General features: G+C 36.5%; 118 protein-coding genes and 2 other annotated features (2 of these 120 only partly in view). Of the genes, 30 read left to right on the top strand and 88 right to left on the bottom strand.

What is annotated here, in order from left to right; genetic code table 11:
• The 25 genes from rpoB to ACB089_RS25420 all read right to left on the bottom strand — a co-directional run.
• Nucleotides 1-1536 carry the start of a DNA-directed RNA polymerase subunit beta gene (gene rpoB / locus ACB089_RS25540; RefSeq protein ID WP_374964533.1) on the bottom strand. It extends 2040 nt beyond the left edge of the window, so the window shows 1536 of its 3576 coding nt (coding positions 1-1536); its start codon is at nt 1534-1536; its stop codon lies beyond the left edge, outside the window.
• A gap of 241 nt (nt 1537-1777) precedes the next feature.
• Nucleotides 1778-2380, bottom strand: coding sequence for a class I SAM-dependent methyltransferase (locus ACB089_RS25535; protein WP_374964532.1), 603 nt, complete (start codon nt 2378-2380; stop codon nt 1778-1780).
• A 76-nt stretch (nt 2381-2456) separates the two neighbouring features.
• Nucleotides 2457-2816, bottom strand: a complete 360-nt coding sequence (gene rplL / locus ACB089_RS25530; protein WP_132362671.1) for a 50S ribosomal protein L7/L12 — start codon at nt 2814-2816, stop codon at nt 2457-2459.
• A gap of 72 nt (nt 2817-2888) precedes the next feature.
• Nucleotides 2889-3389 (bottom strand): 50S ribosomal protein L10, encoded by a 501-nt coding sequence (rplJ, locus tag ACB089_RS25525; RefSeq protein ID WP_368637304.1) that lies wholly within the window; start codon nt 3387-3389, stop codon nt 2889-2891.
• A gap of 32 nt (nt 3390-3421) precedes the next feature.
• Nucleotides 3422-3568 (bottom strand) — a sequence feature (ribosomal protein L10 leader region).
• A gap of 61 nt (nt 3569-3629) precedes the next feature.
• Nucleotides 3630-4328 (bottom strand): 50S ribosomal protein L1, encoded by a 699-nt coding sequence (rplA, locus tag ACB089_RS25520; protein WP_368637303.1) that lies wholly within the window; start codon nt 4326-4328, stop codon nt 3630-3632.
• A 119-nt stretch (nt 4329-4447) separates the two neighbouring features.
• On the bottom strand, nt 4448-4873 hold the full coding sequence (gene rplK / locus ACB089_RS25515; protein ID WP_004233593.1) for a 50S ribosomal protein L11: 426 nt from the start codon (nt 4871-4873) through the stop codon (nt 4448-4450).
• A gap of 226 nt (nt 4874-5099) precedes the next feature.
• Nucleotides 5100-5633 carry a transcription termination/antitermination protein NusG gene (gene nusG / locus ACB089_RS25510; RefSeq protein ID WP_368637302.1) on the bottom strand — a complete coding sequence of 178 codons (534 nt, stop codon included), beginning with the start codon at nt 5631-5633 and terminating at the stop codon, nt 5100-5102.
• Nucleotides 5634-6196: 563 nt separating this feature from the next.
• Nucleotides 6197-6382 carry a preprotein translocase subunit SecE gene (gene secE, locus ACB089_RS25505; RefSeq protein ID WP_368637301.1) on the bottom strand — a complete coding sequence of 62 codons (186 nt, stop codon included), beginning with the start codon at nt 6380-6382 and terminating at the stop codon, nt 6197-6199.
• A gap of 48 nt (nt 6383-6430) precedes the next feature.
• Nucleotides 6431-6577 (bottom strand): 50S ribosomal protein L33, encoded by a 147-nt coding sequence (rpmG, locus tag ACB089_RS25500; protein ID WP_374964528.1) that lies wholly within the window; start codon nt 6575-6577, stop codon nt 6431-6433.
• A gap of 76 nt (nt 6578-6653) precedes the next feature.
• On the bottom strand, nt 6654-7301 hold the full coding sequence (gene sigH, locus ACB089_RS25495) for an RNA polymerase sporulation sigma factor SigH (RefSeq protein WP_068986558.1): 648 nt from the start codon (nt 7299-7301) through the stop codon (nt 6654-6656).
• Nucleotides 7302-7369: 68 nt separating this feature from the next.
• Entirely contained in the window at nt 7370-7882 is a 513-nt protein-coding gene (locus tag ACB089_RS25490; RefSeq protein ID WP_223553756.1) for an NYN domain-containing protein, read from the bottom strand.
• Nucleotides 7883-7884: 2 nt separating this feature from the next.
• Entirely contained in the window at nt 7885-8637 is a 753-nt protein-coding gene (rlmB, locus tag ACB089_RS25485; protein ID WP_068986559.1) for a 23S rRNA (guanosine(2251)-2'-O)-methyltransferase RlmB, read from the bottom strand.
• Nucleotides 8637-9077 carry a Mini-ribonuclease 3 gene (locus tag ACB089_RS25480; RefSeq protein ID WP_374964526.1) on the bottom strand — a complete coding sequence of 147 codons (441 nt, stop codon included), beginning with the start codon at nt 9075-9077 and terminating at the stop codon, nt 8637-8639. Before ACB089_RS25480 ends, rlmB begins: the two co-directional genes overlap by 1 nt.
• Complete coding sequence (gene cysS / locus ACB089_RS25475) at nt 9062-10462, bottom strand: cysteine--tRNA ligase (RefSeq protein ID WP_374964524.1); 1401 nt, start codon at nt 10460-10462, stop codon at nt 9062-9064. The genes ACB089_RS25480 and cysS overlap by 16 nt, the downstream gene beginning before the upstream one ends.
• The gene (gene cysE, locus ACB089_RS25470) at nt 10459-11109 is read right to left on the bottom strand and encodes a serine O-acetyltransferase (protein ID WP_374964522.1); all 651 of its coding nucleotides are present in this window, start codon (nt 11107-11109) and stop codon (nt 10459-10461) included. The genes cysS and cysE overlap by 4 nt, the downstream gene beginning before the upstream one ends.
• 158 nt (nt 11110-11267) lie before the next feature.
• Nucleotides 11268-11485, bottom strand: a binding site (T-box leader).
• A 219-nt stretch (nt 11486-11704) separates the two neighbouring features.
• Nucleotides 11705-13165 (bottom strand): glutamate--tRNA ligase, encoded by a 1461-nt coding sequence (gene gltX / locus ACB089_RS25465; RefSeq protein ID WP_374964520.1) that lies wholly within the window; start codon nt 13163-13165, stop codon nt 11705-11707.
• 91 nt (nt 13166-13256) lie between these two features.
• Nucleotides 13257-13733, bottom strand: coding sequence for a 2-C-methyl-D-erythritol 2,4-cyclodiphosphate synthase (gene ispF, locus ACB089_RS25460; protein ID WP_368637296.1), 477 nt, complete (start codon nt 13731-13733; stop codon nt 13257-13259).
• A gap of 242 nt (nt 13734-13975) precedes the next feature.
• Nucleotides 13976-14668 (bottom strand): 2-C-methyl-D-erythritol 4-phosphate cytidylyltransferase, encoded by a 693-nt coding sequence (gene ispD / locus ACB089_RS25455; RefSeq protein WP_374967627.1) that lies wholly within the window; start codon nt 14666-14668, stop codon nt 13976-13978.
• Between the two features lie 12 nt (nt 14669-14680).
• Nucleotides 14681-15766 (bottom strand): PIN/TRAM domain-containing protein, encoded by a 1086-nt coding sequence (locus tag ACB089_RS25450; protein WP_068985710.1) that lies wholly within the window; start codon nt 15764-15766, stop codon nt 14681-14683.
• Nucleotides 15767-16118: 352 nt separating this feature from the next.
• Nucleotides 16119-17495: a DNA repair protein RadA gene (gene radA, locus ACB089_RS25445; RefSeq protein WP_374964518.1), complete on the bottom strand. Its 1377-nt coding sequence runs from the start codon at nt 17493-17495 to the stop codon at nt 16119-16121.
• Between the two features lie 276 nt (nt 17496-17771).
• A complete protein-coding gene (locus ACB089_RS25440) occupies nt 17772-20216 on the bottom strand; it encodes an ATP-dependent Clp protease ATP-binding subunit (protein WP_374964516.1) in 2445 nt (814 codons plus the stop codon).
• Complete coding sequence (locus ACB089_RS25435; protein ID WP_374964514.1) at nt 20206-21315, bottom strand: protein arginine kinase; 1110 nt, start codon at nt 21313-21315, stop codon at nt 20206-20208. The genes ACB089_RS25440 and ACB089_RS25435 overlap by 11 nt, the downstream gene beginning before the upstream one ends.
• Nucleotides 21312-21860, bottom strand: a complete 549-nt coding sequence (locus ACB089_RS25430) for a UvrB/UvrC motif-containing protein (RefSeq protein WP_374964512.1) — start codon at nt 21858-21860, stop codon at nt 21312-21314. The genes ACB089_RS25435 and ACB089_RS25430 overlap by 4 nt, the downstream gene beginning before the upstream one ends.
• Nucleotides 21861-21873: 13 nt before the next feature.
• Nucleotides 21874-22344, bottom strand: coding sequence for a CtsR family transcriptional regulator (locus ACB089_RS25425; protein ID WP_374964511.1), 471 nt, complete (start codon nt 22342-22344; stop codon nt 21874-21876).
• Nucleotides 22345-22547: 203 nt separating this feature from the next.
• A complete protein-coding gene (locus tag ACB089_RS25420) occupies nt 22548-22853 on the bottom strand; it encodes a DUF4870 domain-containing protein (RefSeq protein ID WP_368637290.1) in 306 nt (101 codons plus the stop codon).
• Between the two features lie 117 nt (nt 22854-22970).
• On the opposite strand from ACB089_RS25420, the gene ACB089_RS25415 reads away from it, so the two are divergent.
• Both ACB089_RS25415 and corA read left to right on the top strand, forming a co-directional pair.
• A complete protein-coding gene (locus tag ACB089_RS25415) occupies nt 22971-23654 on the top strand; it encodes a class I SAM-dependent methyltransferase (protein ID WP_368637289.1) in 684 nt (227 codons plus the stop codon).
• A 51-nt stretch (nt 23655-23705) separates the two neighbouring features.
• Entirely contained in the window at nt 23706-24665 is a 960-nt protein-coding gene (gene corA / locus ACB089_RS25410; RefSeq protein ID WP_368637288.1) for a magnesium/cobalt transporter CorA, read from the top strand.
• Between the two features lie 85 nt (nt 24666-24750).
• On the opposite strand, the gene ACB089_RS25405 is transcribed toward corA, so the two are convergent.
• Nucleotides 24751-24969 (bottom strand): hypothetical protein, encoded by a 219-nt coding sequence (locus tag ACB089_RS25405; RefSeq protein ID WP_368637287.1) that lies wholly within the window; start codon nt 24967-24969, stop codon nt 24751-24753.
• A 534-nt stretch (nt 24970-25503) separates the two neighbouring features.
• On the opposite strand from ACB089_RS25405, the gene ACB089_RS25400 reads away from it, so the two are divergent.
• From ACB089_RS25400 to ACB089_RS25390, 3 genes are all read left to right on the top strand, one after another.
• Nucleotides 25504-26814 (top strand): protoglobin domain-containing protein, encoded by a 1311-nt coding sequence (locus ACB089_RS25400; RefSeq protein ID WP_374964509.1) that lies wholly within the window; start codon nt 25504-25506, stop codon nt 26812-26814.
• Between the two features lie 386 nt (nt 26815-27200).
• The gene (locus ACB089_RS25395) at nt 27201-27917 is read left to right on the top strand and encodes a response regulator transcription factor (RefSeq protein WP_374964507.1); all 717 of its coding nucleotides are present in this window, start codon (nt 27201-27203) and stop codon (nt 27915-27917) included.
• The gene (locus ACB089_RS25390) at nt 27914-29020 is read left to right on the top strand and encodes a sensor histidine kinase (RefSeq protein ID WP_374964505.1); all 1107 of its coding nucleotides are present in this window, start codon (nt 27914-27916) and stop codon (nt 29018-29020) included. The genes ACB089_RS25395 and ACB089_RS25390 overlap by 4 nt, the downstream gene beginning before the upstream one ends.
• Nucleotides 29021-29125: 105 nt before the next feature.
• Here the strand turns inward: ACB089_RS25390 and ACB089_RS25385 are convergent, their stop codons facing one another.
• From ACB089_RS25385 to adh, 9 genes are all read right to left on the bottom strand, one after another.
• The gene (locus ACB089_RS25385; protein ID WP_374964504.1) at nt 29126-29413 is read right to left on the bottom strand and encodes a hypothetical protein; all 288 of its coding nucleotides are present in this window, start codon (nt 29411-29413) and stop codon (nt 29126-29128) included.
• Between the two features lie 35 nt (nt 29414-29448).
• Nucleotides 29449-30186 (bottom strand): ABC transporter permease, encoded by a 738-nt coding sequence (locus tag ACB089_RS25380; protein ID WP_374964503.1) that lies wholly within the window; start codon nt 30184-30186, stop codon nt 29449-29451.
• 16 nt (nt 30187-30202) lie between these two features.
• Nucleotides 30203-30955: an ABC transporter permease gene (locus ACB089_RS25375; protein ID WP_374964501.1), complete on the bottom strand. Its 753-nt coding sequence runs from the start codon at nt 30953-30955 to the stop codon at nt 30203-30205.
• On the bottom strand, nt 30952-31866 hold the full coding sequence (locus tag ACB089_RS25370; protein WP_374964500.1) for an ABC transporter ATP-binding protein: 915 nt from the start codon (nt 31864-31866) through the stop codon (nt 30952-30954). The genes ACB089_RS25375 and ACB089_RS25370 overlap by 4 nt, the downstream gene beginning before the upstream one ends.
• Nucleotides 31867-32216: 350 nt before the next feature.
• Nucleotides 32217-32696, bottom strand: coding sequence for an acyl-CoA thioesterase (locus ACB089_RS25365; RefSeq protein WP_068985721.1), 480 nt, complete (start codon nt 32694-32696; stop codon nt 32217-32219).
• A gap of 68 nt (nt 32697-32764) precedes the next feature.
• The gene (locus ACB089_RS25360; RefSeq protein ID WP_374964498.1) at nt 32765-34192 is read right to left on the bottom strand and encodes an aldehyde dehydrogenase family protein; all 1428 of its coding nucleotides are present in this window, start codon (nt 34190-34192) and stop codon (nt 32765-32767) included.
• A gap of 41 nt (nt 34193-34233) precedes the next feature.
• On the bottom strand, nt 34234-35202 hold the full coding sequence (locus ACB089_RS25355) for a DUF4003 family protein (protein ID WP_374964496.1): 969 nt from the start codon (nt 35200-35202) through the stop codon (nt 34234-34236).
• 438 nt (nt 35203-35640) lie between these two features.
• Nucleotides 35641-36000 (bottom strand): DUF779 domain-containing protein, encoded by a 360-nt coding sequence (locus ACB089_RS25350; protein WP_068985723.1) that lies wholly within the window; start codon nt 35998-36000, stop codon nt 35641-35643.
• A 21-nt stretch (nt 36001-36021) separates the two neighbouring features.
• Nucleotides 36022-37542: an aldehyde dehydrogenase gene (gene adh, locus ACB089_RS25345; RefSeq protein WP_374964494.1), complete on the bottom strand. Its 1521-nt coding sequence runs from the start codon at nt 37540-37542 to the stop codon at nt 36022-36024.
• Between the two features lie 240 nt (nt 37543-37782).
• Between adh and rluF the strand changes: the two genes are divergently transcribed.
• Complete coding sequence (rluF, locus tag ACB089_RS25340; protein WP_368637282.1) at nt 37783-38484, top strand: 23S rRNA pseudouridine(2604) synthase RluF; 702 nt, start codon at nt 37783-37785, stop codon at nt 38482-38484.
• 22 nt (nt 38485-38506) lie between these two features.
• A complete protein-coding gene (locus ACB089_RS25335; RefSeq protein ID WP_374964492.1) occupies nt 38507-39226 on the top strand; it encodes a hypothetical protein in 720 nt (239 codons plus the stop codon).
• 44 nt (nt 39227-39270) lie between these two features.
• Here ACB089_RS25335 and ACB089_RS25330 read toward each other — a convergent pair whose 3' ends face one another.
• The 7 genes from ACB089_RS25330 to ACB089_RS25300 all read right to left on the bottom strand — a co-directional run bounded on the left by ACB089_RS25330 (nt 39271) and on the right by ACB089_RS25300 (nt 45784).
• On the bottom strand, nt 39271-39768 hold the full coding sequence (locus ACB089_RS25330; protein WP_374964490.1) for a cupin domain-containing protein: 498 nt from the start codon (nt 39766-39768) through the stop codon (nt 39271-39273).
• A 316-nt stretch (nt 39769-40084) separates the two neighbouring features.
• The gene (locus ACB089_RS25325; protein WP_068985728.1) at nt 40085-40792 is read right to left on the bottom strand and encodes an ABC transporter ATP-binding protein; all 708 of its coding nucleotides are present in this window, start codon (nt 40790-40792) and stop codon (nt 40085-40087) included.
• A complete protein-coding gene (locus ACB089_RS25320; protein ID WP_374964488.1) occupies nt 40792-41571 on the bottom strand; it encodes an ABC transporter ATP-binding protein in 780 nt (259 codons plus the stop codon). Before ACB089_RS25320 ends, ACB089_RS25325 begins: the two co-directional genes overlap by 1 nt.
• On the bottom strand, nt 41571-42506 hold the full coding sequence (locus ACB089_RS25315) for a branched-chain amino acid ABC transporter permease (protein WP_374964487.1): 936 nt from the start codon (nt 42504-42506) through the stop codon (nt 41571-41573). The genes ACB089_RS25320 and ACB089_RS25315 overlap by 1 nt, the downstream gene beginning before the upstream one ends.
• Nucleotides 42507-42516: 10 nt before the next feature.
• Nucleotides 42517-43392, bottom strand: a complete 876-nt coding sequence (locus ACB089_RS25310) for a branched-chain amino acid ABC transporter permease (RefSeq protein ID WP_068985731.1) — start codon at nt 43390-43392, stop codon at nt 42517-42519.
• A gap of 156 nt (nt 43393-43548) precedes the next feature.
• Nucleotides 43549-44769, bottom strand: coding sequence for an ABC transporter substrate-binding protein (locus ACB089_RS25305; RefSeq protein WP_374964486.1), 1221 nt, complete (start codon nt 44767-44769; stop codon nt 43549-43551).
• A gap of 412 nt (nt 44770-45181) precedes the next feature.
• Entirely contained in the window at nt 45182-45784 is a 603-nt protein-coding gene (locus tag ACB089_RS25300; protein ID WP_374964485.1) for a class I SAM-dependent methyltransferase, read from the bottom strand.
• A gap of 240 nt (nt 45785-46024) precedes the next feature.
• Between ACB089_RS25300 and ACB089_RS25295 the strand changes: the two genes are divergently transcribed.
• Nucleotides 46025-46360, top strand: coding sequence for a heme oxygenase (locus tag ACB089_RS25295; RefSeq protein WP_068985734.1), 336 nt, complete (start codon nt 46025-46027; stop codon nt 46358-46360).
• Nucleotides 46361-46461: 101 nt separating this feature from the next.
• Here the strand turns inward: ACB089_RS25295 and ACB089_RS25290 are convergent, their stop codons facing one another.
• Nucleotides 46462-47478 carry a YeiH family protein gene (locus tag ACB089_RS25290; protein ID WP_374967626.1) on the bottom strand — a complete coding sequence of 339 codons (1017 nt, stop codon included), beginning with the start codon at nt 47476-47478 and terminating at the stop codon, nt 46462-46464.
• Nucleotides 47479-47591: 113 nt separating this feature from the next.
• Here ACB089_RS25290 and ACB089_RS25285 point away from each other — a divergent pair, with 113 nt between their 5' ends.
• Complete coding sequence (locus ACB089_RS25285; protein WP_374964483.1) at nt 47592-48473, top strand: LysR family transcriptional regulator; 882 nt, start codon at nt 47592-47594, stop codon at nt 48471-48473.
• Nucleotides 48474-49180: 707 nt separating this feature from the next.
• Here the strand turns inward: ACB089_RS25285 and ACB089_RS25280 are convergent.
• Nucleotides 49181-50101, bottom strand: coding sequence for a LysR family transcriptional regulator (locus ACB089_RS25280; protein ID WP_374964481.1), 921 nt, complete (start codon nt 50099-50101; stop codon nt 49181-49183).
• Nucleotides 50102-50232: 131 nt separating this feature from the next.
• Between ACB089_RS25280 and ACB089_RS25275 the strand changes: the two genes are divergently transcribed.
• Complete coding sequence (locus ACB089_RS25275) at nt 50233-51423, top strand: coenzyme F420-0:L-glutamate ligase (protein ID WP_374964479.1); 1191 nt, start codon at nt 50233-50235, stop codon at nt 51421-51423.
• A gap of 317 nt (nt 51424-51740) precedes the next feature.
• Here ACB089_RS25275 and ACB089_RS25270 read toward each other — a convergent pair whose 3' ends face one another.
• From ACB089_RS25270 to ACB089_RS25240, 7 genes are all read right to left on the bottom strand, one after another.
• Nucleotides 51741-52376, bottom strand: coding sequence for an RNA ligase family protein (locus tag ACB089_RS25270; protein WP_374964477.1), 636 nt, complete (start codon nt 52374-52376; stop codon nt 51741-51743).
• Nucleotides 52377-52399: 23 nt separating this feature from the next.
• A complete protein-coding gene (locus ACB089_RS25265) occupies nt 52400-53356 on the bottom strand; it encodes an AAA family ATPase (RefSeq protein ID WP_374964475.1) in 957 nt (318 codons plus the stop codon).
• Between the two features lie 343 nt (nt 53357-53699).
• Nucleotides 53700-54455 (bottom strand): amino acid ABC transporter ATP-binding protein, encoded by a 756-nt coding sequence (locus ACB089_RS25260; protein ID WP_068985742.1) that lies wholly within the window; start codon nt 54453-54455, stop codon nt 53700-53702.
• A gap of 13 nt (nt 54456-54468) precedes the next feature.
• A complete protein-coding gene (locus ACB089_RS25255; protein ID WP_368637269.1) occupies nt 54469-55170 on the bottom strand; it encodes an amino acid ABC transporter permease in 702 nt (233 codons plus the stop codon).
• 12 nt (nt 55171-55182) lie between these two features.
• Complete coding sequence (locus ACB089_RS25250; protein ID WP_374964472.1) at nt 55183-55890, bottom strand: amino acid ABC transporter permease; 708 nt, start codon at nt 55888-55890, stop codon at nt 55183-55185.
• 132 nt (nt 55891-56022) lie between these two features.
• Nucleotides 56023-56892 (bottom strand): transporter substrate-binding domain-containing protein, encoded by an 870-nt coding sequence (locus ACB089_RS25245; RefSeq protein WP_374964470.1) that lies wholly within the window; start codon nt 56890-56892, stop codon nt 56023-56025.
• 3 nt (nt 56893-56895) lie between these two features.
• Nucleotides 56896-58092 carry an acyl-CoA dehydrogenase family protein gene (locus tag ACB089_RS25240; RefSeq protein ID WP_374964469.1) on the bottom strand — a complete coding sequence of 399 codons (1197 nt, stop codon included), beginning with the start codon at nt 58090-58092 and terminating at the stop codon, nt 56896-56898.
• Between the two features lie 277 nt (nt 58093-58369).
• On the opposite strand from ACB089_RS25240, the gene ACB089_RS25235 reads away from it, so the two are divergent.
• Nucleotides 58370-59116: a hypothetical protein gene (locus ACB089_RS25235; RefSeq protein ID WP_374964468.1), complete on the top strand. Its 747-nt coding sequence runs from the start codon at nt 58370-58372 to the stop codon at nt 59114-59116.
• A gap of 138 nt (nt 59117-59254) precedes the next feature.
• On the opposite strand, the gene ACB089_RS25230 is transcribed toward ACB089_RS25235, so the two are convergent.
• On the bottom strand, nt 59255-59629 hold the full coding sequence (locus tag ACB089_RS25230; protein WP_374964466.1) for a VOC family protein: 375 nt from the start codon (nt 59627-59629) through the stop codon (nt 59255-59257).
• A gap of 311 nt (nt 59630-59940) precedes the next feature.
• Complete coding sequence (locus tag ACB089_RS25225; protein ID WP_368637263.1) at nt 59941-60360, bottom strand: VOC family protein; 420 nt, start codon at nt 60358-60360, stop codon at nt 59941-59943.
• A 268-nt stretch (nt 60361-60628) separates the two neighbouring features.
• Between ACB089_RS25225 and guaC the strand changes: the two genes are divergently transcribed.
• Nucleotides 60629-61612, top strand: coding sequence for a GMP reductase (gene guaC, locus ACB089_RS25220; RefSeq protein WP_068985750.1), 984 nt, complete (start codon nt 60629-60631; stop codon nt 61610-61612).
• A gap of 255 nt (nt 61613-61867) precedes the next feature.
• Here the strand turns inward: guaC and ACB089_RS25215 are convergent, their stop codons facing one another.
• Nucleotides 61868-62092 carry a phosphate-starvation-inducible protein PsiE gene (locus tag ACB089_RS25215; protein ID WP_368637261.1) on the bottom strand — a complete coding sequence of 75 codons (225 nt, stop codon included), beginning with the start codon at nt 62090-62092 and terminating at the stop codon, nt 61868-61870.
• A gap of 221 nt (nt 62093-62313) precedes the next feature.
• Here ACB089_RS25215 and psiE point away from each other — a divergent pair, with 221 nt between their 5' ends.
• On the top strand, nt 62314-62766 hold the full coding sequence (gene psiE, locus ACB089_RS25210; protein WP_068985752.1) for a phosphate-starvation-inducible protein PsiE: 453 nt from the start codon (nt 62314-62316) through the stop codon (nt 62764-62766).
• A 16-nt stretch (nt 62767-62782) separates the two neighbouring features.
• Here the strand turns inward: psiE and ACB089_RS25205 are convergent, their stop codons facing one another.
• On the bottom strand, nt 62783-62989 hold the full coding sequence (locus ACB089_RS25205; RefSeq protein WP_374964464.1) for a hypothetical protein: 207 nt from the start codon (nt 62987-62989) through the stop codon (nt 62783-62785).
• Between the two features lie 61 nt (nt 62990-63050).
• The gene (locus ACB089_RS25200; RefSeq protein ID WP_374964463.1) at nt 63051-63188 is read right to left on the bottom strand and encodes a hypothetical protein; all 138 of its coding nucleotides are present in this window, start codon (nt 63186-63188) and stop codon (nt 63051-63053) included.
• Nucleotides 63189-63529: 341 nt separating this feature from the next.
• Here ACB089_RS25200 and ACB089_RS25195 point away from each other — a divergent pair, with 341 nt between their 5' ends.
• Nucleotides 63530-64543, top strand: coding sequence for a hypothetical protein (locus ACB089_RS25195; protein ID WP_374964461.1), 1014 nt, complete (start codon nt 63530-63532; stop codon nt 64541-64543).
• Here the strand turns inward: ACB089_RS25195 and ACB089_RS25190 are convergent, their stop codons facing one another.
• On the bottom strand, nt 64544-64753 hold the full coding sequence (locus ACB089_RS25190; protein ID WP_374964460.1) for a hypothetical protein: 210 nt from the start codon (nt 64751-64753) through the stop codon (nt 64544-64546). It lies immediately after the preceding gene.
• Nucleotides 64754-65066: 313 nt separating this feature from the next.
• Between ACB089_RS25190 and ACB089_RS25185 the strand changes: the two genes are divergently transcribed.
• Nucleotides 65067-66212 (top strand): SpoIIE family protein phosphatase, encoded by a 1146-nt coding sequence (locus ACB089_RS25185; RefSeq protein WP_374964459.1) that lies wholly within the window; start codon nt 65067-65069, stop codon nt 66210-66212.
• Nucleotides 66213-66383: 171 nt separating this feature from the next.
• On the opposite strand, the gene ACB089_RS25180 is transcribed toward ACB089_RS25185, so the two are convergent.
• Nucleotides 66384-69110 (bottom strand): response regulator, encoded by a 2727-nt coding sequence (locus ACB089_RS25180; protein ID WP_374964458.1) that lies wholly within the window; start codon nt 69108-69110, stop codon nt 66384-66386.
• A gap of 243 nt (nt 69111-69353) precedes the next feature.
• Here ACB089_RS25180 and ACB089_RS25175 point away from each other — a divergent pair, with 243 nt between their 5' ends.
• From ACB089_RS25175 to ACB089_RS25140, 8 genes are all read left to right on the top strand, one after another.
• Nucleotides 69354-70544 carry a M14 family metallopeptidase gene (locus tag ACB089_RS25175; RefSeq protein ID WP_374964456.1) on the top strand — a complete coding sequence of 397 codons (1191 nt, stop codon included), beginning with the start codon at nt 69354-69356 and terminating at the stop codon, nt 70542-70544.
• A 163-nt stretch (nt 70545-70707) separates the two neighbouring features.
• Entirely contained in the window at nt 70708-71037 is a 330-nt protein-coding gene (locus ACB089_RS25170; RefSeq protein WP_068985757.1) for a PadR family transcriptional regulator, read from the top strand.
• Nucleotides 71034-71441 carry a permease prefix domain 1-containing protein gene (locus ACB089_RS25165; protein WP_368637254.1) on the top strand — a complete coding sequence of 136 codons (408 nt, stop codon included), beginning with the start codon at nt 71034-71036 and terminating at the stop codon, nt 71439-71441. Before ACB089_RS25170 ends, ACB089_RS25165 begins: the two co-directional genes overlap by 4 nt.
• A 3-nt stretch (nt 71442-71444) precedes the next feature.
• Entirely contained in the window at nt 71445-72104 is a 660-nt protein-coding gene (locus ACB089_RS25160; protein ID WP_375122123.1) for a hypothetical protein, read from the top strand.
• A gap of 38 nt (nt 72105-72142) precedes the next feature.
• Entirely contained in the window at nt 72143-73174 is a 1032-nt protein-coding gene (locus tag ACB089_RS25155; protein ID WP_374964453.1) for an alpha/beta fold hydrolase, read from the top strand.
• A gap of 162 nt (nt 73175-73336) precedes the next feature.
• Nucleotides 73337-73750 carry a MarR family transcriptional regulator gene (locus ACB089_RS25150; protein ID WP_374964452.1) on the top strand — a complete coding sequence of 138 codons (414 nt, stop codon included), beginning with the start codon at nt 73337-73339 and terminating at the stop codon, nt 73748-73750.
• Between the two features lie 179 nt (nt 73751-73929).
• Nucleotides 73930-74589 carry a hypothetical protein gene (locus ACB089_RS25145; protein ID WP_374964450.1) on the top strand — a complete coding sequence of 220 codons (660 nt, stop codon included), beginning with the start codon at nt 73930-73932 and terminating at the stop codon, nt 74587-74589.
• Nucleotides 74586-74867 (top strand): hypothetical protein, encoded by a 282-nt coding sequence (locus tag ACB089_RS25140; protein WP_374964449.1) that lies wholly within the window; start codon nt 74586-74588, stop codon nt 74865-74867. Before ACB089_RS25145 ends, ACB089_RS25140 begins: the two co-directional genes overlap by 4 nt.
• Before the next feature lie 158 nt (nt 74868-75025).
• Here the strand turns inward: ACB089_RS25140 and ACB089_RS25135 are convergent, their stop codons facing one another.
• From ACB089_RS25135 to ACB089_RS25125, 3 genes are all read right to left on the bottom strand, one after another.
• Complete coding sequence (locus ACB089_RS25135; protein ID WP_374964447.1) at nt 75026-76105, bottom strand: ankyrin repeat domain-containing protein; 1080 nt, start codon at nt 76103-76105, stop codon at nt 75026-75028.
• A 297-nt stretch (nt 76106-76402) separates the two neighbouring features.
• The gene (locus tag ACB089_RS25130; RefSeq protein WP_374964446.1) at nt 76403-77884 is read right to left on the bottom strand and encodes a malate:quinone oxidoreductase; all 1482 of its coding nucleotides are present in this window, start codon (nt 77882-77884) and stop codon (nt 76403-76405) included.
• A 469-nt stretch (nt 77885-78353) separates the two neighbouring features.
• Entirely contained in the window at nt 78354-79121 is a 768-nt protein-coding gene (locus ACB089_RS25125) for a nucleotidyltransferase domain-containing protein (protein WP_374964445.1), read from the bottom strand.
• 181 nt (nt 79122-79302) lie between these two features.
• On the opposite strand from ACB089_RS25125, the gene ACB089_RS25120 reads away from it, so the two are divergent.
• Entirely contained in the window at nt 79303-80427 is a 1125-nt protein-coding gene (locus tag ACB089_RS25120) for an IS4 family transposase (RefSeq protein WP_374964443.1), read from the top strand.
• Nucleotides 80428-80750: 323 nt separating this feature from the next.
• Here ACB089_RS25120 and ACB089_RS25115 read toward each other — a convergent pair whose 3' ends face one another.
• Nucleotides 80751-81344, bottom strand: a complete 594-nt coding sequence (locus tag ACB089_RS25115) for a hypothetical protein (RefSeq protein ID WP_374964441.1) — start codon at nt 81342-81344, stop codon at nt 80751-80753.
• A 157-nt stretch (nt 81345-81501) separates the two neighbouring features.
• Nucleotides 81502-81654, bottom strand: coding sequence for a hypothetical protein (locus ACB089_RS25110; RefSeq protein WP_368637244.1), 153 nt, complete (start codon nt 81652-81654; stop codon nt 81502-81504).
• Between the two features lie 230 nt (nt 81655-81884).
• On the opposite strand from ACB089_RS25110, the gene ACB089_RS25105 reads away from it, so the two are divergent.
• Nucleotides 81885-82376, top strand: a complete 492-nt coding sequence (locus ACB089_RS25105) for a hypothetical protein (RefSeq protein ID WP_374964439.1) — start codon at nt 81885-81887, stop codon at nt 82374-82376.
• Between the two features lie 235 nt (nt 82377-82611).
• Here ACB089_RS25105 and ACB089_RS25100 read toward each other — a convergent pair whose 3' ends face one another.
• The 4 genes from ACB089_RS25100 to ACB089_RS25085 all read right to left on the bottom strand — a co-directional run bounded on the left by ACB089_RS25100 (nt 82612) and on the right by ACB089_RS25085 (nt 84816).
• Nucleotides 82612-82881 (bottom strand): hypothetical protein, encoded by a 270-nt coding sequence (locus tag ACB089_RS25100; protein WP_068985770.1) that lies wholly within the window; start codon nt 82879-82881, stop codon nt 82612-82614.
• A gap of 198 nt (nt 82882-83079) precedes the next feature.
• A complete protein-coding gene (locus tag ACB089_RS25095; RefSeq protein WP_374964438.1) occupies nt 83080-83445 on the bottom strand; it encodes a VOC family protein in 366 nt (121 codons plus the stop codon).
• A 39-nt stretch (nt 83446-83484) separates the two neighbouring features.
• Nucleotides 83485-84282, bottom strand: coding sequence for an MBL fold metallo-hydrolase (locus ACB089_RS25090; RefSeq protein WP_374964437.1), 798 nt, complete (start codon nt 84280-84282; stop codon nt 83485-83487).
• 315 nt (nt 84283-84597) lie between these two features.
• A complete protein-coding gene (locus ACB089_RS25085) occupies nt 84598-84816 on the bottom strand; it encodes a hypothetical protein (protein ID WP_374964435.1) in 219 nt (72 codons plus the stop codon).
• Between the two features lie 282 nt (nt 84817-85098).
• On the opposite strand from ACB089_RS25085, the gene ACB089_RS25080 reads away from it, so the two are divergent.
• On the top strand, nt 85099-85416 hold the full coding sequence (locus ACB089_RS25080) for a BRCT domain-containing protein (protein ID WP_374964434.1): 318 nt from the start codon (nt 85099-85101) through the stop codon (nt 85414-85416).
• A gap of 212 nt (nt 85417-85628) precedes the next feature.
• On the opposite strand, the gene ACB089_RS25075 is transcribed toward ACB089_RS25080, so the two are convergent.
• The 6 genes from ACB089_RS25075 to ACB089_RS25050 form a co-directional block, all read right to left on the bottom strand.
• The gene (locus ACB089_RS25075) at nt 85629-86465 is read right to left on the bottom strand and encodes a helix-turn-helix domain-containing protein (RefSeq protein ID WP_374964433.1); all 837 of its coding nucleotides are present in this window, start codon (nt 86463-86465) and stop codon (nt 85629-85631) included.
• 45 nt (nt 86466-86510) lie between these two features.
• Nucleotides 86511-87302: an ABC transporter ATP-binding protein gene (locus ACB089_RS25070; protein ID WP_374964431.1), complete on the bottom strand. Its 792-nt coding sequence runs from the start codon at nt 87300-87302 to the stop codon at nt 86511-86513.
• A 60-nt stretch (nt 87303-87362) separates the two neighbouring features.
• Entirely contained in the window at nt 87363-88403 is a 1041-nt protein-coding gene (locus tag ACB089_RS25065; protein ID WP_368637235.1) for a FecCD family ABC transporter permease, read from the bottom strand.
• Nucleotides 88404-89453 carry a FecCD family ABC transporter permease gene (locus tag ACB089_RS25060; RefSeq protein ID WP_374964429.1) on the bottom strand — a complete coding sequence of 350 codons (1050 nt, stop codon included), beginning with the start codon at nt 89451-89453 and terminating at the stop codon, nt 88404-88406.
• 22 nt (nt 89454-89475) lie between these two features.
• Nucleotides 89476-90519: an NAD(P)/FAD-dependent oxidoreductase gene (locus tag ACB089_RS25055; RefSeq protein WP_374964427.1), complete on the bottom strand. Its 1044-nt coding sequence runs from the start codon at nt 90517-90519 to the stop codon at nt 89476-89478.
• 80 nt (nt 90520-90599) lie between these two features.
• Nucleotides 90600-91616, bottom strand: a complete 1017-nt coding sequence (locus ACB089_RS25050) for an ABC transporter substrate-binding protein (RefSeq protein WP_374964425.1) — start codon at nt 91614-91616, stop codon at nt 90600-90602.
• A 433-nt stretch (nt 91617-92049) separates the two neighbouring features.
• Here ACB089_RS25050 and ACB089_RS25045 point away from each other — a divergent pair, with 433 nt between their 5' ends.
• From ACB089_RS25045 to ACB089_RS25035, 3 genes are read left to right on the top strand one after another with little or no spacing between them, the layout of a single operon-like run.
• A complete protein-coding gene (locus ACB089_RS25045; protein WP_374964423.1) occupies nt 92050-94827 on the top strand; it encodes an EAL domain-containing protein in 2778 nt (925 codons plus the stop codon).
• Nucleotides 94828-94866: 39 nt separating this feature from the next.
• Nucleotides 94867-96510 (top strand): thiamine pyrophosphate-binding protein, encoded by a 1644-nt coding sequence (locus ACB089_RS25040; protein ID WP_374964421.1) that lies wholly within the window; start codon nt 94867-94869, stop codon nt 96508-96510.
• A gap of 46 nt (nt 96511-96556) precedes the next feature.
• The gene (locus tag ACB089_RS25035) at nt 96557-96826 is read left to right on the top strand and encodes a hypothetical protein (RefSeq protein ID WP_374964419.1); all 270 of its coding nucleotides are present in this window, start codon (nt 96557-96559) and stop codon (nt 96824-96826) included.
• A gap of 278 nt (nt 96827-97104) precedes the next feature.
• Here ACB089_RS25035 and ACB089_RS25030 read toward each other — a convergent pair whose 3' ends face one another.
• Nucleotides 97105-97719, bottom strand: coding sequence for a hypothetical protein (locus ACB089_RS25030; RefSeq protein WP_374964417.1), 615 nt, complete (start codon nt 97717-97719; stop codon nt 97105-97107).
• 480 nt (nt 97720-98199) lie between these two features.
• Complete coding sequence (locus ACB089_RS25025; protein WP_374964415.1) at nt 98200-98931, bottom strand: response regulator transcription factor; 732 nt, start codon at nt 98929-98931, stop codon at nt 98200-98202.
• A gap of 132 nt (nt 98932-99063) precedes the next feature.
• Here ACB089_RS25025 and ACB089_RS25020 point away from each other — a divergent pair, with 132 nt between their 5' ends.
• Nucleotides 99064-100530 (top strand): amidase, encoded by a 1467-nt coding sequence (locus ACB089_RS25020; RefSeq protein WP_374964414.1) that lies wholly within the window; start codon nt 99064-99066, stop codon nt 100528-100530.
• A gap of 350 nt (nt 100531-100880) precedes the next feature.
• Here the strand turns inward: ACB089_RS25020 and ACB089_RS25015 are convergent, their stop codons facing one another.
• From ACB089_RS25015 to ltrA, 13 genes are all read right to left on the bottom strand, one after another.
• Entirely contained in the window at nt 100881-101402 is a 522-nt protein-coding gene (locus ACB089_RS25015) for a GGDEF domain-containing protein (RefSeq protein ID WP_374964413.1), read from the bottom strand.
• A gap of 64 nt (nt 101403-101466) precedes the next feature.
• Nucleotides 101467-101850 carry a hypothetical protein gene (locus tag ACB089_RS25010; RefSeq protein ID WP_374964411.1) on the bottom strand — a complete coding sequence of 128 codons (384 nt, stop codon included), beginning with the start codon at nt 101848-101850 and terminating at the stop codon, nt 101467-101469.
• A 334-nt stretch (nt 101851-102184) separates the two neighbouring features.
• Nucleotides 102185-104203 carry an ATP-binding protein gene (locus ACB089_RS25005; RefSeq protein WP_374964410.1) on the bottom strand — a complete coding sequence of 673 codons (2019 nt, stop codon included), beginning with the start codon at nt 104201-104203 and terminating at the stop codon, nt 102185-102187.
• Between the two features lie 129 nt (nt 104204-104332).
• Nucleotides 104333-104812, bottom strand: coding sequence for a 23S rRNA (pseudouridine(1915)-N(3))-methyltransferase RlmH (gene rlmH / locus ACB089_RS25000; protein ID WP_368637225.1), 480 nt, complete (start codon nt 104810-104812; stop codon nt 104333-104335).
• A 90-nt stretch (nt 104813-104902) separates the two neighbouring features.
• Entirely contained in the window at nt 104903-105067 is a 165-nt protein-coding gene (locus tag ACB089_RS24995; RefSeq protein WP_368637224.1) for a CxxH/CxxC protein, read from the bottom strand.
• Between the two features lie 259 nt (nt 105068-105326).
• Entirely contained in the window at nt 105327-106619 is a 1293-nt protein-coding gene (locus ACB089_RS24990; protein WP_374964409.1) for a S1C family serine protease, read from the bottom strand.
• 168 nt (nt 106620-106787) lie between these two features.
• On the bottom strand, nt 106788-107576 hold the full coding sequence (locus ACB089_RS24985; RefSeq protein ID WP_068985790.1) for an MBL fold metallo-hydrolase: 789 nt from the start codon (nt 107574-107576) through the stop codon (nt 106788-106790).
• Complete coding sequence (locus ACB089_RS24980) at nt 107576-108400, bottom strand: two-component system regulatory protein YycI (protein WP_374964408.1); 825 nt, start codon at nt 108398-108400, stop codon at nt 107576-107578. The genes ACB089_RS24985 and ACB089_RS24980 overlap by 1 nt, the downstream gene beginning before the upstream one ends.
• Nucleotides 108387-109709: a YycH family regulatory protein gene (locus ACB089_RS24975; RefSeq protein ID WP_374964406.1), complete on the bottom strand. Its 1323-nt coding sequence runs from the start codon at nt 109707-109709 to the stop codon at nt 108387-108389. Before ACB089_RS24975 ends, ACB089_RS24980 begins: the two co-directional genes overlap by 14 nt.
• Nucleotides 109706-111571, bottom strand: coding sequence for a cell wall metabolism sensor histidine kinase WalK (walK, locus tag ACB089_RS24970; protein ID WP_368637219.1), 1866 nt, complete (start codon nt 111569-111571; stop codon nt 109706-109708). Before walK ends, ACB089_RS24975 begins: the two co-directional genes overlap by 4 nt.
• A 6-nt stretch (nt 111572-111577) precedes the next feature.
• Nucleotides 111578-112291 (bottom strand): response regulator YycF, encoded by a 714-nt coding sequence (yycF, locus tag ACB089_RS24965; protein ID WP_368637217.1) that lies wholly within the window; start codon nt 112289-112291, stop codon nt 111578-111580.
• Between the two features lie 541 nt (nt 112292-112832).
• Nucleotides 112833-114293, bottom strand: a complete 1461-nt coding sequence (locus ACB089_RS24960; RefSeq protein ID WP_374964404.1) for a peptidoglycan DD-metalloendopeptidase family protein — start codon at nt 114291-114293, stop codon at nt 112833-112835.
• Between the two features lie 344 nt (nt 114294-114637).
• On the bottom strand, nt 114638-115343 hold the 3' portion of the coding sequence (ltrA, locus tag ACB089_RS24955) for a group II intron reverse transcriptase/maturase (protein ID WP_374963429.1). It continues 557 nt past the right edge of the window; only the last 706 of its 1263 coding nucleotides appear in the window; the start codon falls outside the window, past its right edge; the stop codon is at nt 114638-114640.

Genomic DNA, 115343 nt, shown 5'->3' with positions numbered 1-115343 from the left:
GTGAACGTCACGTACTTCAAAACCTGCACGCTCACGTGTTAAACCACCAGGCCCTAATGCAGAAAGACGACGTTTATGTGTTAATTCTGCCAATGGGTTTGTTTGGTCCATGAATTGTGATAACTGAGAGCTACCGAAGAACTCTTTAATTGACGCAATTACTGGACGAATATTAATTAATTGTTGTGGTACGATAGCAGCTGTATCATTAATAGACATACGCTCACGTACTACACGTTCCATACGAGATAAACCGATACGGAATTGGTTTTGTAACAGCTCACCAACAGAGCGTAGACGACGGTTACCTAAGTGATCGATATCATCTGTTGCCCCTACTTGGTAAAGTAAGTTGAAGAAATAACTTACTGAAGATAATACGTCAGCAGGTGTAATATTCTTCACTTCTTCATCGATGTACGCATTACCAATAATATTGATTTCTTTTTGTGCTTCATCTTTTGGTGCATAAATTTTAATAGACTGAATTGTTACGTCATCCTCAAGCACTCCACCTACTTGTGATAAAGTGCGGTAACCGATTCCTTTTGATGAATCTTCTAGATACGGTAAGATTTTATCTAAAGTACGACGGTCAAGAACTGTACCTTTCTCTACTAAAATTTCGCCTGTTTCTGGGTCTACAAGCGTTTCAGCAATCGTTTGGTTAAATAAACGATTTTTGATATGAAGCTTTTTATTCATTTTGTAGCGACCCACATTCGCTAAATCATAGCGTTTTGCATCGAAGAAGCGAGAGTATAATAAGCTCTTCGCACTTTCAACTGTTGGTGGCTCACCTGGACGTAAACGCTCATAGATTTCTAAAAGTGCTTTTTCTGTACTTTCAGAGTTATCCTTTTCTAGCGTGTTACGTAAATACTCGTTGTCACCGATAATATCGATAATTTCTTGGTCTGAACCGAAACCTAATGCACGAAGTAACACTGTTGCTGGTAGCTTACGCGTACGGTCAATACGTACATATACTACGTCTTTCGCATCAGTTTCATATTCTAACCATGCACCGCGGTTCGGAATAACTGTAGCTCCAAAACCTTTTTTACCGTTTTTATCAGTTTTATCATGGAAATACACACTCGGTGAACGAACTAATTGTGAAACGATAACACGTTCAGCACCATTGATAATGAACGTACCTGTCTCTGTCATTAATGGGAAGTCACCCATGAAGACATCCTGTTCTTTCACTTCGTCTGTTTCTTTGTTGTAAAGACGTACTTTCACACGTAATGGAGCTGCGTAAGTAACATCTCGCTCTTTACACTCATCGACATCATACTTAGGATCACCTAATGAATAATCGATAAATTCTAATGAAAGATTGCCTGTAAAGTCCTCGATCGGCGAAATGTCACGGAACATTTCACGTAAACCTTCTTCAAGGAACCACTCGTAAGACGCCGTTTGAATCTCAATCAGATTTGGAAGCTCAAGCACCTCTTTAATACGCGCAAAGCTTCTACGCTGGCGGTGTTGTCCATACTGAACTAGTTGACCTGTCAACTCATTCACCCCTCAATAAAGCGATATTAGGTCTTTGCAAATTCATACAAATAGTGTATGATTTCGAAAGACAAAAAGAAAACGAGTCTTCAAAAAGATCTCATTTTCGGTTAACTAAACTTATCTTGGCAAGTATACCCACATTAAAACAATCATATACAAAAGGGCACACGACCTCAAAATAATATTTTTGCATTGTATCATGTTATCATAGCCGATTTGTCAAGTCAATATTTTATACATATTTCACTTATTTTTTTGCACGTACTATCCAGTACCCTTTTTTCTTCTCCACAACATCGACTTCTGAAAATTTTTCTTCTAAGTAACTTACCGTTGATGATGCACCTTGCTTCTTCTGTATAACTACCCACAGCTCACCAGATGTCGCTAACTTGTCGTAAGCACCATCGTAAAAACGGAAAACTGTTTCCTTTCCTGCACGAATTGGAGGATTAGTTAATATAGCTGCAGCTTTTACATTTTCTTCGACCATCGATAGTCCGTCACTCACAAATATTCGTACATTTTGAACACCGTTTACTTGCGCATTTTTTTGCGAAAGCGAGACTGCACGTTCATTAATATCCATCATAAAAACGGTACGGTCTGGGTTTGTTTTGGCGATCGATAATCCTATCGGTCCGTAGCCACAACCCACATCCAAAATTGCACCATCAATATCAGGCATTTGAAAAGCATCTATCAAAACACGGGATCCAAAATCTACTTCGCTTTTACTAAATACACCTGCATCCGTTTCAAAGGAAAACGTATGACCTAATAATTTGAAGGTCCAATGACGAGGTTTACTCTCAGTTTGAGGCTTACTTGTATAATAATGATCTGACATTTTCACGCCTCCTCAGAATGAAGAAAAAAGCTCGCCGCAATGACGAGCTTTCCTCTTGTTTAAAAGTAATGCGAGATTACTTAACTTCTACAGATGCGCCAACTTCTTCAAGTTTAGCTTTGATTTGTTCAGCTTCATCTTTAGAAACGCCTTCTTTAAGAGCTTTAGGAGCGTTATCTACTACTTCTTTAGCTTCTTTAAGACCTAATCCAGTGATTTCACGAACCACTTTGATTACTTTAATTTTTTCTGCACCAGCAGATGCTAATACTACGTCGAACTCAGTTTTTTCTTCAGCAGCGCCAGCAGCAGCACCTACTACTGCTACAGGAGCAGCAGCTGTTACACCGAATTCTTCTTCGATAGCTTTTACTAAATCGTTTAATTCAAGAACTGTCATAGCTTTGATTGCTTCTAAGATTTGCTCTTTATTCATTATAATTTCCTCCTAATTGGATAATGTTTTATTTTTGCGGGTTAGGCCGCAGAAGTTATAGTGCGTACGAAATTACGCGCCTTGTTCTTCTTTTTGTTCTGCAACAGCTTTTGTTGCAAGTGCGAAGTTGCGCACTGGAGCTTGAAGTACAGATAAAAGCATAGAAAGAAGACCTTCGCGTGATGGAAGTTCTGCAAGTGCTTTAACGTCTTCAACAGAAGAGATTGTACCTTCAATAATACCTACTTTAATTTCTAAAGCTTCATTTTTCTTAGCGAACTCGTTGATGATTTTAGCAGGAGCTACAACATCTTCATTTGAGAACGCAATTGCGTTAGGACCAACTAATACGTCATTGATTCCTTCAAGACCAACAGCTTCAGTAGCACGACGTGTTAAAGTGTTTTTGTAAACTTTGAACTCAACGCCAGCTTCACGAAGTTGTTTACGAAGTTCAGTTACTTGCGCAACGTTAAGACCACGGTAATCCACAACTACTACAGAAGCAGCATTTTGGAATTTCTCAGTAATCTCTTGAACTTGTGCTTGTTTGTTTTCGATAACTTTGCTCATGATGACACCTCCTATTAGAATGGGTCATTTATACCGACAAAAGAAAAGCCTCTGGGTCAAATAGACACAGAGGCTGAAAGTCATCATCTTTAAAATAAGAATCCGAATTCCGCTGTCCTCGGTAGGATCATTAAGTGACAAGTCACTCCTACTGTCTACGGTACAAATGGATGATTCACAACAGCAACCATCTTATCATAGATAGACAGCGCCGTCAATAGATTTACATAAAAACTTTAATTATTTTACTACTACGCTTGAAGCATCAACTTTAATAGCTGGACCCATTGTAGTTGTAACATTTACAGATTTCATGTAAGTACCTTTAGCTGCAGCAGGTTTTGCTTTTTGCACTACATCGAATACAGTTAAGAAGTTTTCTACTAATTTTTCTGCAGAGAAAGAAGCTTTACCGATAGGAGCGTGGATGATACCAGCTTTATCAGCACGGTATTCTACTTTACCAGCTTTAATTTCGTTGATAGCTTTTGTTACATCGAAAGTAACTGTACCAGTTTTAGGGTTTGGCATTAAACCTTTAGGTCCTAATACACGACCAAGTTTACCAACTTCACCCATCATGTCAGGAGTTGCAACGATTACATCGAAATCAAACCAACCTTGTTGGATTTTTTGGATGTATTCTGCATCGCCTACATAATCAGCACCAGCAGCTTCAGCTTCTTTAAGTTTTTCACCTTTAGCGAATACTAATACGCGTTGAGTTTTACCAGTACCGTTTGGTAACACTACTGCACCACGGATTTGTTGGTCGTTTTTACGAGTATCGATTCCTAAACGGAAAGCAACTTCTACAGTAGCGTCGAAGTTCACTGTGCTAGTTTTTTGAGCAAGTTCAATTGCTTCTTGAGCGCCGTATAATGCGTTACGGTCGATTAATTTTGCTGCATCTTGCAGTTTTTTACCTTTTTTAGCCATTATATAATTCCTCCTTGATTGTGGTTATAGCGGATTTTACCTCCCACGAATAAAGGTTGCGCGTTCACAAAGAAACTCCGCAACCTTCCAAAAAACAAATACATCATCAAGTAATGGGATTAGTCTTCGATAACAATACCCATGCTTCGTGCAGTACCTTCAACCATTAACATTGCAGCTTCTACTGAAGCAGCGTTAAGGTCTGGCATTTTAGTTTCAGCGATTTCGCGAACTTTATCACGTTTAACCGTTGCCACTTTTTTACGGTTTGGTTCACCTGATCCAGATTGGATACCAGCTGCTACTTTAAGTAGTACTGCTGCAGGTGGAGTTTTTGTAATGAAAGTGAATGAACGATCCTCGAATACTGAAATTTCAACTGGAATGATAAGACCAGCTTGATCTGCAGTACGCGCGTTGAATTCTTTACAGAATCCCATGATGTTCACACCTGCTTGACCTAATGCAGGACCAACCGGTGGAGCTGGGTTTGCTTTACCAGCAGGGATTTGAAGTTTAACAACTTTAATAACTTTTTTAGCCACGAGACACACCTCCTTAAGTCCGTGATGTGGTAATAGGGTTACCCCTCCCACTCAATATCTGTCTGTCAGCTAATTGCCGATAACATTAAAATTATCATTGCAGACGTCAAACCAAAGTATGACAATCTGACCTAGAAATAATACCACTTTTAAATTTTTTAAGCAAGTAGTAATTAACAAAATCTGCGACATACGTCTTGGACATACGTCACTTTAGTTACTAGAACTACATTTTTTGTATTTGCTCAAAATCTAGTTCCATAATTGTTTCGCGACCAAACATATCGACAGAAACTTTCACTTTTCCTTTTTCAGTGTCAATTTCTTCAACACGTCCATGGAAGTGAGCAAAAGGTCCTTCTAATACTTCTACTGCTTCCCCAACAGAAATATCAACTTCGACAATTTTGTCAGTCATTCCCATTTGTTGTAGTAAGCGATCCGCTTCTTCAGGTAACAAAGGTGTAGGCTTTGCACCACCACCAGATGAACCGATAAAACCAGTTACACCTGGCGTATTACGTACAACGTACCACGAATCATCTGTCATAATTAACTCTACTAAAACATAACCAGGGAAAACTTTGCGCATCATTGTACGCTTTTTCCCATCCTTCATTTCTGTTTCTTCGTGTTCAGGCACAATAACACGGAAAATCTTATCCTGCATACCCATTGTTTCTACACGTTTCTCTAGGTTTGCTTTTACTCGGTTTTCATACCCTGAATACGTATGAACAACATACCAATTTTTCTCCATAACTACTAGGACTCCTCGTCCGTCCCTCCCTTACCAAATCAATTACGCCTTGGCGTAATTGTGTCTGGATTTTGTATTGTGCTTGCACAATTGGTTCCTTTCAAAATCCGTGACATCTGCCAGCGGCTTTATCTTCATTCAATCGGTGTTTTAACACTTACTAAAAAGGAACTACATTTGCATTCATCCTACCACTTTTAGAAGCAGGAATCTTCTACTGAATGAAGATAAAAGTGAAAAAATGAATCGCGATATATACTAAGCGTATCCTTTACTCTTTTCACAAACTACCCATTAGAAAAACTTCGCTTCCGCTAATAGTCTAGTGAAAGCCCGATGATCTATACCAAAACTAGCATAGTCATCTATTGCTACCCTCATACTATCCCTAGTAGCATACTTATCATATTGAGAATATTTTACTGCTGTTCACTTCTTCAATTTCGCCTTGGCGTAATTCTTTCGCACAGAAAAGATCTGCTGAATGAAGATAAAACAAACGAAAAAACCCGTTTATTGTAATGACGGGCTATTTCAGAAGTATTAACATGCTATTCACTAAATTATAACTCTAAGTACCAGCGGAGTAATGATGAAACACCCAAATCAACTAACACAAAAAATAAAGCCATAATTACAACAGTTGAAATTACAACGACTGTATATTTCGTCAGTTCTTTACTTTTTGGCCAGCTTGTTTTGCGCATTTCAGACATTACATTGCTGAAAAAGCCTTTAATCTTGCCCATTCTAGCCTGACCTCCGAATCAATCATATCTGTCTATTTACAAATTGTTTTATAGCGTTTGTTTATGCACCGTATGGTCATTGCAATGCGAGCAAAATTTCTTTAATTCGAGGCGTACAGTTGACCCTTCCTTAGCAGGAAACGTGTAATTTCTCGATCCACATTTTTCGCAATTTAAAACGACTTTTTTTGCCATATAATCACCTTTTCGGCACTTTGTCTTTTCAAGACTAACACCTATATTTGTCAATGTCAACAAGGGTATGCAACCGCTAGGACATTTCTTCAAGCACTAAATGTCGCTCTAATTTACGCTTTACTCGTTGTAAAGCATTGTCAATGGATTTCACATGACGATTTAATTTCTCGGAAATTTCATGATAAGACTGGCCATCTAAGTAAAGAGCTAATACTTGTAGCTCTAATTCACTTAAAATCTCACTCATCTTTTCTTCTAAGTAACCAAACTCTTCTCTATGAATCATTAATTCTTCTGGATCATCCATAATAGCACCTGTTAACACGTCCATTAATGTACGATCTGATTCTTCATCAAAAATAGGCTTGTCCAAAGAAACGTAAGAATTTAATGGTATATGCTTTTGCCTTGTAGCTGTTTTAATAGCCGTGATAATCTGTCTTGTAATACATAGCTCAGCAAAAGCTCTAAAAGAAGCCAGCTTATCTCCCTTAAAATCACGAATGGCTTTATATAACCCAATCATGCCCTCTTGCACAATGTCTTCCTTATCCGCACCAATTAAAAAATAAGATCTAGCCTTTGCTCTTACTAACAAACGGTATTTCGTAATTAAATAATCCAACGCATCTGTATTACCTTGATGCACCATTTCAATAAGTTCTTCATCATTGAATCGTTCAAAATCTTGTGTCACTTGTACAATACTATTTTTAAACATGGTATCACCTCAGCCACAACAGATAATTAGGAACAGTATAACGGAATTGGAAAATATGCGTCAATCAATCATTTCAAACCACGCCGCCATTTTTCAAAGGCCAAAGCAACATCAGGCTTTAGCTCTATCCGAGATGGCGGTTTGCTATCCTGTTTTTGTTTCACATCATGAGAAATTTTATGCTGAATAATGCCCATATCAATTTCTAGCTCTCGGGCCGATTTCCGCAAAGCACCATTACCAAAAATCACACTTTGCTCTGCCATATCCGAGGTTGCTACATGAATCTGAACATTTCTAGCTTTTAGTTCTCGTGTCATCTTTTCAATACGTTCATCTGCTGTTTCGTTTTTTCTTGTATAAATGACTTCGATATCATTTTCTATATAAGATTGCTCCACACCTGGTACAAGATGAGCGTCAAAAACGATAACGACGCGCCATCCCATAGCAGCCTTATACTCAGCCATAAGCTCAATTAATCTCTTACGAGCATCTTCAAAATTCGTATCTCGTAATGGCCGTAGCTCTTTCCAAGCTCCAATCATATTATAGCCGTCAACAAGCAAAATGTTGTTCATTGTCAATCATTCGCTTCTTGACGTTTACGATACACTTCATACATTAAGAGTGCAGCAGCTACCGATGCATTTAGTGATGTGACATGCCCGATCATTGGTAAATGATATAAAAAGTCACATTTCTCTTTTAATAAGCGACCCATTCCTTTGCCTTCACTACCAATAATAATCGCAAGTGGCAACGTTGCATCCATTTTACGATAGTCTGCAGAACCTTTTGCATCTGTACCTGCAATCCATACTCCTCGTTCTTTTAGCTCGTCTACTGTCTGCGCTAGATTATTAACACGAACAACAGGTACGTGCTCTATTGCTCCAGTTGAAGCCTTTGCCACTACAGCTGTTAAACTCACAGAACGGCGCTTCGGAATAATTATGCCATGCGCACCTATCGCATCAGCAGTTCGCATTATAGAGCCCAGATTATGCGGGTCCTCTAGCTCATCTAAAATTAAGAAGAATGGATCTTCTTGTTTTTTTGCCGCTGCAGCGAATAAATCCTCTAGCTCTGCATATCTATATGCTGCAACAGAGGCAACTATTCCTTGGTGATTGGTATCTGATAATTGATCCACCTTTTTTTTCGGGACAAATTGAACGATAACTCCACGTTCTCGTGCTAAATCTAGAAGTTCATTAACCCCTGATTTTTTCACACCTTCTGCAATCCATACTTTATTCATATCGCGGCCTGAACGAAGTGCTTCTAACACTGGGTTTTTACCGGCAATAATTTCACCATTTTGCTCTGCCATTATTTCGACACTCCTTTTGATTCCTCGATTATTTGAATAGCGTATGCAATGATTGCATACACGCGTTCTAATTCATTTAATAAATACAAACTACCAAGCACCGCCTCAAAGCCTGAGCTATTACGGTATGTTTGAACATCTGTATTTTTTGGCACAGAGCCGGATTTGGCATTGCGTCCACGACGGAACACAGCCAATTCCTCCTCTGTTAAAAAGCTTTCATCCATCATTTGATGTACAATCATAGATTGCGCTTTCGCTGATACATAACGTGTCGCTTCTCTATGAAGTGTATTAGGTTTAACACGGCCGGCACGTAGCAAATGCTCTCGTACCTTTTGCTCTAAAACTGCGTCTCCCATATAGGCTAACGCTAATGCATTCAATTGCTTAACATCTTCGTTGCGGAGTTTATCCAAGTTACTTACCCTCGTTTCCATCTAGTTCCTTGTCGCGTATCTTCTAACATGATACCTTGCGCTTGCAAATGGTCACGAATTTCATCCGAACGAGCAAAATCACGATTTTTACGTGCATCTACACGTTCCTGTAACAGTGCTTCAATTTCTTCGTCTAATAGCTCTTCTTCTTTTACAAATTCAATACCTAAGACGTCACCTAACACCTCAAAAGTTTCAGTAAAACTTACTAATACTTTTTCATCAGTATTCGTTTCATTTAGATAAATATTTGCGATACGTGCTAATTCAAATAATACAGAAATGGCATTGGCTGTATTAAAGTCATCATTCATCGCTTCTTCAAAATGAGCTTTTTGTTCAGCAATTTTTCCAAGCCATTCTTCTGAGTGATCACCTAAACTCGCAGTTGCTGTTAAACGGTGTTTCACATTGTTGTAGGCAGTACGAATTCGTTCTAACCCATTTGCGGCTGCGTCCACTAAATCCTTCGCAAAGTTAATCGGATGACGATAATGCACAGAAAGCATAAAGAAGCGTAAAACTTGTGGGTCAATTTGTTTACGAATATCATTAACGAGTATAAAATTACCAAGGGATTTGGACATTTTTTCATTATCAATATTAATATACCCGTTGTGCATCCAATAACGTGCAAATGTTTTATCATTATGAGCTTCGGATTGTGCAATTTCATTTTCATGATGCGGGAATGTTAAATCTTGCCCACCTGCATGAATATCAATAGTATCTCCTAAATGCTCACGTGCCATTACAGAGCATTCAATATGCCAACCTGGACGTCCTTTGCCCCAAGGACTTTCCCAGTAAATTTCACCTGGCTTCACAGCTTTCCATAGAGCGAAATCTAACGCATCATCTTTTTTCTCACCTGCTTCTATACGAGCACCAATTTTTAAATCATCCACCGATTGATGAGATAATTTACCGTAGCCATTAAATTTACGAGTTCGGTAATAGACATCACCAGCTGACTCATAAGCATAGCCTTTATCGACTAAAACTTGAATGAATTGAATGATATCGTCCATATGCTCTGTTACACGTGGATGTACATCTGCTTTCTTGCAACCTAGCGCTGTAACATCTTCAAAGTATGCGGCAATAAAGCGCTCCGTTAATTCATGAACTTCTTCTCCAAGTTCATTTGCAGCCTTAATAATTTTGTCGTCCACATCCGTGAAATTTGAAACAAATTTTACATCATATCCCTTGTGTTGGAAATAACGACGCACTGTGTCGTAGACAATTACAGGACGTGAATTCCCAATATGAATGTAGTTATAAACTGTTGGACCGCAAACGTACATTTTTACTTTGCCTTCTTCCAACGGTATGAAAGTTTCCTTTTGTCGTGTTAATGAGTTATAAATTTGAATACTCATTGTGTTTCTCTCTCCTTTTGTAAGCTTTCGATTTCCTGCTGCAATGTTGCAATCTGTTTCTCAAAAGCTTGACAACGTTCTTCTACAGGGTCAGGTATATTTTGGTGGTCTAGTTTTTTCTCTAGACGAACTCCATCCTTAATCACTATTTTACCAGGAATACCGACAACTGTAGCATTTGGTGGCACTTCTTTTAAGACAACTGAACCTGCACCAATTTTACTATTCTCACCAATTGTAATAGAACCTAAAACTTTTGCTCCTGTTGCAACTAGTACATTGTCCTTTAATGTCGGATGGCGTTTCCCCTTTTCTTTTCCTGTACCACCTAAAGTTACCCCTTGATATAAGGTTACATTATCACCAATCTCACATGTTTCGCCAATAACAACACCCATCCCATGGTCAATAAAGAAACGTCGACCAATCTTTGCTCCAGGATGGATTTCAATTCCGGTAAAGAAGCGACTAATTTGTGAAATGGTACGGGCTAAAAAATAAAAGCGCCTTTTAAAGAACCAATGGGCAACTCGATGCGCCCATGTAGCATGTAAACCTGAGTATGTTAGCACAACTTCAAGTACACTACGAGCTGCTGGATCATTCTCAAAAATTGTTTCTACATCTTCCTTCATTCTTTTAAACACAAAAACTCCCCCTTTTCATCCTGATTGGCCTTGACCCTTTGAAATACTGTAGCAGACGTTGATTTCACCATAGAGTTAGCTGAGTTGTGTTCGCGCCCCCCACCATATCAACATGTGGATAAAAAATAAAAAGCGCCCCTATCATCCCTAAAAGGAATGACAGAGACGCTAAATTTGCGCGGTTCCACTCTGATTGAAGGCAAAAGCCCTCCACTCTGGACGTTCTGTAACGGGAACGAATCGATAAAGCCTACTATTGTTCAGCTTTATGCTCAAAGGTGCATTTCAGTTTTGCCTAGGCTCAGACCACTTTCAGCCGGTGATGGTCCTCTCTTTAGAGCATGCGCCACTTACTTCTCCTTATCAACGCTTTTTCAATGTAAGTACATTTTACAACGAACTGACAAATTGTCAAACAATTTCACCTTGGCGTAATTGCGTCTGGAGGCTTTATCTTCATTTAGTAGGCGGTTGGACACCCACTGAAAAAGAACTACATCCTCATTCATCTCACCACCTTCAGAGGTGGGAGTCTTCTGAGCTAGAGCTTTGCTTTTGCTTAAAAAACATTTGCTGAATGAAGATAAAATTCTATTTATTGTGCAAATTTTTCTACACGGTCAATTGATTTCTCTTTACCGATTAAGCAAATTGCGTTAGGAAGCTCCGGACCATGCGTTTCACCCGTTGTTACAACGCGGATTGGCATAAATAGATTTTTACCTTTGTGACCTGTTTCTTTTTGCACAGCTTTAATAGCGGCTTTGACAGCATCAGGTGTAAATTCCGCTAAACCTTCTAGCTGAGCTTTAAATGCAGCCATTACCTCAGGAACTTGCTCTCCCGCTAAAACTGCCTTTGCTTCTTCATCATATTCAATGTGATCGTTAAAGAATAGGCGAGATAGTTCTACAATTTCAGATCCAAAGCTCATTTGCTCATGATAAAGTGCGATTAAATCTGTTGCCCATGCGCGTTCTTCCGCTGTTAGCTCTTCTGGTAATAAACCTGCTTTTTGTAAATGTGGTAAAGATAATGTCACCACTTCTTCTAATGATAGCTTTTTAATGTATTGATTATTCATCCACGTAAGCTTTTGTTTATCGAACATAGATGGTGATTTTGAAAGACGTTTTTCATCAAACATTTTAATAAATTCTTCTTTTGAGAAAATCTCTTCTTCCCCTTCAGGAGACCAGCCAAGTAATGCGAAGAAGTTGAACATCGCTTCAGGTAGGTATCCTAAATCTTTATATTGTGTTACGAATTGAATAATTGATTCATCACGTTTTGATAATTTCTTACGGTTTTCATTAATGATTAATGTCATGTGACCAAAGCATGGATATTCCCAGCCAAATGCGTCAAAAATCATCATTTGTTTTGGTGTATTCGATAAATGCTCTTCACCGCGGAATACATGGGAAATTTCCATAAAGTGATCATCTAACACTACCGCATAGTTATACGTTGGAATACCATTTGCTTTAACAAGTACCCAGTCACCAATATCTTTTGACTCAAATGTTACTTGTCCACGTACTAAATCCTCAAATTCATATGTTACATTTTCAGGTACACGCATACGAATTGTGTATTGTTCACCAGCAGCTTCTTTAGCCGCAACTTCCTCCGCTGATAAATGACGACAAGTACCATCATAAGTTGGAGCTGCAACACCTCGTGCTTTTTGCTCTTCACGAGACGCTTCTAATTTCTCAGAAGAACAGAAGCATTTATAAGCTAAACCTTGCTCTAATAGCTTTTCAGCGTGCTCTTTATAAATATCAAGACGCTCCATTTGACGATAAGGTGCATATGGTCCACCAATATCGATTGACTCATCATATTCGATACCTAACCATTTTAAGTTATCCAGCTGAGATGCTTCCCCGCCCTCTACATTACGTTCAATATCCGTATCTTCAATACGTACGATGAATTTACCGTTATGATGTTTTGCATATAAATAATTGAATAACGCTGTACGCGCTCCACCGATATGTAAGAAACCAGTAGGGGATGGCGCGTAACGAACACGAACTTCTTTCGCCATTATTAAAAGCCTCCTAAATTTTCGTTCAAAAAATTGACTTTGTTCATTTTACCACTCTGTTACAGGAAATAAAAGCGTGGAGAGCCTGCTTTTACTTCTTCATCAATAGGATTGTCGCCATAGATGCAATCCCTTCCTCGCGACCTGTAAAACCTAAACGTTCAGTTGTTGTTGCCTTGACATTCACTTGAGAAGGCTCTGCATGAAGTAACTCAGCAATACGATTTTGCATTTGTTCAATATACGGTGCCATTTTCGGACGTTGTGCCATAATTGTACAATCCACATTGCCTAGAACATAACCCTTGTCCTCAACAATCTTCCAAATATGCTCTAATAATTTCGCTGAATCTGCATCCTTAAACGCAGGATCTGTGTCTGGGAAATGACGACCGATATCTCCTTCGCCAATAGCCCCTAATGCTGCATCTGTGACAGTATGTAATAAAACATCTGCATCAGAATGCCCTACTAGCCCTTTTTCATGAGGAATTGTTATACCCCCAATAATTAATGGGCGTCCTTCTTCAAATGCATGTACGTCAAATCCTTGTCCTACTCGAAACATATGATATTGAGACTGTCTAATAAGTTAAATAAAATAGACCCATTCAGCTTATAAGGTAGCCTCATTCACCTTCCTTTACTTTAATATTTACTCTATATTATACCCTCACATTATACATATTTCCTAGGAAATTGAGTTAGTAGTGAACCGTTCGCTCAATGAATATTCAATTATGGTTACAAATCTAAAAATGTAAAATCTCATCAGCTATTTATCAGGCTGATGAGATTTTTAGTTGGCTATTATAACGTTTCCAAAGCGCGTTTACGCAATATCGCCTCTCCGAAAACTAAATCTTCTTGCGTCGTCATCTTTACATTTTCGTAGCTACTTTCGACAATATGCACCTTATGGCCAAGACGTTCAACTAGCATCGCCTCATCGGTACCCAGAAAGCCCACTTTCTCAGCGACATCCTCCGCCTCCACAATCAAATCAAATTGAAATGCCTGCGGGGTTTGAATCATCCATAAGCTTTCACGATCAATTGTCTCTTCAATCACACCATTACGTACTTTTTTCATCGTATCCTTCGCACGAACACCTGCAATCGCAGCGCCAAAGTTATACGCACTTTGCACAAGATCCGCAATAATGTCATGCGTAATAAATGGACGTGCCGCATCGTGCACAAGTACAATATCGACCTGCTTCATTTCTTTCATACACGAATGAACGGAATGCTGTCGCTCAGCACCACCATCAGGCAAGCCTTTAACTTTAGAAATTCCATACCTCTCGAGCATTTCTCGGATAAATGCACGTTCTTCTGGCTTCACCGCTAGCCAAATGCCTGTACACTGGCTGTCCTGTTCAAATACTTCCAACGTGTGTATGAGAATCGGTTTCTCTAAAAGCTTTAAAAATAACTTATTGTGTCCCGCTCCCATTCGCTTTCCGCTTCCTGCTGCAGGCAACACTACTTCATATTGCACATTTCCCACTTCCTAGTCATCCTTTGGTTTAGCAAAAATCATACGACCTGCCGATGTTTGTAGAACACTTGTTACAGTTACCGTAATCGCCTGTCCTATATAGCTACGTCCACCTTCAACAACGATCATTGTGCCATCATCTAAATAAGCAACCCCTTGATTATGCTCTTTCCCATCTTTAATGACCATCACTTGCATATTCTCACCTGGAATAACAACAGGCTTCACTGCATTTGCTAAATCATTGATGTTTAGCACCTTCACGTGATGTAGCTCACAAACTTTGTTCAGGTTAAAGTCGTTCGTTACAATCTGTGTATCGTTGCCCATTTTCTTAGCAAGACGTACTAACTTTAAGTCTACTTCTTGTACATCCTCAAAATCCTCTTCAGTAATCTCAACCTTCGTCATACGCTCATCCTGTAATTTCTTTAAAATATCTAAACCACGACGACCTCTTGTACGCTTTAACGTATCCGAAGAATCCGCAATATGCTGAAGCTCAGTAAGGACAAATTGAGGTACAACTAGGATACCTTCTATAAAGCCTGTTTCAGAAATATCTGCAATACGACCATCGATAATAACACTTGTATCTAACAGTTTATAGCTTCCTCGTACTTCTTGAGGTTCTACACCTTCAGGTGATTTTTTCTTCGCATTGTTACCGCGTAATGTAAATAGCTGGATTAATTCATCTCGCTTTTTAAAGCCTACACGGAACCCTAAATATCCAAGTACAAATGACAGTATTATTGGTAAAACCTTCGTAAAATTAGGTAAATCAATACTATCAATTGCAAAGCCTAAGAAATACGCAACGATTAGCCCGATAATAAGTCCAAGCGTACCAAATAATAAATCCCCAACAGGTACTTTAAATAGCACCTCTTCCATCCAGCTAATGAGCCTTACAAAATAATCGGAAAAGGCAAACGATAATGTAAACAGTAAAAGTGCTCCTAAAGCTACTGATACATAGGGATTATCTAGCCAAGGATTAGATGATAAATGAAGCAATTCGTATAATGGCGGTAAGAAAACAAGGCCTAATGCTCCTCCAATCAGTAAAAAAGCAATTTGAACAAATTTTTTCATAACCTGTCACCTCCAATTCTTAATATATAATTATACATAGTTTACTGTAGAAAATCCTTTATGAACCCATCAAATTATCATTATTTCATCTTCTTTAGAACGAACATTTCAGGTCTACCGCAAAAGGAAAAAATCAAGCATTCAATTGGTCCTTCACCCATAATAAGACATGCTCTTTTGACGTCCGAAGAGTCATTATAAAAGCCTTATTCTCGGATGTTATCTAGGACGCCAATTCCCCCCTTCGAGTTTCCTACCTTCAATCTATGAATTCAAAGCTTTCTTTAAGTAAATATCTTCCTTTGTAAGGAAAAGTGCATGTCAGAACATTGTCCAACATGCACAAACTTTTTTATAGCTCTCTAAAGCAAGTATTCAATGCATCTTTTATCGTTTCTACACCAACTATCTCAATACCTTGCGGAAAATCCCAGCCGCCGATATTTGAGGCCGGGATGAAGGCTCGTTTAAATCCGAGCTTCGCTGCCTCAATGACACGCTGTTCAATACGAGATACTCGACGCACTTCTCCCGTCAATCCTACTTCCCCAATAAAGCAATCGGTTGCTCCGACAGCTTGATCCTTAAAGCTTGAAACAATGCTTGTCAACACCGCCAAATCAATTGCAGGCTCATCAAGCTTTACACCGCCAGCAACTTTAATATATGCATCCTGCGCCTGTAGCATGAGACCCATTCTCTTTTCAAGGACTGCCATAAGCAGTTGCACACGGTTTTGATCTACACCCGTTGCCATTCGTTTCGGATAATTAAAACTTGTTGGTGTTACAAGCGACTGAATTTCAACTAGAATTGGTCGTGTACCTTCCATAGAGGCAACAATTGTTGAACCTGCCGCCCCTTGTGAACGCTCCTGCAAGAACAACTCAGACGGATTTAAAACTTCCTTTAAGCCCCCTTGAAGCATTTCAAAAATAGCAATTTCATTAGTAGAGCCAAAGCGGTTTTTTTGGCTACGTAAAATACGGTGGTTATGATGTCGTTCTCCTTCAAAATACAATACCGTATCAACCATATGCTCCAAAATACGTGGCCCTGCAATTTGTCCCTCTTTCGTAACATGCCCAACTAAAAAAATAGCGATTCCCTTTGTTTTTGCAATTCGCATTAGCTCCGCTGTACATTCACGCACCTGTGATACACTACCAGGTGCACTCGTTACCTCAGGATGAAAAACTGTTTGAATGGAATCGACAATGACAAACTTAGGCTGCACATCATCGATGGTCTGATTTAAAAACTCTAAATTTGTTTCTGAATATATATAGAGCTCCTGTGATATCACTCCTAAACGCTCTGCCCGTAGCTTTGTTTGACGAATTGATTCTTCACCGGAAATATAGAGCACACGATGTCCTTTATTAGAAAGTAAAGCCGATACTTGTAATAATAACGTCGACTTCCCAATCCCAGGGTCTCCCCCGATTAACACAAGCGAACCAGGTACGATGCCTCCACCTAGCACTCGGTTGAGCTCACTCATTTCTGTTGCAACTCGTGATTCCTCAGCTGCTTCAATCTGCATAATAGGGAGAGCCTTTTGGGTAACTGTAGCGGAGTGTTGAAAAGCCCCTCTAGGCCCTTTAGCTACAACCTCTATCTCTTCAACCATCTTATTCCATTCTCCACACCCTGGACATCTTCCCATCCACTTTGCCGATTCATAACCACAGCCTGAGCATACAAATTTCGTTTTTTTCTTTGCCAAATTACATTCACCTCGAATATTTGTTCTTATGTATTTATTGTACATAAAAAAGGACAGCTTGGCACTATAGCCTTGCTGTCCTTTTCAAATGAAACATTTATCCGCATTAACGGGCAGAAATTTATCTGTACCACCAGCAAGTGACAGGTACAAGATCCTCACCTCAAAATTCAGCAAAAGCAAAGAAGTTAGGCGGGAAATTAACTACCTGTAAAAGCCCTTTTGGTGAAGACTAATACTCAGCGGATGGGATGAAGAAGCCTCCACTGATGGAGATTATTTAGAAGTAGAAACTTCTTCTTTTTTCTTTACAACAAACTCATCATTCACATAATCAATGACCACTTGATTACCCTTCTCTACATTGCCTTTTAGTAGCTCTTCCGATAGACGGTCTTCTACTTGTTTTTGTAATGCTCGGCGTAGTGGACGGGCACCATATTGAGGATCATAGCCTTCCTCAGCAATTTTCTCTAATGCTGCATCCGTTAACTCTAACGAAATATCTTGTTCTTTCAGACGTTTTGTTAAAGCATTCGCCATCATTGATACGATTTCTTTTAAGTGTACTTTTTCTAGTGAGTGGAAGACGATCATTTCATCGATACGGTTTAAGAATTCTGGGCGGAATGCTTTTTTCAATTCCTCCAACATTGTACCCTTCATATCTTTATACTTCGTGTCAGTACCACCTACATTGAAGCCAAGGTTTTTCTGATATTTTAAAGCATCCGCACCAACGTTTGATGTCATAATAACAACTGTGTTGCGGAAATCTACCACACGGCCTTTAGAATCTGTTAAACGGCCATCTTCAAGTACTTGAAGTAAGATATTGAAAACATCTGGATGAGCTTTCTCAATTTCATCTAGTAATACTACAGAATATGGTTTACGACGGACCTTTTCTGTTAGCTGACCACCATCATCAAAGCCTACATAACCCGGAGGTGAACCAACTAAACGCGAAGTCGAATGTTTCTCCATGTACTCAGACATGTCAACACGAATCATTGCGTCCTCATCGCCAAACATCACTTCAGCTAATGCTCTTGCAAGCTCTGTTTTACCAACCCCAGTAGGACCTAAGAAAATGAATGAACCAATTGGTCGTTTCGGATCTTTTAAGCCAGCTCTTGCACGGCGAATAGCACGAGAGATTGCTTCTACCGCTTCTCCTTGACCTACAACGCGTTTGTGTAACTCTTCTTCAAGCTTTAATAACTTAGAAGATTCTTCAGAAGCAATTTTAGATACTGGAATTCCAGTCCACATAGACACAACCTCTGCTACATCATCCACTGTAACTTTGGATTCGGCTTTCCCCTGTTCTTCTTTCCAATTTTTTCTCGTAGTTTCGATTTCATCTTTTAGCTTTTGCTCTGTATCTCTTAATGACGCTGCCTTTTCAAATTCTTGACCTGAGACAGCTGCATTCTTTTCAGAGCGTACATTTTCAAGTTTATCTTCAAGTGCCTTTAAGTTTGGTGGCACTGCGAACGAACGTAAACGTACTTTAGAGCCCGCTTCATCGATTAAGTCAATGGCCTTATCTGGTAAGAAACGATCAGAAATATATCGGTCACTCATTTTTGCTGCCGCTTCAATTGCTTCATCTGTAATTTTCACACGGTGATGTGCTTCATAACGATCACGTAAGCCTTGAATAATTAGAATGGCTTCATCTACAGTTGGCTCATCAACTTGAATCGGTTGGAAACGACGCTCTAATGCCGCATCCTTTTCAATATACTTACGATACTCATCTAGTGTTGTCGCACCGATACATTGGAGCTCACCACGAGCTAAAGATGGTTTTAAAATATTTGAGGCATCAATGGCACCTTCTGCACCACCTGCACCGATTAACGTATGCAATTCATCGATAAATAAAATCACATTGCCTGCTTGGCGAATTTCATCCATTACTTTTTTCAAGCGATCTTCAAATTCACCACGATATTTTGTTCCAGCAACAACTGTCCCCATATCAAGTGTCATAACACGTTTATCACGGAGAATTTCTGGTACTTCATTATTAATAATTTGCTGTGCTAAACCTTCAGCAATAGCCGTTTTACCGACACCAGGCTCACCGATTAATACAGGGTTATTTTTTGTACGGCGAGACAATACCTCGATAACACGAGTAATTTCCTTGCTTCGACCAATGACTGGATCTAAAGTGCCTTCGCGAGCAATTTGTGTTAAATCACGCGCAAGGCTATCTAATGTTGGTGTATTGGCAGCCTGTGCAGCTTGTTGACCAGATTGAGCATTATCGTTATTACCTAATAACAATAGCACTTGTTGACGAGCTTTATTTAATCCGACACCGGCATTGTTTAATACACGGGCCGCTATCCCTTCACCTTCACGAATAAGCGCTAATAGTAAATGCTCTGTTCCGATATAGGAATGACCTAATTTACGTGATTCATCGACTGATAGTTCTATTACTTTTTTAGCTCGAGGTGTGTAGTGGACAATTGGACCAACATCTTCCTTACCTTTCCCTACAAGCTCTTCAATACCTGCTTCAATCATTTGAGGACTAATATCAATGGCTTCTAATGCTTTTGCAGCAATACCACCGCCTTCACGGATAAGCCCTAATAGAATATGCTCTGTTCCAATTGATTCGTGTTTCCAACGAATAGCCTCTTCTTGTGCAAGCTGTAATACTTTTTGTGCGCGTTGTGTAAAACGATTAAACATCAAATGAATCCTCTCCTTTTCCCCCAATAATAGGCTTACTCACATTTTCTCGAAATAATGCCTCACGAAGCATTTCGGCTCGTACGCGATCTCGCTCAGCAGGTGGCAAAACATCCCCTGCATAATTCTGTAAAAACCCAGGTTGCATACTGACAACACATTCGTTTAAAGTCATCGCTTTAATACCTTCAATTAGCTGTAAATCAACCCCTAAACGAACATTTGATAGGCAGGTAGCTGCTTCCTCACTCGTTAAAATTCGAGCGTGTGTTAAGGTACCTAAAGCACGATATACACGGTCTTCCAAAGCAAGCTCTGCTTTTTCCATTAACTTACCTCTTGCATGTCGTTCTTTTTGAATTATTTTTTCAGCGACACTCTGAATGTCCGCTAAAATATCATCCTCTGTTTTTCCTAGTGTAATCTGATTTGATACTTGGTAAACATTACCTAAATTTTCACTACCTTCTCCATATATTCCCCTCACTGTCATGCCTAAACGCGTCATCGCATTAATGATTTGATTCATCTGACCTGTCAGCGTAAGTGCTGGCAGATGCATCATGACAGATGCTCGCAAACCAGTACCAATATTTGTGGGACAACTTGTTAAATAACCAAATGTATCTCGAAATGCAAAAGGTAAAGCTTTCTCTAAGATACGATCAATTTTATTGGCCTGTTCATATGCTTTTTGAAGTTGAAAACTGGCCGTCATACATTGAATGCGTAAATGATCTTCTTCGTTCACCATAATGCTAGTTGATTCATCATCAGATAAAAGTATGGAGCCCACTAGCTCTTTTTTTGCAAGCTGAGGACTAATTAAATGTTTTTCTACAAGTATTTGACGTTGTAAAGGTGTTAAATCCTTAATCGCAAAATAAGAGTAATTTTCTTGAAGTTTCGTACTATCCTTTATTGCATGTGTAACTGCCTGCTCCACCTGTAATGCCTCATTCTCTGTAAAGGCTAATGGAAAGCGATAACCATCTAAATTTCGCGCAAGGCGGATGCGTGTACTAATAACAATATCTGAATAATCGTCTTCAACACCCATCCATGTTGGTGTTGCACGTTCTAAAAACGATTCAATCATCACGACACATCACCACCTTCAAATTGTAGCTGCTTCTCAAGTTCCTTGGCTTCATCACGAAGCTTGGCTGCCTCTTCAAATTGTTCTTCATCTACAGCAACTTTCATACGTTTACGAATATCTTCAATTTGCTTTTTGATAACATAAACATTGCTTCTGGCACCAGGCATTTTCCCTATATGTTGAGGACCTGCCTGTATACGGTTAAAGAGCTTCGGTAAGTGTTCGCTAAAGGTGTCATAGCAACTAGGGCATCCAAATTTACCTTCTTTTAAAAACTGTTTATACGTAAATCCACATTGTGGACAGGTTTGAGGTTGTGGCTGCGCCTGCTGTTTTTCACCTGCTTTTTGTTGCTGCCATGAAGGAGAGCCAAACCAATTGGATAATAGCTGTTGAATAGATACTGGCTCTTGTTTAAATTCAGCATGAAATGGATGGAACTGAGAGGCGCAGACGTCACAATAATGATGCTCCACCTTTTGACCACTTTGAACTTGTGTTACGGTAACTGTTGCATTACGTTGTTTACAATGTTCGCAAATCATTTCCATCACCTCTCTATTTTTGCTGTTCATATTTAATCGTCGTTAGCATCGCCCTTAATATTTTTGCTCGAATATGATCTCGTAAAGGAAGCTGTAAATCTATGGTTGAGCGATCAATCGCCGCTAACATTAATTTCGCTTCTCGCTTTGAAATTACCTGCTCATCAATTAGTCGAAAAACTAAATCTTCTGCCATTGTTTGCGATGCCCCACATTCTATTTGCCTGAGGACATCATCGATTAGATCAATTTGTGAATTCGCGCGGACACGTAAAATTCGAATGTATCCACCACCACCACGTTTGCTTTCAACAAGGTAACCTCGTTCGGCTGTAAATCTTGTATTAATTACATAATTTATTTGTGAGGGTACGCACTGAAATTTATCTGCGATTTCACTACGTTTTATTTCAATATGCCCTTCTCCACCTAATTCAAGTACTTGCTTTAAGTAGCCTTCTATGATGTCTGATATATTACGCATTTTAGGAATACACCTCGCTTACTTCACTGACTTTGACTATCTTTGACTTTCTTTGAGTATATTATACAAAACGCTTAAAAATAATTGCAATTATTTCGCACACTGAAATGTTGAAAGCGCCTGCTCATACCTATACTCTACCCTTATCATCGATGAAAAAAACGCAAGCATATGCCACTAGCATATACTTGCGTCTATAAAAATTATACCCAGCGACCGACAATTGGATAACGCCAAGGCTCATCAGATAAAGCCTTCACAATACCGATAATTGGGACGACGAATAACATAATACCGAAAATAATTAAGAACGGTATACCAATTAATAAAAAACTTAGAATACCTGAAATTGCAATTAAAGCCCACATAATAATTTGGAACAGCAATGCCTGAATGGAAATTGTTTTTATTTCTTCATCAGAACTAATTAAGAAAAATATTATGGGTACTACCCATGGCGCGAAAAACGAACTTGCGTGTATGATTACCTTAGACCATTTTGTTTCCATTTATAACAACCCTTCCTTATTATTTTATTTTTATGTACTATACTTACGGATTTATACCCTAGATAGTTTCAATTTAAATTGAATATATAAAAATTTTTGAAAGGAATGTGATACACGATGGAATTTAATAATACACTTGCAAACGAATATGAAAAAGGCATTCGTCGTACGCTACCTAGCTATGATGCGATGCTACGTTTAACACATACTTTTTATCACTCCACATTACCCGAGCAAGCTGATTTTTTAATAGTTGGCTCAGGAAGCGGCAATGAAATTTTACAGTTCGCTGAGAAAAGACCTCATTGGTCATTTGTTGGCATAGATCCTTCTGAAGCAATGCTACAAATTGCTGAAGAACGTTTAAAGCCTCTACCTAATAATATGTCTTTACATCAAGGCACGATACTTGATTCTTTACTGCCTTCAGTAAAATTTGATGCAGCTAGCTGTATTTTAGTGCTTCATTTTATCGATGATTATCAAGAAAAACTTGCAACATTGAAGGAGATAGCAAATAATTTAAAGCCTGGTGCACCTTTTGTGCTCGTCTCAAAATACGGGCAACTAGGTTCTTTAGAAACGGAGTTACAATTTGATTTGTGGCGTGCTTATTGGCTACAGCATACAAAGCTATCACCATCAGAGGTAGCAGAAATGGAGAAATCCATACGTTCTCTTTCATTTATGCGTGAAGAGGACATTTTATCACTATTACAGCAGGCAGGCTTTACAAAACCATCTAGATTCTTTGCCACTACTTTATTTGGCGGTTGGATATGCTATAAAGAGGGCGAATAAAATTTAGGGCGCGCCTGTTAGGATAGAGTCAACAGAAGTGAGGTGAATGCTGTGATACGTACAATTGGAATTACAAAAAACCAACAGCTTATAAAGGACTTTCCACTTGAGGATATACACAACAACGAATTCGAATGGTACTGGGTGGATTTTAATTGTCCGACTGATGAGGAAGAACTACTGTTAGATACATTCTTCCATTTCCATCCACTTGCTATAGAAGATTGCTTAATGCGTTTACAGCGGCCAAAGCTCGATTTTTATGATGATTTCCATTTCTTTGTTATTCAAAGGGTTAACGAAGAATTAATAGCTGAGGAAGTAAATATTTTTGTTTCTAATAAATTTATTGTTACATTCCATAAAAACGAAGCACCTGAAATAGATCGAGTACAAAAGATGCTAGAAAAACAGCCAAAGTATTGGGAACGAGGCACAGTATATTTAACGTATCAGGTAATCGATAAAATCGTTGATAGCTATTTTCCACTTGTCTATAAAATCGAGGATCATTTAAATGTACTTGAAGACGAGCTTACCTATCAAAGTAACCCCAATGCCATGCAAATTGTGTTCGAATTCCGCAGTGATTTGCTTCATTTGCGTCGCACGATTTTACCGATGCGTGATTTATTATATCGGATACTTAATTCTTATCGCTTTTCACTAAAGAAGTCTGAGCGAGCTTACTTTGGCGATATTTACGATCATCTGCTAAAGCTTACAGAAATGGTAGAATCCAATCGAGAACTTACAGCTGATATGCGTGATAGCTATATGGCGATGAGCTCTAGCCGTATGAATGGCATTATGATGACATTAACTATTGTATCGACAATTTTTATTCCGTTAACATTTATTGCTGGTGTTTACGGGATGAACTTTGATAATATGCCTGAACTTCATGGTAAATATAGCTACTTCATTGTGCTTGCTTTGATGATTTTAGTTGCAATATCTATGCTCGTCGTTTTTAAAATTAAGGGCTGGTTCAACTTATTTAAACCTTAGGCTTTTCACAGGCTACGTAAACGCAAAGAATCTGCTCCTTTTTCAGTTTTCACACTGAAAAAGGAGCAGATTCTTGCTAATAACCTTATTTTTGCTTGGACGGCCTACGATCATCAATTTTATCTTCACCCTGCTGTGGAAATAAAAAGTATGCGAGTACCCCTGAAAATAATGTTGCACAAATTGTAATTAGTAATTGATCTAAATTTGGTACTTCAGCATAGTATTTTCTTAACATATAAACTGAGCCAATTGCCACAATTACCATGACTGGAATAACAAATTTAAAACGTTTTTTCTCCATATAATCCCCCTCCTTAAGTCTTTTTTTCATGCACTATTTTTATAAAGCTAAACAGTTCGTATTTTACAGGTTTCCTATTTAGAATTCAATTTGCTTCTTGATCAATTTCGCCTTGGCGTAATTGCCGCTGTCGCTTCGCTTTCGCGCAGAAAACATTTGCCGCTGTCGCTTCGCTTTCACATAGATAAACAATGCTTCCGAAGGCTTTGGACCAACAGATGTTTTTTGTGCGAAAGCGTAGTGCTAACGTAGCGACAGCAACATGATGTTGGCCCCCTCAGTTATTGCCACCGGACGTGGGGTTCTTCGCTGAATGAAGATAATAAAGTCCATTTCATGACGTTTAATCGACAATCGTCTGTCATTATTATAAAAAAAATTTAGAAATAAACGAAAATTTTAACCAAAAAACCAACAAAAAATAGTAGAATGATTAAATACATTATCTTTGGTACATTACAAACTTTACAATTTACAAAGAGTCTTTATTTGATCTATTTATTTTGCATTTATTAAAGAATGGAGCAAACAACAATGAGTTGGTTTACAAAAAACAGCATTTCTAGCTACTCAATAACGTTAACACCTGAGGCATTTCAGAACAATGTGCATTTAGATGTTTCTAATCACCCTAGATTACAAAAACAATTGCAATTATTAGATTTAACGACTGAGGATTTAGCCATTATTAAACAACTACAACCTTTAGCTAAAGATCTAATCCCTAAAATGGTAGATCAATTTTATGCAGCCATTAGTTTAAGTCCGGATTTAATAAATATTATTAATAGAACTTCACATATTGACCGTTTAAAAGTTACTTTACATAAGCATTTAAGTGATATCTTCGAATGCAATATTAATGACTCTTATATTAACGAACGGAAGGCAATTGCCGAGACCCATGTTCGCATTGGTCTACAGTCAAAGTGGTATATCGCTTCATTCCAGTCATTAACTTCAACTTTTACAAACTTTGTAAATGAGTTAGATATTTCTAAGAATGATGTAATTCGTGCCATTAATGCCTTCTGCAAAATTATTAACTTCGAGCAACAGCTTGTTATAGAGGCATATGAAAAAGAAGAAGACCGTATTCGTACCGAAGCCACTGAAACAAAGATCTCTCTTGTTACTACCATTCAAAAAACTGCTGAGGAGCTAAACTCAATTAGTGAGGAGACAGCAGCTTCGTTACTAGTCATCTCCTCTCAAACAGATGACATTGCAGTAGCTACTAAGCAAGGGTTAAGCTTCGTTGCTGATACGCAGGAAAAATCTAAAAGGGGACAACAACAGCTGCAAGAGCAGAATGACTTAATACAAGTCATTTTACAAAGTGTGAATGGTCTTGAGGTAACAATGAACCAGCTACGTACGTCCTCTCAGAAGATTTCAGAAATTGTTGGACTTGTAACTGGCATTGCAGATCAAACAAATTTATTAGCACTTAATGCTTCTATTGAGGCAGCTCGTGCTGGTGAGCATGGGAAGGGCTTTGCTGTTGTTGCTGAAGAAGTCCGTAAGCTTGCTGAGGAAACAAAAAATGCCGTACAAAACGTTTCCCATCTCATTAAAGAAACAGAAAGTAATATTACAACAATGTCGAATTCAGTTATTAACGTTGACCAAAAAATTCAACATAGTGTAGATACACAAAACAGTTTATCTAAATCATTTAATGATATCGCGGATGCTGTTTCTGGAATTCAACAGCAATATGTAAATACATCCAGAGATATTTCAGCCATCTCCAATTTAATAACTGAGCTGTCACAAGGGGCTACGCTTGTCTCTTCCTCTTCTGACTCGCTTATCAATGTTGTAAATGAGCTAAATTTGTAATAAAAGAAAACAGATGAACATTCGTATTTTGGAAAAACTTTAATAGGATTAGATATTGTTATACATTTTATTCAAATCCAATAACCCTTAAATTGATATACTCATAGAACAATTCCCTTCTTTTAGGGAATTGTTTTATTTTTGTAATAATATGGATTATACTATTGGTTATCGAAAGAATTTCTGAACCTATCGAATTAATGCATGAGAACTAACACTACTTATTTCTTCCGAAAAGTAAATGACAAAAGTAATTTTTGCAGATTGTTATGGGGAAAACAATTGTAAAATAAGATACTTGAAAGTCTTTTAGCATAAAATTTTTTTTACAAATCGAAGTGAACTCAGAAAAATAAATTAAAAAATAAGATTTAGGTGATAAAAAAATGATGCACCCAATATTATTAGTTGATGATGAAGATGGCTTACTAGATATGTTAACTATTATGCTCCAAAAAGAAGGCATTAAGGAAATTGAATTGGCCACAACTGGCAAACAGGCACTCGAAAAAATAAATAGTTTTCGATATTCCTTAATCGTCTTAGATATTATGCTTCCAGATATAGATGGTTTTCAAATTTGCCAAGAAATTAGAAAAATAAGTGATGTTCCAATTTTATTTATAAGTGCACGAACGTCTGATATTGATAAATTAACAGGTTTAAACATAGGTGGAGATGACTATATTACTAAACCATTTAATCCACTGGAAGTAGTAGCCCGTATTAAAATTCACTTACGTCGGCAAAGTCTGCAACTACATTCACAAAATAATATGCTAGATCAATTCGATTATGGCTATCTTAAACTATCAAAAAAAACAGGAGAACTGTATATAAAAGATGAAAAAATAATATGTCCTGCAAAAGAGTTTGAACTTTTATCCTTTTTTTGTGCTAATCCCAATCAAATTTTTTCAGCAGAACAGCTATATGAACAAATATGGAAGCAATCAACAGGCTTAAATGATCGAAATACAGTTATGGTTCATATCTTGCGTCTTAGAAAAAAAATTGAGGAAGATATTAAAAATCCTAAAATAATTGTAAACATAAGAAGTATCGGCTATAAATTTATTCCTCCGAAGATGGGGGACTTATGAAAGTAAAAGTTAAATTATCTCTACATTTTCTCGGAAGCCTGATTACTCTATTCATTTTTGTTTTTAGTATGATAGTTCTTTTTTCAACTTTATCTAATCATTTAATTATTTGGTTTACTTCCGATGAATCTATTGCTACATACTTTGTTAATCAAATATTGTTGCCTATACTACCTTATTTAGCAGTGATTTTATTCTGTTTACTTTATGGCTGGTGGATAGGTTCAGATTTTTTTTACGTATTAGACTGGATTTTATTATTATCAAAAGGGGTCTATCGTGAACCCAATAGAACGAGGAAAAAGACTAAAAATCATAATAAACCAAGATTTAATGCCTATCAAGATATATTTATTCAACTTAGGACCTTAACTGAAACATTACAAAGAAATGAATTAGAAAGAAAAGAACTAGAAAAAATGAGAAAAGAGTGGACAGCCGGTATATCTCATGATTTAAAAACTCCTCTTACTTACATAAAAGGGTACTCGTATATGTTATCTTCTGATAAACATGAATGGAGCGAGAAGGAAAAGCAAAAATTCTCATCACTCATAAGAAAACAGGCCATTCATATGGAGAATATAATTGAAGATCTAAACACAGTTTTTCATTTTGATAATGGTCAATTCCCTTTAAGTCTGCAAAAAAAAGATATTATCCAATTTGTTCATGACATTGTCACGGATATGACAGATAATCCACTGGTTAAACAAAAGAACATCTCAATCAAAATAAATACAAATCAGTCTATCCCCTTTATTTTTGATGAACAGATTCTAAAGCGTGCTATTAATAATCTTATAATGAACGCTGTCATCCACAATCCTGGTGGTACTGAAATTATGTTATCGGTTGAAAAAACAGATCATTTAATGATTAAGGTTTCAGATAATGGTGTAGGAATGAATAACGAAACTCTACGAAATTTATTTAATAGATATTATAGAGGGACATCAACTAAAATACCTTCTGAAGGAACAGGCTTAGGTATGAGTATTGCTAAGCAACTAATCGAAGCCCATCAAGGTACCATTACTGTTGAAAGCATCTTGAATGAAGGTACTGTTATTTATATTAGTTTTAAATTAGAATCTTATTAAGTTTTCTTGGTGTATTTCCGGTATCATTTAAACTCAAATCTAAAAAATTTATGGAAATGCTCTTTGACAAAGCATTTCCATAAATTTTTTTCATTATCAATTTCATTAAATTTCTAGTGGACTTTCTGAAGTTTTGCGCTTGCTTACAATAAAAAAATAAATATTTACTATCATTATTAATCCTAAAATAAATACAGAATAATTATAAATACTCTGTACAGAATCATTTATCCCTATAAACTTTATAGTTATCAAGTTAAAATCAATTTCTTTTAGTCCTACATCATTTGTAAACATTTTATAGACCGCAGAAGCTTGGAAATAATTCCAAAACATAAATAATAAATTAATCATCATTAAAACTAGATTAATTATAAGCACTTTTTTAGTCATCTTTCTCCCCCTCAAAATACAGACAAAATAATTTTTTAATAAATATCCTTTTTCTCAAATGTAACTATCCCTAAGACCGTTGCTACACTAAATGTTACAAAATTTATTGATAAGAAAAACAGTAAAGAGTTAATCCCTACCTCATCTGGAGAAGACATAGCAAGTGTAGGTTGTGCCCACGGATAAAAATTGCCCCATTCGGATCCTGCTGCTACAAACGCTAGCAAAGTAAGTGCAACATTTATAGAAATCGGTGTTACAAAGCTCTTAATTTGTGATGCCATCCAAAGTTGTATAGCTACTAAAGCACATACAGCTAAAAATCCAAGTACAAGCACCTTAAATAAAAAAAACCAAGGGATGGAATCGTGTAGTCCTAGTATTAATCCTGTAATAATAAACTCTGATACTAATACTAGTTGTGTTACAAACACAAGAATTAAAATAATAATCATTTTCGCTATATAAATCATTATCCTTGATGGAGGTAATGCCAACATCTGCTTCCATCCGCCCCCCGAATTCTCATTTCTACAGTTTATAGAACAGTAAAACCCAGATAAAATAGGTAACATGATTATGCCATAAAAAAGCGATGCTTGTGTCCATGCTTCCGTCCATTCGTTATCATCCTTTTGTACTAAAATATCCTGATAAGTAAAGAAATTATTATAACCTAACAAACAACTTACAAGTGGGACTATTATTAATACTGCCCAAAGCCATTGCCTTCTTAATTTTATATATTCATTTAAAACCAATGTTGTTATCATTCCATTCACCCTCTCCCTAGCTCATAACCTTCTTACTAAAATGAACCATACCGCTTATTAGGAAGATTGTTCCTACAATAAAACTCATTATGAAAAAAAACGATAAATCATTGTTAGAAATTACTTCATTAAACTCATCTGATGGTAAGATAGGAGTCCCCCAAATTGGATATACCCAGAATAACCATTTTATATTCTGAAGGAAAAATCCAGAAAGCGTAAATATTACCCCTAACGAAATAGAAATCATTTGATTCTGACAAACCATCGATATCCAAAGCTGAAAAGCCATTAATGGAAAAGATACAATATAGGGGTAAAAGGCTTGCTTTAAAATTAACCCCCATGGTATAGGACCATTAAAGTCCAAAAAAAGACCAACAAAGAGAATAGACCCTACAATACAAGTAGCTGAAAACGCACAAAGTACAAGTAAATAAATAAATTTAGATAAATATATAGAATATCTAGATATAGGTAAGGAAAATAGAATCTTCCAAGCATTCGCTTCATGCTCTATATTGACTATTTTAGAAGCAAATATTGTAATACTTAAAGGAACCATTATGAACATCGCCCAATGGCTACTAATAATAAGAAAAACCCAATCACTAGTATGCAATTCTTGTGCCATTTCTTTATTAAAATCAAATCTAAAATAAAAATCAGTAAAGTTCATAATAAAAACAAATAAAGGAAACAGTATAGTAATCACGATTAACTTAGAACGTTTAAACTTTATGCAATCTCCTATAATAATTTCTTTCATGTATTTTCCCCCTTAATAATGTTAAGGAAGATTTCTTCAAGAGAAGACCTTACTTCTTCAATTCGATAAACCGAAATATTAGAATTGACCAAAATACTATTTACCACTGAAATATGGTCATCATCAGTTTTACTTATAAGTAAATCATTTTTGTCCACTTCAATATGATGATTTGTTTTTTCCTCCAAAATAGATTTTGCTTTATTAGAATTATTGACACGTATTTTAATATGAGGATTATCCATATTACGTAATACTTCAATGGAATCTTGATAGATTAGATTTCCATCAGAAATAATTCCGACTTGAGTTGCCATTTGATCAATTTCACTAAGTAGATGGCTAGAGATTAATATGGTTATCCCCTCAATTACAGGGAGGCTTTTAATTAAATCACGAATTTCATGAATACCTGCTGGATCCAAACCATTTGTAGGCTCATCTAGAATAAGCAACTCGGGCTTTCCTAAGAGCGCTATTGCAATTCCAAGTCGTTGTTTCATACCTAAAGAATATTGTTTTACAAGTTGATTTTTAGCATTTGTTAATCGAACAATATTTAATACCTCTTCGATTCGCCCTTCTGGCACATTAAGCATTCGTTGTATAATTTTAAGATTTTCATAGCCTGTTAGATGACCGTAATATGAGGGAGATTCAACCAATGCACCAACTTTTTTTAATATATTGTTTCTATCACTCTCTAGTTTTTTCCCAAATAAAGTGACTGAACCAGATGTAGCTTTTATTAGCCCTAATAACATTTTTATAGAAGTGGTTTTTCCCGAACCATTAGGACCTAAAAAGCCATAAATTTCTCCTTTCTTAACTTTTAAATTTAAATCTTTTACTGCATAAGTTGTTTTATATTTTTTACATAAATCAACAGTTTCGATTATGTAATCGGACATTTTGAACACCTCCACTGAAAGTATACAAATTGAAATAAAAAACAATCTTAACTTTATATTAATTCGATATTAACTTTAAAATTTGTTTGCAAAAATCTTGATGTTTTTATAAAGGATCCATTCTAAAATTTGTTCTTGTAAAAAATATTGTTTATATGCAAGCATATGGAGCAAAGTATGAGCAAATAAGGAGCTTAGGTCACGCCAGCGGAAAGCGTTCTCCGTAGCGAATGTGCAATCACGTACATATTGGACATAAAAAAGATGACTTCGGTAAACAAACCGAAGTCATCTTTTTTCCACTTAGAAGCGAACTCCTATTTTTTATAGGACAGTCATAATACTTTCATTTAATGCGGTAAAGCACGTTTTTGTTTCCGATGCTCTCGTCGTGCTGGTCCCGTTTCAAACAGACGCTTTTCTGCATCTGTTTCAGGATAAATTGCTGGAACTGGCTTAGGTTTCCCTTCATCATCTATTGCAACCATCGTTACAAAGGATTCCGTTGTTAATTTTTCCTCACCCGTTCCAATGTTTCGTGAAATTACTCGAACATAGACTTCCATTGAAGAACGTCCAGTTGACGAAACAATACTTTCAATTTCTAAAATATCCCCTACATGTGCTGCTGACAAAAAATCAACAGAGTCAATAGAGGCTGTGACTACAAGCCCTTTCGCATGCTTCATTGCTGTGATTGCAGCAATTTCATCAATATAAGCTAACACTCTTCCACCGAAAATGGAATTGTGATTATTTGTATCTGGCGGTAATACGAGACGCGTTTGAACCGTACGTGACATGCTCATGGGTACAGCGTTGTTTGTCATAAATCTTATAACTTCCCTTCATGTATGTTCTTTCGTCATCGTATCGCAGAAAAAGAGTTGATGCAAATTTAGAATGATTTTTTCATCGTAATAAACTTCATATCCGTCATTTCCTCAATAGCCCACTTAATGCCTTCACGACCGTAACCACTCATTTTTACGCCGCCATATGGCATATTATCAACTCTGAATGTCGGAATATCGTTTATAATAACAGCACCTACTTGTAATTCATCCGCTGCACGTAACGCATCTGGCAATACATTCGTATAAATCCCTGCATTTAAGCCAAGTTCCGACTCATTCACTAGTCGAATAGCGTCGTCTAATGTTTCATATGAAACAATTGAGACGATTGGTGCGAATGTTTCTTGACAAACTACTTTCATATTCGCTGTCACATTCGTCATAACAGTTGGTGTTAATGTACGCTCAGTGAACGTTCCTCCTGTTGCAACTATCGCACCTTGCGCCTTTGCTTCCTCAATCCATTGACGAATACGTTCAACTTCACCAGCATTAATCATCGCACTAACATCTGTATTTTTATCGAGCGGGTCACCTACTACAAGCTTTTCAGTTTCTGCCACAAATGCTTTTGTGAACTCATCGATAATCGATGCATGGACGTAAATACGTTGTAATGAAATACAAACCTGGCCTGCAAAATTAAAGGCACCTCCGACACAACGCTGAATAATTTTATCAATTGGTGTCGATGGTTCAACAATTACTGCCGCATTGGAACCAAGCTCTAATGTTATTTTACGTAAACCGATTTTTTCCTTAATGCCCAAACCGACCTTGCCACTGCCCGTGAATGTCACCTTTTTCACGTATGGATGTGTCACGAGTGTATCGCTAAGCTCACCACCGCTACCGGTAACAATCTGTAGCGCACCTTCAGGTAGACCCGCTTGCTGAAAAATTTCCGCCATGACGATAGAACTTAATGGTGTTTGTGTCGCTGGCTTTAACACGACTGTATTACCAACTGCAAAGGCAGGACCTAATTTATGTGCTACTAAATTAAATGGAAAATTGAATGGCGTAATGGCGGAAATCACACCTAAAGGTTCTCGTTTTGTCCAGCCAATACGATCCCCTGCCCCAGGTGCGGCATCCATAGGCACCGTCTCACCCATTGCTTGCTTAGCACCTTCTGCAGCAAATTGATAAGTTGCTATTGTGCGTTCTATTTCGGTTAAGCCTGCAGATATTGGCTTACCTGCCTCTAAGGCCAAAATCTCAGCTAATTCCTCTTTACGTTGTCGCATTATGCCGACCACTTTATATAAAATTTCGGCGCGTTCGTAGGCTGTTGTCTTTTTAAACGTTTGGAATGCCTCCTGTGCACCTTCTATTGCTTGCTCAACATCAGAAATTGACGCCTTAGCTACCTTTGCAATAACCTCACCACTATAGGGTGACTTCAGCTCATATGTTTCCTTTGCGTTCTTCCACTGACCGTTTATCCAAAGCTTCGTTTCTTGCATCCTTCAAATGCACCTCCAAAATCATGTTCATCTTTATTTTATCACGAAGAACTTGAACTAGAAGCTGCAGCTGCTGCAGAAACTGCTGCTAACATTGCTGTTTGTTGTGCTTGGATTATTAATTGAATAGATGACATAATTGTCATTGATAAAGATTGTTGTACCTTAGCCATATCATACATAGCAATTTGTATGGCCATAAATAACACGAATTCACGATGCCATTTCAATAGTTTCATACCTTTCAATTCATGGTATAAATCCACAATCTGTTGAAGGTGTGCACTATTCACTTCAAGAATTGCTAAAAATCCGAGTAATGGATAGTGCATCGTTTTGACCTTTACATCCTGTTTTTTTAATGTGTCACGGATGGTCACCACATTTGGCACTAACTTACTATCATATTGAGGAGATAAGAACGTCAATATTTGTGATAGCCATTGTAGCTCGTTCCCCGCATTAAAATTATATGTACGCAACTCTTTATAATAACGATTCATTGTTTCAGCACGAAGAACAACATCATCAGATGCGTTACTCAACAATACCACGTAGGGTATATCATCGTTAGCCGTTAAAAATCGATGATGCTTACGGATCTCCTCATATAATGCACGTGCTGCCTGTGCATGTGCACGTTTCTCACTTTCCACCTCAGTTAAAAACTGTGCACCAATAAAAATAAAGTTGCCACCTCTAAATTTGGCTTCCTTCAATATGCTTACGTTTGACAGTAGATTTTTTACCGCTTGTTCTGTATCCTCTTGCTCCATCAAATTTGCAGCAATACTATACCTTACTGCTGTTCTTAACGGAGAAGCCCATGAAGATTGCTCTTTCATTTCTTGTAATACTTCTTTATATTTAACGGAATCAAAGGTTTTTCCTGACGCCACATATTTGCTTGCGATTGCTAGTACAATTTTACGATCGACGGTCCATCCGACAGCCTTCGCTACATCCTCCACAGTTTGTGTAAATTGGTTTTCAATTATAGTAAATTCCATTTTTAACACACTCATTTTCCATATTTACGTAATAAAACATTGAAAGGATTCATCACTTTTAGCACATCACTATCCCCAAGAAGTCGCCCAGCCTACACTCCCATTAACTTCTATACATGGCAGGATGATGAGCTTCAGTTTTGTAACAATTAACACAAAAAGTAAGCTTAATTTAATGTATGTGGCTCGACTTTATATGGTTTAATGAACATAATTAAAAATGAGTGGAGGAACTGATGTTGATTGAAATAACCATAACCAGTAGAAAGTCCTTATTCAAGGAAACCTTACAAGATCGATTACGATTATTTTTGATATTACGTAACTCTCCAAATAATATAGCCTTACATAAACTGTTTCAGAAAAAATAACATAGAAAAACAGCGACTAAACGTTGTCGTTTTGCCGCTGTTTTCAATTTTCAATATAAAGACGCTGTTAAATTAACCCCAATTCCCTTAACTCCTCTGTTGAAAAGGCTCTTGATCTTGTTAAAAATCGTTTACCTTCAACGCCTTCAAGCGAGAACATACCGCCCCTGCCATCGACTACGTCCAAGATTATTTGTGTATGCTTCCAATAATCGTATTGATTTTTATGCATATAGAAAGGAGTACCACCCATTTCCCCAAGGCAAACATCTTGGTCGCCTAATAGTAAATCGCCTTCAGGGTAACACATTGGTGAGGAACCGTCACAGCATCCACCAGATTGATGAAACATAACGGGTCCATGCTTTTCTTTCAATAATTCGATTAGTGCTAGCGCTTCTGCTGTTGCTAAAACTCGCTCGACCACGCTCCTGCACCTCCCTATTAATTAGAAGAAACCAAGTTTGTTTTCGCTATAGCTAACTAATAAGTTTTTCGTTTGCTGATAATGCGCTAGCATCATTTTATGGTTTTCACGGCCGACACCCGACATTTTATAGCCACCGAACGCTGCATGTGCAGGATAAGCATGATAGCAGTTTGTCCAAACACGACCTGCTTGAATACCTCGACCGAAGCGGTATGCTGTATTCATATCGCGTGTCCATACACCTGCACCTAAACCATATAATGTGTCATTCGCAATTTCTAATGCTTCCTCTTTTGTTTTAAATGTTGTTACGGCAACAACTGGTCCGAAAATCTCTTCTTGGAAAATACGCATTTTATTATGCCCTTTGAAGACAGTTGGCTTAATGTAGTATCCATTTTCAAAACCAGATCCTACATTATTTTTCTCTCCCCCAATTAGACATTCTGCACCTTCTTGCTTACCAATATCTAAATAAGAAAGGATTTTTTCCATTTGCTCACTTGAAGCCTGTGCTCCCATCATCGTATTCGGATCAAGCGGATTTCCAACTTTAATCGCTTCAACACGTTGTAGGACGCGCTCCATAAATTTATCGTAAATGGATTCTTGAATTAATGCACGAGAAGGACATGTACATACTTCACCTTGGTTTAGAGCGAATAATACAAAGCCCTCAACTGCTTTATCTAAAAAGGCATCATCTTCGTCCATAATATCTTCAAAGAAAATATTTGGTGATTTACCGCCCAATTCTAATGTAACTGGAATAAGGTTTTGCGAAGCATATTGCATAATTAAGCGACCTGTCGTAGTTTCACCAGTAAAGGCAATTTTACCGATGCGTGGATTCGACGCTAGTGGCTTCCCTGCCTCTAAGCCAAAGCCGTTAACAACATTCAATACACCCGCTGGCAATAAATCTTCTATTAATTCAACGAGTAACATTATCGAAATTGGTGTTTGCTCTGCAGGCTTTAACACTACACAGTTTCCAGCTGCAAGTGCAGGTGCTAGCTTCCAAACGGCCATTAATAACGGGAAGTTCCAAGGGATAATTTGACCTACTACCCCAATTGGCTCATGGAAGTGATACGCAACTGTATCATTATCGATTTGGCTTACTGCGCCTTCTTGTGCACGTAAAGCCCCTGCGAAATAACGGAAATGATCAACGGCAAGAGGGATATCTGCATTTAATGTCTCACGTACCGCTTTACCGTTATCCCATGTTTCGGCAACAGCTAGCTTTTCTAAGTTTTGCTCAATGCGGTCCGCGATTTTAAGTAAAATGTTTGCACGCTCTGTTGCGGATGTTGTTCCCCATGCATCTTTTGCGGCATGTGCTGCATCAATTGCAAGTTCAATATCCTCAGCAGTAGAACGAGCTACTTGTGTAAAAACTTGCCCAGTAACAGGAGTAACATTATCAAAGTATTGACCTTTCACTGGGGATGTCCATTCTCCGCCGATAAAATTATCATATTTCTCTTTGAATTGAACTACCGATCCTTCAGTGTTTGGAAATGCATAAACCATTTTACTTCTCCCCTTTACACAAAATAATGAGAATATATCTACAAAAATCGATATTTTTATCGAAATAACAATATTTTCATAGAAGATCTCTTACCTAATATATTGTCAGAAACAAAAAATAATTTCAACTTTTTTAAAAATTCTCTCGACAATTTATTTTTGCTAGAAAAGTCTCTAGGATTCACGGTGTGATCAACGATAATGTATACTTAAAATAATATAAATGTATAGGAGAACAGTATGCGAATTAATAAATATTTGAGTGAAACAGGCATCGTATCTCGTCGCGGCGCAGATAAATGGATAGCAGAAGGTAAAGTAACGATTAATGGTGAACTTGCTACAGTTGGCAGTCAAGTTGAGGCTGGTGATATGGTTTGCGTTGATGGAAAAGAGGTAAAAAAAGAAGAACAGCTCGTATATATTGCCTTGAACAAACCAGTAGGAATTACAAGTACAACTGAACGTCATATAAAAGGAAATGTTGTTGATTTTGTCAATCACCCTCTACGTATTTTTCATATTGGACGACTCGACAAAGAATCAGAGGGGCTATTATTACTGACGAATGACGGTGATATCGTCAATAAAATTTTACGTGCGGAAAACCATCACGAAAAAGAGTATATCGTACAAGTTGATCAACCTATTACGGAGCAATTTATTAGAAAAATGGGGGCTGGTGTAGATATTTTAGATACTACAACTTTACCTTGTTATGTTGAAAAAATATCTGATAAAGTCTTTAAAATTATTTTAGAGCAGGGCTTAAATCGTCAAATACGTCGTATGTGTTCGGCACTTGGCTACTCCGTTAAACGTCTACAACGTATTCGTATTATGAATATTAAGCTTGGAAATTTAAAGGTTGGACAGTGGCGCGATTTAACAGAAAAAGAACGAACAGAACTATTCAGACTACTTAAATACACACCAAAATAAAGCAATTTAAGGGGATGAGACTATGCTGTCAATTCAAAGTACTGAGCAGTTAACCGGGGCACGAGTTAGTGGGGATTTTTGGGATTTAGATGAGCTGATTAATGCCATTTACAAAATAACTGGGGATGGAAATAAGTATTATGATTATCAAGGGGCACGCTTCCGCATCCTTAGTGTCTGCTATAATCTACGCCTAGCTACCAAGGGGGAGCATCAGCTTGAGTTTGTCAGTAATGGACTTAATAAAAGTGTACTGACACAGCATGGACTAATTTTTCCAAACAAAAATGTTTATTTCGCAACAGAGGTTCTATGGCCAGAGCTGATTTTTACTGCTATCGCATTAAATGATTTCATTCGACTACATCAGGAGCTAATTGATTCCTCTGATTGGAATATGGACATTGCTGCAGTTCGAAAATTCCAATCAGCAGTTGCTGAATGTCTAGAGCAGGAGCTTAAGGAGGAAGAATATTTAGTATTTATAAGAATGATGCATACTAAAAGTCCGTTAACATTCCGTTATGCGACACAGTATGTTGATCTATTGAATCTAGAGTATATTCAACTAGATTTGGAGGCACGCAAAGCCCATTTAGCGTCATTTGCTCTCCGATTAATGTTAGAAGATGATGAATATGTAGCGCTAAAATCACAGCTCATGAAAGCTGCGATTACTACTAAAAAAGCGTTGCATGAAATTGAAATTACAGCTAAATATCCTGAAACTATATTGTGGTAAATAGGAAGCGCCGTCTCAACTAATTTTGAGACGGCACTGTTCTTCTATTGAATCTTCTTGTAAGCCATTTTTAGAATAACTTCCTCGTGTTGCGGATAGTCAGCTAAAAGCTCCTCTTGTGTAAACAATTCAAAGTCCTCAAAATCAAAACCTGGTGCAACCATACAGCCTACCAAACTAAAAGTATCTGCATCCTCTACGGACGAGCCAAATATAGTGTTTTTCGGTACTGCTATTTGCGGTACTTCTCCTGCTTCAACATTTAATCCAAGCTTCTTGGCCTCATATGTACCATCCGGGAAAATCATATGGACTGTTAGCGAACTACCAGCATGATAATACCAAAGCTCGTCAGATTTCAAACGATGCAAATGCGATATATCCTGGGAACGTAGTAAGAAATAAATGCTCGTATAAATTGGCCTCTGCACATCCCTTACAGCCATATCCTCAGATGCCCGAAACGAGGATATATAATAACCTCCTTCTGGATGTTTTGCTAAATTTAATTTTTCAATAAAATATTGTGCTGAGTAATTCATAAACTTCACTCCTTTCTTTCACATTACCAAATTATAAAGAACGAATGCTACCATTTGATCATTCTACGTCGTTTTGACTGTTCTATCCATCACTCTGGACTTTCTTTTCGTCGTTTTGATTGCTCTATCCGTCGCTCTAGCCTTTCTTTCCGTCGCTTTGATTGCTTTATCCGTCGCTCTGGCCTTTCTTTCCGTCGCTTTGATCTTTCTACGTCGCCCCGGCCTTTCTTTCCGTCACCTTGACTGCTCTATCCGTCTGCTCACTCTCTTCGCTCATACAAAAAAGACGTCCCAGAAACTGAGACGCCTTCTCCCTCTATAAACCACCTAAATAAGCTGCCTTAACTTGTTCACTCTCTTGAAGCTCTTTTGCTGTACCTGATAATACAATACGTCCTGTTTCAAGTACATACGCACGATTTGCTACTGATAACGCCATATTCGCATTTTGCTCAACCAGCAACACGGTTGTACCCTCTTTATTTACTTGTTCAATAATATTAAAAATATTTTTTACCATAAGTGGTGCAAGCCCCATTGAAGGTTCATCCATCAATAACAATTTCGGTTTTGCCATTAATGCCCGCCCCATCGCCAGCATTTGTTGCTCACCACCAGATAATGTACCTGATTGCTGTTTACGGCGCTCTAAAAGACGTGGAAATAGTTCAAACACATGGTCCATATCTTTTTTAATGCCAGCTTTATCGTTACGCAAATATGCCCCAAGCTCTAAGTTCTCTTCAACTGACATATTGGCAAAAACACGACGCCCTTCTGGAACATGTGAAATACCTGATTTTACAATTGTCTGTGCAGCCTTTCCTGCGATGGAGAAACCCTCATATTCTATGATGCCGCCCTTTGGTTTTAATAAACCTGATAATGTTTTTAATAATGTACTTTTACCAGCACCGTTTGCACCGATTAATGTTACAATTTCACCCTCATTTACTTCTAAAGAGAGGCCCTTTAATGCTTGAATGTTTCCGTAAAATACATCTATATTTTGTACTTTTAGCATTAGCTGATAACCTCCTCGCCAAGGTAAGCTTCAATTACCTTTGGATTGTTGCGTATTTCTTCTGGTGTTCCATCAGCGATTAATTGACCGTGATCGAGCACATAAATGCGTTCACAAATCCCCATAACTAAGCTCATATCATGCTCAATTAGAAGAATGGTTAAGCCAAATTCTTTACGAATAAATGCTATTAATTCCATTAAATCTTGCGTTTCCTGCGGGTTCATCCCTGCTGCTGGCTCATCCAATAAAAGTAGCTTAGGGTTTGCAGCTAAGGCACGAGCAATTTCTAATCGGCGCTGCATCCCATAAGGTAAATTTTTCGCAAGCTCATCCTTATAACCATCTAAGCCAAAGATTTTTAGGAACTCAATAGATTGATTCTCCATTTCTGCCTCACCTTTAAAATGATTCGGCAAACGGAAAATAGAAGACCACATGGAATGCTTGGCAAGCGAATGGTTCGCTACTTTAACATTATCTAGAACAGAGAGCTCTTTAAATAAACGAATATTTTGGAACGTACGGCTAATACCTTTTTGTGTTACTTGATATGGTGCAAGCCCGTTCAACTTTATACTGTCAAATGTAATCGTGCCTTCAGTTGGCTTATACACTCCGGTAAGCATATTAAAGCTCGTTGTTTTACCAGCACCATTTGGCCCTATCAGACCTACTAGTTCTCCTTGGTTTAGGTACATATTAACGCCCTGTACCGCCTTTAAACCACCGAATTGAATGCCCATGTTTTCAACATTGATAAGAAGGTTTCCAGTCATTATTTTGTACCTCCTTTTTTACCAAACTTAAATAAATCCGTCACTTCTTTTGTTCCCATCAAACCTGTTGGACGGTACAGCATTACGACTATTAATACTAAACTGTAAATAATCATACGTGTTTCTGGGAAGTTTGCTAGATATGCCGAGACTACTGTTAAGAAAATCGCAGCGATGACCGATCCTGAAAGACTTCCTAAGCCACCAAGAACGACATAAATTAAAATATCAAATGATTTTAAGAAACCGAAAGTTGTCGGTTGAATAATGTAAAAGTTATGTGCAAAGATGGCCCCTGCAAGACCAGCAAAGAAAGAACCAATCGCGAACGCTATAACTTTATAGTAGGTTGTATTAATACCCATTGCATCAGCCGCAATTTCATCCTCACGAATCGATATGCATGCACGACCGTGGCGAGAATTTGTAAAGTTAGAGATTACTAGAATTGTTAAAACCACACCTACGAATGCATAAGTCCAGTTTGATAAATATTTAACTTGCATCCCCGCTGCGCCACCAACATAATCCGTATTTAAAAAGACAATACGAATAATCTCCGCAAATCCAAGTGTTGCAATCGCTAAATAATCACCCTTCAAACGTAATGTCGGAATACCTACGATTAAACCGGCAACCGCTGCTGCAAGCGCCCCTAAGAAAATGGCTAAAGGGAACGGAAGCATTAATTTAGTTGTAATAATCGCAGAAATATACGCTCCTACCGCTAGAAAACCAGCATGCCCAATGGAGAACTGACCAGTAATCCCAATAACGATGTGCAAGCTGACCGCAAGCATAATGTTAATACACATTGTAATTAACATATTTTGATAGTAAATATCAAGAACACCTGAAGAAATAAGTACTTGTACTATTGCATAGATGACCAACGCTAATACGGCATAGCCCCAAAAAACTTTAGACTTTTTCATTACCGCTCACCTACACTTTCTCACGGGCGTTTTTACCAAAGATACCCGATGGTCTGAAGATTAAGATTAAGATTAAAATAACGAATGCCGCTGCATCGCGCCATAAAGAAAAACCAAGTGCACTTACTAATGATTCCACAACACCTAATAACATACCGCCAACCATGGCACCAGGAATAATACCAATACCACCTAGTACTGCAGCAATGAACGCTTTAACCCCTGGAATAACCCCCATTAATGGATCGATTTTCGTATAGTAAATGCCAAAGATAACACCTGCTGCGCCAGCTAAAGCAGAACCAATTGCGAATGTTGCTGAAATTGTATTATCTACGTTAATCCCCATTAAACGCGCTGCATCAGCATCATGAGAAACTGCGCGCATAGCTTTTCCGATCTTTGTTTTATGAACGATGAATTGTAAAAGAATCATCAGTACAATTGCTACCGTTAAAATTAAAATAGATGTACTACTAATTTGAACCCCGAAAACATCAAAAGATTTATTTTTAATGACTTCAGGATATGCCGCTGGTTGCGCACCTCTGAAGAAAATAGTCGTGTATTCGATTAATAGCGATACACCGATTGCTGTAATTAAAGCTGCAATACGTGTTGCATTTCGTAAACGCTTATAAGCAATACGTTCAATTAAAACACCAAAGATTGCACAAACTGCCATCGCCAATAATAGTGCCGGGAAGAAGCCAAGCTCCCATTTAGCAATTGCATAAAAGCCAATAAATGACCCAATCATGAAGACATCACCGTGGGCAAAGTTAATCAGCTTAATAATGCCGTATACCATCGTATACCCTAACGCTATTAACGCGTAGATACTACCGAGTGAAATACCATTCACAAGCTGTTGTATCCATTCCATGAGCGTTCACTCCTTTTATTTTTTGAAAAATACAAAAATTTAACTTACTTCTACATGTTATTATCGAATGTAGAATTACTTGTGTCCTCTTAAAAATTTTTTTATAAAACACAAAAAGGAAGACGTGTTTACCCGCCTCCCCTTGCCTAGAAAACATTAAGGATTAACTTTAGAGTTGAACACTTGTTTACCGTCTTTAAATTCAAGAACTGTTGCTGTTTTAATTGGGTTATGATCTTTGTCAACTGAGAAAGTACCTGTTACTAAAGAAAGATCTTTTGTGTCAGCCAATGCTTTTTGAATTACTTCCCCATCCGTAGAGCCTGCACGCTTAATAGCATCAGCAATGTAGTAAATTGTGTCATAGCCAAGTGCATTGAATGCATCAGGTGCTTTGTCTTTGTTCGCTGCTTTAAATGCCTTTACGAAGTCTTGAATTTTTTGATCTGGGTCTTCTGCAGAGTAATGGTTTGTAATATATGTGTTATTCAACGCATCCGCACCAGCTAGCTCTACTAATGTCGGTGAATCCCAACCATCAGCTCCCATCAGTGGTACATCGATACCCATTTCACGTGCTTGTTTAACAATTAAACCAACCTCTTCATAGTATCCTGGGATAAAGATAAAGTCTGGTTTAGCTGCTTTAATAGTTGTTAATTGTGTACGGAAGTCAGCATCCTTAGCCACATACGCTTCTTCTTCTACAACTTTCCCACCATTTTTAGTAATCGTTTCTTTAAATGATTTTGCTAAACCTTTTGCATAGTCAGATGCATTGTCCGCTAAAATAGCTACGTTTTTAGCTTTCAATTCACCAGAAGCGAAGTTCGCTGCCACAATCCCTTGGAATGGATCAATGAAACAAGTACGGAATGCATATTCATTAACGCTGCCATCATCATTTACTGTAATGTTAGGAGCTGTACCAGAACCAGTAACGATTGGAATTTTATTGTTGTTCGCAATTTGCACAGTTGCGACTGTATTACCAGAAGTTGCTGGGGCTAGCATTGCTACTACTTTATCTTGTGTTGCTAGTTTAATAGCTGCTGTAGTTGCCTCTGCGTTTTCTGATTTATTATCTACTTTAATAAGCTCGATTTTCTTACCGTCGATACCGCCCTTATCATTAATTTCTTTAACTGCTAGCTCTGCGCCTAGAGCAATTGAAGAACCATAGGAAGCTACGTTACCAGAAAGCTCTAAATTCGCACCAATTTTAATCGTATCGCCATCAGAAGAACCGCCTCCTGATGAAGTTCCGCCTCCTGAACCTGAGCTATCTCCGTTTCCACAACCAGCAAGAACACCAGCAAGTAATGAAGAAGCAACTAGAAGTGAACCGAACTTTTTAAGCTTTTTGTTCTCTCTCATAATTTTATCCCCCTTGAAATTTCTCAAATATTAGATATTTCTGATAATTATAAACAATTAAATTCATTTCCTCAATAACAAAAATGACCAAAACTATTATTTATAACTATGCTAAAACTAAATTAGAATATTATTCATTTAAGCCTTTTACATTGTAAAACATTCTTTATATTTAGTCTAGAGTGATTTTTCAGTATAATTAGTAATTTTCGAATTATCTATTAATTATTGATGTTTATTACTACAAAACTATTATTTCCGATTATTTTTTTATAAAAAAATCTCCATTGAAGATGTCCTTTTTGCGAAAATTGCAAGATTTTAAATGATTTTTATTTCCGGGAAAATAAACAATGATTGGTACAAGAATTTCATAAATAGAAAAAAGCTTAGAGTCAGATTTCCCCAAGCTCTAAGCTTTTTTCAATGCAAACACGCAGAGGCGTTCGTTAATATTTGTTTCATTCTCTAGATGAACCTCATGAATTAATTCAAAAGGTGTCCCGTGATGTAAAAACTGCAAATAATCATAAGGTGGATAGTATAAAATAATATGAATTTCACGCATATGCTGCTCATAAGACTTCCAAATATTATGAATGACCGTACGGAAAATATGAATTGAAAACGGATTGAAAAAAAAGAAAACCGTGTCGCGTGATTGAATAGCATAGTTCTCCGCTATTGAATGAATAAAGGAAATTGAAGCTTGAGCATTCTTCTTTTGAAGATAACCCTTTTTATTGTTCTCTGCCTCTGCATAAAAACCTGCATCCATTTCTATTCCAATTGTCGGGATATGAAATTTATGATGCACATAAATAGGTACTCTCCCTTTTCCACACCCCATATCGATAAACACTGGATTATCTGGCATTTCATACTGTGAAAATAATTGTTCTAATCCGACATATGGTGTTGGCTCATAGCGATGGTAATGAGCTAATTTAGGGAAACCATACTGTTCACCAACTGTATTAATATGCAATAACTTATCAAATTGATGTTCATTCATACTATTATACTCCTAAAAAGAATGCTTTATTTTAGCACGACAAAAGGCAAAAACCATACCAAAAAGGTTTGAAAATGGCTATTTTTTTAGCGACCTCTTCAATTATATTTACAATTTACACGACTATTCTATTGACAATGTCTTCCTATGCCAATTATCATTGATTGCGAATGATAATCACTGATAACTCATTCGAATAGTAGATTTTTTCTAACTAGAAAATGATTAGGGGGGAAAAGCATGATTATTGTTACAAATCGTATTCAAGTTAAACCAGGCTTTGCTGCAAAAATGGCGCCGAACTTTACAAAACCAGGACCACTACAGCAATTCGAAGGCTTCCATAAAGTAGAGGTGTTAGTTTCAACTGATGATCCGACTTATGACGAAATGAGCGTCAATATGTACTGGGAGTCTAAGGAACATTTCCAAGCTTGGCGTAATAGCGATGCATTCGCCGCTGCCCATCAACGCCCAGAAGCAGGCTCTGAGGGAGCAAAACCTGAAAATAGCCCAATGATAGGTAGCAAAATAGTTATAGCTGAATTAGCTTCTTCCATTGAAGCATCACGCTAATTTTTAATTTGTATATGAAAAACTAAAAAATCTAAAATATCTTCTGATTCTATCTAAAAAAACCCTGCATATTCGAATATGCAGGGTTTTTTCGAAATATTTTATCGCATAAAAATGACTAAAACATACCCTATTATCGATAAACAAACCGAACCGATAAGTCCTGCAATAAATGCTTTTACACCTAATTGTTTAAAGGTCTTTATCTCTACATTTAAACCTAGGCCAGCCATCGACATCCCAATTAAAAGATACGAGATATTTACAAATGTTTGCGCTACATTGGCTGGTATAATCCCTAACGAATTAATCGCACTCATTGCTAAAAATCCGAGAATAAACCATGGAATGATTGACAGAGAAAATCCTTCTTTTTCCTGCCCCTTGTCCATTCTCTGATAAAAAATACCGATGATAATGGCTACCGGTACAAGCAATGCGACACGTGTTAGCTTAACAATAACTGCCATATCAACTGCTTCATTTCCACCAGCAGAGGCTGCTGCAATAACATGGGCAATCTCATGTAGAGTGCCTCCTGCGAAAATACCATATTCAGTAGGCGTTAAGTTAAATACTGAGTATAACACTGTGTAGACTAATGTGAATATAGTCCCTAGTAATGCGACAATTGCCGCGCCCACTGCTGTTTCTTTTTCATTTGCTTTAATTTGAGGAGCAATAGCGACAACAGCGGCCGCTCCGCAAATAGCTGTGCCACAAGCTGTTAATATGCCTAACTTCTTCTCTACATGAAATACCTTCGTTAAGCCATATACAACCACTAAAGCAAATACTAAATCAATAAATGCAATGAGAAAGACACCCGCACCAGCATGATAAATATCCGCTAAATTTAAACGCATACCCAGTAAAATAATGCCTAATCGTAATAGCTTTTTACTTGAAAATGATATGCCTGCTTGCCATGAATCCTGTACCTTAAAGGCTGCTCTCCAAGCCATACCTAAAATAATTGCAATGACAAGCTGCCCCAGTATTGAGAAAAACGGAAATGTCGAAATATACTTTGCGACTAAGGCAATAATGAGTGTCAACAATATTCCCTTCATAAACGCAGGGGTTAGGGAATTTTTTAACCTTTGCCCAATATCCATGTTGTTCACTTCTTTCATCCTTGATGATTATTACTTTATTAAAAATTTAATCATTAGTAAAATACATATATATAATTGTAATTATTAATATTTCTAATAGCAGGGGTGATGACATGCAATATGATGCTTTAAAAACATTCCTTACACTAGTGGAGGTCAAAAATTTTACGAAAGCCTCTGAAATACTTCATATTTCACAGCCCAGTGTCAGTTTACACATAAAAAACTTAGAGCAGGACTTTCAAACGACGTTGTTTATCCGCTCTCCAAAGTCAGTACAAATTACACCAACTGGGGAAATTTTATATAAACGAGCGAAGCAAATGATGGCAATTGCAGAGGCAGCACGGGAAGATATTTTAGCCTTTCATCATGAAATTCAAGGTACACTTGTTATTGGCTCTAGTTTTACAATTGGCGAATATATATTGCCACCTATTATAGCGAGTCTGCAACAGCAATTCCCTCAGCTTGAGCTTCAAGTTATTATTGGCAATACGGAAGAAATCATTCAATATACAAAGTTGTTACAGGTCGATATTGGCCTTATTGAAGGACAGTCAAACGACAATGAGGTTATTATTAAACCGTTTATGCAGGATGAGCTATTTATTGTTAGCGCTAGCAATCACCCTCTTGTCAAGAAGTCGACTATTACGGTTGCGGACTTACAGCAGCAAAATTGGGTTGCACGTGAAGAAGGCTCTGGCACTCGTTATTATTTAGATCATTTATTTAGAGCAAATGGGCTCCAAGTACGTTCACTTCTTACTATTAGTAGCAATCAAGGTGTGAAAGAGAGTGTTATACAGGGGCTTGGACTGTCCCTACTGTCTGCTAGTGTTATTGAGCGTGAACTAAAAAATGGCGATATAAAAATTTTGCCGCTTGAAGAACAGCATTTTATGCGAACATTCTCTTATTTGTACTCACCTACGATGAAAAATAAACGCAATGTTGACACCCTCATAGAAGCACTACTAAAAAGAGCTTAGCGGATTTTTTAGTCGCTAAGCTCCATGTTGTTGAAAAATTATTATGTCAATGAAATTAAGGTGGCATATTCAATAAAGTATGGCTCTACGGCATAACGAGGGGTTGATTTCCGTTCCGACTGGGCGCTTTCCTGGGGGCGTCCGATGAGCCGCTTGGGGCAACAGGATGTTTTTTGCGCGAAAGCGTAGTGCTAACGTAGCGGCAGCAGCAGGATGTTTTTTGCGCGAAAGCGTAGTGCTAACGTAGCGGCAGCAGCAGGATGTTTTTTGCGCGAAAGCGTAGTGCTAACGTAGCGGCAGCGGCAGGATGTTGGTCACGAAGGCGTTATCACAGGACGTGATGCTCTTAGCCTTCGTTCCTCTTTCGCTAATCCCCAAGGAGTCGCCCAGCCTCCACTCCAATCAACCATTTCGTATAATATGTATCTTCTGACAATATATTAAAACGAAATTTCAGCAAAATGGCGTTTTTTTACGAAAGCGTAGTGTTAACGTAACGGCAGCAACAAATGTTTTTCTGCGCGAAAATGAAGTGTCAGCGGCAACAGATTTACAATCTCCTCACTGTTATAAGTCTATTCCGTTCGATCATGGTGAGTAGCAACGGGCGCTCACTTGAAAAATGCATAAAATTTCTATGCTATCGCTGATTGGAATGGAAGGCTACTCAAGTGCTCCTGTCGCCTCACTTTCGTCGCAGAGCAAGCTCACTTTATAATTCTTGGATTTAGACGTTTACGCTCCTGCTTGTGCTCAATAATTTCTACAAATTTCAACGCTGCTCGAGATAACGGTACACTTTTCAAATAACACATACCAATGCTTCGTGTTGGTATACTATCTGTTAATGTTAGCTCATATAGAAGCCCTCGTTGCAAATAATCTTTAGAAAATTCTTTCGTTACACACGCAATGCCTAAATTACTGCGAGCAAACTCTAGCACAAGATCATGTGAACCGAGCTCGAACTCAGGTTCAATGTGGATTCCCCTCGTAAACAAATAATTTTCTACATACTTTCTTGAATTTGATTTTTTCTCTAGAAAAATAAGTGGAAACTTTAAAAGTTCTTCAAATCTTAAGCTGGTCGACGCTAATGTTTTGTACTTTTCACCACATACAAAAATATCTTGAACCTCTGTACATACCGTTAACTGTAATGTCTGATCTTCTATCGGAAAATTACAAAGCCCTATATCAACCTCACCCGATTTAATAAAGTTACAAATTTCAGAAGTCGTTCCATTTAACATTTGTAATTTTATATTGGGATACATTGTATGAAACGCCTCTAGATAAGGCATTAAAAAGAAACGGGAAATGGTGTCCCCTACCCCAATTTTCAACTGACCTGTTGTTAAATTTTTAAATTCTAGCAACTTCTCCTCACCAGCATCTATAAGGCCTATTGCTGAATTCGTATATTCATATAGAAGGTTCCCCTCAGTCGTTAATGTTACCCCCTTCGGAGTACGATTAAAGAGACGTGTACCGAGTTCCTTTTCTAATTGCATCATGGCTTGGCTAACGGCTGGTTGAGTCATATATAAATCTTTAGCAGCCCTTGAAAAGCTATTATTTTTAGCAACAACAGTAAAAACACGATATAAATCTAATTTCCCTATCATATAAGCACTCCTTATAGCTATTATATGAACTATTAATTTTACTTATATCACTAAAGGGGCGTATAGTAAAATCATATTGGTTAATATTTATTTATTTAACATACATTTACCATTAATGAGGAGAGATTATTTTGGAACGTGTAGTTGGTACAGTAGTAAGAGGTCTTCGTGGTCCAATTATTAACGAAGGCGATAATATTGAGCAAATCGTTGTTGATACAGTATTAAACGCAGCAAAGACAGAAGGCTATTCAATTGAGGACCGTGACATTGTAACAGTAACAGAATCTGTCGTAGCACGTGCACAAGGTAACTATGCATCGATCGATGACATTGCAGCGGACGTGGCTGCTAAATTTGGTGACGATACTGTAGGTGTTATTTTCCCAATTCTAAGCCGTAACCGTTTCGCTAACTGCTTACGTGGTATCGCTAAGGGCGTGAAGAAAGTTGTTCTTATGCTAAGCTATCCATCTGATGAGGTTGGTAACCACTTAGTTGATATTGATGAACTAGACGTAAAAGGTATTAACCCTTGGACAGATACTTTAACAGAAGTTGAATTCCGTGAACATTTCGGCTATAAAAAACACACTTTTACAGGTGTAGATTATATTGAATACTACAAAGAATTAATCGAAGCTGAAGGCGCAGCTTGTGAAGTTATCTTTTCAAACAACCCAAAAACTATTTTAGACTATACAAAGAGTGTATTAGCTTGTGATATTCATTCACGCTTACGTACAAAACGTATTTTAATGGCAAACGGCGCTGAAAAAGTATACAGTCTTGATAATATTTTATCTATAACTAATAACGGTTCTGGCTTCAATGCGGAATATGGTCTACTTGGTTCAAATAAAGCAACTGAAGATAGCATAAAATTATTCCCACACACTTGCCAACCAATTGTTGACGGCATTCAAGCAAAAATCAAAGAAGCTACTGGTAAAACAGTTGAAGTAATGATCTACGGCGATGGCGCATTCAAAGATCCTGTAGGCAAAATTTGGGAGTTAGCTGACCCTGTTGTATCTCCTGCATACACTGCCGGATTAGATGGCACACCAAACGAAGTAAAGCTGAAATATTTAGCAGATAACGATTTCGCAAATCTTCGTGGTGAAGAGCTAAAAGCAGCAATCTCTGAATATATTCAAAACAAAGATGAAGATTTAACTGGGCAAATGGCTGCTCAAGGTACAACACCTCGTCGCTTAACAGACTTAATTGGTTCACTATCTGACCTAACTTCTGGTTCAGGTGATAAAGGAACACCTATGATTTATATTCAAGGTTATTTCGATAACTATACAAAATAAAGCTATAAGAAAACGAACTCCCTAACAGAAGTGGGAGTTCGTTTTCTTATAGTGACATATTTTTATAATAGCAGTTTTTTTTACACGTACTGCCCCTATAATATAGTGTCGAATTATTGTTAACTTTTATTTTTGTCATTCAATTTATCACGGTATTTTTTAGTGAGGATGACAGGAATCGAACCTGTAAATCCCGTAAAGGGACATGCCACCCACTGCATACTTCCTCATATACATTATGTATTATTACCCCATTAAGAATTACATTTTTCTCAGTCCTTTTGCTTTATAGTAGATTAAATCTTTTCAAACAAAACTTATTTCAGGTGATTAGGAATCATTTCTTCATTTAACCAATGTTCACTTGTTCGAACATGATTCTGTCTAACACATTTCCCTAGATTATATTGAAAATCATCATAATGAAAGGCAGCCGTATTTCTAATAACATACCCTTCCTGCTCACCCCCAAGAAGTGATTTTCCTGTAAAAGTCTTCTTTATTTTTTCTTCATCGAAAATGCCTCGATATAAAACAGGTACCGTTTCAATACCCAGTTCAGCTGCATAGTCGACTGTTTCATCCCAGCTTAAACAAATATTTTTTTCATTCCAAATACTAAATAAATAAAAGTAGCTCGTTAACTCATTATAGTAAATGGAGTGTTTGGCAAAAACATTTTCACCACATAATCTCCAATCATCTGGAATCTGAAATGCAAAGTTAGCATGAAACGTTTTTACCCAGTGCCTAGATGGGTGATCTCCTGAATTTAAGCTTCTAGCATGCATATAGTCTCGATAAAGTGTTGTTCCTTCACCATCTAATTTTTCTGTTACAACAACCTCTTTCCCAATAAAATGATCCACATTTTTAGCAACCTTATCGTCATGTGTATATCCTCTACTCCACGGCAAATGAAAGCTTCTTGGGTATTTCTTTAAATTGGTCATAAACTCACTTCCTTTACTTACACCTATTTAGCAAATTGATCTGCTTCACGAAAGAAATAAAGTTTTGTTAATAAGTCACCATCTAATAAATGATAAATCTTACTTCCTCCCTTATCGCCCCCGTATTGAATTAACATATGAAATTGCACTAAATTAACAACCTTTAAAACAAAGTCTTCTTCAAATCCTAGCTCTAATAAAAAATGACATACCATTTGGGCAGATACATTTTCATGTCCGTAATATCCATATCTTTGTTGTAATTCTTTATATTTTTTACAAAATGGTTTGCCTACATCATGGAATAAAGCGGCTATTTGTAATGCTAGCTTGTCACTTTCCATATAGTATTCGTTCATATATTCATAAACAAAATACGTATGCTGGCATAGTAAAAATTGATGGTATGGATTTTCTTGATTAAACCGATAAATCTCTTCAAATAGTTGGACTGATTTTAACGCCCGAAATAGCCCCTCATATGTGGGCTGGCTTTGGATTAGTGAAATAAATTGGTTTTTTGAGATTTCATATGGACTCGCTTCATGTACAATATGCACCTCATCAAATCCTTCTCCTATTATCGGAAACTCTAGGTTCTTCCTCATTTTATCCATTATCACTAACGGAACTTCCCTCTTTCTTTGTTGATTTCTTGTTACACACAATTCGTAAGGTGTATCAAAATAATAGCATACAACTTTCACATTACTAGACAATTTACCTAGTGCAAATATTCTACGTTCCCGTTCAATATTTGTCGCATCAACAATAACCGATTGACCTTTGGCTACACATTCATTCAAACGCTCATACAAAACACGGAATACTATTCGCGATTGCTGCTTTGTAGCGTCACCGAACAACTCTTGACGTATAGTATCACTTGAAAGAATAAGCGCATTTTCGCTTTTTGCTAGACTCTTAACAAACGTGCTTTTGCCACTCCCCGGTAGCCCTACTGTAAATATCACCTTCATTTTTTTCACCCCCTTTCAAGTGTCATATATTAACCTCTATTCTCCCTTATTACGAAGCTATTCTAGATCAAAAATTAATCACCGGCTTAACTTTAAAGTGCGGAGATTAATTTTCGAACTCTATCGCTGTCCCCAAGGAATTACCCAATCAACATATATATATGATGTCATACCAAAATATTGGTGGCTATCCATAAAAAGTAACGTTCTTCAGAAAGGGAAAATCCGGCTAAAAAAAGACTGCTCCAACTTTTTCGGAACAGTTTTTATTAAAAATTTGATATTCTATTATAACTTTATAATATCAATATTTTACAAAAAATCACTAGACTATATTTCTTTCTTAAATGTAGTACGTATAATCCTCTGGAATAACACGTTTTAAGAATTTCTTCGTGCGCTCCTCTTTCGGATTAACGAATATATCGTGAGGGCTACCTTCCTCTACAACGACACCACCGTCCATAAAAATTACTCGGTTTGCGACGTCTTTGGCAAAGCCCATTTCATGTGTGACAACAAGCATCGTTGTTCCCTCAGCCGCAATGTTTTTCATAACCTGAAGGACTTCCCCCACTAGCTCTGGGTCAAGTGCGGAAGTTGGTTCGTCAAATAAAATAATATCCGGATTTAACGCCACTGCTCGCGCAATACCAACTCGCTGTTGTTGACCACCAGACAATTGACTTGGATAGGAATCGTATTTTTCTGATAAACCTACTTTATCTAGCGCTTTTTTGCCAATTTCAATGGCCTCTGCCTTTGGAACTTTACGTCCTATAATAAGCCCTTCTGTCACATTTTCTAGCGCTGTTTTATTCGTGAAAAGATTATAGTTTTGGAATACAAAGGCTACACGTTGACGAATGGAATGTACGTCCTTCTTCTTCACATTTTGAAAATCCACTTGAATATCACCAAATGTCGCATGTCCTTGATCGGCTTTTTCCAAAAAGTTAATGCAACGTAATAATGTCGTTTTTCCCGAGCCGCTGGGACCTAAAATAACAACAACATCACCTTTATCAATGGCTAAATCGACACCCTTTAAAATTTCATTGTCACCAAATGATTTATGAATATTTTTAATCTCTAACATGCGCGTTCACCCCTTAAGCTTTTGCCACTTTGAATTTGCTTAAATATTTTTCATATCGTTTAAAAATGTATTCAACTGTACTACATAAAATTAAGTACACAATGAAAATATCAATATATGCTTCTACGTAATTGTAGCCAACATTTGCAGCTACCTTAGCCTTTAATGTAATTTCAGGTAAGGACATTGCATAGCCTAAAGATGTCGCTTTAATGAGATTGACTGTAGCCGTACAAATATTTGGCATAGCCACTACTAAAGCTTGCGGAATAATAATACGGCGATAAGCTTGAAATGTTGATAAGCCTACAGCATGAGCAGCCTCTAGTTGGCCTTTTTCAATTGTACTTAAAGCAGAACGAAATACTTCTATTAAAATCGCAGTCGTACTAAAGGCGAAGACAATAAATGCATACCAAATTGGATTAATTTTATAAATATCATACGTAATATTATATTTTTCAAAAATAGCTTTAAGTAGTAGTGGGATACTACTATAAACAATAAAGATTTGAATAATGATCGGTGTACCTCGTACAAAGGAAACATAGATTTTTGCTATATGATGGATCACCGGGATTTTATTAATCCGTGTTAGTGCCAGTATAAAACCAAGTGGCAGGGCAACGAGCAAAGCAACAACTGTCACAAGGAGCGCGATAGGTACACCTGTTAATGCAACAAAAAATGTTTCAATTAAAAATTGATAATTCATGGTTACGCCTCCTTACGTCGTTTCTAATGTCTTTTTCCCCTTGCCAAAAAACTTCTCTAGCATAGCAAAGAACTTTTCTATAATAATCGACAGCACCCAGTAAACAATCGCTAAGGCAATATATATTTCTAATGCATGTGCATTAATATTACTTGCGATAATTAAATTTGCTTTTCCGACAATGTCAATTAAGCCGATTGTATAAGCAAGCGCGCCCTCTTGTAATAACGCAATCATTCCATTCCCAAAGTTCGGTAATGCGATAACGAGTGCCTGTGGGAAAATAATACGTCGATATGCCTGAAATGGTGTTAATCCTACACTAACCGCCGCTTCAAATTGCCCTTTATTAATAGCTAAATAGGCAGAACGAATAACCTCTGACATAATCGCTGCAAACTGCAAAGTAAATGTTACGACTACGAAAATGGCTGTTTCAATTGAATGGAGATTTATGCCGAAGTTTTCCGCTAATGCCGGAACACCATAATAGACGAGAAATAATAAGACAATCGACGGTGTACAACGCATAATCGTTGTATATAAGTTTGCTAATTTTTGTAATAATTTTATTGAACTTAACTTGGCAGCCGCTATAAGTAAGCCAAAAATTGTGCCTAGGACAATGGAAGACCCTGCGACTAAGAAGGTAACTTTTAAAAACGGCAATAATACAGGAATTGAGTTCCAAATGTATGATGCATCAAAATACTTCTCCATTTCCTCACCAACTTTTATTAAATGTTTGGACTATAGCATAAGTTTTAATGCTCTTTTGTATGAATAAAGACTGCTGAGTTTACTGACTCAACAGCCTTTTATTCAGTACCAACTGTAAAAGAGAAATTATTATTAGCGATTCACAGTTTCTAACACTTCAAATAAATCTCGGCCGTAAAACTTAGTGCTTAATTCATTTGTTTTCTTCTGTTCTTTAATTTGAGTGATCGCTTTATCGTAAGCGTCTGCAAATTCCTGTTCCTTTTTATTGAACAATGGCCATGTTTTAATAACGGCAAATTCGTTGTACACTACTTCATCCTTTAAGTTATGATATGGGCCATCTTCTGCTAAAACTTGTTGTTTAAATGGACCTTCAATCATGACACCACCATCGACACGTTTTTCATTTACCCATTGCACGACATCGATAGTAAATGCATCTCCAGCCTGTAATTTAACTTGATTGTCAGGGTTGGCCTTATTATATTCATCAATAATTGTGTATTGAGCATTATTCGCAGCAATTGGTGCTAATGAATAACCCTTTTTAGCAAAGTCGGCTAAAGTTTTCACAGCTTCATCTTCTTTGCGTAAAACTAAACCTGCACTACTTAAGCCTAAAAATTCTTTAGGGAAAATAAATTTCTCTGTACGTTCCTGCGTAAAGAATGCGTTTTTTACACCTACTTGATATTTCCCCTGCTCTACACCAATTAATAAATCGTCGCTCGTTGTCCCTACATATTCAAACTTATATTCAGGTAATAGTTCATCCACTAGCTTCATGACTTCCACATCGTAGCCTGTTGGATTTCCTTTATCATCTAGATAACTAATTGGCTTAGACGCCTGGTCAAATGCAACTTTTACTGTACGTACTTTCACGCCATCCTCCGAGTCTTTGTCTGAAGTCTCGCCTGAATTACAGCCTGCTAAAATAGCAAGTGAAGCCAATCCGATTGCTGCCAATTGAAAAATCTTTTTCTTTTGTTTAAACATCTATCATTTCCCCTTATTCTCTACGGTTTTGTCATTGATTTCATCCGATTTCTGCTGTTCAATCGCAGCATTTGCCAATTTAATAATGGTCATATCATCCATCGGTGGATTATGAAGCCCTGCACGAACATTTCGATAATAGCGTTGCAATGGATTTGTTAATTGTAAGCTTTTCGCACCTACTACACGCATTGCCTTATCTACAATTTCAATCGCCAAATTGGTTACCGTATGCTTAGCAACTGCCATTTCATTTGTTATAAGCTCACGCCTAGCTGGGTCATCATAAGCCTCAGCTACTCCATATAGCACAAAGCGTGCCTGATGTAGCATCAATTCAATATCGCCTAGAAGTTGCTGTACATTTGGTAATGTACTAATTGGAGCATTCAAGCTATTTGGTTGATGATGATTGGCAAAATGTAATGCATAATCACGAGCTGCCTGCGCAATACCTAAGTACGTTGCTGGGATATGTAGAATCCAACCATTTATCTTGCCACCGCTTGGATGACTTGGCAATTCTACCAAATGACTTACAGGGACAATTACATCCTTTAAAACTAGATCATGGCTACTAGTACCTCGCATCGCTGACATTTCCCAGTTTTCTTCGATTGAAAGCCCTTGGATATCTTTATGAATAAGGAAGAAGCCGATTTTATTTTTTTCCTCAATCCAAGCTGATGTTAAGAAATAATCTAGGACCGGAGAAGCCGTCGTAAAGATTTTACGTCCATTTAAGAGCCATCCTTCTTCTATAGAGACCGCGTTTGTTCCTGGTCGCCCTCCACGTGTTGGACTCCCAGTTGCCACTTCACTCACGGCCCTATTTATAATTGCACCGTTGTTTATTTCTTGAGCAAAGAGACTGAGTAAATCCTCTGTCCATAGCTTTTTCTCATATAGTTCACCTACCACACCTAATGTCCATCCTAGTGAGAGTGAGGCATTCTCATCATAGCTCGCTAACGTTTCTTGAACGAGCACCATATCATAGACGGATAAACCTTCACCGCCATATTCTTTTGGCAAAGTTAGTTTTGGGTAACCAATTTGCAAAAGTAACTTATGTGCTTCGAATGGAAACCGAGATTGTTCGTCTACCTCTTTGGCCTCAGCCTTGATTGGCTCAGAAATAGATGCTAGCTGTTCAAGCCAATACTCTTGTCGCTTTGTTTTAATAAATAAATCCTTCAAGAAAATCTCCTTCTTCCTAAATTATATAAAACATATACATTTACTAAGAATTAATGTTGTAAAAAAATCTCTAACTACATTTTAGTAGCGAGATTATAATTCGTACTGAATTTTCTGATTCGTTGACACTTATGATACTTCCCACATTTGGAAATGTCAATGAGTTATTATAAGTTTTTTTATTGGTTTTATATGATATATGTTGTTTATATTTCTACATTTTACTCACCAAGCCATATTTACAACATATGCTAAAACTAAAGAAAGAGGTGTATGTATGACCAATAATATGAATCCATCTTTAAATAATATCGCTATCTCACCTATGGCTCCTCAGATTATTCAGACGAAATTTGGAGATATTAATGGTGATGGCTATCTCGAAACAGTTCTTTTAATGGGAACTAAAACGCCGGATAGCCCATTGTGGCAAAACCTAACACTTGTTATTTTTTATGGAAATACACAACAATTTGAAAAAATAATGCTCAAACAAAACGTTGGCTATAATCCAACTATATTTTTAGGTGACTTTACCGGCAATCATCTAGATGATATTTTAGCTATTTCCGATACTGGTGGCAGTGGAGGTATTATCAACGGTGAAATATTCTCCTCAATAAACGGGAAAATACGCTCAATTTTTGATGCAGAATCATTTAATAATAAACTAAAGTACACGGTCAATTATCAAGATCAATACAAAGTAGCTGTCCGTAGTATGAATCCTAAAAAGCAATATATCATCGATTTACAATACAAGGGACCGGATTATTTAGCGGAAATTTATAATCAAAATGGTACCCTAAAGCAGCCTATTGAAGGATGGGTTGATCCAATCAGTGGATTGTATCCAGTGGACTTTGAGCGTGATGGAATATATGAGATTTTATCTTATCAAGCGATTGCAGGCAGATTTCATGCTGATCGATTAGGTTATGTCGAAAACATTCTAAAATGGAACGGTTATGAATTTACAATTGACCGCCAAACTGTGGGGATTTTCGGAGAAGACTTAAAATAGACTTACTGCCCGTTATTGCGGGATAAATAACTACAATTTCTATAAGAATAAAAAGCAAGAATCTGCTCGACTTCTACATGGAACAATCGAAATCGGACAGATTCCCTTTAAATTTTTTACTTATAGAACAACCATGATTTATTTTTCTACCAATGCGAAATAATTATTTTCGTGATCAGCGAAATTAAAGACTCTACCCATTGGCATCATGACTAAATCCCCTACTTTAACGCCCTTTGCTTGGAAATCTTGATACAGATTTTCTATTTGATCTGCATAAAGCATAATAGAAGGTGTCCCTAAATTTAATTCAGGTTGCATTTTGGCAATGATTTCTTTATTGTGTAAAATCAAAGTAGTTTGAGCTCCTTTAGTTGGCGCAATTTCAATCCAGCGCATTCCCGCCTCTTCCTGGTCAGCAACTACAACGAAACCGATTTTTTCTGTCCAAAACTTAACGGCAGTTTCCTGATCATTTACATACAGCATTACTTGTCCAATTTGTCGAATCATGAAGCAATTCCCTCCTCTTTTGAGCATTAGTATACATCAAAATGTAGCTATATATGTCATATTAATAATCGTTTTTCGAAGAATTTCGATGTATTAATTGATATAGTTACTACTCTCGTATTTCAAAATACTTATTCGTAATGAGGCTTCGGCTGATGTCCAGGTTGGTCTACAACTATCAAAAAATACGAGTAAAAAATTCGCAAGTATTATTAAGAGTCTACGCAAAGCTATTTAAATCTTTTTACATACTAAAAAGAAAGCACGATAAAAAAGGGTTTCCCCATTCATCGTGCTTTTTAGCATTGTTATTATTTATTTTCCTCATGACTAAATTGCCATTCAATACCGAATTTATCAGTTAGTGAGCCGTAACATTTGCTCCAAAATGTTTCTTGCAGCTCCATAGTAACCTTTCCACCATCTTTAAGAGCCTCAAAAGCTTTTCGCATCTTATCCTCATCACTTGAGACAACAGCTAATGTTACATTGTTACCGATTGTGAACGGTGAGCCTGGAAATGTGTCTGAAAACATTACAGTACTACCGAAAATCGAAAGTCGTGTATGCATTACAAGGTCTTTAGCTTCTTCAGGTAATTGATAATTTGGATTTTGTGGTGAATCACCAAATGTCATAATTTCAGCCTTGTCCGTATCAAAAACTTTCTCATAAAACGATACTGCCTCTCGACAATTCCCATTAAAAATTAAGTATACTTCTACTGCCATTTCCAACACTCCCTTGTCAATTTTTGAAACAATTCTATTGTACATGGATAGCAAATCATAATACAAATTTTAGATAAGCTTATTTTGGAATAAGAGCCTTCCAATTAATAAAGGAGGATAAAAAAAGAGGTAATCCCCATTCTCGCCTACTAATTTTTTATTTATTTGGACAAAAGCTTTGACATTTACTCGATAATCATGTAAATTACAAAAGGCGAACAATATTAAACAAATCTTAAAAAATATTCGTATTTCAGGAGTGTATATAATGGATAACGTATTTGACTATGAAGATATTCAACTAATTCCCGCAAAGTGTATTGTAGAAAGTCGTTCTGAATGTGATACTTCCGTTACTTTAGGCGGTCATACATTCAAACTTCCTGTAGTACCGGCAAACATGCAAACAATTATCGACGAACGTCTTGCTTTGAAGCTTGCTGAAAACGGTTACTTTTATATTATGCACCGTTTTAATCCAGAGACACGAGCTGATTTCATCAAAGATATGCATGGTCGTGGATTAATCGCTTCAATTAGCGTTGGTGTAAAAGAAGAAGAATATGCATTTATTGAAGAATTAGCAGCTGCTCATTTAGTGCCTGAATTTATTACAATCGACATTGCACATGGGCATTCAAATGCTGTCATTCGTATGATTCAACATATCAAAAAACATCTACCAAATAGCTTTGTTATTGCTGGGAATGTAGGTACACCTGAAGCAGTACGTGAGCTTGAAAACGCTGGTGCAGATGCAACAAAAGTTGGTATTGGACCAGGTAAAGTATGTATTACTAAAATCAAAACTGGTTTTGGTACAGGCGGTTGGCAGCTAGCTGCACTACGCTGGTGTGCAAAAGCTGCTACAAAACCAATTATCGCTGATGGTGGTATTCGTACACATGGTGATATTGCAAAATCTGTTCGTTTTGGTGCTTCAATGGTGATGATTGGATCATTATTTGCAGGTCATGAAGAGTCACCTGGTGAAACAATCGAAATCGACGGTAAAACTGTGAAGGAATACTTTGGCTCTGCATCTGAATTCCAAAAAGGTGAACGCAAAAATGTTGAAGGTAAAAAGATGTATGTTGAACATAAAGGAAGCATCAAAGATACTTTAATTGAAATGCAACAAGATCTTCAATCATCTATTTCCTATGCTGGTGGCAATAAGCTAGATGCTATTCGAAATGTTGATTATGTAATCGTGAAAAACTCTATTTTTAACGGAGATAAAGTATACTAAAAATTAAGCAAACCCAAACAAGAATTGAAAGAATCTTGTTTGGGTTTTTCATTGGATTCCGATATTCTAATAGTAATTTACGCCTCTTAATTTCCAGAATCTATATGAGTTGTTTATATAGGGACGGCTACCGAGTATTGGGAAGGTCTTGATGGGGCAATTCTCTAGGTGTATCTGAGCAGTCCTCTTATTTAAAATGCACCTTTTCAACAAAAGAAAAAATGCTACCAATGAAGTGTAGCATTTCCCTTAAGATTATAGTTTGTTAATAACAGCGTGGATCGTTTCTTTTAATTCTGCATCATGATCAGAAAGGTCTACAAGGTTTCCTACACGCTCACGTAATACTGGACGTTCAATTACAAGCTTTTCATCAAGTACTTGTACTAGTAACTCAATAATAAGACGATCACGAACGTTTAACGCTTCTTCTAAACGCTCTGGTGTAATTTTTGCATCTGTTTTTGCTGCTTTAGCCATTTCAAAAACCCCTTTTAAATTTTATATTCATGCACATCTATTTTAGCATACAGCTAAATTATTTTGAAAACTTTCTTTTGAGAACATATACCAAAAATTTACAAAACCGTACTAAAACATTTACGAAATAATGTTATATTCAAATCATAATGAACTAAATGATTTCTAGAAATATAACGTGAGATTTACGATCAATACGTAAATAAGATGGGAGGAATTGCATGGATCCAAAAAACTCAACATATTTACAACTAATAAAGGCCGTGCCGAAATCTTTACAGCTGTTTCTGAATGTTTGCTTAGTGCTTCTAGCGCTCATTCTATCCTTTTTGCTTTTTAAAGAACTCATCGAATTTCTTAAAATATTAATTTTCAACAAGGGCGACGGTGATTATAAGCTTTTCCTCGCTAATATTCTTATTTTCTTTTTGTATTTTGAATTTATCACGATGATTATTAAATATTTTAAAGAGGATTATCATTTTCCTCTAAGGTACTTTATATATATAGGTATTACAGCCATGATTCGATTAATTATCGTAGAGCATGACCACCCCATCAACACCTTAATTTATTCACTTATTATTTTAATTTTGATTATAAGTTATTTTATTATTAATATTACGCCATTGGAACGCCCTGTACGTTCATCACTTTTTGTGAAAAAAGAATAATAATTTTATGGGATGCCTATTTTGGGGCTTCCCTAAAATGCTGTGATTTATCAAGGATAAAGAAGAATTGATGCAGTGCATGTAAATATTGTTCATCACTAATTTTCACTTTACTGAGCATAAATAACGCTTGTACCGTAACAACACCCATAACAAGAGAAGATCGCTCTGCAATATCTATCACCATTTCCACATCATCGTGATCACATTCAAAAATTTTCATTTCACCATTGATAGCCTCTTTAGAGAAGAGGTTCATTTCAAAATCATGAAGTCTCATTGTTTTAATTGTGCATAAAAAGTGTTTTTAACTGCTCTCTCGTTGGCTCTAAACCACCCATCCTTCCTGGATAAGCACCAACCACAATATCAACAAAGTTTATAAAATCTATTTCCTTCACTAATTTTTCAAAGACCTTCATATACATCTCCACCCTACACTAAATTTATTTTAAGGCACGCTCTTTTCATAATTTTTATCACATTAATTTCAGGTCTTGATAATAACATATATTACCACACGCAAATGATGCTGTATGTTGACAGTATTGAAACCTGAGGTGGTTATTCAGCATCTCGAGCAAGTCGGAAGGAACCATGAACAGAATACACTATTCTCGTTGCCTCAGCGATTAGGAAAGTGATTACAAGTAGCTGGGATGCAACCAAAAGTACAGCTCAGAAATATTATTTGTTGAGCACATATAGCTCGACTCAAATGTGGGCTTAGGACTGCATGAATTATTGAAGGGAGAAGGAAAGAATGAATTTGATTGATGCATATATTCATGAAGTAACTAAAAGGATCAGGAAAGATAAACGTGAGGATACCAGTCTAAAACTAAAATCTACTATTGAAGATATGTTACCTGAAGATTATTCAGAATCAGATATGAAGGAAGTGCTCAAAAAGCTAGGAAATCCTGTAGAAGTTGCAGCAAGCTATCAAAACACACTACGATTTTTAATAAGTCCCAAAGTGTTTGACACTTATATTAGGACAATAAAATTAGTTGTTCCTTGGGCAATTCTTATTACAGTTATTGTACAGATGATCGAAAGTATTGTGCTTTATAACGGAGAAGGTGCACTTCTGACTGCCATTATTAAAACGATTTCTCTAACGATCGCTCATATTATTTCAGTAATCATATACGTACTGTTCTGGATTACAGTTACTTTCATTATCATTGAACGATCTGGCGGAAAAAATATTCGAATACCCATTTTAAAAGAACATCCAGAATGGACACCTGATGATTTAACAAAAGTTAGAATCATTCCTAAAGAAAAAATTATTTCACGTAATGAAAATATTTTTAGTCTCTTAGGTATCGTTATTTTCTCCTTTGTCTATTTTAATGCCAATCATCTTTTAGGAATCTATACTTCCCACAATAAAGGCGACCTGAAATTTGTTATGCCTATATTTAATCAGGATGTCTTACTCTCCTTTGCACCAATCGTTTTATTTTGGATAGCTTTAAGTGTAGCTTTAACATTATGGAAAATGAAGACCGGTCAATGGACTATGTTAATTGCCGTAGCAAATACACTTCTTCAATGTATAGGCATCATTATTTTTATCTTCATAGTTATTCATCCTGATTTCATACACCGTCCCGCTATACCTTATATCGCTGCGATTACCGAAACAACCTCTGCTAAAATTTTTGTTGCTATAGATCGAATATTATTTCTAAGCATTGCTATTACCATCATAGCAAATGCATTTGATATTTATAGTGGTTTTAAAAAGGCTAAAATCGGAAAATAGCTATAAATTTTTATGCATGTTTACAAACTTTATACCTAGTAAAATATTCTTCCAATTCATCAACATAGGCTCATCACCATAACGCGTGGTTGATTTCCGTTCCGCCTGAGCGCGCTTTGTCGCTGTCGCACAGAAAGCATTTGTTGCTGTCGCTTCGCTTTCGCGCAGAAAACATTTGTTGCTGTCGCTTCGCTTTCGCACAGAAAGCATTTGTTGCTGTCGCGCAGAGCAGAGCTTCCTGGGGGCGTCCGATGAGCTGCTTGGGCCTACACGATGGAGGTCATGGAGGCGTTATCACAGGATGTGATGGTTTAGCCTTCGTTCCCCTGTCGCTGGTTCCCAAGAAGTCGCCCAGCCTCCATTCCAATCAACTAATATATAGGGTATATATTTTAAAAAATGTCATCCACAACTTTTGGTGAGGAGTCTCAAGATACTGTAAAACTCTAATATTTTGTATAATGGTTCTTTAAATACATTTTAATAATCTGCACGAATTCAAACAGAATATGGGGAAATAATTATGACTATTCTTCTTGTAGATGACAATCAGGTCAATCTATTTGTAATTGAAAAAATATTAAAAAATGCAGGTTATGATAACTGTGTTTCTCTAACATCGGCTTATGATCTTTTTGATTATGTACAGTTAGATGCACCAAATCCAAAAGGAAATTCAGTGGATTTAATTTTATTAGATATTATGATGCCTGAAGTAGATGGTATCGAAGCCTGCAAACGGATTAAGCAAAATGAACGATTAAAAGATATTCAAATTATCTTTGTCACAGCTCTAGAAGATAAAAACATGCTCGCAGAAGCATTGGATATTGGTGGCGTAGATTATATTACAAAGCCGATTAATAAAACCGAGCTTCTTGCTAGAATTCGAGTTGCTTTACGATTGAAGGCCGAATTAGATTGGCATACTCAACAAGAAAATAAAATACAATACGAACTAGATTTAGCAACACATGTACAAAGAAGCCTTTTGAGTGCCCCTATAAACGAAAATAATATTCAAATAGGCGTATCCTATCTTCCTTCCTCTAATTTAGCTGGGGATATGTATTATTGGCATAAAATAAACGATCATCGATATGCCATCATTTTACTTGATATGATGGGGCATGGTATCTCTGCAGCGCTTGTTTGTATGTTTATCTCCTCTGTTCTAAGAGAGGCTGTTAAACAATTGGTAGAGCCTGAATTAGTTATCAAAGAGTTAAACCGTTATATGACACTTTTACAAAACGGAAAAGACGGAAATCTTTTTTATTTTACTGCGATTTATTTAGTGATTGATACACAACAAAAAACAATTGAATATGTGAACGCTGGTCATCCTTCTGGTTATGCTCTTGTTGATGAAAAGACACTCGTACCATTAAATCAAGGAAGCTGTGCAGTCGGCTTTTTCGATGAGATCGATGTTCAAAAGCAATTCATTCAATACAATGAAGATGTACAAATTATTTTATTTACGGATGGCGTTTTAGAGGCAATGGGCCCATGTGAAATAGAAGCTGAGAAGCAATTGCAAACGCTACTATCTACAAAATGGGATTATTCTCAACACCTGATTGACAACTTACTGCCTAAGGAGCAACAAGAGAATCAACCAGATGATATGTGTGTAGTAATGATTCAAGCACATGCTAAAAACTAAATAAAATAGGGCTGTCGCCTAAGTTACTACTTGTAAAGAAACTTAGACGGCAGTCCCCATCTTAATGTACCTTTTGATAAATTCTTTCATCGCCTACGATTTCTTTATTTTTAGAAATATTATTTTCGAATCGTAGTGTCTCCTTATCCAAAGGCTGAAATTGATTCATACTTATAAACTTCCTTTAGCAATTAGCCATACTCTTAGAACGGATACTAATTGATCTAAATTAAATGGCTTACTTATATAATCTGAAGCACCAGCCTCTAATGATTTCTCCCGATCACTTTTCATAGCCTTTGCCGTTAAAGCAATAATCGGTAAATCCGTAAGCTTCATTTGTTTTCGTATAATCGACATTGTTTCATAGCCATCCATATTCGGCATCATTATATCCATAAGAATAAGATCTATTTTATGATTGGCTTGCATAATAGCTAAACACTCTAAGCCATCTTTTGCAACGAAAATATTCATGCCTCGTTTTTCAAGTGCCGTTTTTAACGCATATATATTACGATCATCGTCGTCTACAAGTAAAATATTTTTCCCTTGAAAAACTTCTACCTCATGCTGAGAGACTACCTGAATTTCTGGTAGCTGTTGTTCTTTTACCTCTCCTGAATCAAATATTTCATTAGTAGCCGCTACCTCATACATCCCCGGTTCAAGGCACTTCTTCTCTTCGAGCCCATTCGGTAAGCTTGGAATTGTCAGCGTAAAGCTACTACCTTGTCCCTCTTCACTTTGTAAGGAAACCCAACCGCGGAGTAATTTGGCAAACTCTTTACAAATGGATAATCCAAGACCTGTACCACCATATTTACGTACAGTTGCTCCATCAGCCTGTTGGAACGATTCAAAAATGAGCTGATGCTTGTCCTTTGGAATCCCTATACCTGTATCCGAAACTTTGATTTCTAACCAGTCCGTACTAATATCCTGCATATTATTTGTTAACTGTTCTAAATCAAGCTGCTTGATATTTAAATTAACTGAGCCCTGTTCTGTAAATTTAAAGGCATTTGATAATAAATTTTTCACAATTTGCTGGAATCTTTTTTCGTCCGTATAGAAAACATCCATTACATTTTCGGCTTTCGAAATATGGAATTGTAGATTTTTTTTCATTGCTACAGGCACGAAGGTTTGCTCGATTTGTACAGGAACCTCACTCATATTCACTTCACCAAAAATAATATCCAGCTTGCCTGCCTCCACTTTCGATAAATCTAAAATTTCATTGATTAACCCGAGCAGATCTTCACCAGAAGAATAGATAACCTTTGCAAATTCAACTTCCTCTTCTGTTATATGATTTTGACTATTTTCAGCTAACATTTCAGATAAAATTAATATGCTATTCAGTGGCGTTCGCAATTCATGTGACATATTAGCTAAAAACTCGGATTTATACTTTGAATTTAGTAACAGTTGTTCCGCACTTTCCTCTAATTCCTTTTTAGCCTTTTCTAGTTCTCTCGACTTTGACTCGGCCTCTTTTGTTCTTTCTTCCAGTTGTTTATTCATCATTGTCAGTTCTTCTGTTCGCATTTGCAATTCTTCAGATTGTACCTGTAATTCTTCTGCCATCGTTGTTGATTCATTTAATAAACGTACAATTTCCACACGTCCTAGAACACTATTAATGGTTAATCCAAACGTTCCGATAACTTGCTTCACTAATTCTTGCTGCAGCTCACTATAGCCAGTCATTGTGGCTAATTCAACGACAGCTATTACGTCATTCTCAAATATAATAGGGACGATAAAAATACCTTTTGGCGATACTTCCCCTAAAGCAGTGCTTATTAAACGAAAGTCTTCAGGAATATCGTTATCTATTAAAACTCTTTTTTCTAAAGCACATTGTCCAATTACGCCTTGTCCCAATTTAAAGCTTTCGATTCCAATGCTATCATCCGCAAAAGTAGCTTTTTTTACAAATCGTATATTATTGTCAATAGATTCACGAATATAAAATGCGCCAAAAGAAGACTGCGTTTTTTGCGCTATTTCTGAAAGGAAGATTTCAGCTAATTTGGTGATGGCAGAAATGCCTTGATATTTTGTGACAATTTCTGCAATATTCAACTGTAGCCATTCTCTTCTCTCAAGCGCATCCAACAACTCATTTGTAGCACCTGCAAGAGCATTGATTTCATCATTTGTTTTAACATGAATTCTCCCTTTTTGACTGCTCTTGGAAGCAGCAATTTCTCGGATTGTTCGTGTAACCTCTGTTAACGTTTTTACGATTGAACGAGAAATACTACTAGCAATGGTAATCGCAACAACCGAAATAAATACTAGTATGCCAAGCAGTGTAAGTGTTACAATACTATCCCTCTTGTCCAAATCATTTACTTTGGCTTGCATAGTTGCAACCACCGCTGAACGGAGTGATTCAAACTGATTTCGTACGGTTTCCAGTTCTTTACGAACTACATCTACTTCATAGATTTCCCATAACGCTTCTGCATTGTTTTCTTTTTTAAATGTAATGGCTGGTTCCCCTGATGTTGTAATCCAATTCTCTATCGTCGTCTTTATCTCATTTAACTTCTGTTGTTCTGTTGGTTTATTTTCTAAAAGCTGATAAAGTTCATTAAAATCGGATCTCCACTTTTCATCAGCTTCGTAATAGGGCTCTAAATAGCTTGATTCACCTGTAATAACAAAGCCCCTCTGGCTCGATTCCATATCTAAAATGTATTTTTCAATGCGATTGGTTAGAGCATGTATATTTGAATTATTCTTTATAATATAATTTCTTTCTTTTTGTAGAGAGGTAATTTGATTATTTAAGATGATCACTGATGCAAGTAAACAAAGTATGATAACAATATAGCCTAACGTAATTTTGGTTCGTATACCTAGCTTTAATTTTTTTAACATTTGTTTTCCTACCTTTACCTATCATAAAAATCTAATTCCAGTATAATTGTACATCAAAAAATAACAAAGTTTCTTCCTCTTAGGTTGAAACAATAATCTCTTTTCGAGAAATATTTAACGCTCATCACCGTAACGTGTGGTTGATGATCCATTAAAAGTTAATAATTCTCTTATTTTCTTCATATACATTTTATATTGAACTATTTTGCCGAGGTATAATTTGATAGTAAGGAGAGAAAAATTGTGGACATTTTTGTAAGACCCGGGGATTCTCTTTGGCATTTCAGTGAAGTGTTTAAAATGCCTCTTCAACTAATTATTGATTCCAACCGAAATATTAATCCTCAATTTCTAAGGGTTGGTCAACGCATTCGAATCCCAGGTTTTGTTACGGACAATTATCAAATAAAGCAAGGAGATACGTTTTGGCAGATAGCCCAAAGCAGAAATCTCCCACTAGTAGCCATATTGCTGGTCAATCCTACCCTTAATCCAAATCACTTGCAAATTGGCCAAACCATTCGCATTCCCCAACGAATTACATGGAGGCTCGTCAATGGTAAGCAAAATTATACATCCACCATTATGATGAACGAAATCAAAAAACTACTCGTTGCTTATCCATTTCTACAAAGCTCTGCAGTCGGGCATTCTGTTTTAAAACATGAGATTCCAGAGCTTCTAATCGGAAACGGATCGAAGCGTGTTCATTATAACGGCTCCTTTCATGCGAATGAATGGATTACAACTCCGATCATTTTAACTTTTTTAAATGACTACCTACTCGCTCTCACCAATCAAAGCACAATTCGAGGTCTTTCTACATTCCCACTTTACCAGCAAACAACCCTTTCCATAGTTCCGATGGTCAATCCCGATGGTGTCGACTTAGTGATACAAGGCCCACCTAATGACGAAGCATTAAGAGATCAACTTATTAGTTGGAACAAGGGTAGCACCAATTTCTCTAATTGGAAGGCAAATATACATGGCGTCGATTTGAACGACCAGTTCCCTGCAAAATGGGAGCTAGAGAACGCACGCAATCCAAAAACACCTGGGCCAAGAGATTATGGTGGAGAACGACCTTTGTCCGAGCCAGAGACCATTGCTATGGCTGATTTGACAAAAAAGCGCGATTTTGCAAGAGTTCTTGCATTTCATACACAAGGAAGAGTGATTTATTGGGGCTTTGAAAATCTCGAACCACCCGAGTCAGAAATTCTTGTTAACGAGTTTAGTCGAGTCAGTGGCTATGAGCCGATCAATTCGGCAGGCAGTTATGCAGGCTATAAAGACTGGTTTATTCAAGATTGGCGTCGACCTGGCTTTACCGTTGAATTAGGTAGTGGTACAAATCCGCTTCCAATCAGCCAATTCGACGACATCTATGAAGAAGTATTAGGGATCTTTCTTGCAGCATTGTATATGTAATAAACATACTGACGTTTCTATAGCTAACAATAAATCATCAATCTCCTTTCACCGTTGAAGTGAAAGGGGATTTTTTTATTGCTCAAAAATTACTTTGACAGGCAGAGTAATGTTTGCTAATATTACTCTGACAGATAGAGCAATAAAAATAAGTAGGTGACTTATGGTTCGAAGTGACATCATCCGCGGACACTTGGATTCCATTATTTTAAGGCTAATTTTAGAGAAAGATCGTTATGGTTATGAAATTTCTCAGGAAATAAGTCTCCGCACAAATAATCGTTTTCAAATTAAAGAAGCAACATTGTACGCAGTTTTTCAACGTCTAGAAAAAAAGGAAGTTATTGAAGCCTACTATGGCGATGTTTCACATGGAGGCAAAAGAAAGTATTACCGTATTACCCCTTTAGGTAAAGCTTATTTAAACGAGCTAGTAAAAGAGTGGTCGGAAGTAAAAGAAATTATCGACTTATTTATGGAGGGCTTAGAATGAAAAGAATAAAAAACCATATTGATGAGCTTTTTAAAGATATTCCTCGCAACAAGGAAACAGAGATGGTGAAACAAGAAATCATTCAAAATCTTGAAGAAAAAGTATTTTATTTAATGGATCAAGGGAAAGAGCAAGAGGATGCGATTAACAAAGCTATCGTAGAATTTGGAGATATGGAGGATTTGAAAAAGGAATTAGGCGTTAAGGAGCCCGAAAAGAAAAATATGGCCAAACTTAATTTAGAATTTTCTATTTGGGGCAGTGGGTTAATTATTGCATTTTTTATTTTTATTAATCTTTACTATACACCACAGACAATTTGGGCGATTTATCCAATCTTCGCAATATTATGGTGGCCACTCTCTATGTACTTCGTTTGGTCACGTAAGAAATGGAGTGAATAAAGCATGAGGAACCTTATTAGCTTTTCGATTGCTGGTAGTTTGATGACTATACTATTTTTAGGCATCGTTAATTATACAACCTCACCTCAAAAAATTTGGTTTATATACCCGTGTTTACTGCTTTTGCTATGGCCAATTACTTTATATTTCATGTCTAAAAAAATGTATAAACAATATTCTCTTATTTGTAGTGCTATGATTATCGCATTTCTTATCATTGAAAATTATTTATATTCACCCGATTATTTATGGTTTATTTATGCGGTTTATCCAATCATCTGGTGGCCAATTCTTATGTACTTAGAAGAAAAAGCAAAAACCTTAAAAATTGCGCTAATAGGCTGCGCAACTACCATCATTTATTATTCCTTATTAAATATTATTTTGTCTCATCCATATCCTTGGGCGATCTATCCAGCATTTTTAGTAATATGGTGGCCCTTAGCTTTGTATCATGCGCAAAGAAAAACATTTGTAGCATTTTCCGTTACCTCTACAATTCTTATCAGTATCTTTTTTATTACCGTAAATGTTGTCTCTTCACCTGAAGTAATATGGGCTATCTACCCAATTTTCGTCGTCCTATGGTGGCCTCTAAGCATGTACTTTTATGTTTATAAAAGAAAAATGTACAATTCAACAACTCTACCCAAAAGAATCTAAATTTTTGTTTCAAATCACATTTAGTGGAAAGGAGCTATATGAAAAATATAAAGAAGTTTTTAACCTATTTTGGAATAATAATTATTATATTACTAATTATAGCAATTCTCTTCCCTACATGGACTTCGCATATAAAAGGTGATAACAGTATAAGTTCATTAGAGCAAGTGAATATAAACGGTAGCGGTCATGAAATAATGATACGTGGCAAAGATAAGAATAATCCGGTCATTATTTTTGTACATGGTGGACCAGGATGTTCAGAAATACCGTATGCCAGTAAATATCAAGACTTATTGGAAAACAATTTTACGGTTGTAAATTACGATCAAAGAGCAAGTGGAAAATCATATCATTTTTTCGAGGACTATTCTAATCTTTCATCAGACTTACTGGTAGACGATCTATTAGCTTTGACGGATTATATATCAGAACACCTCGGCAAAGAAAAGGTCATACTAATTGGTCATTCTTATGGTACTTATCTTGCAACACAGGCTGCCTACAAAGCCCCTGAAAAATATGAAGCATACATTGGCATTGGACAGATTGGTGATATTGTGGAAAGCGAGATTGATAGTTTGAACTTCGTTATTCATCAAGCTCAAAATGCTGGCAATACAGAGGACGTTTTATATTTGCAAGGGTTAACTGAACAAATTAAAAATGGTGATGCGTTTACTCCACGTAACTATATTGCGAAATACGGTGGGGCCTCAAGACTTATTGAAAATCCTGATGGTAATAACATTGGTATGTTATTTAGTAGTGAGTACAACTTATTAGATGTAATCCGTTATAACTATGGGGTATCTTACTCGCAAGAGGCTTTACTTCAGGAAGTAATAAAAACACCATTACCCACTATAGTAAAAAAACTTGAATTACCAAGCTATTTTGTTATGGGGAAATATGATTATCAAACTTCATCTAATGCAGCGAAAAATTACTTCGATATGATTGAAGCCAATAAGAAAGAATTTATTGCCTTTGAGGAATCAGCTCATTATCCACAATTTGAAGAGAAAGAAAAATTTTATAAATGGATGTGCGATACTTTTATAAAATAACAGGTGTGTTGATTAACCATTTCTATCCACCCTAATTAAATTAGAAGGCTCTGATTTCCGCTGCGGGCGAGCGTCGAGCCGCTTCCCGACATCTCAGTAGTAGCCCCTATTATATATTTGCTATATAATTTAATTATTAAATATTTTAACAGGTGAGATTATATGTCAGAAAACAATCAATTACGTAACGTGGAAATCATTATGAGAGAGATGCTTGAAATACAGCAAACATCAAAAATGTTTGTCCATCTTCTCTCTGAAGGAGAATCACTATCTCAAAACCAGCTTATCCTCCTTCTGCAACTAAAAATTAATGATGGAATGAAAGCAACAGAAATTGCTGACTTCTTTAGTGTAACACCTGGAGCAGTTACATCCATGTGCGATAAACTAGAAAAATTAGATTTAGTACAACGAATTAGAGAAAGCGAAGATCGCCGAGTAGTCAAAATGGTTTTAACGAATAATGGCGCACTTAAGGTTCAAGATATATTTTTGAAATTCCCACAGGAAAAGCTTGGAGATATGGCAAGAGTACTAAGTGAAGTTAATCAGTTAATGAAAAAAATTTTTTAGGATTTCATACAATTGAAATCCTTTTTTTATTGCCCAGAAAATACATAAAAAGCATATTTTCAGGATAGATATTCGGTAAATTTTTAGTTCTTGACAAAACAAAGCAACATATACTTTAATTAATATATATTTTAATCATTAAAATATATATTAATTAAATTAACATGAGGTGATTATTCTTGATTCAAAAACTACGTACCGTAACCCTTACTAACGGCAATATTAAAGACTTAGCAGCAGACTGTGAGCAATTAAATATCCGTGGATCCGTTGCTGTGCATCAAGAAGTACGACTACAAAAAATCTCTGCTCATGGACATAGCTCTTTTCACTCCCCTGTAGTAGCACAAGTTTTTAATAGTACCGGATCATGTACGATAAAGGATTTTTGTGAGATTAATGAAATGAAGAGCGCCGGTAATTTAAAAATGCGAAATGGGCAAGTAATGCAATTAAATAGTTCTGGGAAATTGACCATTGAACAAAGACTGGAAGCGGAAACTGTAGATTCAATTGGCATTGTAAAAATAGCAGAAATACTGGCCAAACGTTTTCATTTAAAACTGTCTGGTGAAAGTAAAATTGGAGAGCTTATTGCAGATGAAGTATGGATAGAAAAGGATAAGATTTCTATCCTCCCATTATTAAAGAAAAAATTGATTTGTAATTGTATAAAAGGGAAAAATTTACATATTTCCTATACGGATGCAGAAATCGTTGACGGAGATGTTGTGACAGTAGGGAACAATTGTAAGATTAAAACACTTTACTATACAGAAAGCTATTCAGTTGCTCCAAATGCTAAAGTACAACAAATAATACGGAGGGAAAATGAATGACATTCGTAAAAATCATTCAAGCCTTTTTTTGCTCGTTAGCACTCCTTGTGTTATCTGTCCTCTACGCAGGCTTGGTTTTAAGTGCATTATTAGCAATGTTAGCTGGGATTTTGCGAACGTTTGGTCTTGATCAAATAAAGATGAGCATATGGTATGGGGTAGATCTTCCAGTCATGTTCAGTATTCCCCTAGCCCTTCTTGTCGCTTTACTGCTTTTCTTTTGTTCAATGTATGTCAAACGCTCTATTTCATTCTGCTTCTCTAAGCTTAGGTACTAAAATGTAAAAGCACACCTTTTTTTTTAATAATAAAAGATGTGCTTCTCCATCTATTTCTATTTTTGTCCATTTTTATGAAGAACCTCCCGATGATGTTGTTATTGAGACTTATCAAAAGCATAAATCATCCATAGGGTTCTAATACATGGATATCCCCTCTACAGCTCACCTTCAAGAAACTTGGTCAAATATATTTCAGGCTTCGTAAGAAATTCTTTAAAGCTACACAAATCAGCATACTCCTGATGCTCCACATCATAACAGCCAATCTGCCCATTTTTCTTTGGATTCCATACTATCAGTAAATCTGAATAATTGTCGATATTTGCTGACAAACGCAGTAGCCTTTGACGACCACCTTTCATTTCAATCGTATCCGTTAGTGTAAAAAAGTCTATATAGCTAATTCCATAATCATTTGCATCTAGATCAAGGCGCAGCTTGTCTCCTGTAAGAAAGCTAATCAGTTCATCACTCAACTTATATTTTTTCAGCGCATACTTTTTGTTCTCTACATCATGTAGCTCAGATGGCTCTAGTGCTTTCAAATAATCGGCCAAAGCTGTATTTTTATTGCCAACTGCAATCGTATATGGACGCTCACCATCTTTTTCTGCTAAAGTAACATCCGCTCCACGCTCTACTAAGTATTGCACCATAGCTAGATTTCCCATTCGTGTTGCCTCTGTTAATGGTGTCGCTCCATAAGGGTAAACCATATTTTGCTTATTGTAATTAATGTCCACCCCTTGATCGAGTAGATATGAAATGGTCTTCATGTCATGGTTTGACACAGCTTGACGCAATACGGGACCACCGTGTTGCTTTACATCCAAACCTAGTTCATGAATGAGTGGAATATTTTTTTTATTACCATAGTAGGCCTGTGAATAGGCGCCAGACCCGACTTGATTAAGCATGTCCAGCTTCGCTCCACGCGCTACAATATAGCGAATTATATCTTCCTTGCAATAACGAACAGCTTGCAAAAACGCTGGATTATTTTTTACGTTCAGGTTAACATCATGCTCTACTAATAGCTTTACAACATTCAATCTCTGCGAAATAAGCGCCAAATCTAACGGACTTAGTGAGATATGTTTACTCAATTTAATGTCGGCTTCAATATCCCAGCCCTCTTCAATAGCAACCTGTAAAGCTGGAATATTCCCTTTGTAAATATGCATGGCAATTTCAGGTAGTTCATTAAACTTCCCAATACCTTTTAGAGTAATCATCCAGTTCTCGGTCCTCCCTAAAGTTTCATGAAAAATTGGCTTTAATTGAAGGGGCATCTTTGATTAATGCTCTCCATTCAACTTTTTTGATTAAATCATGATGATTTTGTCATTAATTATAATCTATTTTAATATATTCATTAATATGGATGATAGTTTTTAACTATACTTATTTTGTAAGTACAACAATTTTTTGGAAACAAAAAATAGAACCTTCAATTCAAAATTAGATTGAAGGTTCTATATTATATGTCGTAGAAACATGATGCTTACATCCACTGTTTCTACATCAAAATTTTATTTTAAACGAAGAGCTTCGTCTGTTGAAGCATTAAGTTCTTTAAGAAGCTCTGGGTTTTCTGCTAATTTTTTCCCGTAAGATGGGATCATTTCTTTAATTTTAGGTTCCCAGTCTTTAACATTTTGAGGGAAGCATTTATTGATTACCTCAAGCATAACGTGTACAGCAGTAGAAGCACCAGGAGAAGCTCCTAGTAATGCAGCAATTGAGCCATCAGAAGCACTTACAACTTCCGTACCAAATTGAAGCGTTCCTTTACCACCAGCTTGAGTATCTTTAATAACTTGTACACGTTGACCAGCTACAATAATATCCCAATCGTCGCTCTTAGCATTCGGGATGAATTCACGTAGCTCTTCCATACGTTGTTCTTTAGATAGCATAAGCTGTTGGATTAAATATTTTGTTAATCCCATTTCTTTAACCCCTGCCGCTAATAACGTTGTAATATTATGCGGTTTTACAGAAGCAAATAAGTCCATATTTGAACCTGTTTTTAAGAACTTAGGTGAGAAACCTGCGAACGGTCCAAATAGTAAAGATTTTTTGTTATCAATATAGCGTGTATCAAGATGCGGAACAGACATTGGTGGAGCACCAACTTTAGCTTTTCCGTATACTTTCGCATGATGTTGTTCAGTAACTTCTTGGTTTTTACATTGTAAGAATAATCCACTGATTGGGAATCCACCAATGTGTTTCCCTTCAGGAATACCCGATTTTTGTAGTAATTCTAGGCTTCCTCCACCAGCTCCAAGGAAGACAAACTTCGCTGTATGGTATTCCATTTTACAGCCATTTTTGTCGTGCACTCGTACTTCCCATGAACCATCGCTAGTACGTTTCATGCTTTGAACACTATGATTGTAGTTGATGTCAACATTTTGAGTTTTTAAGTGGTCGATTAACATACGTGTTAATGAACCAAAGTTAACGTCTGTACCAGTGTCAATTTTTGTCGCAGCGATAGCTTCATCTGCTGAACGATTCTCCATAATAAGAGGAATCCATTCCTTTAGTTTTTCTGGGTTATCAGAAAATTCCATACCTTGGAATAAAGGGTTTTTCGTCATTGTTTCATGACGTTTTTTTAGAAACTCAACATTGTCTTTCCCTTGTACTAAACTCATATGAGGTAAAGGCATAATGAAGTCTTGTGGATTACTGATCAGTTGGTTGTTCACAAGATAAGACCAAAATTGTCTTGAAACATGGAACTGTTCATTAACGTTAATCGCTTTGCTAATATCGATTGTTCCGTCTTTTTTCTCTGAAGTGTAGTTAAGCTCACAAAGTGCCGCATGCCCAGTTCCCGCATTATTTAATTCGTGAGAACTTTCTTCACCAGCTTTATCGAGCTGCTCAAACACTGTAATTTTCCAATCTGGCGCTAATTCTTTGAGCATTGTCCCCAAAGTAGCACTCATGATTCCGGCACCAATTAAGATAACATCTGATTTAATTTGTCTGTTACTCATTTTTACCTTCCTTATATATTAAGATTTGCAGAAAGGATGTGAGCTCTCCTGCTTAGATTTACAGTAAGCCATGGAGTAACCTTGGAGCACACCTTTTCTGTATCAATTATTACCTTATTGCAGTTTATCACAATTACCTAAAGATTAAAATATCAACTATCTATATGAGAGTTATGTGCATTTTTCGAGCCTTCTTCTTAATAAATCAAGAGAAAAACCTCCTATTCCCTCATCAATAAATTCAGCATTTATTGAATCTTTATGGAATAATTGGCCTAAAAATGGCTAGCATTTTCATATAATAATGATGATTTTTTAATTATTATATCTCTATAATAACATAAAAATATGGAACCGGTCTTGTTTTTGCACCAGCCCAACTCCATATTAAAATATAGCGAATGTTCTCAATATTTTCTAGTGCTATTTTAAAATTATTTCTTTTTTATTTTAACGCAAGTTGAAAGATCTATACTTCGATGGGACTTTTTATTTTCCAACCATCTATTTCAAAACCACCAGCCTGATTAAATATATGGTTTACTAACTCTTCAAAAATCTCGATCATCTTTTGTTCATCCGCTTCTTGTAATGCTTTTAAAAACATTTCTTTAAATATTGAATCGGGAAAAGCCTTTTTCACATATTTCTTACTGTATATTGGATCTACAAGGTAGGATCTAATTTGATAGTAAGGAATGCTTTCTAAATTTAAAAATCTACAATACTCCGAGAATAAATTAGCTAATGAATTATAATAGACAAAGTGGGAATCTCCTTTGTCTTGTTCAAAACAGTCTTTTAAATTATCTAGTGAATCCCATAGTGAATACTTTTTTATTTCTAAAGCTGTTTTATTTAGTTCATCGTATTTTTTATTTAGCCATTTTTCAGCCTCGATTCTTAAATCACTAATTATTCCCGTGTTATCAAATAAAATCTTTCCTGTAATAAACTGAACCATGGACATTGTTCTATGGTTTTGAAAATCCTCTTGAAAGTATTTTTGAATTTGTTTTGGAGGGTTAGCAAAATATTCTATAAGAAAGCCATTAATACTTCTATTCCCTCTCTCTCGCCAATCAACACCCTCAGCTAAAATAATATGTACATCTATATCAGAACGCTTTGAAGGATGCCCAGTAATATAACTCCCACATACCAGTGCACCTACGACATCATTCCTGTTCTTCCAATCTTTTAAAAACTCTTCAAGTGCAATTTTCCATTCTTCCATAAAATTATCATCACCATTTTCTAAAATAAAATTGTTTAATATCAATCACTAGCGTCGCATTAAAATAATTCAACGTATTTTAAAAAACTGAATTTTCCGCAATATTATCCGTGCATAAAAAAAGCCTTTATAATGGTTGGGTGGTAGTAAACCATCCAAATCCAAAATAAAGGACATAAGCATGGATAAGTTTACACGAAAAACTTCATTTGAACAATGGTTTTCACCTATTTCTTCTACACAAATGGAGAAATTAGTTGAAATTCATCAATTAAATTACTATACAAAGAAGCTTCACATCGCTTCATTCTTGAAATTATTACTGTTTGCGCAACTGAATGAAACCGAAAGTCTACGTGCCATTAGTGACACGCTGTTATCAGACGACTTACAAAAAGCAACGTATTTAGAGTCCATCAGCTTTTCGCAGTTAGGTCGGCGATTAAACCAAGTGCCAACTGAGTTTTTCCAACAAATTTTTCTAGACTTAGTCGGGCAAATTCATGAGAAAACGCATTTTGAGCAGCGCCGAAAAACCACAACACCACTAAAAATCATTGATTCTAGTACATTGCCATTGAACTTAAACAACCATAGATGGGCTGAATTCCGTAAAACAAAATCAGGTGTGAAGTTACATTTGCGCCTTGTTTACCTAGAAAAAGGTTGTTCGTACCCTGATAAAGCGGTGCTAACGAATGCGAAAGAACATGATCGTGGTCAGCTTGAAATTCTCGTTGATGACAAGGAGTGCATGTACGTGTTTGACCGAGGCTACTTAGATTATGAGCGCTTTGACCGCATGACAGATGACGGACTTTTCTTTGTCTCACGCTTGCGAAAAAACGCCGTAACACGTGTGATTGAATCATTTAAAGTACCTGAACAGTCATCGGTGTTATCGGATGAAATGATTCTGATTGGCAACACGCAAAATCGTGCTGAAAATGTATTTCGCCGTATCGAAGTACTAGATCCAAACGGTAAAGAGCTACATCTGATTACGAATCGTTTTGATTTAAGCGCAGATGAAGTCGCTAAACTGTATAAGTCACGCTGGGCAATCGAACTGTTTTTCAAGTGGATGAAACAGCATCTGAACATTAAAAAGTTCTACGGGCAAAGCGAGCAAGCTGTGCATAATCAGGTGTACATTGCGATGATCGTTTACTGCTTAAACGTGCTAGCACAGCTTTACACAAACAGTTCACTGACGTACTTACAAATTAGTAGGTACTTAAAAGCAACACTATGGAAGCCCGCACGTATTTGGCTTCGGGAAATCGAAGGAACTACGGTACCATAAGGATTTAGAACTGTCAGTTGCCCCAGTCAAAGGTTATAGTAAAAAAATGGATGTTTACTATCTCTATTTAAGTATCTTTCATTTTCTTTAAAAACGGAAGAAACAGAAAACAGAAAATTCAATTAAAATTCATGCGACATTAGTGAATATCAATATATTCAATATTTGTTTAGGTAGTCCTTCTGGAACTAATGACTCTGAATATGAAAAAACACAGCATTATTAGCTGCATTAATTACGTTATTATCATGAAAGAACTTGGTGATAAAATCATTTTTTACAACTTCAAACATTGTCTCACCTTCACTTTTTCCGTTAATGGTTTATTCATTAAACATCCTATTAATACTATTAAGTTCTATCTTTTCTTCTTCTCTTCGATAATCGAGATAATTATTTTCTTCAGTAATTATTAGTCGTTCTTCTTGAAAGAATGATAACAAACGCCCTGCTTCTTTTATTAGCTTTGGCTTGATATCAATTAGTATTTCTCTTCTACTATTAAATTCATTTTTATCCCATTCATCTCCTTGCTTTAGTTTAGGTATTGCGTCAATTCCTGTTATATATGTAAGCCCTAAAAATCGAAGAAATGAATATCCACTGCAATAATCATCATATAACTGCTCCAATATCTCTACTGCATCACCTTTTTCAAATATGATGTTTTTCAAAAGAGAAATAATCCGTGACTGTTCAAACTCCCCGAGTGGAATTTCCATCTCTATTATCTTCACTAATTCAGTTTTAATATGCTTTTTTCTATAATCCAAATCAAGTAAGTTAAAGTAAAAGTCAGGGTTATAAATATTTTCAATTTCTTGTGTTTTATAAAGCCATTCTTCAAATTCTGAGATGCTAATATGTCCTTTATATATTTTATAAAACTGTTCTTGAATATCCGCTTTACTATTCATTTTCTTACTTCAACTCCTTCAATATTTCTATTTGCAACATAACAAGAACTATTTTGTTTTTTTGGTTCAAAGCTATTGAGGTTAAATAAAAGGAATTGGATAAAAATCCAATCCCTTTTATTTAACCTTTACTCTGTGTCTAGACGATACATTTCACTTATTTAAAAAAATCAGCCAAATAGGTTTGAATAGATTCAGGTAATATTTGAAAGAACAATCCTTCATATTTAATGTCGAGAATACCAGCAATGAAAACCATAATAATGATGACTAGTAAAAGGGGTTTCTTATTTTTAGAAATCCACTTCAATAGGTTCCCCTCCTCTGAATAACGTAATAGTTTGCAAGTTAAGTATATATTGATTCATGTGAGATATAAACCAATCCTTTTGATGATCATAACATTCTCTGTCACCCAAGTTGGGAATGTTACATAAATTAAAATGATGCTGTTCTAAAGTATTATAAATTGATTTCAAATCAATCCCTTTGGATAAACAATACTTCTGTCTCACCAATACCGTTTAGAAAGGAATGGCTATGGTAAATTTTAAATCATTTCGTGGGGTCGTTACACAGATTGAAGATTTTTCGATTGGGCAAAATGGAGAAAGAGAAGGCTGTTATAAACTTATGACGGTAGTAGATGATACTGGCGGCATCGTCAATTTTGTCATCTCTCCTTCCACTTACTTTGTAAACCAAGAAATTGTGACTCTCCGTGATCGGATTACTGGATATTATGATGGAGATGCACCTGTACCGTTGATATACCCACCTCAATATCGTGCACTCGTCGTTGTTAAGGAAAATAATTTTCAAAATGTTAAAGTCGACTTTTTCAATAGCCAATTAGTGAGTAGTGATGGCCAATTACAACTAAATCTCTCTCCCTCTACTGTTATCTCGCTAAAAAACGGGCAGCCTTTTTTAAAAAGCCCAGCAAATCGAAACCTAATTGTTATCTATGGCCCTACTACAAGAAGCATTCCTGCACAAACCACACCGTATAAAATAATCGTTTGGTGTTAACAATTCAAAAGAATAACAACAATATTTCCCAGGAAAGAAAGCGAAATGTTTCCTCATCTGCGCAACATTTCTCTAGAAACCGATAATTGACTACAAGTGAACCTAATGAAAAATAATTAAGCGGCTTAAGCCCTTTTAGATTATAGGGCTCAAGCCGCTTCATGCATTTTTATTATTTCTATTGTCTACTTACAGAGAGCAGTTCAAAATTGAGTAAGTTTATATCTTACTTTTCTTACACTTCATCTTTCATTTCATGTAGCTGTTGCTTGATCTGCTCTAAGTATTCTTTATTTTGTTGGACTGTATCCAAATGCTCACCATATTGCACTGCATTCATAAAAGCATTTTCAGCATGCTCTAGATGATTGAAAGCATGCTCAATTGCTATCTCCTCGGGGTGTGACTTTGCATGCTTTAATAAACGCTCTGCCTTTTGGACAGAGTTGCCGAACAAAGTGCTTGGATGATCCTTCTTCCAACTCGTATCTGAGTGTTTAGCCAATTATGCCTCTTCCCTTCCTGCTAATTAGATAAATTATCTAGACATAGTATTTTAAAATGTCCAGAAAATATGCATGGATGGATTAGCGAATAACCGCAAACCAAAAAACGCATTCTTAAACAAAAATTAAAAAAAGAGGCGGGAGACTTCTGTACCTGTCGCTACGCTTTCGGTACAAAAGACATTTGCTGAAAGAAGTTAAACTTGTACCTCACTCATTAATGCATGAGTATTATCTTCTGAGTCTTTAAAAAATACCATCCATGTTTCTGTTTGTCCCATTTTCGCTACAACATGTGGTTCATCAATAAAAGTAACTTCTTTCCTTACTAAATCTTCGTATGTCTTACTAATATTTTCTACTTGAAAATAAATTACTGAACTGGCATAAGTAAATTCATCTTTTTCTGGAAGGGTTAACAGGAGTCGCAATCCATTACAATCAAAGAACGCCATGCTATCCGTATTAAATAAAAGTGACAGTCCAAGTATTTCTTTATAAAAATGGATTGCTTTATCTAACTTCTTAACAGGGATTCCAACTTGTCCGACTTTTTGAATCATGTTAATTTCCTCCTCATTAGTTGTAAGAACATTTCTTACTTAAAGTTCTTGATTAGCCATCTTCTTATTGTCAGGATGAATGCTTTTCATTCCTTCAAAAAATGGATACTCCCTACTTAAATATTTTTCTAGCTCTCCGTTATCACGAAGAAGCTGCTCTAAGTAATACTTTGAACAATCGATCCTTTTTTGAATTTCCTGTTGATTCTGTGTTGTCGAACCGTGTCCAGGTATGTGCGTCGTTATTTGATGATTTAGCAAAATATTTTCAGCTTTATTGATCGTATTTACATAGTCTTGATAATTGCTAAAGATGAACGGAAACTCAATATCTGACAGGTAATCACCCGAAAGAAATAGACCATCAGGCTCAATCACTGTAAATAAACCATCGTCCGTATGACCAGGTGCTTGATAAAATGTCATGGTAATCGAATCTAATTCTAATTTATGCCCATCCTCTGAAACAACAATATCTACAGTTGGGTATACGGGTGAATAGCTTCTATTCAAATAATATCCTTGGTCAAATTGTTTAATTTTTTGAATGATATCTTCTTTGTTCGGATTTTCATCAAATTGTTTAGATGCAATTACCTTAGCATCTGGAAAGGCCCCAGACCCAATAATATGGTCAAAATCGCTATGTGTGTAAATAATATATAGTTGTTTATCACCTTTAATGTTGTTTATGTAGCTCTTAATTTCTTCAATTTCAGTAGGTAACCAATTAGGGTCTGTCATTATTACCGCTTCATTCGTTTGAATGATTGCCGAGGTAGTCATATATAATGCACTTTGAAAAACTGTAATATTATTTTTTTGAAATTGAATCATTATGGACCTTCCTTTTCCTTTATTATTAATACATATTTATTTAATTCTTATTCATACAAATAGGTAGCATTTTAAAGTTAATCTGCCAGTTTGTTGGACAAGAACTTTAATTTGTTCATTCCTCTTAATTCAATAGTTCGAGGAATATCGATAAATTCCTTCTTTAGTAAAAAAAGTATGAGAAATCAATTTAAATTTCACATACTCTTAGGTTTTTTCTATTGATAAGTATTTTTTACGTTCCAATAAATAAAAGAACTAAGGCTTATGCCTTAGTTCTTCATCTCAATGTATTGAATAGCTGTCAAATATAAACTAGTGCCATGCAGTTCGCTCACTTACTGGTTGTTTTATGTCTGTTTTCTCTTGTGTTCCAGCAAAATTGTTTACTTGAGCTGAAGTCATATCGTACTCAAATTCAGAACTAAATTCCTCTTGCTGGAACTTCTTACGATTTTGGTTTACTGCTATTTGTTTCACACTTTGCGTCCCTTTGTCTTTTGCATTACTACGATTTGCATTCATATTTGACATAACCATCCTCCATTGATTTTTTTGAAAAGCAATAAAACAGATTGTCTATTTTACAACTTTTCACTATAAAGTTTGGCCAAGCTTATGAATTTTTATTTTAAAAATGATAGTCTTGGTTTTTAAAATTTTCGCTTCTATAAAATGCACTCCAAAAATTCAATACTATTCCAGGATATTTCTACATCAGAGTTTACTGATTTAACGTACAAAAAATACGGTCATATCCATTATTCTCGCCTATAATTAAGTAGAAATCTTTCCATTCAATCGAGGAGTATCAACATGAACAAAAATACAGACAACACAGAAGTCATCTTCCTTTCTGACCCATCCGAATGCTTGATGCACCCATTTTATACTAAAAAAATCGTCTTTACAGGGGCTCTTTCCACGATGACACGTTCAGAAGCTGCGAAAAAAGTACGAGCTTGTGGAGGGATTATGCAAGGAGCTGTTACACAGGAGACAGATTTCATTATTCTTGGAAAGAAACGTCGTGGTATAAGTACGAAACAATCGAAAGCTGAACAGTTGATTAGCCTTGGCCAGGACATTCAAATTATTCCTGAGGATGATTTTATTTGGCTCATTTCTATGTAAAAGGAGGATCCGCTTCCTCACATTTGAACACCTTTCTAGAACTCATTTCAATCAATTATGCCTCGGTATAATTGCGTCCGGAGGCTTTAACTTCTTTCAACGGATGTTTGAACACCCTCTGAGAGAAGTTAAAAAAGGTATGCAAAACAACTCTGTTTACATACCTTTTCACATATTCAGTTTTTGCAAAACCTTACTTCAACTGAAGGAATTTAATACGATGCATCATTATTTTCATCTTTCATATGCTTTCGAAAATCGGAAGGGGAGAAGCTTGTCATTTTTTTAAACATTCGACTAAAGTAAAAATAATCTGAATAGCCCACCCGTTCAGCGATTTCGGCAATGGATAAATTTGAGGTTCTTAATAGTAATCCGGATTTTTGAATTCGTAAATTCGTAAGGTATTCATTCGGTGTCATGCCCATTTGCTTTTCAAATAAATACGTTAATTTTCTACGCTCAATATTGAAATAATTTGCAACATCAATGGCCGTCAATTGTTTATTATAGTTTTGTTGAATATAGTCAATAATTGCAGAAATATTTTCTTTTTCAGCTTTGCGCATTAGTCTTTTATGCGATAGAAGCATTTCTTCTAAAATACTTAGACATATCACCTTCGATTGCAAGAAAGAGAGCCCACCAGGTATAACAAAGTTTTGTATCAATTGATTAAGCATGCCATCTAGCTTTATATTATCCCCTACCTTGATGGTGAAATGGCTATTATATAAAGGGAAATTAGTCATTTCCTCTTTAGGTAAAGTAAAATGGATGACAGCATATTCAAATACCATATTATTCGTTACATTTACTTGCAAATCTAGATTGGGCCCAGCATGGATAATATGCCCCTTTTCGAGTTCATATTTCTCCCCGCCAATGATAAAGTTAGCTGTGCCAATTAACGGAAAGATAAGACCACACACATTACTTGTAGTTTTCAACTTTTTTTCGGATTTTTTAGCTAGAAACTTATTCGTTATAACATCTACAAAAGTGATAGGTGCTAAAGTATAAAAATCTATTATTTGGCTCATATTCATAGCTAAAAACTCCTTATTTCTATATCTGTGTAAGTACTACAATTACTATTTCGATGCAAGATCAAATGGTAGACAAAGTGGTCCGCCTGTATAAGGATCAATAATAATATCTGCCTCAATTTTAAATACTTCCCTTAAGACCTCTTTTGTCACAACTTGAGCTGCTGTTCCCTCACTTACGATTCGACCATTTTTAATGGCTACAATATGATCCGCATAACGTGTAGCATGGGTTAAATCATGTACAACCATGATAATCGTTCTTTGTTGTTCTTCATTTAACCTTTTCAATAATTTTAACACTTCTAATTGATGAGCCATATCTAAAAATGTTGTAGGCTCGTCTAAAAATAAGATGTCGGTTTGTTGAGCTAGTGCCATCGCAATCCATGCACGTTGCCTTTGACCACCTGAAAGCTGGTCGACTGGTCGATCATAAAATTCAAACATCCCAGTAACTTCAATTGCCCAATTGACAATTTTTCGATCTTCCCGTGTCAAGGAACCAAAACCCTTTTGGTGAGGATACCGTCCATAACTAACTAACTCATGCACCGTCAATCCATCAGGTGCTATGGGGTTCTGCGGAAGAATGGCTAATTTCTTTGCTACTTCTTTTGTTGATTTTGAAAAGATTAATTCTCCATCTAATAAAACATGGCCAGTTAATGGGGACAAAACGCGTGCCATGGTTTTTAAAATCGTGGATTTACCGGAACCGTTTGCTCCTACCAAAGCGGTTATTTTTTGATTCGGAATGGATACGTTTAATTTATCTACAATCACATGGTTACTATAACCGATCGTTAAGTCTTTTGTTAATAATCGACTGGTCATTACGAAAATCCTTTCTTTAAGTAATTTCAGCTCATCCAAGTTTGTGGATGAGCATAAAAATTAACTTGATACTTTTGTTCGTGATAATAAATAAAGGAAGTATGGTGCGCCAATGACAGCAACGACTATGCCTGCTGGTATTTCAGATGGTTGGATAATCCAGCGACCAATCGTATCTGCCACTAAGACAAGGAATGCTCCAACCAATGCAGTAACTGGGAGTAAAGTTTGATGTTTGGGTCCTACAAGACGTCTAACTAAGTGAGGGGCAATTAACCCAACAAAGCCAATACCTCCACTAACTGATACTGCTGAGCCTGCCAGAAGAACCGCTACAGCTAAAAGAACAAATCGATCTTTTTTTATGGTTGCACCTAATCCAATGGCTAAAGGATCTCCTAAATTTAATATGTTTAAAGCATGCGACTTACGCCAAGCCAACGGAATGAGAATAAGCAAAAAGGGTAACAGAGCTAAAACAAACTTCCAGCTAGACCCCCATATCCCACCTGCCATCCAAACCGCTACGAATTGATATTGCTCAGGCGTTAGTTTTAATGTGAGAATAATCGTAACTGCACTTATTCCTGATGCAATAGCAATTCCCGTTAATAATAATTTTTTCGGAGAGAACCCTGTTTCTTTTTTATATGATAATACAAAAATTATTGCAGCTGTCAATATTGCACCTAAACAAGAAAAAACCGGTAATAACATAATCATATTGAAATTTTGTGTTGGCATATATGCCACAAAGAGCATAACGACTAATCCTGCTCCTGCATTTATCCCTAATATCCCAGGATCAGCTAAAGCATTTCGTGTCACTCCTTGCAGGATACAACCAGACACTGCTAATGCAGCACCAACTAACATTCCAATGATGATCCGCGGTAAACGAATATTAAATAAAATCAATTCTTGCTTAGCAGTACCATTTCCAAATAGGGTTTGAAATACCTCTACTGGTGTTAAGCGGATATAACCAGTATTCATGCTAATAACAAAGGTAAAAACAGTCAAAAGAATAAAGATCGTTACTACTATAAAATTTATTTTTTTTCTTTTCTTCTCTGCTGGCGAAATATAATCTAAATCCATTCATATCGCCCCCTTTTTTGTGTGTGCCAAATATAAAAAGAAAGGCACACCGATTACTGCAATAAGGGCCCCTAATGGTGTTTCGTAAGGAGGATTAATTAATCTCGCAGCTACATCTGCATACACTACTAATAACCCACCAAGTACAGCAGAGCACGGAATAATATAACGATAATCTACCCCCACCAAGAGGCGTGTAATATGAGGAATGATTAAACCAATAAACCCAACTGCCCCAACTACTGTCACAGAAGTACCTGCTAAAATTAGAACAATAACTGTAGCTAGCAGTTTTATTAGACTAGTTTTTTGCCCTAAGCTAAGAGCTATATCTTCCCCCAGACTTAATAGTGTGATAGCTCGTGATAGCATAATCGCTATTATAATTGCACCGATAACAATTGGTGCAATGACCTTCAGCTGTTCCCAAGTTGTTGAAGACACACCTCCAGCAAACCAATAAGCTAAATCTTGACCGATTTGATAATAGAGCGCAACGCCTTCGCTTAATGCTGTTAACAAAGCACTAACGGCAGCTCCAGCTAACACTAATCGAATCGGTGTTATTCCCCCTGCTGACATCGAACCAATACCAAAGACAAGTGTGGCCCCTAAGCCAGCTCCTATAAATGCGATAAACACCATCATTAAATACGATAGATTGGGAGCAAATGCTAAGCATAAAGCTAAGGCAAATACACCTCCCGCATTTAAACCAAGCAAACCAGGTTCAGCTAAATCATTTCGTGTCATACCTTGCATAATCGCGCCAGCTACTGCAAAACTTGCTCCCACTATGATAGCGCCAATCGTTCTTGGTAACCTGAGCTCCCAAATAATTTGGTGGGCTTTATTCTCCGGATCAAAATGAAGGAGAGCATCCAAAACGACAGATAAATTAATATCTGCAGCTCCAATGGAAACCGAGAGGCATATACTGAATAAAAGGAAAATGATCCCGACGGTTAAGATAATAGTTGTATTTATTTTTTGTTTTCTGTCAGTAGAATAAAAAATCACTTCTCCTGCTTCATATGTTTTTAACGTCATATCTTTTTCCCTTTGCTTTTAATCAAGATTTAAGGACAGCTTTTCGCATTTCTTGATTGCGTTGTTTGAAAATATCGTTATGTGAAGAAATGATACCGCCCTCTTTGGCCTCCGGCATAATATACTGTTTTGCTTTATTTACAGCATTTAGTGCATCGTAAAATGATGATGCAATCAAATGAACTTTCCCGTTAAAATGTAGAATATCTCCTGCTGCATATAATCCAGGAACAGATGATTCACTCGCTGTATTACCGGCAATAAAATATTCATTTACCCGTTCAATCGGAAGCGGACTATTATCTAATAGTTCTTTATCACGTACATAGCCATGACTAATAACCACTTCGTCTACTGACAGATTCAACACATGTCCAGTCTCAGAATTTGTAAGCTCCACAGATTGAATACATTCACTATCATCATCCGCAATCAATTTCGTAATTTCTGAATTAAAATAACATTCGATCCCGTTGTTTTTTAGTTCTGTTACTTGGGCTTCGTGAGCATTTAGCGTATCTTTTCGATAAATTAAATACACCTTTTTAGCTACTTCCTCCATTTCGAGAGCCCAGTCAACTGCTGTGTTCCCTCCACCCGAAATGACGACCACTTTATCAATAAACTTTTTATATGACTTAATAGTGTAATTTAAATTCGAGGCCTCGAAATATTCTGCCCCTTCTAATTCAATTTTTTGCGGGTTAATAATACCTCCTCCTACAGCAACAATAACCGTTTTAGAGTAGTGTATATTTCCAGACTCGGCTAGTAATACAAAATGATCTGCTTCATTTTTTGAAATAGAAACAATCTTTTCATTTAAGAAAACGGAAGGACTAAATGTTAAACCTTGTTCAATTAATTGTTCAATCAATTTCCCACCTGTTATTGGTGTTACACCACCAACATCCCATATCATTTTTTCCGGGTATACATGAATTTTCCCACCCAGCTGGGGTTGGCTTTCAATTAACTTTGTTTTCATCTCACGTAATCCGCTATAAAAAGAGGAGTACAAACCTGCTGGTCCGCCACCAATAATTGTTACATCAAAAAGCTCCATCCATCTCACCTCTTCATGTGTTTTAAAAAGAAAATGTGACGCTGCTAATGCTGACAGCGCCAAATATTCGAACTTATACCTTATTTATCCTTTAAGATTTCTACCACTTGATCAATTCCATAGATTGTTGCAATTGGGGCGTCTTGTGCAAATAATGAACGGTCAACAATGTAGACGTTCCCATTTTTCACTGCATTAATGTTATTCCATACTGAATTTTTTTCGAAACCTTTAAGCGCATCATCAGCAACTGTATACCCACTCTTATCTAAGAAAATAAATAAGTGATCTGGATTTAATACAGACATTCCTTCCATGCTCAATTCTTTTGCTATATCTTTCGGATACCCTTCAGGTACTTTTAGTCCTAACCCATTTTCTGGATTCGTCGGGGCAATATTCTGACCATAAAGCCAGAAGTTACCTTTTGGATTAACCGATGTAAAAACAACCGTTTCACCTTTGCTGACAAAATTCGCGAGTTCTTTACGACCTTCTGCAATTTTGTTATTTACTTCTTCCAGGATTTTTTCACCTTCAGCTTCTTTTCCAAATAAACTAGAGATTTCTGTTACCCCTAATTCTCGATCAAAAGACATCGAACGTTGATCTAGGTAAACAACTGGAGCAATCGCAGATAATTGATCGTACAGCTGGTCATGTACTCCCGCGGATGCCATGATTAAATCCGGCTCTAGCTCAATAATTTTTTCAATATTAGGATTACGTGTTTCTCCTACATCTTCAAAATCATGTTTTTCTACGTAGGGTTGGTAAGCTTCCCATTTATTAAATTGCTTATCTGCATCGGCAATACCTACAGGTACAATATCAAGAGATAAAAGTACATCTGGATATAATAAGTGCATGACAGAAACTACTCGTTTCGGCTCTTCTTGTAATACGACCTCTTTACCTAAAGCATCTACATATGTTTTTGGCCAAATCGATTCTGCTCCCTCTTTAGAATCATTTTTTTCCGATGTCTTAGTTTCTTCAACAGATTCAGTTTCCTTCTCTTTAGACGTATTTGAACAACCTACTAAAAATACAGATAAAGTGAGTGCGAATACAAAATACGCACATATTTTCTTCATATTACTTCCCCCTAAAATCCCTCTTTATTGATAATGATAATTATTATCATTATGGATTTTAGCAAATAGATTTCTTAGAGTACATAGAATTACTTAAAGAAGAATTGCATTATTTTATACATGTATTGTAAATAATACATATTCATCTTTTTCTTTATTTGCCTCATTTCTATGTAAAAGGGGGATCTGCTGCCTCACATTTGAACACATTTCTAGAACTCATTTCATTAAAGAAGGATTGTAGTCCTACATAAAAAGGCAAATGGCTAAAACACAAAAAACTCTTAAGAATTTTTAACTAATTTCTATATTTTTTTTCCTACCTGTTTATTACTACTGTAAAATAAAAAGAATGAGCTATTCGATATGAATAAAGTAAACATTTAGCAAAAATTTATATAGGACAACAATAAAAGATTGGGGGTTCATTTAGATGTCTATCGAACAAACGAGGTATTCTCGACTGGCCAATATAACGAAAATGATCAACATGAAGCAAGATTTACGCGAAGTATTGGAGCAAGTAACACTAGCAATATCTGAAGAAATCGTCACATGTGATTCTGTGGGCATTTATTTGCCGAAAAGTGATGGAACATTCAGAGGATATGTAGGAAAACCAGAAGTTATTAATGGTTGGACGTTGAATATGCATGTAATTGACACTGAAATAGATTTACTGGCAAAAGAAGTAATCGAAACAAAAAAAACCATCTATATCCCTGATACCTCAAAGGATAATCGACCTGATCCCAGAGCTGTTGAGGGGTTTCATATTAAATCTTTATTAGTTCTTCCCATCTCCTTTGAACAAGAGTTATTTGGGCTTGTTTTTTTATTTGATTATGGAATTCCAATGAACTTAACAGACGAAGAAATTCAAACGGTTGAGTCATATGTAAATATGGCTGCTGTTGCGATTCAAAACGCAAACAACTTAGCTTATAAAGAACGTCTCATTAACGAAAAGCAGTTGCTGCTTGATGTTACACGTGATTTATCAATGTGCTCCTCACTACAGAAGTGCCTTGATAAATGCTTTTTCTACTTAGAAAAGGTTTTAAATAATAATAATATAGGTGTTCATCTATTAGACCCTTTAGCAGAAAAAAGAATTAAACCGATTAAGTTGAGTAGAGATAGTGATTGGACAGAAGAAAATTGGCTAAAAACACATAACAAAATAAAAATTGACCAAAGCAATGATGCTGTCATTCAGGAGGTTTTTGAAACCAAAAAAGCAATTCTTATTCCTAATGTATTTGAGGATGAAAGACCTAATCATGAAGTTTGTCGCAATTTTGGTATAAACGGTTTAGTTATGTTCCCTGTGATTTCAATGGGTGAAATTTTAGGACAAATATCTATTGTTAATCTTGAAGAAAAAGCATTTTTCTATTCAGAAACTCAATTACAGCTAGCCCAATCAATTGTTGACACTACAGCATCTGCATTATCAAACCTTTTATATATGGAAAAGCAAGAAATCATTATCGAGGAGAGAACCTCGGAGATACTAATCAAAAATAAAGAGCTAGAAAGAGTTGTAGCAGAGTTACAGCAACTTAGCCGTGAAAAAGAGTTAATTCTCAATTCTGCAGGTGAAGGCATTTTCGGATTAAATCTTGATCGAAACATTACATTCTGCAATCCAGCAGGTGCACTCATGTTAGGTTATGAAACAGAGAAGGAATTAATCGGAAAATCAGTCGATTTAATTATGGGTCGAAGTGAAACAGAGGATAAAATTATGGTTTCATCCTTTTTAAATATAAATTTCAACAACTACAAGAAATTTTTTCGAAAAGACAACTCCATCTTTCCCGTCGAATATGTCACCTCCTTAATCAAAGAAGGAGACAAGATTGTAGGAGAAGTTGTCACATTTAAAGATATAACTCAAAGAAAGCAACTAGAAGAAAAGATTAAATACCACGCTTATTTTGATAGTTTAACGGATTTACCTAATAGAATTCTTTTAAAAGAAAGACTAACTCAAGGACTGAAGTATGCAAAAGAAAATGGAGAAAAATTAGCCGTTCTATATTTGGATTTAGACCGTTTCAAGTTAGTCAATGATTCCCTAGGACATAGCTATGGAGATCTATTGCTCCAAGATGTTGCCAAACGTTTATGTGCTTGCGTTCCAGAAGATGCAACCGTATCACGACAGGGAGGGGATGAATTTACAATCTATTTACCTAATATTAAATGTGAAAATGACATTTTGAAGGTTATTAATTGTATAAATGCTTTTTTCTCTAAACCTTTCAACCTAGTAGACAATGAAATATATATTAAAACAAGTATTGGTATAAGCCTGTTTCCTGATAATGGTGATAATACAGAAACGCTAATCAAAAATGCAGACACAGCTATGTACAAATCGAAAGAAACACCAGGTACTAGCTACCATTTCTTCAGCGAAGGGATGGATACAAGAAATTTTGAAAATATCAAACTTGAAAATGAATTATATAAGGCTTTGGAGCAAGATGAACTAATTATCTTCTATCAGCCACAAATAAACTATAAAACAAACAGCATTAAGGGAGTAGAAGCTTTACTAAGATGGAATCATCGAGAACATGGAATGATTGCACCAGATAAGTTTATTCCAATTGCTGAAGAAACAGGTTTAATCGTCCCTATAGGTGAGTGGGTTCTCAAAGAAGCTTGCAAACAATTGAAAAAGTGGCATAATCAAGGATGTCCATTAATTAGCATGTCTGTAAATTTATCCGTCCATCAGTTCGAGCAGAATAATTTATTTTCTATCGTAAAAAATGTCCTAAAAGAAACAGATTTGTCACCTGAGTATTTACAACTAGAGCTTACAGAAAATTTAATTGTTAAAAATACAGAGTTAACATTTAACACGATGACGCAATTGAATGGAATTGGCGTAAATTTAGCTATTGATGATTTCGGTACCGGATATTCATCTTTAGGTTATTTAAAGAATTTGCCGATTTCCACATTAAAAATTGATAAATCCTTTGTACAAGAAATGTTAACCGATGATGCAGCAGCCATTACAAATACGATTATTACTCTTGCTCAAAATTTAAACCTTGAGGTTATTGCTGAAGGGGTAGAAACAAAAGAACAGGCAGATTTTTTATTGGCACAAAATTGTCATTTAATGCAGGGATATTTTTTCAGTAAGCCCATGAAACCTGAAGATATTATGAAAAAATATTTCTATTAGCGTTCTATGTTCTATTTTAGAAAGTAAAGGAGAATTATTATGAAAGCAGCTCGTACGGTCTTAGAATATTTAAAAAATAACGGTGTTCAACATATTTTTGGTATTCCAGCAGGTTCTGTCAATGCATTTTTTGATGAACTCAATGAAATGAGTGGATTAACACCGATTGTAACAAAACATGAAGGAGCAGCATCATACATGGCTGCAGCTTACGCAAAATACACAAACCAGATGAGTGTATGTATTGGTTGTAGTGGACCTGGTGGGACAAACCTAGTAACAGGTGCTGCAAATGCCATGCGTGAGCATTTACCGGTTTTATTTTTAACAGGTGCTGTTCCAGTTAACACGGTCGGTTTAAATGCTTCTCAAGAGTTGGATGCTGAACCGATCTTTCAACCCGTTACCAAATATAGTATAACGGTTAAAGAATCAAAGGACTTACTGAAAGAAGTAGTAAAAGCCTCCGAAATCGCTATATCTGGAGTGCCTGGTCCAGTGCATATTGCTATACCTATAGATGTTCAACACGAAATAGTTCCAAACATAGAAATACCAGCTCCACCTAAGAGAACAGCAATAGTTCCTAACCTAGATACCATTAAAAATGTAGCTGAAGAGCTATTAACAAGAAAAAATGGTTACATATTGGTAGGACAAGGGGTAAGGAATTCAGTTGAGCAATTGCTAGAGTTAGCAGAAATACTAAATTGGCCGATTCTAACAACACCGCAAGCAAAAGGATACATTCCAGAGAATCATCCTCTCCTAGTTGGCATTTTCGGTTTTGCTGGCCACGAAGCTGCCTCAGAATTGATAGCTGAAGGCGATGGACAAGTATTATTAATCGTGGGTTCAAGTTTAGGAGAAACAGCAACAAATAACTACAACTTAAATCTTACGAAAAATCGTTTTTCTATACAAATGGACTATGATCAATCAGTGTTCAATCGAAAATATGAGATTGATCTACCTGTATTAGGTGATATAAATGTAAGTTTATTATTACTTATAGAAGAATTAAGAACTAAAGGGGCAACCCAAAAAAGCACTGCACTTGAGGTAAAAGAAAATAAAGAACTTGTTGGAGATAAAGGGGAATATAATACGAAAAATGTTCTATCGAATATTCAAAAATATTTACCATCCTCCACTAGGTACACTATTGATATTGGCGAATTTATGTCCTATGTCATTCATCATATGAAGGTTTTAGATTATGATACCTTTGATATTAATGTACATTTCGGCGCAATGGGAAGTGGGATTGGGTCTGCCATTGGCTCAAAGTTAGCTGAACCTGAACGACCTGTTGTATGTATCACAGGTGATGGTTGCTTTTTCATGCATGGCATGGAAATATTAACAGCAAAAGAACATAATTTACCGATTTTATTTATTGTTATGAATAATGCTCGTTTAGGAATGGTATACCATGGACATAATCTACAGTTCCACCGTACTCACCCATCTTTTGAGCAAAATCCAGTTAGTATTAGTGCTATGGCTTCAGCTATGGGTATACCGAGTTTCCAAGTAACGGAACTACAAGATATTAACCAAGATATGATTAATAACTTATCAAATTTAAATGGTCCAGCAGTCTTGGAAGTAGTTTTAACAGATAATAATACGCCTCCTATGGGAGACCGAGTTAAATTTTTATCTTCTTTTGGAAAGTAGGAACTTTTGAAGTTTCATACATCCGCCTGAGGCTTTAGGCCAACAGATGTTTTTTGCGCGAAAGCGTAATGCTAACGCAGCGGCAGCAACATGGTTTCGTCTGTGCGAAAGCGTAGCGTCAGCAACATGGTTTCGTCTGTGCGAAAGCGAAGCGGCAGCGGCAGATGTTTTATGTGCGAAAGCGCAGTGCCAACGTAGCGTCAGCAACAACAGCACGACGTTGGTCACTCAGTCGTTTTCACAGGATGTGAAGATCTTAAGCCTGAGTTCCTCTATTTCAGTGGGTGTTTGGACACCCGTTGAAATAGGAGCTTAAATCCGCATTCATCTCTCCAACTATAGAGGTGTAAGACTTCTGTACCTGCCGCTACGCTTTCGGTACAAAAAACATCTGTAACTGCCGTTTCACTTACGTTACATAAAACACTTGCTGAAAGAAGTTAAATAAAAAAGTCATATAAATCGGGAATTATACTCCCCTTATATGACTTTTTTTATCTTATAGAGATTTTCTATGACACCGTAAACAACCTGTTATGTCTATATAATTACATCTCTATCTCCAACTAATAGCTTACCTATCTACTAGCTTCTTTATACATTTGAGAATGAATTTTTAATGACTCCAAGTATAGCTCCCATTGTTTTTACTTTGAACTCATTTGGAACAGCTTCACCTGTGGGGTTTAAGAAATAGTAACTATTGATATTCTCATCGAAGTAATACCCTATACTCGTTAGTGAATGTTGTAAGTCAATTGGTAATTCTACTAGCCCAGTTTGTTCAGTGAAATAATTTGTAGGAAAGATCTTCACATCAATATCTCTTGCTCCAGTATGTACTACAAATAAGTCTTTTTCATGTTGAACGATCCACTGACCTTTTGAATATAAAGAAATTCCGGATCCTTCTAATGAAGATATTCCGTCTAAATTAACACCAAAAATTTTATTTATTATTTTGCGAATTTCTGCGCCTGTTATTTCCCCGTCGTATTGATTTAGATAGTAATCTATTACTTCTTTAGATACAAGTTCATTTCCTGTTGATGAAGAAACCCCATCTGCCTCTTCCTTCGCTTTAGGTAAAATAGGTACCTTATCTAAATTAATCTTGAAAATTAAATCTACAACATGACAAATCTCAGAACTACTAATTTTTTTTCCATAAGAATTTAAATGCTTATCCATCGTTTCTGTCTTTTTCATCATTTAACCCTCCCATAAAAAATATAACTCTACAGACTATCACCGCGAATGTTATTTCAAATCTATATAACCTCACAGTCACATTTATTATACCAAAGTTTAACAATATTTGATGTTTCATCTAAAAATAAGGGCTTTTTATACCGATAAAAACCTCACTTCAGTGGCAAGGTTTGAAGTGACCACTAAAAGTGAGGTTTTATTAAATATTTTCGTATTACGACACTTTGAGCAATACGAGCTTCCCCAAAATTATTTTCCTTCTTAATTCCTTTGTTTAAACATCTGTACTCAACATACACAAATTTGATTCTCTGCTATATGAAATTTAAAGCTTTGATTTCAAATTTTGGCCTTCAGCAAGTAAGCAATTAAATAAAAATTCGATTAAACCTAGATGATTATTATTAATAAAACGATGGAATTCTCATGTTCCTAAAACCTCATTCTCGGTTGTTATCGATTGCCAACATCTTATTTTTATGCTCGTAAGCTTTCTGCATATTTTAATGCAAGCTGCGTTCGGGAAGTTACTTTAAATTTTCGATACAAATTTTGCAGATGCTTCTTTACTGTATTTTCACTGACATATAAATAACTGGCGATTTCTACATTTTTAAATCCCTTACATAAATACATTAACAGCTCTTTTTCACGTTGTGTAATTTGCAATGACTCGCCTGGCTGCACATATTGATGTAATAAATAAACATTTTCAATCATCCGCTTTACATAAGATAGCTTTTGACTATCCTGCTCTGTAAATGGTCTTTCCCCTTCTTTTCGCAAAAAGCCAATAGCTGCTGTTGGCTTTTGCTGATTGTACAGATACATTACCATTTCATCTATAAAATCATTGAATTGTAAAAAGCGCTCAACATAATACTGCTTTTTCTCCTTCGATATTACTTCATTTCGTAGCATTAATTGAATATCGGGTTGGTTTTGCATATTCACTGGGTGTAAAGGATCATAATATTTATATTCGTGCAGATAGTTTTCTACCGTAAATGTCTCTACATTGAAACAAACAGGCTGTTCATTTAACTCTCCATCTGCCACTTCCCAAAATACCGTATGCTCATATTGAAAACATTCACTCAATACTTGCAACATATTCAATTTAAAGTCCTCACTTGTTTGTTGTATATTCATATTCGAAATCTTAAACGTTGCTTCTAATAAATACTCCACCTCTTTTTGCTCATACAATATCAATTCCTCCTTTTCTCTATTAAGTTCATATATTCTCGCTCAAGATAAATTATCCTTTTGGGTAATATCAATTTTTTTCATTTCAATTTAAGATGAATTTGTAAGTCAAAACTATCATGAGGTGATCAAATGAATTTACAGGAATATGCATCATATGACGGTATTGGATTAGCGGAGTTAGTAAAAACAAAGCAAGTGACACCACACGAACTTACAAAATTAGCGCTACAAGGTATCGAAAAGGTTAATCCTTCGATTAATGCCGTTGCCAGCGTGTTAGAGGAACAGGCTGACAAAGCGATTTCAACTTTAAATGATAATCAACCATTTGCAGGTGTCCCATTTTTAATTAAAGAAGTTGTACTCCATGCGGAAGGTGTGCCACATAGTATGGGCAGTCGTGTTGCAGAAAATGCTGTAATGTCCGTCGATAGTGAATTAATGAAACGTTTTAAAAACGCTGGTTTTGTATTAAGCGGTACAACCACAACACCAGAGTTCGGCTATAATGCCGCAACGGAGGCTGTCATTTATGGTCCAACACGTAACCCTTGGAATCTAGACCATAGCCCTGGTGGTTCAAGTGGCGGTGCAGCCGCTGCTGTCGCAAGTGGTATCGTCCCAATCGCGCATGGTAATGATGGAGGTGGATCCATTCGTATTCCTGCATCATGCAGTGGTATCGTTGGCTTAAAGCCTTCACGTGGTCGCGTGCCAATGGGGCCTTATAATAGTGAGGCATTAAATGGGCTAGCAATTGAATTTGCGCAGACAAAAACCATTCGTGATACCGCTACATTACTGGACCAAGTAGCTGGGCCAGACTTAGGATGCTATTCGATTATTCAAAGCCCAGAAATGCCTTACAGTAAAGCGATTCAGCAAAAGGTACGTCCACTGAAGATCGCCTGGACAACAGAAACAAATTCGGGTGCATTCGTTGATCCGGAATGTATCGAGGCCGTACATAAGGCCGTAAAATTATTAGAAGAGTTAGGGCATGAAGTAGTCGAAGCTCGACCAGTTTACGACGAAGCACCATTTTCACGCGCAACGGTAAATATTTGGACAGCGAATATTTATAAAATGATTGTGGGGGCAGCAGAATTAACAGGTAAAACACCTTCACGCGATAATATTGAGGCAGCCATTTGGCAATGCTATGAATATGGCAAAAACTTAAAAGCTAGCGCACTTTTAGAAGCTATTAATACGAATGCACTTGTATCACGTCAAGTAGCAACATTCTTTGAAGATTATGATGTGCTTTTAAGCCCAACAATCGGCACATTACCCGCGAAAATTGGTGAGCTAAATGCGGATAATCCAAATATCTCGGCAATTGAATGGACAGAGCAAATTTTCACATACGCGCCGTTTACCAATTTGTTTAACGCAACAGGTCAACCGTCGTTATCATTGCCGCTTGCGATGAGTGCATCTGGCTTACCAATCGGGCTGCAATTTACAGGACGCTTCGCAGATGAGTTAACTCTTCTACAGCTTGGGAAACAATTAGAAGAATCTGCGCCATGGAAAGATCGTAAACCACCCGTACATGTGGGTGCAGAAGTTGCGGAAATTGCTACAACATAAAAAAAGTAGGTGCAAGATTTTTTCTTGTACCTACTTTTTGCTAGTTTACGGACATGTACGACATTTACTTATGGTACGGTTCTCCGTAACTATTGTAAGTGCGGTTTTTTCATCTACGTTTATAAAATAAAAAAGCCGGTGATAGGCATGCTAAGTGAGCAACTTCAAAAGCAACTCATTGAGACTTTAAACAATAGCTTACTCCTAATTTTATTATGGTTCTTTTGCAAAAGGGACAACAAAAAATGCATGCCTATAGTATGTAACATTAAATTAATAGCGTGCAGGGATCATTGATACAATTAAAGAACGAGAAAGTGCATTTAGCGAAAAATGATGTTATCTTAAAATTAACTTCGTATAACTATTTGTTTTTTTGCCCTTTTTTGTTCGTACATTTTTTGATCTGCTTCAACAAATAACTGTTCCATTTTGTTGATAGATTGCTCACTAACAGCATAACCAATTGAAATATTGATTCGCATCTCATGATTTATACTATATATGTCAATCGCTGACTGTAGCCCCTCATAATTTGTACATATTTGAGCATCGGTAATTCCCGCTTGAATAATCACAAACTCATCACCGCCAATTCGTGCTACAACTGCTTCTTGCGGAAAATAATTCACTAAAATTTCCGCTGTTGCACAAATCAATTCATCTCCTTGCTTATGACCAAAATTATCATTAATATATTTTAATTCATCTAAATCACATAACATAATGCTAATTGATGTATTAACTTCTTTGTTATACTTATTCATCTTCTCTTCAAAATAACCGCGATTGTAAAGGTTCGTTAAAGAGTCGTGCGTAATTTGATATTTCAAATCCTGCTCTAACTTTACCTTTTCATCAATATTACGCATCACGCCTTGTATCGCAACTAATTCTCCATTTTTATAGATTGGCGTCGTAAATTCTTCAAACCATCTATAAATCCCGTTCGTACCACGAAGGCGTTGAATAATTTTGAATAATTCCTTTACTATAATCTGCCCCGTCCATTACTTTTTGATTCATAATATCTAGATCATCTGGATGAACCAGTTTAAATGGCATATTTGGGTCACTTTTTAATATATCTAGCGTCCCCTCACCTAAAAAATAATCGACTGAAGGTGTAGTGTAGCAATGCTTATATTCTGGCTTTAATTCATAATAATAAATAATATCCTTAGACATCTCTACTAATTTCAAAATACTACCATTATCTTTAAAATTCGTTGTCTTTTTTGCCTTTATACATTTCATACAGGTAAAGAGAATAATGATTCCCGTTATAAAACCAAGCGCAAAATATGTCCAGTTTGTCATTGATGCTCCTCCGCTCAAGTATATTTAAAATATCGGTTCATTAGGCCTAATAAATTGTAAGCTATTTAATTACAGATACTACTTTGTACATGAAATTTCCCGTTATTTTAATATAACATATTCATCAAGTATTTTATGAATATTAGTTTATGACACAACCCATCCTCAAATAATTAATTGGAATGTACCTGTTGTAGATTCTTTGTATTGATGCTAGTTTTATTAAAAAACAGCAAAAAACCACCAAGTCGTTATTGCTTCAACGTTCTTGGCGGTTATTTTTTAAAACCGCACTTACTTATGATACGGTTCACCGTAACTAATCTAAATGAGGTTATTGTTCATTATTTTCATAATTAAATTTAACTAAAAAGATAGTGCCTTCCGATCCTGTTTGAATTTCTATTTTTGCATTATGACGGGCAGCAATGGCATAACATACGCCTAACCCCAATCCAGTTCCATTATCTTTGGTCGTGTAAAATGGAGTACCCAGTTTCTCTAATACTTCAGGCTTGATACCTTTTCCTTGATCCCGCACTGCAAGTACCACACAATTTTCACCTTCCTTGTAGGTGCTAATGGTTAGAACTTTCCCTGTGCTCATCGCTTCTAAGCCATTACGGTATAGGTTTATTAATAATTGCCGTATCTCATTACGATTTAAAAGTAATTCCGGAATGTCATTTGTATCGACTTGAATATATTTATTTTGATTATGCGCATCAATCTTTATTAAAGGAAAAATATCATGGATAATTGAATTTAAATCTAACATCTGCAAATCCGATTTCCTTGTATTACCCGTTGAGAGAAATTCAGTAATAATAGAATTGGCACGGTCAAGTTCTTCAATCATTAAATTAAAGTACATATTATGTTTCTCATAGGTGTTCTCTTCTTTTAATAACTGCAACAATCCTCGTACTGTTGTCATTGGATTTCTAATCTCATGGCTGATACCCGCTGCCATTTGCCCTATTAAATCTATGTTGGATAACCTTTTCAATTCCTTCGCATATTGCTTTTTTTCCGTTATGTTTTTAAAAATACAACAAATACCATTATCATACGGGTATGCAATAACTTCGTGCCAATATTCATCAGAGGTAGAAAGAAATTCGAAATGAACTGTAGTTCGCTCTGACATTGCACGATGAAACTCCTTATACATAACTGTGTCAACGCTACTCGGGAAAACCCCCCATATATTCTTGCCTAATACATCTTTTGCTGTTTTTCTTTGTGGAAAATATTGATGCTTATTTACGTACGTAAATTCCCATTTATTATTCAAAGTAAAGAATCCATCCGTAATACTTTCAATCACACTTGTAACTTTTTCATTAGCGGCAGCTAGTTCTCTCGTTCGCTCTTCCACCATGCTTTCAAGTTGATCCATATATAACAAGTTTGAAAACGTAGGAGCTGTGGCATCAACGATAGATTTAGCCAGTTGAATTTGGGAATTATCGTAATTGTGAGCTTTTTCCTCTTTGCCACCAACGATTACCCCTAATACTTCTCCCATTGAAACCAATGGAATCATCAGTAGACCCTTACTATCTATATTTTTTGTTTGAATAACCTCATGGATCTTGGCTTCATAGCTTTTCTCCATCCAATCCGCTTCTGTCCATTCACAGTCCTTGCTTAACTTCGTTGTTTTAATCGTTGTTTTGTCTAGCGGGTCTAAAAGGTGGACAGCCATGTTTTTACTCTCTAAAATCTGTCCTAAGTAAAAAAAACATTTATCAAAACTCTCCTGTATCGAGGAACACATTGATAAATCACGGGTAACATTTAGTAACAGCTGCTTCTCGGCAATAAGGGTTTCCTTTTGTGTTAAATTATTTGCGTTTTGAATTGCGACGGCAGCCATATTTACATAAGCTTCAACACTTTGAATTTCTGAATCTGTTAAGTTCTTTGGAGCTCCATAATCAAATAAAAAAACCAGACCAAATAACTCTTGCCCAAATGAGATAGGCAGTACTAATAAGGACTTAATTTTGAACGCATAAACTGGTCTCGTATCCAGCCGATGATCCTTTGAGGTATCAGGGATATAGATGGTTTTTTTGGTTTCAATAACTTCTTTTGCCAGTATGTCTATTTCAGGATCAATTACCTGAGTATCGAGTGCTACGCCATTTATAGTCTCTGGTTTTCCTGCAAACCCTCTAAATGTTCCATCTTCCTGGGGTAAAAAAATTCCAACAGCGTTGCATTGAACAATCTCCTCTGATATCGCCATTGTTACACGCTGCAATACTTCACGTAGTTCTAATTTTGTATTTATTATTTTTGTTATATTCGCGAGCCTAGAATATCTCGCCTGATCACTTAACATTCACATAGCCTCCAATTATAGGAATAATAAAATAAACATGATAATATCAGTGAAAATCAAGACCAACCTGCCATTTTCGATTTTCTTCTGTATTCTTTTCTTCCCCTTGTTTTACATAGAATACCGCATTTACTTATGATACGGTTCTCCTTTCATAATCCTAAAACTCCTATAAATCTGCTCCACCAACACAAGCTTCATCAGCTGATGTGGTAAGGTCATCTTTCCAAAGGATTGCTGCTCATCTGCTCGCTTCAACACATCATCATGTAAGCCAAGGGAGCCGCCGATGACGAAGGCAATTTTGCTTTTGCCATAGGTCATGAGAGATTCGAGATCTGCTGCCATTTGTTCAGAGGTTTTCATTTTGCCATTAATGGCTAGGGCGATAACGTATGTATCTGGGCCGATTTTAGATAGAATACGTTCACCCTCTTTTTTCTTAACGATTTCCATTTCGGCATCGCTTAGTTGCTCGGGTGCTTTTTCATCTGGTACCTCGATTAGATCCATTTTTGCGTAGCCACCGAGACGTTTTACGTATTCGTCTATGCCCATTTTTAAGTACTTTTCTTTTAGTTTTCCGACTGATACAATCGTTATATTCACACGTTATCCACCTTTACAATTCATTTACAAACAAATTATCCACAAAAGTTATCAACATATCCACATTACATTCCTATATATTGTGTAAAGTTATTTACTTGATACAATATATTCTGCTGGTTGTTCACAGTAGCTACATTTTGTGGATAACTTTTTATCCTCTTCGACTTTATCCATAATTGGGAACTCTTTTTGTTCTGCCACAAACATGTCTAAAGCGTGATCTATATGGTTTTCACAGCTGTATTTTTCCATTATTACACCTCTTCTTATTTTTCAAAATTTCCACAAACTTATTCACAATTGAGTCTATGTTATCCACAGTCTATTGTAACAAAGGACAAGCCAGTATGGAAGAATAGGCTTTCTATCGCTATTCGCTGGTGTAATGTTATTATTCACAATTTTCTAGTTATCCACAATATTTTCTAAATCATTCATTCAACTGCTTTCGAATATTTTTTTCAACATCAAAAAATCAGTGGGAATTCTATAATCCCCACTGATTGTTCATTTATAATGTATTGCTATTTGTTAATGTTAGTGATAGCTCCACCAATTTACCTTGGCGATATACTTTCATCGTCAATTTATCACCAACTTTTTTGTTGTTATACAAATGTTTGCGTAAATCGATTGCTGTTTCGATTTTTTTACCATCCATTTCAACAATAACATCGTACTGTTGCGCGCCTGCTTTTGACGCTGGTGAATCATTCACAACATCTGTAATAACAACACCTGTTGTGATGTCTTTTGGCAATTTTAAAGTTTCTTGTTGGTAGAATGACGGAACATCCGTTAAGTCTACGAATGAAATACCCATTGTTGGACGGTTCATTTCACCATTTTTCTCTAATTCCTCGATAATTGGAATTGCTGAGTTAATTGGAATTGAGAAGCCTAGACCCTCAACAGAGGATTCAGCAATTTTCATGGAGTTTATGCCGACTAAATCACCAGCAAGGTTAACAAGTGCTCCACCACTATTACCAGGGTTGATTGCTGCGTCTGTTTGTAATACTTCTTGTTGCCAATCCACTGTACCATCACCATTTATGTCAACCGGTACAGAACGGTCCTTACCAGAAACCACTCCTGTTGTAACAGAGCCATAGAACTCTAAGCCAAGTGGGTTACCAATTGCGATGACTGTTTCACCTTGTTTTAGTACATCTGAGTTACCGAATTTCGCAACTGTTTTAACATCTTTAGAACTGATAGAAATAACAGCTAAATCTGTCCAAGGATCGCGTCCAACTAATTGTGCCTCTTCTTTTGATCCATCTGGCATCGTTACCTCTAACTGTTTTGCACCTTCAATAACATGGTTATTTGTCACGATAAAGGCTGTGTTACCTTGTATTTTATAAATAACACCTGAACCGCTTCCAGCAGGCTGGCTAGTTGTAGTTGGTGGGTTCCAGAATCCACCACTTGTCACTTCTTGAATATTAGTAATCCCTACAACAGCAGCTGAAGTCTTATCTACCGCTTTCGTTACATCGGTTGTTACTTCCGTTGCAACTTGATTGATGTTTGTTTCATTTTTACCTGTGCTGCTTGTACCTGGCATTTGATTGACAAGTCCAGGTAACATGAGCCAAACAAGTAAAGCGCCTATGATGACACCGATAAAACCGGTAAATAAATAACCACCCTTACCTCCGCCACCGCTTTTCTTTTTATGACGCTTTTCTTGCATCTCTCGCTCCTCTCGTTCGAGTCGCTCCTGAAGAGGTGATTTCTCTATTTTATCGTCTTTTAGAAAATCACTGTTTTTATCATCATCTTGAAAATTGCTCATTCTCCTCATCCTTTCAATTATTAGTATTTGTTAGTTGTTACCCTTATATTACGGTTCAAACATTAAAATCAGATGAAAAATAAATAAAATGGATATAAAAATAGCTGTTCAAAGCATTTGCTATAAAATGCTATTGAACAGCCTCATTAAAGATTCATTTTTTATTGTTTAAACCGTGACTAATTTCGTCGGTTCCTCTGCTTCTGTATCAAATAAATTTAAATACTCTCCGACAATAATGCCGCAGGATTGCAATGTTTGTGTAACACTCATGCGCGCAAGCTCTTTCATGTTATTATCCTTACTTAAATGTGATAAATAAATATTCGTTGGTTTTTCAAATACTACCTCACTCATTGCAATGGCTGCATCTTCATTTGAAACGTGCCCTACATCACTTAAAATACGACGTTTTATAGACCACGGATAACGTCCCATTTGCAGCATATTGACATCATGGTTACTCTCAAATACAAAGGAATCAGCACCTCGAATGATGCCTTTCATTCGGTCGCTGACATAGCCTGTATCCGTTATAATAACAAGCTTACGCCCATTTTCATGAAAGCTATAGAACATTGGATCTGCTGCATCATGTGATACGGCAAAGGATTCAATAGCTAATGAGCCGAAATGCTTGACTGTATCCATTTCAAATTCAAAACGTTGCTCTAACGGAATATCACCAACAAGCCCGTCCATCGCCTGCCACGTTTTGGCGTTTGCATAAATGGGTACATTATATTTTCGTGCCAATACACCTATTCCTTTAATATGATCACTGTGCTCATGTGTAACGAAAATGCCACTTAGCTGTTTCATATTGCGGTCGATTTTTGTAAATAGTTGCTCCATCTTTTTACCACTGAGACCGGCATCGACAATAAATGCATGATCCTCATTCTCTACATAAATCGAATTGCCTGTACTGCCACTTGCTAAAACACTAAACCGCATCATTCAACTCCCCAGTCTTCTTCTTCGCCCTCTTGCTTGTTTCCTTGGATTTCAATAACATTACCTTCACTAGCGTTGACAAAATATTCTTCTGTTTCTCCATCTAATTTCACTTGTACTTCCCATGTCGGTACTAACACTTGCTTTTGCGTTAAATAACCCATTGTCGAGTAACCTAACTTCATTTGCGTAATATGCGAATCTGGCTTTAGTAGCGATTTATTATAAAGTGTCTGGATAATTTGAAGTGGTGGTATAACAGTTTCCTGTTTCTCCATTTCTTCAATATTATCAAGCATTGTTTGTTCATACATTGTAACTTCGTTGTCTACATTCCATTGTACTTTTAATAAAGCACTCTCATTGTAATAGAACATTCGATTACTTTTTTTCTGAAAGAATATTGCCGTTCTTTGCTCACGATCTACCTTCCATAATGCATAGGAATCCCCATCTTTTACGTTTGCACGGACAAACTCTGTAATACTTGTCTCATCATCATTTCGTAATTTCACAGGGTTTATAAAATCAACATGCGCAAGTGTATTATCCTCACCTATGATATTTGCTTGCTGATTGCTCTTGGTAAATTCAGAAAGTGTAAATTTATGCACTTTGCCCGTAATATAAACAACAAATTCATTACTATTAGGAAGTGATCCATACGTAATATTATCCTCTTTTAAACGGGCTTCTATTGTTTTTTCACCAGGTATCTCCACGCTCTGCGCTTCATTATAGCGATTTAAATAAAAATAATACAAAAAGATATTTAAGATTAAAAAAACGAATATAAAAATAGATTTTGTTCTATTCCAATCCATTTTTGACACCTCCTAATGTTTCAGGCGTCAGATTCGTCCATACACCGTTACTTATCGCAAACCAGCACGGTTCTAATGTCATATTTTGTTTACTTTTATCTTGCGTTAAATAGTAACCCACAACAATATCATCTATATCTGATAATACAGTGTTATTAAGCTTTTGAATCTTTTCAACGATTTCCGATCCTGATGGCAGTTCTTTAATCTCCTTTTCGGATGGAATGTCTGTACTTAAAGAATAATACGGACGTTTGTAGCGGAAAATACGATTATCTCCCCAAATAGTTGTAATTCGATTTATAGCTTGCTCACTATAAACTGGTAATCCATGTAAATATAGCTGATAATCTAATTGGTTATTATTTGTACTTGTTGATACATAGCGATAATCAGCTGTAAAACCTCCATGTTCATTGATAAATTCAAAACTATCCGTCAAGAGCTTAGAAGGTTCTATTTTCAAACTACTTTCTGCAGTTGGATAAACAAAGATCAATGATTTCAAATTCTTATCAACCGTCATCAGAGACGTACCATCTTGATATTTTACAGAGTTTGGACTTTCATCAGTGCGCTGGACAACATTTGGTTCTGTAAATAACACATCTTTAAAAACATCAGGTGATTTCTCGTTGATAAAATACGTATATTTTGTTGATTCAACTTTATCGTTATCAATATAAAGTGAAGTAAAACCATCACGCTCTACTTCTTTAAAAGTGTCGTATGTTTTCGCTGGCTCAATAACATTTCGTACAAATTGATTAGCATTTTGTAGACTGACATGCGCACGCATCAATGTTTCATTATTGCTACTTATGAAAAATACTTGTAATTCTTTGTTATTATAATTACTCCAATCTATAACCATACGATTAAAGGTTGTTTCAGGTAGCTCCTTATCGGCAAACTGAAAAATTGAACTAAAGGCAGAGTAAGGAATTTCGCCAGCAAAAAAGATAGTCATACAATTATTAGAACGAATCATCTCGTTTACAGAGCTGGCCGTAAGGTTATTGTTATCGCGTACTAAATCAATATTCCAGCCCACAAATGATTTCATAATATCTTCCATTGCAGCATTAGATACAGTTCCGGTAAATTCCTTATCAAAACGGTAAATAGCCTTATAAGGACGAATTACATCTTCCATTTTTTTTTGTGGTCCAATTTGGATTTCTTTTTCCTCAGTTTTTTCAATCACTTTATAATCTGGCGTGTATGTCCAATTCAAAAAGGTTAAAACCACACTTAGCATAACGAGTAGGAATAATACAACTGATTTAACTGGTTCTAGATATTTCATTCCCACTCACCTGCCTCATCAAAATCATCTAAATCAAGTGGTAATGTGAAGAAAACCGTTGTTCCTTGCCCTTCTTCACTTTCAGCCCATATTTTACCGCCATGAGCTTCAATCATTTCCCTGGCAATAGCTAGCCCTAGACCTGTGCCGCCCATAGAACGGGCACGAGCACGATCCACACGATAAAAACGATCAAAAATACGCCCCACATTTTCCTTAGGAATTCCCATACCATCATCAGAAATCATGACCTTTAACATATTCCCTTGTACGGTAAAGCCAAAGCGAATATTGCCTCCATCTGGTGAATATTTAATAGCATTAGAAATGATATTATCGATAACCTGTGTCACCTTATCCGTATCAATTTCTACATAATAAGATGCCTCTGGGAATAATCGTTCAAACATCACTTTGTCTGACTTAGACATTTCAAAGCGATCGATAATTCGGTTAAAGAAGGAATGGAATAGAACAATGTCTTTATTCAACTCATAATCTGTACTGTCCATTCGTGATAACTGCAACAAGTCATTCACTAAGCGGATCATACGCTCTGTCTCTGTTTGTGTGACATTCAAAAATGTTGGAGCAATGTTTTCATCTTTCCATGCACCATCTGCTAACGCCTCTAAATAACTACGCATCGTCGTTAATGGTGTCCGTAATTCATGGGACACATTTGATACAAATTCTCGGCGGTCCATCTCTATCTTTTCCTGCTCTGTAATATCGTGCAGTACAGTAATTAAACCATTAATAAAACCAGTTTCTTTTTGAATAACAGAGAAATTCGCACGTAAAATATACGGCGCGTCTGCTGTACTGAAATCTAAATTCACCGCATCATTCATATGAATTAAATCTTCAAAACTATACTCTTGGTCAATGCCTAAAACAGATGCAATCGGACGACCTACTGTTATATCTCTTGTAATATGCAGCAGCTCGAGTGCGGGATCATTAATAAGAATGATGCGCCCTTTTCGATCAGTCGCAATAACACCATCCGTCATATTACTAAGAACGGAATCGAGCTTTCGCCGTTCTGCCTCTGTAGTAGATTGCGCCTCCTGCAAGCGATTCGTCAAATGATTAAAGGTTATAGCAAGTTGACCTATCTCATCTGTACCATAAACTCGTACTTTTCGTGAATAGTTTCCTTTTGCCATCGCCTGAGCCTGCTTACGCATATCTGCAATTGGCTGTGTAATTGTTCGTGCCACTAAAATCCCTAAAAAGATAGTAACCACCAAGGACACGGCCGTACCACCGAGGAAAATACGGTTAATGTCATTCACCTGTTCGAAAACAGATTCAATATTAGCTTCAATATAGAGTACCCCAACGATTTCATCATCAGGACCTGCACCATCTCGAATTGGCGAAGCTAACACCCATACTCGGTTTCCTGTATTACTATCAAGTTTGATGTTTTCAAATAATGTTTCTGCAGAGATTGCACGTCGTACGAGATCATTATTCGAGCGCTGTCCAATCAAATTTTGATTGTCTATCTCAGATGTGGCGCGAATACGTTGTCTAGTATCGATAACGCGGATTTCTAAAATGTCTTCATTAGAAACATCCTTCAACCCCTCGGAAAACTCCATTACAATTGTTTTCAAGCTTTCTTCAAGAGATGGCATAGTTTCATCGCGTTCTTTTAAGATTTCTTCGCGAATGCTATATTCCATCAAATCGACACGTTGAAAAATGGATTCTCGGAAATTGGTTTTTAAATTGTCCTCTAATTCGCGCGCAAAATAAATACCTATTATTTGCAAAGCTAGCAGTATTAACAAAATATAAATTAGTACTAGCTTGACATGAATGGATTTAAAGAAGCTTACTTTCTGCATTCCTATTTACTCCTGTTCAGGATTTCGTAAATAATATCCTACACCACGGCGTGTTACAATCCAAGCTGGGTGGCTTGGATTATCCTCTATTTTTTCACGTAAACGACGAATTGTTACATCAACTGTTCGTACATCGCCAAAATAGTCATAGCCCCACACAGTTTGTAGTAAATGCTCACGCGTCATTACTTGTCCAATATGCTTACCTAAGTAATGTAATAACTCAAACTCCCTATGGGTTAATTCAATTGACTCATCACGTTTCAATACTAAGTAGGCATCAGGCTGAATAACAAGCGACCCTACCACAATTTCATTGGACGCTTCTTCAACCTCTTCGGCAGCAGGGGCTACCACTTGTAAGCGACGCATATTTGCCTTTACACGTGCAATAAGCTCACGTGTACTAAATGGCTTTGTCACATAATCGTCTGCGCCCATTTCTAATCCTAATACTTTATCAATCTCAGAGCCTTTTGCTGTTAGCATAATGATAGGAAAATCATATTTTTTACGTATTTCTCTACAAACTTCCATCCCATCACGCTTTGGTAACATTATATCTAAAAGCATTAAATCTGGTTGTTCTTCTTCAACCTTCTCTAGTGCTTCATCTCCATCATAAGCACAAATAACTTTGTAGCCTTCTTTAATTAAATTAAACTGTAAAATATCTGCGATTGGTTTTTCATCGTCAACAACTAAAATTGTTTTGTCCATCTTTTTTCTCCCTTTCGCTATTTATCTATTCTTAAACGAAGTGTAATGATCTATTCTTAAACAAAATGTCTTGATCCGCTGGATGCTTTAGTCCAACAGAGAAAGTGCAGTGCTAACATAGCAACAGCAAAATGGTTTTGTCTGTGCGAAAGCGCAGCAACAGCGACAACACAATGTTGGTCACTCAGGCGTTTCCACAGGCTGTGAAGTTCTTAACCTGAGTTCCTCTATTTCAACGGATGTTAGGACACCCACTGAAAAATAACTTTAACCCGCATTCATCTCACTACCTATAGAGATGGGAGACTTCTGTACCTGACGCTACGCTTTCGGTACAAAAATTATCTGCTGAAAGAAGTTAAAGTCACTACTCTTAACTCTACCATGCTTTTAACTTCTATGCATTATTCTAAATCTAAAGACATTAGACGATATTGTATTGAACTACATTTCGACAAATATTTCTCGGGAAATAACTTGAAATTATAAAAGAACTATACAAAAAGACAGCCCCTTTTTGGCTGCCTTCTATCCGAATGGATTAACGACCTACATATGATAATGGATTTACTAACGAACCATTCTTTTCAACTTCAAAGTGTAGATGTGTACCTGTTGAATTTCCAGTAGAACCCATAATACCTATAACAGAACCTTTTTCTACTACCTGCCCGGCTTTAACATTAATTGAAGATAAGTGTCCGTAAAGTGTCGTATAACCATTATTATGATTAATCACGATACGATTACCATAGGTACCTGATACGCCAGCTGCGGCAACAACGCCATTATCAGAAGCTAAAATATTGTAGTTACTTGGACGGGCAATATCAATACCACGATGGAAATCTCCCCAACGTTCACCCATCTGACTTGAAATAGAGCCACCTACAGCAGGCCAAGAAAATTCACCCGTGCCACGAGATGAAATTACTTTCGTACCAACAATTTCAATTTGGTCAACAGGTTGCTGTACGATTTTTTCTTCTGACGCAACTTTGGATGTACGATTCCCATTTTCAGACGTTAACAAATAAGTAGTTTCTTGCTTTCCATTAACACCTTGTTGTTTAATTACTTTCTCACCTTTATACATCGTCGGATCTTCTTCGATTATTTTTTTAAATGGAATTTGATCAGTAACTTTCTTTTCCTGTTTTACTTCAAGTGTTACAAATGGTTTAGCGACTGTTACGTTTAATGCTTGTCCGATTTGTAAAACTGTATCAACCGTGATACCAGGATTTAACGCTACTAGCTCAGCTGTTGTTAAATCATGTTTTTTAGCAACCGAGCCTAGAACATCACCTGATTGAATTTGATATGTTTCTTGCTCAAGAGCGCCTGTCATTAAATATTTCACAGCTTCCTCAGGTGTTACAATAGCATTCGGGGCTACTTTTTGTGCTGCACCTGAAATTCCCTGTTTAAAAGAAATATCTAAAAGGCGTGATTCACCAGTTTGTAACAGTGGTATATTCGTAGATTGCTGGTTAGTATCTAAACTATTTAACTCTTGCTGTGAAACATATTGTAGCTTTAGCATACGAATAGTATCTTCATAGGCTTTTGCATCTTTTAAATAAACAACAGGCTTATTATCTACAAATAATGTAAAATCTGGAGACTGAGCTACTAAAGATTGCTCAAGCTTAGCCAAAGTTTCCGCATCTTTTGTTTCATTACTAAACACTTGCTCTGGGATTATTTTAACAGATGAGTTAGCATCGATCGTTAACTCTTTGTATTGTTGTTTTGCCTCTTTTTCCTTGGATGCAATGATTTCTTGGATCGCTTTCTCATTAGAGACCGCACCAATATATTGATTTCCCACGTAAACGTGATAAATTTTATGTAAATCTTCTTGATGATTTTCTTTTGCAAAACCTACATTAAACGTTAAACTTGTCATTAAAACTGTAATAATGGATACCTTTTTTATTGAAGAAAAATTGTAAGTGAATCTATTGTTTTTTTCTTTTCTAAACCAAGATGAACTCATCAATAAAGCTCCTTCCAACTTTAACCTATTGTAGGATTAATTACCCACAAGGCTTTTTTGCACCACTATACTGTATCATAAAGAAAATACGGTTTGAATATTTTCATCTTTTTGTAATGTAAATGTATTATTTATCTACTAATTGTTACATAATCCCTATTTTTTGTAGTTTTTTTAATAATCATATTTTCATATAAGTATTGGCTTATGTGGGTTGCGCTACTCAGGGTAAAACGCAGGCGCTATCACAGAATATGGTTTCTTTCACAAATCGAGTAGGAGGGAGTGACTAACTCCCGACCTCTCCAACCACCGTACGTACGGATCCGTATACGGCGGTTCAATTAAGATGAATAACGCAAGATTTCATAACGAGCTTGCAGACTTTTGAGCCCTTGGTTACTCCAATAAGAGTTACCAAGGGTTCTGTGTAATATTGGACTTTTCGAAATACGCCAGTAACTCTTGCGAGTATTGCCCCATTCGTAAGCCTTCCAGTCTGGAACTCCTAAGCGAATAAGGTTGCGCACTTTCGTACGAGGCTTCTTCCAATTCTTCCATAAACACATGCGAAGTCTTCTTCTAATCCATCCATCCAGTGATTCAAATATTGATTTCGTATCCGCTAATGAAAAGTAGCCACACCACCCAATTAAGTATTGATTCAATTGTTGAATTCGGTACTCCATTGGAAATGGCTTCTTTCTAGCTGTTAATTCCCGAATTTTGTTCTTCATTCGCTTTATGCTCTCTTTCGCAATTCGAACTTGTGGTTCTTTGCGGGAGGTAAAGCTAAATCCTAGGAATTTACGTTGCCAAGGACGAGCCACTGCGGATTTCTTCTCATTTATTTTCAATCGCAGCGTCTTCTCAATAAAGGTTTTGATACTTGCCATCACTCGTTCTCCTGCTCGTTTTGTTTTCACATAAATATTGCAGTCATCGGCGTAACGGACAAATTTATGACCACGTTTCTCTAATTCTTTGTCTAATTCATCCAGCACAATGTTTGAGAGAAGTGGACTCAGTGGACCCCCTTGGGGTGTTCCT

The sequence above is a fragment of the Lysinibacillus sp. RS10 genome (assembly GCF_041956855.1).
Taxonomy (GTDB): domain Bacteria; phylum Bacillota; class Bacilli; order Bacillales_A; family Planococcaceae; genus Lysinibacillus; species Lysinibacillus xylanilyticus_A.
Note: the sequence above shows the minus strand (reverse complement) of the source record. Positions and strands in the feature narration are given on the sequence as shown.

Coding starts and splice junctions, on each gene's coding strand:
- ACB089_RS25390 (WP_374964505.1), top strand. CDS start 27,914: ATGAAAGTAAAAGTTAAATTATCTCTACATTTTCTCGGAAGCCTGATT.
- ACB089_RS25080 (WP_374964434.1), top strand. CDS start 85,099: ATGAACAAAAATACAGACAACACAGAAGTCATCTTCCTTTCTGACCCA.
- walK (WP_368637219.1), bottom strand. CDS start 111,571: ATGCAGAAAGTAAGCTTCTTTAAATCCATTCATGTCAAGCTAGTACTA.
- ACB089_RS25130 (WP_374964446.1), bottom strand. CDS start 77,884: ATGAGTAACAGACAAATTAAATCAGATGTTATCTTAATTGGTGCCGGA.
- ACB089_RS25120 (WP_374964443.1), top strand. CDS start 79,303: ATGGATAAGTTTACACGAAAAACTTCATTTGAACAATGGTTTTCACCT.
- ACB089_RS25375 (WP_374964501.1), bottom strand. CDS start 30,955: ATGAAAGAAATTATTATAGGAGATTGCATAAAGTTTAAACGTTCTAAG.
- ACB089_RS24985 (WP_068985790.1), bottom strand. CDS start 107,576: ATGCGGTTTAGTGTTTTAGCAAGTGGCAGTACAGGCAATTCGATTTAT.
- ACB089_RS25090 (WP_374964437.1), bottom strand. CDS start 84,282: ATGATTCAATTTCAAAAAAATAATATTACAGTTTTTCAAAGTGCATTA.
- ACB089_RS24980 (WP_374964408.1), bottom strand. CDS start 108,400: ATGGATTGGAATAGAACAAAATCTATTTTTATATTCGTTTTTTTAATC.
- ACB089_RS25255 (WP_368637269.1), bottom strand. CDS start 55,170: ATGAATTATCAATTTTTAATTGAAACATTTTTTGTTGCATTAACAGGT.
- ACB089_RS25045 (WP_374964423.1), top strand. CDS start 92,050: ATGTCTATCGAACAAACGAGGTATTCTCGACTGGCCAATATAACGAAA.
- ACB089_RS25035 (WP_374964419.1), top strand. CDS start 96,557: ATGTTTTTTGCGCGAAAGCGTAATGCTAACGCAGCGGCAGCAACATGG.
- ACB089_RS25185 (WP_374964459.1), top strand. CDS start 65,067: ATGACTATTCTTCTTGTAGATGACAATCAGGTCAATCTATTTGTAATT.
- ACB089_RS25205 (WP_374964464.1), bottom strand. CDS start 62,989: ATGAAAATTTTTGAATGTGATCACGATGATGTGGAAATGGTGATAGAT.
- ACB089_RS25115 (WP_374964441.1), bottom strand. CDS start 81,344: ATGAATAGTAAAGCGGATATTCAAGAACAGTTTTATAAAATATATAAA.
- ACB089_RS25040 (WP_374964421.1), top strand. CDS start 94,867: ATGAAAGCAGCTCGTACGGTCTTAGAATATTTAAAAAATAACGGTGTT.
- ACB089_RS25430 (WP_374964512.1), bottom strand. CDS start 21,860: ATGATTTGCGAACATTGTAAACAACGTAATGCAACAGTTACCGTAACA.
- ACB089_RS25250 (WP_374964472.1), bottom strand. CDS start 55,890: ATGGAGAAGTATTTTGATGCATCATACATTTGGAACTCAATTCCTGTA.
- ispF (WP_368637296.1), bottom strand. CDS start 13,733: ATGTTTCGAGTAGGACAAGGATTTGACGTACATGCATTTGAAGAAGGA.
- rplL (WP_132362671.1), bottom strand. CDS start 2,816: ATGAATAAAGAGCAAATCTTAGAAGCAATCAAAGCTATGACAGTTCTT.
- ACB089_RS25420 (WP_368637290.1), bottom strand. CDS start 22,853: ATGGAAACAAAATGGTCTAAGGTAATCATACACGCAAGTTCGTTTTTC.
- ACB089_RS25320 (WP_374964488.1), bottom strand. CDS start 41,571: ATGACTGGAAACCTTCTTATCAATGTTGAAAACATGGGCATTCAATTC.
- ACB089_RS25165 (WP_368637254.1), top strand. CDS start 71,034: ATGAAAAGAATAAAAAACCATATTGATGAGCTTTTTAAAGATATTCCT.
- ACB089_RS25335 (WP_374964492.1), top strand. CDS start 38,507: ATGCTGTCAATTCAAAGTACTGAGCAGTTAACCGGGGCACGAGTTAGT.
- ACB089_RS25135 (WP_374964447.1), bottom strand. CDS start 76,105: ATGATTACTCTAAAAGGTATTGGGAAGTTTAATGAACTACCTGAAATT.
- ACB089_RS25535 (WP_374964532.1), bottom strand. CDS start 2,380: ATGTCAGATCATTATTATACAAGTAAGCCTCAAACTGAGAGTAAACCT.
- ACB089_RS25150 (WP_374964452.1), top strand. CDS start 73,337: ATGTCAGAAAACAATCAATTACGTAACGTGGAAATCATTATGAGAGAG.
- ACB089_RS25005 (WP_374964410.1), bottom strand. CDS start 104,203: ATGTTAAGTGATCAGGCGAGATATTCTAGGCTCGCGAATATAACAAAA.
- ACB089_RS25155 (WP_374964453.1), top strand. CDS start 72,143: ATGAAAAATATAAAGAAGTTTTTAACCTATTTTGGAATAATAATTATT.
- ACB089_RS24960 (WP_374964404.1), bottom strand. CDS start 114,293: ATGAGTTCATCTTGGTTTAGAAAAGAAAAAAACAATAGATTCACTTAC.
- sigH (WP_068986558.1), bottom strand. CDS start 7,301: ATGTTTAAAAATAGTATTGTACAAGTGACACAAGATTTTGAACGATTC.
- ACB089_RS25425 (WP_374964511.1), bottom strand. CDS start 22,344: ATGCGTAATATATCAGACATCATAGAAGGCTACTTAAAGCAAGTACTT.
- guaC (WP_068985750.1), top strand. CDS start 60,629: ATGGATAACGTATTTGACTATGAAGATATTCAACTAATTCCCGCAAAG.
- ACB089_RS25105 (WP_374964439.1), top strand. CDS start 81,885: ATGGTAAATTTTAAATCATTTCGTGGGGTCGTTACACAGATTGAAGAT.
- ACB089_RS25060 (WP_374964429.1), bottom strand. CDS start 89,453: ATGACGTTAAAAACATATGAAGCAGGAGAAGTGATTTTTTATTCTACT.
- ACB089_RS25480 (WP_374964526.1), bottom strand. CDS start 9,077: ATGGAAACGAGGGTAAGTAACTTGGATAAACTCCGCAACGAAGATGTT.
- ACB089_RS25055 (WP_374964427.1), bottom strand. CDS start 90,519: ATGGAGCTTTTTGATGTAACAATTATTGGTGGCGGACCAGCAGGTTTG.
- ACB089_RS25285 (WP_374964483.1), top strand. CDS start 47,592: ATGCAATATGATGCTTTAAAAACATTCCTTACACTAGTGGAGGTCAAA.
- ACB089_RS25265 (WP_374964475.1), bottom strand. CDS start 53,356: ATGAAGGTGATATTTACAGTAGGGCTACCGGGGAGTGGCAAAAGCACG.
- rluF (WP_368637282.1), top strand. CDS start 37,783: ATGCGAATTAATAAATATTTGAGTGAAACAGGCATCGTATCTCGTCGC.
- ACB089_RS25075 (WP_374964433.1), bottom strand. CDS start 86,465: ATGAATATGAGCCAAATAATAGATTTTTATACTTTAGCACCTATCACT.
- ACB089_RS25245 (WP_374964470.1), bottom strand. CDS start 56,892: ATGTTTAAACAAAAGAAAAAGATTTTTCAATTGGCAGCAATCGGATTG.
- ACB089_RS24990 (WP_374964409.1), bottom strand. CDS start 106,619: ATGAGCAATTTTCAAGATGATGATAAAAACAGTGATTTTCTAAAAGAC.
- ACB089_RS25490 (WP_223553756.1), bottom strand. CDS start 7,882: ATGAACAACATTTTGCTTGTTGACGGCTATAATATGATTGGAGCTTGG.
- ACB089_RS25015 (WP_374964413.1), bottom strand. CDS start 101,402: ATGCGTAATATTGATGAAAAGGTAAAGTTAGAGCAGGATTTGAAATAT.
- ACB089_RS25125 (WP_374964445.1), bottom strand. CDS start 79,121: ATGGAAGAATGGAAAATTGCACTTGAAGAGTTTTTAAAAGATTGGAAG.
- ACB089_RS25180 (WP_374964458.1), bottom strand. CDS start 69,110: ATGTTAAAAAAATTAAAGCTAGGTATACGAACCAAAATTACGTTAGGC.
- ACB089_RS25385 (WP_374964504.1), bottom strand. CDS start 29,413: ATGACTAAAAAAGTGCTTATAATTAATCTAGTTTTAATGATGATTAAT.
- ACB089_RS25370 (WP_374964500.1), bottom strand. CDS start 31,866: ATGTCCGATTACATAATCGAAACTGTTGATTTATGTAAAAAATATAAA.
- ACB089_RS25030 (WP_374964417.1), bottom strand. CDS start 97,719: ATGAAAAAGACAGAAACGATGGATAAGCATTTAAATTCTTATGGAAAA.
- ACB089_RS25230 (WP_374964466.1), bottom strand. CDS start 59,629: ATGATTCGACAAATTGGACAAGTAATGCTGTATGTAAATGATCAGGAA.
- ACB089_RS25085 (WP_374964435.1), bottom strand. CDS start 84,816: ATGTCAAATATGAATGCAAATCGTAGTAATGCAAAAGACAAAGGGACG.
- ACB089_RS25300 (WP_374964485.1), bottom strand. CDS start 45,784: ATGAATGAACATCAATTTGATAAGTTATTGCATATTAATACAGTTGGT.
- ACB089_RS25270 (WP_374964477.1), bottom strand. CDS start 52,376: ATGACCAATTTAAAGAAATACCCAAGAAGCTTTCATTTGCCGTGGAGT.
- ACB089_RS25020 (WP_374964414.1), top strand. CDS start 99,064: ATGAATTTACAGGAATATGCATCATATGACGGTATTGGATTAGCGGAG.
- ACB089_RS25400 (WP_374964509.1), top strand. CDS start 25,504: ATGAGTTGGTTTACAAAAAACAGCATTTCTAGCTACTCAATAACGTTA.
- ACB089_RS25050 (WP_374964425.1), bottom strand. CDS start 91,616: ATGAAGAAAATATGTGCGTATTTTGTATTCGCACTCACTTTATCTGTA.
- ACB089_RS25310 (WP_068985731.1), bottom strand. CDS start 43,392: ATGGAATGGATACAACAGCTTGTGAATGGTATTTCACTCGGTAGTATC.
- ACB089_RS25235 (WP_374964468.1), top strand. CDS start 58,370: ATGACCAATAATATGAATCCATCTTTAAATAATATCGCTATCTCACCT.
- ACB089_RS25225 (WP_368637263.1), bottom strand. CDS start 60,360: ATGGCAGTAGAAGTATACTTAATTTTTAATGGGAATTGTCGAGAGGCA.
- ACB089_RS25290 (WP_374967626.1), bottom strand. CDS start 47,478: ATGGATATTGGGCAAAGGTTAAAAAATTCCCTAACCCCTGCGTTTATG.
- ACB089_RS25305 (WP_374964486.1), bottom strand. CDS start 44,769: ATGAGAGAGAACAAAAAGCTTAAAAAGTTCGGTTCACTTCTAGTTGCT.
- ACB089_RS25065 (WP_368637235.1), bottom strand. CDS start 88,403: ATGGATTTAGATTATATTTCGCCAGCAGAGAAGAAAAGAAAAAAAATA.
- cysS (WP_374964524.1), bottom strand. CDS start 10,462: ATGAGTATTCAAATTTATAACTCATTAACACGACAAAAGGAAACTTTC.
- ACB089_RS24995 (WP_368637224.1), bottom strand. CDS start 105,067: ATGGAAAAATACAGCTGTGAAAACCATATAGATCACGCTTTAGACATG.
- ACB089_RS25315 (WP_374964487.1), bottom strand. CDS start 42,506: ATGAAAAAGTCTAAAGTTTTTTGGGGCTATGCCGTATTAGCGTTGGTC.
- ACB089_RS25415 (WP_368637289.1), top strand. CDS start 22,971: ATGGAATTTAATAATACACTTGCAAACGAATATGAAAAAGGCATTCGT.
- ACB089_RS25330 (WP_374964490.1), bottom strand. CDS start 39,768: ATGAATTACTCAGCACAATATTTTATTGAAAAATTAAATTTAGCAAAA.
- ACB089_RS25360 (WP_374964498.1), bottom strand. CDS start 34,192: ATGCAAGAAACGAAGCTTTGGATAAACGGTCAGTGGAAGAACGCAAAG.
- rplA (WP_368637303.1), bottom strand. CDS start 4,328: ATGGCTAAAAAAGGTAAAAAACTGCAAGATGCAGCAAAATTAATCGAC.
- ACB089_RS25200 (WP_374964463.1), bottom strand. CDS start 63,188: ATGAAGGTCTTTGAAAAATTAGTGAAGGAAATAGATTTTATAAACTTT.
- ACB089_RS25380 (WP_374964503.1), bottom strand. CDS start 30,186: ATGATAACAACATTGGTTTTAAATGAATATATAAAATTAAGAAGGCAA.
- ACB089_RS25260 (WP_068985742.1), bottom strand. CDS start 54,455: ATGTTAGAGATTAAAAATATTCATAAATCATTTGGTGACAATGAAATT.
- gltX (WP_374964520.1), bottom strand. CDS start 13,165: ATGGCGAAAGAAGTTCGTGTTCGTTACGCGCCATCCCCTACTGGTTTC.
- ACB089_RS25190 (WP_374964460.1), bottom strand. CDS start 64,753: ATGCTTTCTGTGCGAAAGCGAAGCGACAGCAACAAATGTTTTCTGCGC.
- ACB089_RS25140 (WP_374964449.1), top strand. CDS start 74,586: ATGACATTCGTAAAAATCATTCAAGCCTTTTTTTGCTCGTTAGCACTC.
- ACB089_RS24975 (WP_374964406.1), bottom strand. CDS start 109,709: ATGAAATATCTAGAACCAGTTAAATCAGTTGTATTATTCCTACTCGTT.
- adh (WP_374964494.1), bottom strand. CDS start 37,542: ATGGTTTATGCATTTCCAAACACTGAAGGATCGGTAGTTCAATTCAAA.
- ACB089_RS25295 (WP_068985734.1), top strand. CDS start 46,025: ATGATTATTGTTACAAATCGTATTCAAGTTAAACCAGGCTTTGCTGCA.
- rplJ (WP_368637304.1), bottom strand. CDS start 3,389: ATGAGCAAAGTTATCGAAAACAAACAAGCACAAGTTCAAGAGATTACT.
- ACB089_RS25215 (WP_368637261.1), bottom strand. CDS start 62,092: ATGGCTAAAGCAGCAAAAACAGATGCAAAAATTACACCAGAGCGTTTA.
- rlmB (WP_068986559.1), bottom strand. CDS start 8,637: ATGGCAGAGCAAAATGGTGAAATTATTGCCGGTAAAAACCCAGTGTTA.
- ACB089_RS25280 (WP_374964481.1), bottom strand. CDS start 50,101: ATGATAGGGAAATTAGATTTATATCGTGTTTTTACTGTTGTTGCTAAA.
- psiE (WP_068985752.1), top strand. CDS start 62,314: ATGGATCCAAAAAACTCAACATATTTACAACTAATAAAGGCCGTGCCG.
- ACB089_RS25355 (WP_374964496.1), bottom strand. CDS start 35,202: ATGGAATTTACTATAATTGAAAACCAATTTACACAAACTGTGGAGGAT.
- ACB089_RS25010 (WP_374964411.1), bottom strand. CDS start 101,850: ATGACAAACTGGACATATTTTGCGCTTGGTTTTATAACGGGAATCATT.
- ACB089_RS25070 (WP_374964431.1), bottom strand. CDS start 87,302: ATGACCAGTCGATTATTAACAAAAGACTTAACGATCGGTTATAGTAAC.
- ACB089_RS25405 (WP_368637287.1), bottom strand. CDS start 24,969: ATGGAGAAAAAACGTTTTAAATTTGTTATTCCAGTCATGGTAATTGTG.
- ACB089_RS25195 (WP_374964461.1), top strand. CDS start 63,530: ATGAATTTGATTGATGCATATATTCATGAAGTAACTAAAAGGATCAGG.
- ACB089_RS25095 (WP_374964438.1), bottom strand. CDS start 83,445: ATGATTCAAAAAGTCGGACAAGTTGGAATCCCTGTTAAGAAGTTAGAT.
- rpmG (WP_374964528.1), bottom strand. CDS start 6,577: ATGGCAAAAAAAGTCGTTTTAAATTGCGAAAAATGTGGATCGAGAAAT.
- yycF (WP_368637217.1), bottom strand. CDS start 112,291: ATGGACAAAACAATTTTAGTTGTTGACGATGAAAAACCAATCGCAGAT.
- ACB089_RS25365 (WP_068985721.1), bottom strand. CDS start 32,696: ATGACAAACAACGCTGTACCCATGAGCATGTCACGTACGGTTCAAACG.
- ACB089_RS25325 (WP_068985728.1), bottom strand. CDS start 40,792: ATGCTAAAAGTACAAAATATAGATGTATTTTACGGAAACATTCAAGCA.
- ACB089_RS25170 (WP_068985757.1), top strand. CDS start 70,708: ATGGTTCGAAGTGACATCATCCGCGGACACTTGGATTCCATTATTTTA.
- nusG (WP_368637302.1), bottom strand. CDS start 5,633: ATGGAGAAAAATTGGTATGTTGTTCATACGTATTCAGGGTATGAAAAC.
- ACB089_RS25395 (WP_374964507.1), top strand. CDS start 27,201: ATGATGCACCCAATATTATTAGTTGATGATGAAGATGGCTTACTAGAT.
- ACB089_RS25160 (WP_375122123.1), top strand. CDS start 71,445: ATGAGGAACCTTATTAGCTTTTCGATTGCTGGTAGTTTGATGACTATA.
- ACB089_RS25450 (WP_068985710.1), bottom strand. CDS start 15,766: ATGAAAAAATTTGTTCAAATTGCTTTTTTACTGATTGGAGGAGCATTA.
- secE (WP_368637301.1), bottom strand. CDS start 6,382: ATGGGCAAGATTAAAGGCTTTTTCAGCAATGTAATGTCTGAAATGCGC.